Annotated in this window: 107 protein-coding genes and 2 tRNA genes (1 of these 109 cut by a window edge); 34 read left to right on the top strand and 75 right to left on the bottom strand. The window is 66.6% G+C overall.

The window, feature by feature from the left end:
• A protein-coding gene (locus tag ACIPRI_RS14775) for a nuclear transport factor 2 family protein (RefSeq protein ID WP_446622211.1) crosses the window boundary here: on the top strand, window positions 1–42 show its 3' portion. The gene continues 330 nt to the left of window position 1, outside the view; only the last 42 of its 372 coding nucleotides appear in the window; the start codon falls outside the window, past its left edge; it ends in the stop codon at window positions 40–42.
• Between the two features lie 4 nt (window positions 43–46).
• Here ACIPRI_RS14775 and ACIPRI_RS14770 read toward each other — a convergent pair whose 3' ends face one another.
• Window positions 47–1,588 (bottom strand): phospholipase D-like domain-containing protein, encoded by a 1,542-nt coding sequence (locus ACIPRI_RS14770; protein WP_446622210.1) that lies wholly within the window; start codon window positions 1,586–1,588, stop codon window positions 47–49.
• 133 nt (window positions 1,589–1,721) lie between these two features.
• On the opposite strand from ACIPRI_RS14770, the gene ACIPRI_RS14765 reads away from it, so the two are divergent.
• Window positions 1,722–2,240 (top strand): peroxiredoxin, encoded by a 519-nt coding sequence (locus ACIPRI_RS14765; protein WP_446622209.1) that lies wholly within the window; start codon window positions 1,722–1,724, stop codon window positions 2,238–2,240.
• Window positions 2,241–2,253: 13 nt separating this feature from the next.
• Here ACIPRI_RS14765 and sbcB read toward each other — a convergent pair whose 3' ends face one another.
• The 4 genes from sbcB to clpS form a co-directional block, all read right to left on the bottom strand.
• The gene (gene sbcB / locus ACIPRI_RS14760; protein ID WP_446622208.1) at window positions 2,254–3,699 is read right to left on the bottom strand and encodes an exodeoxyribonuclease I; all 1,446 of its coding nucleotides are present in this window, start codon (window positions 3,697–3,699) and stop codon (window positions 2,254–2,256) included.
• A gap of 201 nt (window positions 3,700–3,900) precedes the next feature.
• Entirely contained in the window at window positions 3,901–5,346 is a 1,446-nt protein-coding gene (cls, locus tag ACIPRI_RS14755; RefSeq protein ID WP_446622207.1) for a cardiolipin synthase, read from the bottom strand.
• A 97-nt stretch (window positions 5,347–5,443) separates the two neighbouring features.
• Window positions 5,444–7,762: an ATP-dependent Clp protease ATP-binding subunit ClpA gene (gene clpA, locus ACIPRI_RS14750; protein WP_446622206.1), complete on the bottom strand. Its 2,319-nt coding sequence runs from the start codon at window positions 7,760–7,762 to the stop codon at window positions 5,444–5,446.
• A 54-nt stretch (window positions 7,763–7,816) separates the two neighbouring features.
• Window positions 7,817–8,176 carry an ATP-dependent Clp protease adapter ClpS gene (gene clpS, locus ACIPRI_RS14745; RefSeq protein WP_446622205.1) on the bottom strand — a complete coding sequence of 120 codons (360 nt, stop codon included), beginning with the start codon at window positions 8,174–8,176 and terminating at the stop codon, window positions 7,817–7,819.
• A gap of 388 nt (window positions 8,177–8,564) precedes the next feature.
• Between clpS and ACIPRI_RS14740 the strand changes: the two genes are divergently transcribed.
• The gene (locus ACIPRI_RS14740) at window positions 8,565–8,747 is read left to right on the top strand and encodes a hypothetical protein (protein ID WP_446622204.1); all 183 of its coding nucleotides are present in this window, start codon (window positions 8,565–8,567) and stop codon (window positions 8,745–8,747) included.
• On the opposite strand, the gene ACIPRI_RS14735 is transcribed toward ACIPRI_RS14740, so the two are convergent.
• The 16 genes from ACIPRI_RS14735 to icd all read right to left on the bottom strand — a co-directional run bounded on the left by ACIPRI_RS14735 (window position 8,744) and on the right by icd (window position 26,286).
• Window positions 8,744–14,365 carry a hypothetical protein gene (locus tag ACIPRI_RS14735; protein ID WP_446622203.1) on the bottom strand — a complete coding sequence of 1,874 codons (5,622 nt, stop codon included), beginning with the start codon at window positions 14,363–14,365 and terminating at the stop codon, window positions 8,744–8,746. The two genes, ACIPRI_RS14740 and ACIPRI_RS14735, sit on opposite strands and share 4 nt — an antisense overlap.
• Window positions 14,365–16,587: a transglycosylase SLT domain-containing protein gene (locus tag ACIPRI_RS14730; protein WP_446622202.1), complete on the bottom strand. Its 2,223-nt coding sequence runs from the start codon at window positions 16,585–16,587 to the stop codon at window positions 14,365–14,367. The genes ACIPRI_RS14735 and ACIPRI_RS14730 overlap by 1 nt, the downstream gene beginning before the upstream one ends.
• Window positions 16,580–16,855, bottom strand: coding sequence for a hypothetical protein (locus ACIPRI_RS14725; protein WP_446622201.1), 276 nt, complete (start codon window positions 16,853–16,855; stop codon window positions 16,580–16,582). The genes ACIPRI_RS14730 and ACIPRI_RS14725 overlap by 8 nt, the downstream gene beginning before the upstream one ends.
• On the bottom strand, window positions 16,852–17,049 hold the full coding sequence (locus ACIPRI_RS14720) for a hypothetical protein (protein ID WP_446622200.1): 198 nt from the start codon (window positions 17,047–17,049) through the stop codon (window positions 16,852–16,854). The genes ACIPRI_RS14725 and ACIPRI_RS14720 overlap by 4 nt, the downstream gene beginning before the upstream one ends.
• The gene (locus ACIPRI_RS14715; RefSeq protein ID WP_446622199.1) at window positions 17,046–17,462 is read right to left on the bottom strand and encodes a DUF5681 domain-containing protein; all 417 of its coding nucleotides are present in this window, start codon (window positions 17,460–17,462) and stop codon (window positions 17,046–17,048) included. Before ACIPRI_RS14715 ends, ACIPRI_RS14720 begins: the two co-directional genes overlap by 4 nt.
• Entirely contained in the window at window positions 17,459–17,620 is a 162-nt protein-coding gene (locus tag ACIPRI_RS14710; RefSeq protein ID WP_446622198.1) for a hypothetical protein, read from the bottom strand. Before ACIPRI_RS14710 ends, ACIPRI_RS14715 begins: the two co-directional genes overlap by 4 nt.
• A complete protein-coding gene (locus ACIPRI_RS14705; protein WP_446622197.1) occupies window positions 17,617–18,129 on the bottom strand; it encodes a hypothetical protein in 513 nt (170 codons plus the stop codon). The genes ACIPRI_RS14710 and ACIPRI_RS14705 overlap by 4 nt, the downstream gene beginning before the upstream one ends.
• Entirely contained in the window at window positions 18,126–18,761 is a 636-nt protein-coding gene (locus tag ACIPRI_RS14700; RefSeq protein WP_446622196.1) for a hypothetical protein, read from the bottom strand. The genes ACIPRI_RS14705 and ACIPRI_RS14700 overlap by 4 nt, the downstream gene beginning before the upstream one ends.
• Before the next feature lie 22 nt (window positions 18,762–18,783).
• Window positions 18,784–19,200 (bottom strand): hypothetical protein, encoded by a 417-nt coding sequence (locus ACIPRI_RS14695; protein WP_446622195.1) that lies wholly within the window; start codon window positions 19,198–19,200, stop codon window positions 18,784–18,786.
• Window positions 19,197–19,571, bottom strand: a complete 375-nt coding sequence (locus ACIPRI_RS14690; RefSeq protein WP_446622194.1) for a hypothetical protein — start codon at window positions 19,569–19,571, stop codon at window positions 19,197–19,199. Before ACIPRI_RS14690 ends, ACIPRI_RS14695 begins: the two co-directional genes overlap by 4 nt.
• Entirely contained in the window at window positions 19,572–21,677 is a 2,106-nt protein-coding gene (locus tag ACIPRI_RS14685) for an AAA family ATPase (RefSeq protein ID WP_446622193.1), read from the bottom strand. It lies immediately after the preceding gene.
• Window positions 21,674–22,003 (bottom strand): hypothetical protein, encoded by a 330-nt coding sequence (locus ACIPRI_RS14680; RefSeq protein ID WP_446622192.1) that lies wholly within the window; start codon window positions 22,001–22,003, stop codon window positions 21,674–21,676. Before ACIPRI_RS14680 ends, ACIPRI_RS14685 begins: the two co-directional genes overlap by 4 nt.
• 3 nt (window positions 22,004–22,006) lie before the next feature.
• A complete protein-coding gene (locus ACIPRI_RS14675; RefSeq protein WP_446622191.1) occupies window positions 22,007–22,231 on the bottom strand; it encodes a helix-turn-helix transcriptional regulator in 225 nt (74 codons plus the stop codon).
• 617 nt (window positions 22,232–22,848) lie between these two features.
• Window positions 22,849–23,514 carry a hypothetical protein gene (locus tag ACIPRI_RS14670; protein ID WP_446622190.1) on the bottom strand — a complete coding sequence of 222 codons (666 nt, stop codon included), beginning with the start codon at window positions 23,512–23,514 and terminating at the stop codon, window positions 22,849–22,851.
• Window positions 23,515–23,627: 113 nt separating this feature from the next.
• Complete coding sequence (locus ACIPRI_RS14665; protein WP_446622189.1) at window positions 23,628–24,860, bottom strand: tyrosine-type recombinase/integrase; 1,233 nt, start codon at window positions 24,858–24,860, stop codon at window positions 23,628–23,630.
• 166 nt (window positions 24,861–25,026) lie between these two features.
• A complete protein-coding gene (gene icd / locus ACIPRI_RS14660) occupies window positions 25,027–26,286 on the bottom strand; it encodes an NADP-dependent isocitrate dehydrogenase (RefSeq protein WP_446622188.1) in 1,260 nt (419 codons plus the stop codon).
• A 194-nt stretch (window positions 26,287–26,480) separates the two neighbouring features.
• On the opposite strand from icd, the gene ACIPRI_RS14655 reads away from it, so the two are divergent.
• Window positions 26,481–26,801: a cell envelope biogenesis protein TolA gene (locus ACIPRI_RS14655; protein WP_446622187.1), complete on the top strand. Its 321-nt coding sequence runs from the start codon at window positions 26,481–26,483 to the stop codon at window positions 26,799–26,801.
• A 203-nt stretch (window positions 26,802–27,004) separates the two neighbouring features.
• Window positions 27,005–27,475, top strand: coding sequence for a DUF192 domain-containing protein (locus tag ACIPRI_RS14650; RefSeq protein WP_446622186.1), 471 nt, complete (start codon window positions 27,005–27,007; stop codon window positions 27,473–27,475).
• 72 nt (window positions 27,476–27,547) lie between these two features.
• On the opposite strand, the gene ACIPRI_RS14645 is transcribed toward ACIPRI_RS14650, so the two are convergent.
• Together ACIPRI_RS14645 and xseA are read right to left on the bottom strand one after the other, a co-directional pair.
• Entirely contained in the window at window positions 27,548–28,129 is a 582-nt protein-coding gene (locus ACIPRI_RS14645) for a superoxide dismutase (protein ID WP_446622185.1), read from the bottom strand.
• Window positions 28,130–28,187: 58 nt separating this feature from the next.
• Entirely contained in the window at window positions 28,188–29,504 is a 1,317-nt protein-coding gene (gene xseA, locus ACIPRI_RS14640) for an exodeoxyribonuclease VII large subunit (RefSeq protein WP_446622184.1), read from the bottom strand.
• 320 nt (window positions 29,505–29,824) lie between these two features.
• Between xseA and ACIPRI_RS14635 the strand changes: the two genes are divergently transcribed.
• From ACIPRI_RS14635 to adk, 6 genes are all read left to right on the top strand, one after another.
• Window positions 29,825–30,457 (top strand): MotA/TolQ/ExbB proton channel family protein, encoded by a 633-nt coding sequence (locus tag ACIPRI_RS14635; protein WP_446622183.1) that lies wholly within the window; start codon window positions 29,825–29,827, stop codon window positions 30,455–30,457.
• A 25-nt stretch (window positions 30,458–30,482) separates the two neighbouring features.
• Entirely contained in the window at window positions 30,483–30,908 is a 426-nt protein-coding gene (locus ACIPRI_RS14630; RefSeq protein WP_446622450.1) for an ExbD/TolR family protein, read from the top strand.
• Window positions 30,884–31,879 carry a tetraacyldisaccharide 4'-kinase gene (gene lpxK, locus ACIPRI_RS14625; RefSeq protein ID WP_446622449.1) on the top strand — a complete coding sequence of 332 codons (996 nt, stop codon included), beginning with the start codon at window positions 30,884–30,886 and terminating at the stop codon, window positions 31,877–31,879. The genes ACIPRI_RS14630 and lpxK overlap by 25 nt, the downstream gene beginning before the upstream one ends.
• Entirely contained in the window at window positions 31,872–32,054 is a 183-nt protein-coding gene (locus ACIPRI_RS14620; protein WP_446622182.1) for a Trm112 family protein, read from the top strand. The genes lpxK and ACIPRI_RS14620 overlap by 8 nt, the downstream gene beginning before the upstream one ends.
• Before the next feature lie 2 nt (window positions 32,055–32,056).
• Window positions 32,057–32,839, top strand: a complete 783-nt coding sequence (gene kdsB, locus ACIPRI_RS14615; protein ID WP_446622181.1) for a 3-deoxy-manno-octulosonate cytidylyltransferase — start codon at window positions 32,057–32,059, stop codon at window positions 32,837–32,839.
• Window positions 32,840–32,971: 132 nt separating this feature from the next.
• Complete coding sequence (gene adk / locus ACIPRI_RS14610) at window positions 32,972–33,628, top strand: adenylate kinase (protein ID WP_446622180.1); 657 nt, start codon at window positions 32,972–32,974, stop codon at window positions 33,626–33,628.
• Between the two features lie 7 nt (window positions 33,629–33,635).
• Here the strand turns inward: adk and ACIPRI_RS14605 are convergent, their stop codons facing one another.
• The 3 genes from ACIPRI_RS14605 to ACIPRI_RS14595 all read right to left on the bottom strand — a co-directional run bounded on the left by ACIPRI_RS14605 (window position 33,636) and on the right by ACIPRI_RS14595 (window position 35,612).
• Window positions 33,636–34,109 (bottom strand): DUF6152 family protein, encoded by a 474-nt coding sequence (locus ACIPRI_RS14605; RefSeq protein ID WP_446622179.1) that lies wholly within the window; start codon window positions 34,107–34,109, stop codon window positions 33,636–33,638.
• Between the two features lie 96 nt (window positions 34,110–34,205).
• Window positions 34,206–34,622, bottom strand: coding sequence for a hypothetical protein (locus ACIPRI_RS14600; protein ID WP_446622178.1), 417 nt, complete (start codon window positions 34,620–34,622; stop codon window positions 34,206–34,208).
• A 6-nt stretch (window positions 34,623–34,628) separates the two neighbouring features.
• Entirely contained in the window at window positions 34,629–35,612 is a 984-nt protein-coding gene (locus tag ACIPRI_RS14595) for an asparaginase (protein WP_446622177.1), read from the bottom strand.
• Between the two features lie 85 nt (window positions 35,613–35,697).
• Between ACIPRI_RS14595 and lexA the strand changes: the two genes are divergently transcribed.
• From lexA to ACIPRI_RS14580, 3 genes are all read left to right on the top strand, one after another.
• Window positions 35,698–36,381, top strand: a complete 684-nt coding sequence (lexA, locus tag ACIPRI_RS14590; RefSeq protein ID WP_446622448.1) for a transcriptional repressor LexA — start codon at window positions 35,698–35,700, stop codon at window positions 36,379–36,381.
• A 121-nt stretch (window positions 36,382–36,502) separates the two neighbouring features.
• The gene (locus ACIPRI_RS14585; protein ID WP_446622176.1) at window positions 36,503–36,844 is read left to right on the top strand and encodes a hypothetical protein; all 342 of its coding nucleotides are present in this window, start codon (window positions 36,503–36,505) and stop codon (window positions 36,842–36,844) included.
• Window positions 36,845–36,912: 68 nt separating this feature from the next.
• On the top strand, window positions 36,913–37,920 hold the full coding sequence (locus ACIPRI_RS14580; protein WP_446622175.1) for a D-2-hydroxyacid dehydrogenase family protein: 1,008 nt from the start codon (window positions 36,913–36,915) through the stop codon (window positions 37,918–37,920).
• A 35-nt stretch (window positions 37,921–37,955) separates the two neighbouring features.
• Here the strand turns inward: ACIPRI_RS14580 and ACIPRI_RS14575 are convergent, their stop codons facing one another.
• Window positions 37,956–39,905: a hypothetical protein gene (locus ACIPRI_RS14575; protein ID WP_446622174.1), complete on the bottom strand. Its 1,950-nt coding sequence runs from the start codon at window positions 39,903–39,905 to the stop codon at window positions 37,956–37,958.
• Window positions 39,906–40,045: 140 nt separating this feature from the next.
• Here ACIPRI_RS14575 and ACIPRI_RS14570 point away from each other — a divergent pair, with 140 nt between their 5' ends.
• From ACIPRI_RS14570 to ACIPRI_RS14550, 5 genes are all read left to right on the top strand, one after another.
• Window positions 40,046–41,566, top strand: a complete 1,521-nt coding sequence (locus ACIPRI_RS14570; protein ID WP_446622173.1) for a 3-hydroxyacyl-CoA dehydrogenase — start codon at window positions 40,046–40,048, stop codon at window positions 41,564–41,566.
• A gap of 20 nt (window positions 41,567–41,586) precedes the next feature.
• On the top strand, window positions 41,587–42,366 hold the full coding sequence (locus ACIPRI_RS14565; RefSeq protein ID WP_446622172.1) for an oxepin-CoA hydrolase, alternative type: 780 nt from the start codon (window positions 41,587–41,589) through the stop codon (window positions 42,364–42,366).
• Between the two features lie 63 nt (window positions 42,367–42,429).
• A complete protein-coding gene (locus ACIPRI_RS14560; RefSeq protein WP_446622171.1) occupies window positions 42,430–43,152 on the top strand; it encodes a Crp/Fnr family transcriptional regulator in 723 nt (240 codons plus the stop codon).
• A 20-nt stretch (window positions 43,153–43,172) separates the two neighbouring features.
• On the top strand, window positions 43,173–44,261 hold the full coding sequence (locus tag ACIPRI_RS14555; RefSeq protein WP_446622170.1) for a phosphotransferase: 1,089 nt from the start codon (window positions 43,173–43,175) through the stop codon (window positions 44,259–44,261).
• Between the two features lie 50 nt (window positions 44,262–44,311).
• Window positions 44,312–45,583, top strand: a complete 1,272-nt coding sequence (locus ACIPRI_RS14550) for an acyl-CoA dehydrogenase family protein (RefSeq protein WP_446622169.1) — start codon at window positions 44,312–44,314, stop codon at window positions 45,581–45,583.
• A 113-nt stretch (window positions 45,584–45,696) separates the two neighbouring features.
• Here the strand turns inward: ACIPRI_RS14550 and ACIPRI_RS14545 are convergent, their stop codons facing one another.
• From ACIPRI_RS14545 to ACIPRI_RS14515, 7 genes are all read right to left on the bottom strand, one after another.
• Window positions 45,697–46,860, bottom strand: a complete 1,164-nt coding sequence (locus ACIPRI_RS14545; RefSeq protein WP_446622168.1) for a polysaccharide deacetylase family protein — start codon at window positions 46,858–46,860, stop codon at window positions 45,697–45,699.
• Window positions 46,861–46,880: 20 nt separating this feature from the next.
• The gene (locus ACIPRI_RS14540; RefSeq protein WP_446622167.1) at window positions 46,881–47,978 is read right to left on the bottom strand and encodes a glycosyltransferase family 4 protein; all 1,098 of its coding nucleotides are present in this window, start codon (window positions 47,976–47,978) and stop codon (window positions 46,881–46,883) included.
• Window positions 47,979–48,000: 22 nt separating this feature from the next.
• Window positions 48,001–48,486 carry a GNAT family N-acetyltransferase gene (locus ACIPRI_RS14535; protein WP_446622447.1) on the bottom strand — a complete coding sequence of 162 codons (486 nt, stop codon included), beginning with the start codon at window positions 48,484–48,486 and terminating at the stop codon, window positions 48,001–48,003.
• A 2-nt stretch (window positions 48,487–48,488) separates the two neighbouring features.
• Window positions 48,489–49,823 (bottom strand): phosphoglucosamine mutase, encoded by a 1,335-nt coding sequence (gene glmM / locus ACIPRI_RS14530; protein WP_446622166.1) that lies wholly within the window; start codon window positions 49,821–49,823, stop codon window positions 48,489–48,491.
• Window positions 49,820–50,680 (bottom strand): dihydropteroate synthase, encoded by an 861-nt coding sequence (gene folP / locus ACIPRI_RS14525; RefSeq protein WP_446622165.1) that lies wholly within the window; start codon window positions 50,678–50,680, stop codon window positions 49,820–49,822. The genes glmM and folP overlap by 4 nt, the downstream gene beginning before the upstream one ends.
• Before the next feature lie 91 nt (window positions 50,681–50,771).
• Window positions 50,772–52,688: an ATP-dependent zinc metalloprotease FtsH gene (gene ftsH / locus ACIPRI_RS14520; RefSeq protein ID WP_446622164.1), complete on the bottom strand. Its 1,917-nt coding sequence runs from the start codon at window positions 52,686–52,688 to the stop codon at window positions 50,772–50,774.
• Window positions 52,689–52,857: 169 nt separating this feature from the next.
• Window positions 52,858–53,526 carry an RlmE family RNA methyltransferase gene (locus tag ACIPRI_RS14515; protein ID WP_446622163.1) on the bottom strand — a complete coding sequence of 223 codons (669 nt, stop codon included), beginning with the start codon at window positions 53,524–53,526 and terminating at the stop codon, window positions 52,858–52,860.
• Between the two features lie 32 nt (window positions 53,527–53,558).
• Between ACIPRI_RS14515 and ACIPRI_RS14510 the strand changes: the two genes are divergently transcribed.
• Both ACIPRI_RS14510 and ACIPRI_RS14505 read left to right on the top strand, forming a co-directional pair.
• Window positions 53,559–54,035 carry a YhbY family RNA-binding protein gene (locus tag ACIPRI_RS14510; RefSeq protein WP_446622162.1) on the top strand — a complete coding sequence of 159 codons (477 nt, stop codon included), beginning with the start codon at window positions 53,559–53,561 and terminating at the stop codon, window positions 54,033–54,035.
• A gap of 3 nt (window positions 54,036–54,038) precedes the next feature.
• Window positions 54,039–54,809 carry a glycosyltransferase gene (locus tag ACIPRI_RS14505; protein ID WP_446622161.1) on the top strand — a complete coding sequence of 257 codons (771 nt, stop codon included), beginning with the start codon at window positions 54,039–54,041 and terminating at the stop codon, window positions 54,807–54,809.
• A gap of 6 nt (window positions 54,810–54,815) precedes the next feature.
• Here ACIPRI_RS14505 and ACIPRI_RS14500 read toward each other — a convergent pair whose 3' ends face one another.
• From ACIPRI_RS14500 to rpsB, 21 genes are all read right to left on the bottom strand, one after another.
• Window positions 54,816–55,244: a DUF4149 domain-containing protein gene (locus ACIPRI_RS14500; protein ID WP_446622160.1), complete on the bottom strand. Its 429-nt coding sequence runs from the start codon at window positions 55,242–55,244 to the stop codon at window positions 54,816–54,818.
• A gap of 6 nt (window positions 55,245–55,250) precedes the next feature.
• Complete coding sequence (gene greA / locus ACIPRI_RS14495) at window positions 55,251–55,727, bottom strand: transcription elongation factor GreA (protein WP_446622159.1); 477 nt, start codon at window positions 55,725–55,727, stop codon at window positions 55,251–55,253.
• 81 nt (window positions 55,728–55,808) lie between these two features.
• On the bottom strand, window positions 55,809–56,678 hold the full coding sequence (locus ACIPRI_RS14490; RefSeq protein ID WP_446622158.1) for a Kdo hydroxylase family protein: 870 nt from the start codon (window positions 56,676–56,678) through the stop codon (window positions 55,809–55,811).
• Between the two features lie 14 nt (window positions 56,679–56,692).
• Window positions 56,693–59,920 carry a carbamoyl-phosphate synthase large subunit gene (gene carB, locus ACIPRI_RS14485; protein ID WP_446622157.1) on the bottom strand — a complete coding sequence of 1,076 codons (3,228 nt, stop codon included), beginning with the start codon at window positions 59,918–59,920 and terminating at the stop codon, window positions 56,693–56,695.
• Entirely contained in the window at window positions 59,913–61,112 is a 1,200-nt protein-coding gene (gene carA, locus ACIPRI_RS14480) for a glutamine-hydrolyzing carbamoyl-phosphate synthase small subunit (RefSeq protein ID WP_446622156.1), read from the bottom strand. The genes carB and carA overlap by 8 nt, the downstream gene beginning before the upstream one ends.
• Before the next feature lie 151 nt (window positions 61,113–61,263).
• Complete coding sequence (locus ACIPRI_RS14475) at window positions 61,264–62,061, bottom strand: TrmH family RNA methyltransferase (protein WP_446622155.1); 798 nt, start codon at window positions 62,059–62,061, stop codon at window positions 61,264–61,266.
• Complete coding sequence (rnhB, locus tag ACIPRI_RS14470; RefSeq protein ID WP_446622154.1) at window positions 62,058–62,741, bottom strand: ribonuclease HII; 684 nt, start codon at window positions 62,739–62,741, stop codon at window positions 62,058–62,060. Before rnhB ends, ACIPRI_RS14475 begins: the two co-directional genes overlap by 4 nt.
• Entirely contained in the window at window positions 62,713–63,858 is a 1,146-nt protein-coding gene (lpxB, locus tag ACIPRI_RS14465; protein WP_446622153.1) for a lipid-A-disaccharide synthase, read from the bottom strand. The genes rnhB and lpxB overlap by 29 nt, the downstream gene beginning before the upstream one ends.
• 8 nt (window positions 63,859–63,866) lie before the next feature.
• The gene (gene lpxA, locus ACIPRI_RS14460) at window positions 63,867–64,655 is read right to left on the bottom strand and encodes an acyl-ACP--UDP-N-acetylglucosamine O-acyltransferase (protein WP_446622152.1); all 789 of its coding nucleotides are present in this window, start codon (window positions 64,653–64,655) and stop codon (window positions 63,867–63,869) included.
• Window positions 64,656–64,682: 27 nt separating this feature from the next.
• A complete protein-coding gene (gene fabZ, locus ACIPRI_RS14455) occupies window positions 64,683–65,135 on the bottom strand; it encodes a 3-hydroxyacyl-ACP dehydratase FabZ (protein WP_446622151.1) in 453 nt (150 codons plus the stop codon).
• Window positions 65,132–66,124: a UDP-3-O-(3-hydroxymyristoyl)glucosamine N-acyltransferase gene (lpxD, locus tag ACIPRI_RS14450; protein ID WP_446622150.1), complete on the bottom strand. Its 993-nt coding sequence runs from the start codon at window positions 66,122–66,124 to the stop codon at window positions 65,132–65,134. The genes fabZ and lpxD overlap by 4 nt, the downstream gene beginning before the upstream one ends.
• Window positions 66,125–66,149: 25 nt before the next feature.
• Window positions 66,150–66,707 carry an OmpH family outer membrane protein gene (locus ACIPRI_RS14445; RefSeq protein ID WP_446622149.1) on the bottom strand — a complete coding sequence of 186 codons (558 nt, stop codon included), beginning with the start codon at window positions 66,705–66,707 and terminating at the stop codon, window positions 66,150–66,152.
• The gene (bamA, locus tag ACIPRI_RS14440; RefSeq protein ID WP_446622148.1) at window positions 66,707–69,094 is read right to left on the bottom strand and encodes an outer membrane protein assembly factor BamA; all 2,388 of its coding nucleotides are present in this window, start codon (window positions 69,092–69,094) and stop codon (window positions 66,707–66,709) included. Before bamA ends, ACIPRI_RS14445 begins: the two co-directional genes overlap by 1 nt.
• A gap of 36 nt (window positions 69,095–69,130) precedes the next feature.
• On the bottom strand, window positions 69,131–70,501 hold the full coding sequence (rseP, locus tag ACIPRI_RS14435) for an RIP metalloprotease RseP (protein WP_446622147.1): 1,371 nt from the start codon (window positions 70,499–70,501) through the stop codon (window positions 69,131–69,133).
• 27 nt (window positions 70,502–70,528) lie between these two features.
• On the bottom strand, window positions 70,529–71,722 hold the full coding sequence (gene ispC / locus ACIPRI_RS14430) for a 1-deoxy-D-xylulose-5-phosphate reductoisomerase (protein ID WP_446622146.1): 1,194 nt from the start codon (window positions 71,720–71,722) through the stop codon (window positions 70,529–70,531).
• Window positions 71,719–72,564 (bottom strand): phosphatidate cytidylyltransferase, encoded by an 846-nt coding sequence (locus ACIPRI_RS14425; RefSeq protein ID WP_446622145.1) that lies wholly within the window; start codon window positions 72,562–72,564, stop codon window positions 71,719–71,721. The genes ispC and ACIPRI_RS14425 overlap by 4 nt, the downstream gene beginning before the upstream one ends.
• A gap of 18 nt (window positions 72,565–72,582) precedes the next feature.
• Window positions 72,583–73,317: a polyprenyl diphosphate synthase gene (uppS, locus tag ACIPRI_RS14420; RefSeq protein WP_446622144.1), complete on the bottom strand. Its 735-nt coding sequence runs from the start codon at window positions 73,315–73,317 to the stop codon at window positions 72,583–72,585.
• A 7-nt stretch (window positions 73,318–73,324) separates the two neighbouring features.
• A complete protein-coding gene (frr, locus tag ACIPRI_RS14415; protein ID WP_446622143.1) occupies window positions 73,325–73,888 on the bottom strand; it encodes a ribosome recycling factor in 564 nt (187 codons plus the stop codon).
• Window positions 73,889–73,953: 65 nt separating this feature from the next.
• Window positions 73,954–74,676 carry a UMP kinase gene (gene pyrH / locus ACIPRI_RS14410; RefSeq protein WP_446622142.1) on the bottom strand — a complete coding sequence of 241 codons (723 nt, stop codon included), beginning with the start codon at window positions 74,674–74,676 and terminating at the stop codon, window positions 73,954–73,956.
• 75 nt (window positions 74,677–74,751) lie between these two features.
• Window positions 74,752–75,678, bottom strand: coding sequence for a translation elongation factor Ts (tsf, locus tag ACIPRI_RS14405; RefSeq protein ID WP_446622141.1), 927 nt, complete (start codon window positions 75,676–75,678; stop codon window positions 74,752–74,754).
• A gap of 83 nt (window positions 75,679–75,761) precedes the next feature.
• Complete coding sequence (rpsB, locus tag ACIPRI_RS14400; RefSeq protein WP_446622140.1) at window positions 75,762–76,517, bottom strand: 30S ribosomal protein S2; 756 nt, start codon at window positions 76,515–76,517, stop codon at window positions 75,762–75,764.
• A 240-nt stretch (window positions 76,518–76,757) separates the two neighbouring features.
• Between rpsB and ACIPRI_RS14395 the strand changes: the two genes are divergently transcribed.
• The 3 genes from ACIPRI_RS14395 (at window position 76,758) to ACIPRI_RS14385 (ending at window position 81,152) form a co-directional block, all read left to right on the top strand.
• Window positions 76,758–78,086 carry an amidase gene (locus ACIPRI_RS14395; RefSeq protein WP_446622139.1) on the top strand — a complete coding sequence of 443 codons (1,329 nt, stop codon included), beginning with the start codon at window positions 76,758–76,760 and terminating at the stop codon, window positions 78,084–78,086.
• 351 nt (window positions 78,087–78,437) lie between these two features.
• Window positions 78,438–79,694 (top strand): D-amino acid dehydrogenase, encoded by a 1,257-nt coding sequence (locus ACIPRI_RS14390; RefSeq protein WP_446622138.1) that lies wholly within the window; start codon window positions 78,438–78,440, stop codon window positions 79,692–79,694.
• 15 nt (window positions 79,695–79,709) lie between these two features.
• The gene (locus ACIPRI_RS14385; RefSeq protein WP_446622137.1) at window positions 79,710–81,152 is read left to right on the top strand and encodes an NAD(P)H-hydrate dehydratase; all 1,443 of its coding nucleotides are present in this window, start codon (window positions 79,710–79,712) and stop codon (window positions 81,150–81,152) included.
• A gap of 275 nt (window positions 81,153–81,427) precedes the next feature.
• Here ACIPRI_RS14385 and ACIPRI_RS14380 read toward each other — a convergent pair whose 3' ends face one another.
• Window positions 81,428–82,192, bottom strand: coding sequence for an SDR family oxidoreductase (locus tag ACIPRI_RS14380; protein ID WP_446622136.1), 765 nt, complete (start codon window positions 82,190–82,192; stop codon window positions 81,428–81,430).
• A gap of 20 nt (window positions 82,193–82,212) precedes the next feature.
• On the bottom strand, window positions 82,213–84,474 hold the full coding sequence (gene rnr, locus ACIPRI_RS14375; RefSeq protein ID WP_446622446.1) for a ribonuclease R: 2,262 nt from the start codon (window positions 84,472–84,474) through the stop codon (window positions 82,213–82,215).
• A 72-nt stretch (window positions 84,475–84,546) separates the two neighbouring features.
• On the opposite strand from rnr, the gene ACIPRI_RS14370 reads away from it, so the two are divergent.
• Window positions 84,547–84,631, top strand: a tRNA-Leu gene (locus ACIPRI_RS14370).
• Window positions 84,632–84,828: 197 nt separating this feature from the next.
• On the opposite strand, the gene rimO is transcribed toward ACIPRI_RS14370, so the two are convergent.
• The 3 genes from rimO to ACIPRI_RS14355 all read right to left on the bottom strand — a co-directional run bounded on the left by rimO (window position 84,829) and on the right by ACIPRI_RS14355 (window position 87,268).
• On the bottom strand, window positions 84,829–86,226 hold the full coding sequence (rimO, locus tag ACIPRI_RS14365) for a 30S ribosomal protein S12 methylthiotransferase RimO (protein WP_446622135.1): 1,398 nt from the start codon (window positions 86,224–86,226) through the stop codon (window positions 84,829–84,831).
• A gap of 37 nt (window positions 86,227–86,263) precedes the next feature.
• Window positions 86,264–86,797, bottom strand: coding sequence for a polyhydroxyalkanoate synthesis repressor PhaR (gene phaR / locus ACIPRI_RS14360; protein ID WP_446622134.1), 534 nt, complete (start codon window positions 86,795–86,797; stop codon window positions 86,264–86,266).
• A gap of 96 nt (window positions 86,798–86,893) precedes the next feature.
• Window positions 86,894–87,268 carry a hypothetical protein gene (locus ACIPRI_RS14355; protein ID WP_446622133.1) on the bottom strand — a complete coding sequence of 125 codons (375 nt, stop codon included), beginning with the start codon at window positions 87,266–87,268 and terminating at the stop codon, window positions 86,894–86,896.
• Window positions 87,269–87,398: 130 nt separating this feature from the next.
• Between ACIPRI_RS14355 and ACIPRI_RS14350 the strand changes: the two genes are divergently transcribed.
• Complete coding sequence (locus tag ACIPRI_RS14350; protein WP_446622132.1) at window positions 87,399–89,696, top strand: ATP-dependent DNA helicase; 2,298 nt, start codon at window positions 87,399–87,401, stop codon at window positions 89,694–89,696.
• A gap of 21 nt (window positions 89,697–89,717) precedes the next feature.
• Here ACIPRI_RS14350 and ACIPRI_RS14345 read toward each other — a convergent pair whose 3' ends face one another.
• On the bottom strand, window positions 89,718–89,981 hold the full coding sequence (locus ACIPRI_RS14345) for a hypothetical protein (RefSeq protein ID WP_446622131.1): 264 nt from the start codon (window positions 89,979–89,981) through the stop codon (window positions 89,718–89,720).
• Between the two features lie 125 nt (window positions 89,982–90,106).
• Window positions 90,107–90,637: a DUF421 domain-containing protein gene (locus ACIPRI_RS14340; RefSeq protein ID WP_446622130.1), complete on the bottom strand. Its 531-nt coding sequence runs from the start codon at window positions 90,635–90,637 to the stop codon at window positions 90,107–90,109.
• 6 nt (window positions 90,638–90,643) lie between these two features.
• On the opposite strand from ACIPRI_RS14340, the gene ACIPRI_RS14335 reads away from it, so the two are divergent.
• Window positions 90,644–90,865 carry a hypothetical protein gene (locus ACIPRI_RS14335; RefSeq protein ID WP_446622129.1) on the top strand — a complete coding sequence of 74 codons (222 nt, stop codon included), beginning with the start codon at window positions 90,644–90,646 and terminating at the stop codon, window positions 90,863–90,865.
• Here the strand turns inward: ACIPRI_RS14335 and ACIPRI_RS14330 are convergent.
• The 3 genes from ACIPRI_RS14330 to ACIPRI_RS14320 all read right to left on the bottom strand — a co-directional run bounded on the left by ACIPRI_RS14330 (window position 90,860) and on the right by ACIPRI_RS14320 (window position 94,212).
• A tRNA-Val gene (locus ACIPRI_RS14330) sits at window positions 90,860–90,936 on the bottom strand. The two genes, ACIPRI_RS14335 and ACIPRI_RS14330, sit on opposite strands and share 6 nt — an antisense overlap.
• A 58-nt stretch (window positions 90,937–90,994) precedes the next feature.
• A complete protein-coding gene (locus tag ACIPRI_RS14325) occupies window positions 90,995–93,133 on the bottom strand; it encodes a RelA/SpoT family protein (RefSeq protein ID WP_446622445.1) in 2,139 nt (712 codons plus the stop codon).
• A 131-nt stretch (window positions 93,134–93,264) separates the two neighbouring features.
• Window positions 93,265–94,212 (bottom strand): alpha/beta fold hydrolase, encoded by a 948-nt coding sequence (locus tag ACIPRI_RS14320; protein ID WP_446622128.1) that lies wholly within the window; start codon window positions 94,210–94,212, stop codon window positions 93,265–93,267.
• A gap of 69 nt (window positions 94,213–94,281) precedes the next feature.
• On the opposite strand from ACIPRI_RS14320, the gene ACIPRI_RS14315 reads away from it, so the two are divergent.
• Window positions 94,282–95,052, top strand: coding sequence for a 3-hydroxybutyrate dehydrogenase (locus tag ACIPRI_RS14315; RefSeq protein ID WP_446622127.1), 771 nt, complete (start codon window positions 94,282–94,284; stop codon window positions 95,050–95,052).
• A gap of 27 nt (window positions 95,053–95,079) precedes the next feature.
• Here the strand turns inward: ACIPRI_RS14315 and ACIPRI_RS14310 are convergent, their stop codons facing one another.
• Together ACIPRI_RS14310 and ACIPRI_RS14305 are read right to left on the bottom strand one after the other, a co-directional pair.
• Complete coding sequence (locus tag ACIPRI_RS14310; RefSeq protein WP_446622126.1) at window positions 95,080–95,802, bottom strand: SIMPL domain-containing protein; 723 nt, start codon at window positions 95,800–95,802, stop codon at window positions 95,080–95,082.
• Between the two features lie 67 nt (window positions 95,803–95,869).
• Window positions 95,870–96,220 carry a hypothetical protein gene (locus tag ACIPRI_RS14305; protein ID WP_446622125.1) on the bottom strand — a complete coding sequence of 117 codons (351 nt, stop codon included), beginning with the start codon at window positions 96,218–96,220 and terminating at the stop codon, window positions 95,870–95,872.
• A gap of 173 nt (window positions 96,221–96,393) precedes the next feature.
• On the opposite strand from ACIPRI_RS14305, the gene ompR reads away from it, so the two are divergent.
• On the top strand, window positions 96,394–97,125 hold the full coding sequence (gene ompR, locus ACIPRI_RS14300; protein WP_446622124.1) for an osmolarity response regulator transcription factor OmpR: 732 nt from the start codon (window positions 96,394–96,396) through the stop codon (window positions 97,123–97,125).
• A gap of 68 nt (window positions 97,126–97,193) precedes the next feature.
• Window positions 97,194–98,603: an ATP-binding protein gene (locus ACIPRI_RS14295; RefSeq protein ID WP_446622444.1), complete on the top strand. Its 1,410-nt coding sequence runs from the start codon at window positions 97,194–97,196 to the stop codon at window positions 98,601–98,603.
• A 14-nt stretch (window positions 98,604–98,617) separates the two neighbouring features.
• On the opposite strand, the gene ispF is transcribed toward ACIPRI_RS14295, so the two are convergent.
• The gene (gene ispF, locus ACIPRI_RS14290; RefSeq protein ID WP_446622123.1) at window positions 98,618–99,109 is read right to left on the bottom strand and encodes a 2-C-methyl-D-erythritol 2,4-cyclodiphosphate synthase; all 492 of its coding nucleotides are present in this window, start codon (window positions 99,107–99,109) and stop codon (window positions 98,618–98,620) included.
• The gene (gene ispD / locus ACIPRI_RS14285; protein ID WP_446622122.1) at window positions 99,109–99,831 is read right to left on the bottom strand and encodes a 2-C-methyl-D-erythritol 4-phosphate cytidylyltransferase; all 723 of its coding nucleotides are present in this window, start codon (window positions 99,829–99,831) and stop codon (window positions 99,109–99,111) included. The genes ispF and ispD overlap by 1 nt, the downstream gene beginning before the upstream one ends.
• 100 nt (window positions 99,832–99,931) lie before the next feature.
• On the opposite strand from ispD, the gene mfd reads away from it, so the two are divergent.
• From mfd to ACIPRI_RS14270, 3 genes are read left to right on the top strand one after another with little or no spacing between them, the layout of a single operon-like run.
• Window positions 99,932–103,429, top strand: coding sequence for a transcription-repair coupling factor (gene mfd, locus ACIPRI_RS14280; RefSeq protein ID WP_446622121.1), 3,498 nt, complete (start codon window positions 99,932–99,934; stop codon window positions 103,427–103,429).
• Window positions 103,426–104,142 (top strand): phosphoserine phosphatase SerB, encoded by a 717-nt coding sequence (serB, locus tag ACIPRI_RS14275; protein ID WP_446622120.1) that lies wholly within the window; start codon window positions 103,426–103,428, stop codon window positions 104,140–104,142. The genes mfd and serB overlap by 4 nt, the downstream gene beginning before the upstream one ends.
• Window positions 104,139–105,209: an Ldh family oxidoreductase gene (locus ACIPRI_RS14270; protein WP_446622119.1), complete on the top strand. Its 1,071-nt coding sequence runs from the start codon at window positions 104,139–104,141 to the stop codon at window positions 105,207–105,209. The genes serB and ACIPRI_RS14270 overlap by 4 nt, the downstream gene beginning before the upstream one ends.
• Here the strand turns inward: ACIPRI_RS14270 and ACIPRI_RS14265 are convergent.
• Entirely contained in the window at window positions 105,170–105,496 is a 327-nt protein-coding gene (locus ACIPRI_RS14265) for a DUF6172 family protein (RefSeq protein WP_446622118.1), read from the bottom strand. The two genes, ACIPRI_RS14270 and ACIPRI_RS14265, sit on opposite strands and share 40 nt — an antisense overlap.
• 41 nt (window positions 105,497–105,537) lie before the next feature.
• Here ACIPRI_RS14265 and ACIPRI_RS14260 point away from each other — a divergent pair, with 41 nt between their 5' ends.
• Window positions 105,538–105,765 carry a hypothetical protein gene (locus ACIPRI_RS14260; RefSeq protein WP_446622117.1) on the top strand — a complete coding sequence of 76 codons (228 nt, stop codon included), beginning with the start codon at window positions 105,538–105,540 and terminating at the stop codon, window positions 105,763–105,765.
• Window positions 105,766–105,777: 12 nt separating this feature from the next.
• On the opposite strand, the gene ACIPRI_RS14255 is transcribed toward ACIPRI_RS14260, so the two are convergent.
• The 5 genes from ACIPRI_RS14255 to ACIPRI_RS14235 all read right to left on the bottom strand — a co-directional run bounded on the left by ACIPRI_RS14255 (window position 105,778) and on the right by ACIPRI_RS14235 (window position 111,582).
• Entirely contained in the window at window positions 105,778–106,965 is a 1,188-nt protein-coding gene (locus ACIPRI_RS14255) for an aminotransferase-like domain-containing protein (RefSeq protein ID WP_446622116.1), read from the bottom strand.
• Between the two features lie 106 nt (window positions 106,966–107,071).
• Entirely contained in the window at window positions 107,072–108,283 is a 1,212-nt protein-coding gene (locus ACIPRI_RS14250) for a CaiB/BaiF CoA transferase family protein (protein ID WP_446622115.1), read from the bottom strand.
• Complete coding sequence (locus tag ACIPRI_RS14245; protein ID WP_446622114.1) at window positions 108,283–109,257, bottom strand: Bug family tripartite tricarboxylate transporter substrate binding protein; 975 nt, start codon at window positions 109,255–109,257, stop codon at window positions 108,283–108,285. The genes ACIPRI_RS14250 and ACIPRI_RS14245 overlap by 1 nt, the downstream gene beginning before the upstream one ends.
• A gap of 22 nt (window positions 109,258–109,279) precedes the next feature.
• A complete protein-coding gene (locus tag ACIPRI_RS14240; RefSeq protein WP_446622113.1) occupies window positions 109,280–110,428 on the bottom strand; it encodes an acyl-CoA dehydrogenase family protein in 1,149 nt (382 codons plus the stop codon).
• Window positions 110,425–111,582, bottom strand: coding sequence for an acyl-CoA dehydrogenase family protein (locus tag ACIPRI_RS14235; protein ID WP_446622112.1), 1,158 nt, complete (start codon window positions 111,580–111,582; stop codon window positions 110,425–110,427). The genes ACIPRI_RS14240 and ACIPRI_RS14235 overlap by 4 nt, the downstream gene beginning before the upstream one ends.
• Window positions 111,583–111,934 lie beyond the last annotated feature (352 nt).

Below are 111,934 nucleotides of genomic sequence, written 5' to 3'. Positions count from 1 at the left end.
GAATTCTTCTACGACCCGGCGCAGTTTGCGCCGCGTCCCTAGCCAGCTAGAGCAGGTCTTCCGGCACCAGCGGGCTGAACAGGGTGTTGTAGAGCCGCTGCGTCCAGGTGGACTCGGGCTCGTAGTGCAGGACCACCTCCCGGTCTTCGTCCATGGTGAGCCACTCGATCGCGCCACCATCAGACGCCAGCCGCAGCCGGTACGCACTTTCCAGCTTGCTGATGTTGATGACCCGCAGCAGCTCCCGCGCCAGTTGCGGGCTTTCGACGAGGATGCCCAGTTCGGTGTTCGAGGTGGCGGAGCGCGGATCCAGGTTGACCGAGCCGAGCAGGAGCGTCTTCTTGTCGATGACCGCGGTCTTGGCATGCAGTCGGCCCAGCGAATTACCGAACATGCCCAGGCGCTTGTTGCTGGTGGTGCGCGCCGGGCTCAGCTCGTAAAGGTCAACGCCGGCTTTCAGCAGCTTTTCGCGGTAGCGCGCGTAGCCGCCGTGCACCAGCGGCTCGTCGTTGGCGGCCAGCGAGTTGGTGAGCAGCGTCACCTTGACATCGCGCCCGCGCAGTTCCTCGAAGGCCTCCATGCCGCGTTCGCCCGGCACCAGATAGGGCGAGGTCATGTAGACCTCGCTCTGGGCCTGCATCAGCTGCACCCAGACGCGTGCCGTCACGCTGGTGGCGAAGGCCTCGTCGGCGCTCATCGAGCGCAGCTTGGTGGGCGGATCGGCCACGGCGATGGCCTTGCCCCAGATCATGCCGATGCGCCCGGCATCGAGTTCTTCGCCGATCGGTCCGTAGCCCAGCACATCCGTGGGCGGCAGCACCACCTTGGGTGCCGGCGCCGACATCTCGACCTGGGCGTCGAACTCTTCGGCCATTGCGGCGCGGCCGGAGCGCGGCGACACGATGGTGGCGATCGGGTAGACCTCTTCGCTGTTCCAGTAGTCGTCGAAGATGCCTTCCAGCTGAGGCACCACCATGCCCATGAACATCGCGTCCATGTCGACGAAGTTCTGCGCGCTGTTGAGCGTGAAGTATTCGTCGGCGATGTTGCGTCCGCCCGCCACGCCGATCACGCCGTCGGCAATGAACAGCTTGTTGTGCATGCGGTGGTTCAGGCGCGCGATCTCGAAGGGTGAAGCGGCGAAGCGGCTCACCAGGCCGCCACGCGCGCAGCAGAAGGGATTGAACAGCCGCACCTCCACGTTGGGCGTGGCGTTGAGCGACATCAGCAGCTCCTGGCTCTTGGCGGTGTAGAGGTCGTCGATCAGGAGGCGCACCCGCACCCCGCGCAGCGCCGCCTCCTTCAGGTGCCGCAGCAGCAGCCGGCCGGTGCCGTCGTTCTCGATCACGTAGTACTGCACGTCGAGCGAGCGCTGCGCCCGCTGGGCCAACTCGATCCGCGCGTCCAGCGAATACACGCCCAGTGGCATCAGGCGAAAGCCGGTGTGCTCGTCCGGCGGCGTTGAGGCGTGGGCAATCTTTGCGAGGGCCGTGGTCTCGTCGACAGCCAGCGCCCAGGTGGGGCCGGTCACCATCACGTTCTTCGCCGGCAGGCTGCCGCAGCCCGCGAGAACGGCGCCTGCCAGCAAGATCGCTGTCCAAAAGGCCAATCCAGGGGCCTTCATGCATCGAGCCCGCGAGCGGAATAAGATGCCGGCGACCCATGGGGAGATTCTGAACATGACGCTTTCATTCGCTAAGGTTCTTGCGACGCTCGCGATCATGCCCGCACTTGCGTTCGTCGCGCCAGCCCGGGCTGCCCTTGACATCGGCGAAGCGGCGCCCAAGTTCAACGCGCAGGCCGCGCTGGACGGCAAGCCCTTCACCTACTCGCTGGCAGCCGAACTGGCCAAAGGCCCGGTGGTGGTCTATTTCTTTCCGGCTGCCTTTTCGACCGGCTGTTCGATCGAGGCGCACGCCTTCGCGGAAGCCATCGAGCAGTTCAAGGCACTGGGCACCAGCGTGATCGGCGTCTCGACGGATGACCTCGAAACGCTGGCGAAATTCTCGAGCCAGTCCTGCCAGGGCAAGTTTCCGGTGGCCTCCGATGCCAACAAGGACATCAGCAAGGGCTTCGATGCCTTGATGCAAACCCGCCCCGACTTCGCCAACCGGATCTCCTACGTGGTGGCGCCCAACGGCACCGTGGCCTACTTCTACCAGAGCCTCAACCCCTTCAAGCACGTCGAGAAGATGCTGGCCGCCGTCAAGGAGCTGCCGCAGAACAGCGGCAAGAGATAGGTCAGCGCGCCATTCACGCCGAAGGCGCGATGGCCTCGGCGTAGTCGTACAGCTGCGAAAGAATGGCTTCGGTGCGTTCGTCATCTGCCCCTTGGGCAAGCTGGTCGATCTCGGCGAAGTAGGCGTCGACGTTGCGCGCACCGCCCTCACCTTCGAGCAGTCGCGCCACGCGGTGCTGCTCCCAGCGCTCCACCTCTTCTTCGGACAAGGTCTCGGGAAAGTTACGCGCCCGGTAGCGGAACAGCAGTTCTTCCAGCCGCGCATCGTCGAAACCGCTGCGCGCGCGCGCCAGTTCGGCCGGCGACAGGCTGCGCAGATGATCGAGCCGGCGCCGGTCGCCGTTGCCGACAAAGCCGCCGTACAAGTCCTCGTCGACGTCCGGCGTGCTTTCCTTGGGCCGGGCGAAGACCTCGGGCCAGATCGCGCTCATGTCGGGCAGGCCCAATGCAAGCTCGGCGTGCCGCAGCGCCTGCGCCACGTCGATGCCCCAGCGTTGCGCCATCGCCGTGCTGAGCGTCTTGAGGTTGCCCACCACCATCGGCGACTTGTTCAGATGCACGCTCTTGATGGGCAGGCGTGTGACGCCTTCGGCCAGATCCGCCGTGCGGGTGAAGAGCCGCTCGCGAATGGTGGCCGCGTCCAGGGCGGCCAGTTCCGAGGGGTCGACGCTCAGGTCCCAGGCGAGCAATTCGTTGCGATTGGTCGGGTGACTGGCCAGCGGCCACATCACGGCCAGGCAGCCCCGCTCGACCGGGAACATGCCCGACACGTGCAGGAAGGGCCGCGTGTTCCCCGGCGCGGCAGGCAGGCCCAGCTCGACGGCCACCCGCTCCTTCTTGCGCAGCCCGAGGGCAAAGTCGAACAGCTTGGGCTGGCGATCGCGAATGAGCCGTGCCAGGGCGATGGTGGCGCGCACGTCGGACAGGGCATCGTGCGCTGCCTCGTGCAGCAAACCGTTGGCGCGCGCCAGGTCCTCTAGCTTGAAGCTGGGCGAGCCGTCTTCCTTCGTGGGCCACTCGATGCCCTCGGGCCGCAGGGCGTAGGTCAGGCGCACGACGTCGAGCAGGTCCCAGCGTCCGCAGTCGTTCTGCCACTCGCGTGCGTAGGGGTCGATCAAGTTGCGCCAGAACAGGAAGCGCGTGACTTCGTCGTCGAAGCGGATGGTGTTGTAGCCCACGCCGATGGTGCTTGGCTGGGCGAAGGCGCGCTCGATCTGGGCCGCGAACTCATGTTCGGGCACGCCGCGCTCCAGGCAGATCTGCGGCGTGATGCCGGTGATCAGGCAGGAACCGGGGTTTGGCAGGAAGTCGGGCGCCGGCTGGCAGTAGAGCATGAGCGGCTCGCCCACTTCATTGAGCTCGCTGTCGGTGCGGATGGCCGCGAACTGGGCCGGACGATCACGGCGCGGCACCGTGCCGAAGGTTTCGTAGTCGTGCCAGAGGAAGGTGTGTGAACTCATGTGGAAGAATGGCGCCGCGTTGGAATTGCGCCGGCTCGGGCACGCGGCCGGCAGGTGCCAAGAATAGCGGCAATCGCATGGGCAACTGTGCCGATGCGCAGCCGCGCCACGAAGCGTGGAGGCAAAGTGGACAAGAATCGGCGAGAAGAAGGCCGCGCGACAGATACTGCAGCGCCTCGACGCGGCCGACGCGGCAACAAGCTAGAGCAAGGGCGAAAAGAGGCGTGCGGTCGCATCGCCCAATCGGCGCACGAAAGGCTGCTTGCGCAGGCCGCGCACGCCGGCCGAGCTGTGGAGGTCGGTCTCGAACTGGGCGGCCAACGGCTTGGCGAGCTCGGGCCCGTAGACCACCGCCATCACCTCGTAGTTGAGCCGGAAGCTGCGGTTGTCGAAGTTGGCGGTGCCGATCATGGCGCAGTCGTCGTCCACCACCAGCGTCTTGGAATGCAGCATGCGCGCCTTGTATTCCCACACCTTGACGCCAGCGGCCATCAGTTCCTCGAAGTAGGAACGCGCCGCGGCGCTGACGATGAGCGAATCGCTGCGTCGGGGCACCAGCAGGCGCACGTCGACGCCGCGCAGCGCCGCGCTGGTCAGCGCCATCATTGCGGGTTCGCCTGGCACGAAATACGGCGTGGTCAGCCAGGCGCGCCGGGTAGAGGTATTGATGGCCGCCACGTGCATGCGATGGATGGCCTCCAACGGGCTGTCGGGGCCGCTGGTGACGATCTGCACCGGGATGTCGCCTGCCTCCACCTGCGGCAGCAGCTGCGACAGGTCGCCATCGATGTCACGTGGCACGTCGCCGGTGGCGTAGGTCCAGTCTTCCAGAAAGGTGGTCTGCAGCCAGCGCACCACGCTTCCTTCCAGGCGTACATGCACGTCGTGGTAGGCGTCCTCGCGCGTGCGCTTGTCTTCCTCGTCGGTGATGTTCACGCCGCCGGTGAAGCCAACCCGGCCGTCGCACACCACGATCTTGCGGTGGGTGCGGTAGTTGGTGACCGGGCGCAAGCGCCGGCCGATGCGCGTGTCGTGAAAGAGGGCCAGCTCGATGCCGGCCTCGCGCATCGGTGCCATGAACTTGCGGCCGATCCGCTTGGAGCCCAGGGCGTCGATCAGCAGGCGTACCGCCACGCCGGCGCGCGCCCGTTCGATCAACAGATCACGCAGCTGCGTGCCGATGTTGTCGGGCTCGTAGATGTAGTACTCGAGGTGGACGTGATGCCGCGCCTGGCGGATCGCTTCGAAGATGGCGTCGTAGGTGCAGGCGCCGCCCGACAGCAGCTCCACCCGCGTCGCGCTCGACACCGGCAGGCCGCCGGCCGCCGCGCCCAGCGCCGCCAGCTGGCGTAACGCGGGCGGCGCCTTCTCCTGGGCTTCGCGCAGCAATGCGACGTCGGCCGCCGCGTGGGCGCTGGCACGGCTGCGCAAGCGCTTGAGCCGCTGCTTCGCCAGCCGCTGCGGCCCCAGGAAGTAGTAGATGAAGAAGCCCAGCAAGGGCAGCAGCGCCAGCGACAGGATCCAGCTGAGCGTGGAAACCGGCGCACGCTTTTGCATGACGATCCAGACCGACAGCACCGCGATGTAGGCGCTCCAGGCCAGTGACAAGCCGGTGCTCCATTGGGTGCTGATCTCGGGCAGGGTCAAGTGATGGCTCGCTCGTTCGTGTTGCGGCCGCAAAAGAAAAAGGCCGGTGGCGAATGCTACCGGCCTTTTCATGCCCGAATTGAGGCAGTGCGCGTCGTCAACCTGCCGCGGCTTCCTCCGCCTCGGGCTTGGACTTGCCTTCCTTTCTGGACAGCGGCTGGATGTCCAGCAGCACCTCGCCCTGATCGTCCAGGTCGACCGTGAGGCGCCCGCCTTCGGTCAAGCGGCCGAACAGCAACTCGTCGGCCAGGGCACGGCGGATCGTGTCCTGAATGAGGCGCTGCATCGGGCGCGCGCCCATCAGCGGATCGAAGCCCTTCTTCGCCAGATGCTTGCGCAGGTTGTCCGTGAAGGTGACCTCCACCTTCTTCTCGGCCAACTGCGTTTCCAACTGAAGCAGGAACTTGTCGACCACGCGCAGGATGATCTGCTCGTCCAGCGCCTTGAAGCTCACGATGGCGTCCAGGCGGTTGCGGAACTCCGGCGTGAACAGGCGCTTGATGTCGCCCATCTCGTCGCCGGCCTGGCGCGGGTTGGTGAAGCCGATGGTCGCCTTGTTCATGGTCTCGGCGCCCGCGTTCGTCGTCATGATGATGATGACGTTGCGAAAGTCCGCCTTGCGCCCGTTGTTGTCCGTCAAGGTGCCATGGTCCATGACCTGCAGCAGCACGTTGAAGATGTCCGGATGCGCCTTCTCGATTTCGTCGAGCAGCAGCACCGCGTGGGGCTTCTTCGTGACCGCCTCGGTCAACAGGCCACCCTGGTCGAAACCGACGTAGCCCGGAGGCGCGCCGATCAGGCGGCTGACCGCATGGCGCTCCATGTATTCGGACATGTCGAAGCGGATCAGCTCGATGCCCATGATAAAGGCCAGCTGCTTGGCCGCTTCGGTCTTGCCCACGCCGGTGGGGCCGGAGAACAGGAAGGAGCCGATCGGCTTGTCGCCCTTGCCCAGGCCCGAACGCGCCATCTTGACGGACGCGGCCAGCACTTCGAGCGCCTTGTCCTGGCCGAACACCACGCTCTTGAGATCGCGCTCCAGCGTCTGCAGCTTGCCGCGGTCGTCGTTGCTGACGTTGGCCGGGGGAATGCGCGCGATCTTGGCGACGATTTCCTCGACCTCGGTCTTGCCGATGGTCTTCTTGCGCTTGGACGCGATCAGGATGCGCTGCGCCGCGCCAGCCTCGTCGATGACGTCGATCGCCTTGTCGGGCAGATGGCGGTCATTGATGTACTTGGCGGAGAGCTCGGCCGCCGCCTGCAGTGCGGCGGCGGCGTACTTGACGCTGTGGTGCTCCTCGAAGCGCGACTTGAGGCCCTTCAGGATTTCGATCGTCTCGGCCACCGTCGGCTCGACCACGTCGACCTTCTGGAAGCGTCGCGACAGGGCCGCGTCTTTCTCGAAGATGCCGCGGTATTCGGTGAACGTGGTCGCGCCGATGCACTTGAGCTGGCCGCTGGAAAGGGCAGGCTTCAAGAGGTTGGACGCATCCAGCGTACCGCCCGACGCCGCGCCGGCGCCGATCAGGGTGTGGATCTCGTCGATGAACAGGATGGCGTTGGGCTTGTCCTTGAGCGACTTGAGCACGCCCTTCAGGCGCTGCTCGAAATCGCCGCGGTACTTGGTGCCGGCCAAGAGCGCGCCCATGTCCAGCGAATAGACACTGGACTCGGCCAGGATCTCGGGCACCTCTCCCTGGGTGATGCGCCAGGCCAGGCCCTCGGCAATGGCGGTCTTGCCCACGCCGGCCTCGCCCACCAGCAGCGGGTTGTTCTTGCGCCGGCGGCACAGGATCTGGATGACGCGCTCGACCTCGTACTCGCGGCCGATCAGCGGATCGATCTTGCCGTCCTTGGCCAGTTGGTTGAGGTTTTGGGTGAACTGCTCCAGCGGCGAAGACTTCTCGTTCTTCTCGCCGTTGCCTTCCTCGCCCTCGCCCGCGCCGCTGTCGCTGCCCTTGGCAGGCTCCGGCGGATCGCTCTTCTTGATGCCGTGGGCAATGAAGTTCACCACGTCCAGGCGCGTCACGCCCTGCTGGTGCAGGTAGTAGACGGCGTGCGAATCCTTCTCGCCGAAGATGGCCACCAGCACGTTGGCGCCGGTGACTTCCTTCTTGCCGTTGCCGGTGGACTGCACATGCATGATGGCGCGCTGGATCACGCGCTGGAATCCCAGCGTGGGCTGGGTGTCGACATCATCGGTACCCGCCACTTGGGGCGTGTTGTCCTTGATGAAGTTGGTGAGCGACGCGCGCAGGTCGTCGATGTTGGCCGAGCAGGCGCGCAGAACCTCTGCGGCGCTCGGGTTGTCCAGCAAAGCAAGCAGCAGGTGCTCCACGGTGATGAACTCGTGGCGCTGCTGCCTGGCCTCGACGAAGGCCATGTGCAAGCTGACTTCCAGTTCCTGGGCAATCATGTGATTTCCTTTTTGCCTTGCTGTAAATATTCGCTAGATGGGTTGGAGTGCAGCTTATTCAACCGGTTCACTCACGCATTGCAAGGGATGGCCGGCTTGATGCGCGGCTTCCATCACTTGATTGACCTTGGTGGCCGCCATGTCCCGGGAATACACCCCGCAGACGCCACGGCCGTCCAGATGGATCTTGAGCATGATCTGGGTTGCCGTCTCCCGGTCCTTGTTGAAGTACTCCTGGATGACCACGACCACGAATTCCATGGGCGTGTAGTCGTCATTGAGCATCACCACCTGGTACATCTGGGGGGGTGCGGTCTTTTGCGGGCGGCGCTCCAGAACCACGGAGTCGCCGTCGTCCCGCGCGGGCTTGGTCGCCGGCGGCGTCTTGGGAACGGGGGGGATTCGGGTAGCCATGAAAATCATTCTATCGAGCGCGCAGGGGCCGTGGAGGCACAAGACGAATTGGTGGCGCCTTGCCGACAAATCAAGGGCTGGGTTTGTGAACTCGCACCGGAATCGCCCGGGGGAATCTTGCCGTGGGGGGCCACACAAAAAAAGAAGCGCCCCCGGCTCCTGAGGAAACCGGGGGCGCTTGCATGTCACGCGCGGCGCCGCCCTTGGCGGGCGACGGCTGCTGATTACATGTTCTCGATCATCACGTCGAAATCAGGCTGCAGCCCAATACTGGCGCGGGTTTCATGAAATCAGTCGGCACGCATGGCCCCACCTATGGCCCCATTGCAGCTGGCAGTTGGGATGATGCTGCCGCCCTACACTTTCGGTCTGTTGGAAGGACCCCCACATGGACGACAGCATCGAGAGCATCATGGAGTACGCCACCAACCCGCCCCGAATTCCGACGAAGAGCTTCACGGAGATCCTGGCGACCGGCATCAAGCACGCCGGTGGCCTGGCCCAACTGGCGCAGGCCGAGAAAGTCGCCGAAAAGTGTAGTCCGACTACACCCGAGGCGCCGACCGCCTAGCGCGGCTTCTGGTATCCGAACAGCAGCGCCGCGGGGTTGCTGGTCTCACCCTCGGCCAGCGCCTTCGCACCGGTGATCGTCCGATTGATCTGCGCGGACGGCAGCGCCAGCAGATCGCCGGTGAGGTTGATGGCGGCCTTGCGGAAAGCATCATCGAACTCGCCCTGCGCGACCTGCTTGGCCAGGGCCTGCGCGTCGCTGAACATGCGCACGCCGGCCGGCCCTGAGTAGTCCCGCGCGTGGTCGGTGAGCCCTGCCGCCGTCTTGGCTGCCTCGCCCACCTCGCGCACGCCGACGAACAGGCCGAAGAGGAACCCCAGCTGCTCGGCCAGCAGCTTCTTGGCAAGCTTCTCCTCGTCGTCGCCCGAGTCGCCGGGGGTCAGCGCGTCCTTCAGGAGCGCACCCAGCACCGCCGGCACCACGTACAGCAGGGCCATGTCGGCCGCCGTCTTGGCTGCGCTCTTATTGGTCATGCCCTGCGCCACGCCGACATTGAGGGCCGTGTTCATGAACGAGTAGAAGACGGTGAACAGCTTTTGCGCCGACCCGCCGCGCTCGATGGCGCTCAGATCCTTCATCTGACCGCCGCCCTGGGCATCGATCACCGCCTGATCGGCCAGGGCCACGGCGCTCGCCTCGTCCTTGCCGGCGGCCGTGGCTTTCTCGTAGGCGCCCAGCCAGGTGGGCACGTCCACCGCCTGCTGGAAACGCATCATGAGCACGTAGGCCGAGGCGTTGAGCTTCTCGCGCACGGCCGTCTGCCCTTCCACCCGGTTGCGCAGCTCGTTGAGCTCCCGAAAGCGGGTGCGCGAGCGGTTGGCCATGAAGTCGCTCTTCTCGTTCACCTCGCGCGTCTTGGCGATCGGCGCGCCGATGTACTGCGTCATGCCCTTGCCGATCCACTTGGCGCCCACGCGCACGATGGATTGCGTCAGGCCCAGCGGCTGCATGGCCGCGCTCATGACGTTGAACCCCAGGCCCGCGATGCTCACGCCCTGGCGCACCCGGCTGAGCATGCTGTCGATGGCCTCCTGGGAGGCCGAATCACCCAGCGCGACGGCATCACGCCAGGTCTTGAGCTGGCGCACCACGGCGGGCCCGTAGGTGCCGCGCATGGCCTCGTCAATCGGCTTGGACCGTAACAGGCGGTTGGTGTCGATCAGCCACTCGTGCCAAGCCAGGTCGTGGATCACGTCGTTCACGCCGCCATACATGCCTGAGAGCGTGTACAGGAGCGGGCGACCATGCACCTCCTCGGCCCGGGCCTTGGTGAAGCTGCGCCGCGTGGTGGCCGCGCTGTAGGCACCCTTGAGCTGCTGCTTCGCGGCCTCGGCGTCGGCATGCTCCTCGGCGCGGACGCTCGCCGCCGGGTCGTATTTCACCGGGTAGTAACCCCCGCGCAGGGTGCCGGCGGTCTTGGTCTGCACCGGCTTGGGCTGGATCCACTCGGGCTCCCGGCCGAAGACGCGCAGCTCCTTGGCGGCGATCTGCGGGCGATAGCTCTCGAAGAAGTCCCACACCTGCTGCACGGCCGTCCATTCCTGGGCTGTGAGGGTGTCCAGCACCGGCTGCAGCTGGGCCTGCGTCCACCCCTCGCCGTCGAGCAGGCGCTGCAGGTTGGACTCGTTGCCGGTGTTCAGGGCGATTGCAAAGATGGACTCGCGGTTGAGGCTGCGCCCGATCGACGGGAAGAACTTGCCCTTGCCGCCCATCTTCCCGCCCTTGAGCACCGGCGCCATGATCTCGCTCAGCCGCTTGGTGGCCTCGGCGCGCATCGTGGTTTCGCGGTCGCCTGCCTCGTTGGCGCCGCGAATGAAGCGCTCCCACATCGGCCCGCCGTCCTTGCCGCCGTCCATGATCCGGGCCCAGGTGGCCGCCTTGATGTGCGCGGCGCCGAAGTTCTTGACGGTCTGCAGCCAGCGCCCGGCAGCCGTCGTCGGCGTGCGGGTGTCGGCCGTGCGGCCCTTGCCGTGCTCCAGGATGCTGGTGACCAGGTCGGCGCGCACCGCGTCGAAGTCGCGCTGATCCTTGGCCGTCAGGAGCTTGTTCTTCAGGCGCCCGAGGTGCTCGATCTGCTTGACGGTGTCCACCAGGCCGCGGAACTCCTCGACGGTCAGGTCTTTGACGCTGACGCGCGCCGCCTCGTTCAGCAGGTAGTCCGGCACGTCCGGCTCGATCCCTTGCTCGCGCTGGCTCTCCACCCACTGCATGAGGCTCTTGCGCCGGCTGATCTCCTTGAGGGTCGTGCTGCGCTTGATGTCGTAGCGGTCCAGGATCTGCTCGATCTGGTCGGCGAACTCGGGCGGAAGGTCTGCCTTCTGCACCCGCTCGATGTACCTCTGGGCGGCCTCGATCTCGCGCTGCGCGTTGGACGCCGCGCGCGTCGCCTGCAGGTTCACCAGTTCGTTGCGCTTGTGCATGGCCACCTCGGCCGTGTTGCCAAGGCTTTGCGCCGCGAGCTTGGCGCTGCGGGCGGCCGCTGCGCTGTACATGCGCGGGCGAACGTCCTTGATCTTCTGGCGGGCGATCACCTGGGCGGCATACACCTTGGCGGCGCGGGTCATGACGTCCACCGAGCCCTCGCGGGTGTTGGTCGCTTTCATGACGGCCTTGAGCTCGGTGGCGATCACCCGGGCGCGCACGTCGTTGGCGATGGCCGCCTCGGCCGCGCGCTTCAGATCCTCGGGGCTGCTGATGTCGCCATAGCGCTCCAGCATGCGCTGATCGGTCAGGGCCTCGATCACCTCCTGCGGCGGATCGGCCAGCGCCAGCGCGCGCATCAATTGGTCGCCCGAGGTGAACCCGGGGAACAGCTCGGACACCAGGTCCGGGTGCATGCCGCCGTCCTCGCTGGTCATGTGTCGCTTGTGCAGCACCTCGTAGGCCTCGGGGCTCATTTCCTTGGCCAGGCTGGAGCGCAGGCGCCCCGACGACTGCACCGTGTCGATGTCCTCCAGGGCGACGGTGCCCGGTGCGATCTTGTCCTGCTTTCCGGTGAGGAACTGCCAGGCCTGGTAGATCGGCTCGGACATCACCTCCCGGGTCACCTCCGCCTTGGTCTGGGCGCGCAGGGTGTCGGCTTCGCGCTGGGCGGCCGCCAGTGCCCGCTCTTTCGCCTTGGACAGCCAGCGCATGTCGCGCAGCAGCCGGCCCGAAAGCTCAGCCTCAGCCGTCTCGGTGGCTTGGCGCCCCAGCGCCTGGTAGGCCGCGTACTCGCCGGGGGTCATGCCGGCTTGCTCCGCGCTGGCGAACAGCGGCCCGAGGTTGCGCGCAGCTTCTGCAGCTTCGATCGTCTCGTCGGCCGCCAGCATGCGCGACATCACTGCCCGCACGTCGTCGCTGAGGTTCGAATCGAGCGCGGCGATCTTCTTGTAGATGTTCACCAGCCAGGCGCGGAAGCGATCGAAGATGCTCTGCAGCTCCTGGCTCGGTGCTTGCCCTTCCATCAGGTAGCGCTCGAAGGAGCGGGCAAACTGCTCGTGGTGGCTGCGCTTCTCGTCCAGGCTCATGGCCAGCCAGTCGTGCAGCGAAGTGGTGGTTGGCGCGCCCTTGACACCGAACCAGGTCAGGAGCGTGCCCATGTCGCGGGCGATCTGCTTTTCGCTGGTGCTCACCTCTTCGCCGGCGTTCGAGCGCGCCTGGATACGGGCAGCCAGGTCAGCCTGCACCTCCAGGAAGAAGTGCCCCGCCTCATGCGGCAGGCTACTGAGATCCGCGCCCTTGAGCAGCGAGATCACGCTCGGCGCCGCGGTGATGTCCTGGCCGAACGAGAGCTGCGCCCGCGGGCCCTTGCTCTTTTTCTCGCCCTGGCTGAGCTGCTGCGCGCCGCCGGCGGTGTTGCTGGTGATCTCCAGGCCGTAACGCTGCAGGAACTCCTCGGGTGCCATGCCGGCACGTGCGGCCTGCGTCTCATAGAACGAGCCCAGGAGCGTGGCATAGGCCTTGTTCACCGACTCGGTGTAGCGCGCCGCGGTGGTGAGCTGCTGCTCGAAGTGCTGGCGCACGGCGTCGCTTCGAACCTGCGTGCCGGCCTCCTGCACCGCGCGAACCATCTCGCTTTCCACCTCGCCCTGCAGCGCCCCGCCCTTGTTGGACAGGAACTGCTGCGCCTCGGCCCGGCTCATGGCCTCGGGCGACTCGCGCAGGTGCTCGATCAGGGGCGCCGTGATCTTGGGATCGGCGGCCAGCAGTTCGGCCATCGGGATTCGGATGTCGGCCCCGTCGACCAGGTTTCCAACGCGAATCTGCTCGGCGACGCCGGGCGCCAGCACTTCGAGTTGGTCCTGCGTGATGCCGGCCTGGTTGAGCGTGTTGGCCAGCGTCTGCGCGTCCACGTACATCTCGGTGGGCGCCGTGCCGTTGGCCTCGCTCACCTGGTCGATGAACTGGCGGAAGGTGACTGGATCGCGTGCGCGCAGCTTGCTGTCGGCTGCCAGCTTGGCGAGCTTCTCGACCTCCGTCGCTTTCACCTCGGCAGCCTGCGCCTGGCGGTCGATGCCGGCGGCGTTGTCGGCGGCGGCCTGAATGGTCTTCATCACACCGACCTGGCCACCCACACCGATCACGGTGGCGATCAGCGTCGAGGCCGCGGCGCTCGGGCGCTCGGCCAGGTAGGCGCTGAAGGGCTTGTTCACGTTCTCGGGCAGCGCCGCCCATTCATTCAGATCCTGCAGCACGGTGGCGACTTGCTCGCCGGGCACCTCGCTGGCCACCTGCCGCAGGATCGTCTTGCCGATCGCGGCGCCGGCGTTCAGATCCTTAAGCAGCAGGTGCATCGGGAGCTTCTCGGTCGCGTACTCGATGGCCGCCTGGGATGCTGCGAACGGGAGCGCCTGCACGGACGTGAGGCCCTGCTCGCGCGCCTGCTGGTAGCTCTGGCCACCCTGCTGCGCGGCCATGCCGTACAGGACCGGCGCCTGACCGCCAGGCAGGAGCGCCAGCGGCAGGGTGAGCAGGTTGCCGGTGAGGGATTGCACGCCCGAGCTCACCGCGTTGCCGAACATGCCAGCACCCGCCGGGCTCAGCGCCTTGGCGCGCGCCTCGGAGGTTGCACCGGCCTGCGCAAAGTACCTGGCGGCCGGGCGAAATGGATTGTCAGGCAGTACCGAGCCCACCAGCGGCTCAGGCAGTTCGGCCAGGGCCTGGAACACGCCGGCAGCGCCGCGGTTGGCACGCCAGACGCCGGCGCCGATGTCTCGAAGCAGGCCGCCGGTGTCATCGGCGGTGGTGAGGTAGCGCGCGGCCTTCGCAACCGACGTCATGGCCGACTCGATGCCGGTCAGGTTGGCCGTGTCATCGTGCGCCACTGCGGCCTGCTGCGGCACCGTGAGGAAGTCGCGCGTCACCGGGCGGGTGGCAATCATGGCGCTGTAGGCGTCCAGCTGTGCCTGCTGCTCCACCTGGGGCAGATTGCGCTGGATCGCCTCGGCCGGCTGCCCGGTGGTGCGAGCCAGCTTGTTCGCCTTGGCCGCGTCGTCAGGGTTCTGGGGAATCGCCGTCGCAAGCGTGCCGCGGACGGCCGTTTGCCGATCGCCCTCGATCGCGGTCAGGGCGTAGGGGTTGTCCGCCGCAGGGGTTTCCTGCGGGGCGATCTGGTCGAGCGCGTAGGGGTTGGCCATCAGCGGATTCCGTACTTGAGGTTGAAACGCTGCAGGATTTGCGCGTCGGTGGGTGCCTTGATCCCTTCGGCCTGCAATGCCGAGACGATCAGCTTTCTGTCGTCACTCGTGGGCACCGGCTTGGCGGTCATGCCGGCGGGCGTGCCAGACACCTCGTAGACGCGCTTGCTGGAGAACCATCCCGAGTCAGTGGCCAGCATGTTGCGGTCGATCACGGCCTGGCGTTCGGCATAGGTCAGGGGCCGGCCCTTTTGCACCTGCTCGGCGGCAAGCTGCGTCGTCACGACGCTGTCGAACTTGCCCTTGCGCTCGTGGTCGCTGTTGATCTTGAGCGTGTCGTGCGCGTTGTTGAGCTGCGCGTCCAAGCTCACGACCTCGTTCACCTTGGTCTTGTCCTTGGTCGCGGTTTGCAGATCAAGGAGTTGCTCGCGCTGCTGCGGCGCCAGTTTGCTGAACTGCGCGCGCAGGTCGACCTGGCCGAACTTCTGGGGGTCGGTGGCGGCCAGCGCGCGCAGGTTGGTGTAGGTGTTCCAGTCGGTCTCCACCGGCTGCCCGGCGGCGATCTTCGAACCGTAGGCCATCACCTCATCGATCTTGTCAGGCGCGTGCTGGACGAGAGATGAGCGCAGCTTGGGCGACAGCGCACCGTAGTTGCCGCCGTTTTGCGCCAGCTCCTGAAACGCCGTGGAAATCAGTTCGGTCTTGCGCTGCTCGATGGCCTTGGTCTGCACTTCGAACCGCCGCGCCGCTTCGTCGGTGGCGGCCTTCATCGCGAAGGGTGAGGGGTTGGGGCCAAGTTTGGCGACCGCAGCGCCCTGCGCCTGCTCCAGGGTCAGGCGCGGCGGCCTGCTTTCGGCGGGATTGTTGAACATGCCCGCACCCTTGGCGACGTAGTTGCGCGTTTCGACCGGGGCGTAGGCAAGCCATGCATCCGCCGGCACGCTCTCACCGGCGCCGGCCGCATCGCGCGCCTTCTTCTGTGCGTCCTTGACGTTCTTCTCGCCCCAGTTGTACGCCCCCAGGACGGCGCCCACATCGCCGTTGAACATCTTGACCAGCACGTCCAGCTTGGCGTCTCCTACGCGTCGAATTTCGGCGGCTTTCTGCTGCGGGGTGCCGTTCTTCATGATCTCGGGGTCCGCCGGCTTGATGCCATAGCCCGGGTCGCGCAGCGTGGAGGGCATCACCTGCGCGCCGCCGATTGCGCGTTCGCCGGACTTGGTCACCGGTCCGAGAACCAGAGAGCCGTCTGTGTTGAAGTCGCCGCTGGCAGATTCCAGGCGATTGCGAACGGTGCGCAACCGGTCGATGTCGCCGGGGTTGATGGAAGACTGCACTTCACTGGAGCCCATCACCTGCGTGGCCGCGGTCACGCCGCGCATGGTTTCATAGTTCTTTTCCAGCACCCCATTGATCTTCAGCATGTCGGTGGCCGTCATCTGCTGGCCGTACTTCTGCCGGTAGGTCATGGCGGCGTTCACGTTGCCCGCCTCCATGGCCGACTGGATCGCTGCGGTGTGTGCGCCGCTCACCGCCTCGTCAGCCTTTTCCTTGGCCCACACCGCCGATTTGCCCGCCATCTGCGCAGAGCCCGGGATGAACTCGCCCGTGTCGGGGTCCACCGCGCCCTCGATGTTGGCGCGGATTCGGTTGGTCTGGTACGCCACATTGGTGGGGTCGCTGAAGTTCAGCACCAGCGCATTGGCCGCGTTCGCCGTGCTGGCCTCGCGCACGCTCAGGCCGTACACCTGGGCCTGCTGGCCGGTGTAGACCATGGCGTTGCCCATGAAGTTGGTGCGCAAGCCGTTGGCCTGCTTGGCGAACATCTGGCGCTGTGCCGGCGTGAGCGTGTCGCTGATCTCGGCAATGCGCTTGTCCAGCAGGCCGGTGAACTCTTCGGGCAGCGGCATCCCGCTGTCGCGCTTCAGAGCCTCCTGGCCTTTGAGGCGCGTGTAGCCCTCCTGCGGTCCGTGCTGCAGGCGCAGCGCCGCCTCTTGCGCCTGGTTGTAGGCGTCATCGACACGCAGCGCGTTGGCGCGCACCACCAGCTGCTGCTGCACGTCGGTGGCCGTGAGGCCGGCTTGCTCAGTGGCTTGGCCCAGCCCGCCCACCTGGCGCTCTCGGATGTTCAGCGCGTCGGCGCTGACGGTGCTTTGCTCGCGAAACTGCGGCGCGGCCTGGAGTTGGACGCTGGGGCCTTGAAGCTCTGGAACTCTAGCCAAGATGCACCCCCTTCTGGTTGGTGGATGCGGCCACGCGCTTGGCGACCTCGGTGAGGTGATCGATCTTGCGGCGGGTCATCCTCCAGGCCAAGCCGTTCACCGGCATGCGAGCGAGGCGCTCCTCAAGTTCGGCGAGCGTCGGCTCCGGCAGTGGGCCGGCAGCCCGCAGGCGCATGGCGGCAGCCCGCATGCGCTCGGCGAAGCCTCCAAATCCCTTCTGCGGCCCGTGGGCTGCTTCCAACTTGGTCAGGCGGGTAAGAAGGCTCATGAATTTCTCCCGAATGTGTATGGGTTAAAGGCTCTGCGCTGCGCGGCAGGGTCGTCGCGCTGCTGGCGGCGCCGATCGAGCTCTTCCTGGATGCCATCGCGCTGGACGAAGGGCTCCGGCTCGGGTGGCGTTCGCCAGTCCGCTGGATCGGGTGGCAGTTCGTCGGCGTGGATGATTGCTTTGCGGCGCGTCATGCAAGGCCTCGCGATTCAAGGGCCGCAATGCGCGCGGCCAGTTCGTCGATCTCTGCGACCCTTGCCGCAGCGCCCAGGGCAGTGATGAGCTGGGCACCGACGTCCGGGGGCAATTTGCCGGAAGCAATCGCTGCGAACACTGCACGCGCCGCGTCGGTGTTGCTCATCGCTGGATCAAACTCCGGCAGGCCGACCTCCAACGCCGCCGGCTTGAGCTGCGGAAGGCCCCGCTCCAAAAGCAATCTGGCGGCATTGGTGTCGCCGCCCTCAGCCATGGTCTGGAGCTTCACCACGACAGCCGGCAGGCCCTTGCTGATGGCCTCGCGCAACGCCGCCCGGGCCACCTCGGCCTTGGGCCTTCCCACGCGCCGCTTTCCGCTGGGGTTGCCGGACACGCCTGGTCGAAACGTCATTCGTCGTCCTCGTCGAGGGGCTCTCGCCTCCGCCCGCGGTCGTCATACATGCGCTCAACGATCGCATTCCATTCGCTTTGCGCGAGGTCCGGCGGCGGCGGCAGGCCCCGCCGCAGGCGGCCGAACAGCTTGTTGGCGATTTCCTCGGGCGAGTTCATCGGCCAGCGGCCTTCTTGGCCAGGATGCGCATCACATGCGGGTTTGAGCCAACCCCGCCAGCGAGCCGCGCGGCTAGGGCCGGGTCGTTGCGCACAAGCGCTTGGGTCTTTGCCAAAACTTCCCCAGCCTCGGCCCCGTATTGGCTGCGAAGGTAGGTCAAGGAGGCTGAGCGCCAGGCCTCGACTTGCGCAGACGAGGGGGTGTTCTTCATGCCCCCGGCGATGGCGTCGGCCAGGTCCTTCCCGTCCACCCCGTTCGTGGCGTGGCGCGAGAGGATGCCGCTCATGGCTCGGACTTCCGCTTCCTGCTGCGCGCGACTCAGCAGCTGGTCCGCTGCCGCTTCCCGGATCACACCGACGTTCTCGCGGTGCAGCGTAGCGCCGTACAGCTGATTCGCGGTGCGTTGATCGGTGACTACCTCCAGCGCGGTGCGCGTTGGCGCGGCCGATGCCGGGGCACTGGCCGCAGGCTGCGTATCGCCGTACAGGGCGTTTGCGATGTCGGTCATTGCGGGGCTTCCTCATCGGTGGTGGTCTGTCGTTCCATTTCAGCGTCCAGCGTGTCAGCCACCCGGTCGGAGTGCTGGCGAGCGGATTCAAGCGGGGTCTGTGCGTCGTGTGCGTGCGCCTCAAGGGCCTTCGATATGGCGTCGAACAGCGGCAGGGGCAGCGCGCCGATTTGCAGTGCCGGGCTGCGGGTGAATCGCTCGACGCCCACCATTGGCATGACCGCCGCGGCGTAGGCCGCGCTGGCTTCCACATCGATGGCATGCAGTTCGGAGAGGTCAGCCGCAAGGGCCTCCAGCTTCTCCATGGCCGCAGCAGCCTTGACGCTGCGCCGCTGGGCACCTTGCTTGGCTCGCAGCGCTAGCTCACTCAAGCGCTGGATCTGCGCTGCTTGGCCGGCCGTGCGGTCACGAACAGCACGCAGGGCGCGGCTCTCCAGGGCGGCCAGCGTCTTCTTGAACTCCGCGATGCGCGCGAGGGTTTGTTCTTGCTCGTTGAGCAGGTCCGCATTCTTGGGCGCTTGCTTGAGGTCTTCCTCGCAGCCTGCGAGGCCAGCTTGCTCGCTGGCAATGGCGCGGCGCAGCTGCTCAAGTTCGGTCGGCGGTGCGTGCGGGGCGTTGTGGTCGATGAGCATGGGTTTGTCCTTTGAATCGAGGTTAGATGGCGGGTGCGGAATCGCAAAGGTGCGTCGCGCTTGCGTCGTGTTTTTCAACGATCAGAAAGGCGTTGGTGGAGTCAGGCAGCCAGCACTTCACCCGGTCCCCCTCGGTCTCGCACCGGAAACGGGCCAAGGCAGTGCCCAACTGGGGGCTCACCGCTGCGATGTCGTTCGCGACGCGCTTCAACTTCTCGTAGACGCGGTGACGGGGGCTCTGCACGCCGGGTGGCGCCAGGCCGCTGAGGTCGCGCGAGCGCCGGCCGCGCTGGGTGGCGAGCGAGTGCAGGGCACCGGCTGCGGCCGCTGTGGTGCGCGAAGGCTCGAACACCGCAGTAGCGCCGGGGAGGCCGACGATGTAGCGGCTGGCGCCGGTCTCCGCATCGTCCACGCGCCGGAAGATGACCGGGTGCCTCATGCCGGTGGCGGAATTTCCGCTTGCTGAAAACAAGGATCAGGCGGCCGGGGGCGGAAGTGATCCAACAAGTCGGCGCGAAGGTGCAAAGGTGTTGCCTGGATGTCGGCCAGCATCTCGGCACGGCCTTCTGGCCCATCGCCATGGGCGTCGCAGCAGCGCATTGCTGCCCGCATCAGGTCGTCCGCCTGAGCAGCAGCCTTGCGCTGAACGTCCGCCAAGATGGAGACGATCTCTGGCTTGTGAGCTCGAAGCAGCTCTCGCAGACTGTCGTGCAGGGTGCTGGACGGACTCACCAGCAGTTTGCCGCCAGGTCCAAGCTCGACCGTGAAGCCGTGACCCCATAAAACCGAGAGGACGGTGGAGGCATCCATCTAGATCTCCTCCACGTCGGCACTTACTGCAACTTGCCCAGGTTCTTCACCCTTGAGCAGGTGGGCAAGTTGAGCATCTTGAGCAACATGGCGGGGCGGCGGGAAGATTGCGCCGTTTCCAACTTGCTCAACTTGTTCAACTTGCCCATGTTGCTCATGGTTTTGGAGTGAGCAAGTTGCCTGCGCAACATCACTTTGCGACAGTTGCCAGTACCAACCGGACTCGCCCTTGCGCTTCTTCACCCCCAGGGCTTCGGAGGCCCGGCGCACGGTGGCCCACGCATGGCCAGCGGCTTTGGCCTCGGTCTGGACTGTCTTGGTTGGGGTGGAGCAGATCAGCAGTTCCCGCAGGAACTCCTCCGCGTCGGCCTTCGCGCCCGACTGGGCTTCGGTCTCCTCCTCGGGCTCGGCCAGGATGTCCCTGGCAGATCCCTCCACCGATTGCCCCCAGCTCACCGCGCTGGTGTGGATGCCGGGGAGGGGTTCGGTCTGCTCGATGTGATACTCGAAGCCGCCGTCATCGGGTGCGATGTTGGCCTTGGAACGAACCAGAACACGCCGGTCGGTGCCGTCCTCGGTCTTCACCTTGGCGGCCAGCAGGACGATGCGAGCCACGGCGCTGAAGGCGATGCTGCCCGTCACCCGCTCGGTGGGGTCACGGCCCACGGTGCCCTTGCTGAGGTGCGTGATGCCGAGCACCGCGGCGCCGAGCTGCGAGCCGAGATCGACCAGGGGCTGCAGGCCCTTGCGGACTTCGGCGTTCTTGTGCGAGTCACCATTCACGGCGCTCACGACCGGATCTACGATCAGCAACTTGACGTCACCGATTCGTGCGGCCTGCGCCAGCAATTGGGGCATGTGCCGTGATGGATCAAATGGCTGGACCTCACCATCGAATCTCGAGCCGGTGATGAAGAACACCCGCTTGATGTCCGCGCCCATGGCGATCAGGCGAGGGATCAGGGTATCGGCGGGATCGTCCTCGCCGCTCCAGATCATCACGTTGCCGATCGGGCACCGGGAGCCGTCCGGCCACTTGCCGCCGATGGTGATCGTCGCCGCCATGGCCAGCGCGACGGTCGTCTTACCGGCACCGGGTGGGCCGGCGAGGATGTGCATCTTTCCGAAGGCCAGCCAGAAGTGCCAGAGCCAGGCAATGGGCTTGGCCTCGATGTCGGCGCCGTTGACCAGAATGGCGCCGTCACCCTCCGGAGGAGCCTGCACCGCAGCCAGGAGTGCCCTCAACGCATCCGCCCCGTCCTTCTGGAGCAGATCATTCACGTCGCTGTTCGATGGCCAGGCAGGCGGCATCACGACATAGTCGACGGACAGGTCCCGGGCGATCTTGCGCGCGTCCTCTTCCTTGCCGGCGTCAGGCACGAGCACCATCCGGATGCCGACGTGATGCCGCATCGCAGCCTGAGCAACCGTCCGAACCCGGCCCCAGCCGAAGGCGACGATGGAAGCGCATCCGGTGGCGGCATGGCAGGCCCAAGCCTGGCCGATGCCCTCCACCAGGTAGACAGGCTTTGCGAGATCGATCTTGCCGACGACGAACGCGCCGTCGCCCATGGGCGCGGTGTAGTTCAGCTTCTTCCCGGCACCAGGAGGAGGGATGAACTGCGCGCTGAGCGTGCCCCCGGTCCAGTCCCTGACCGGCACCATCAGCCAGCCGGCGACGCTGGTGCGCGAGATGGTCAGCCTGTCACCATGGGGCACAACCTTCAGTCCGTCCGGACTGCCTTGTTTGGCGACGATGTAGGGCTCGTTCTCAGTCGCCTTGAAGCTACGGTTCCAGACCTCGGTGACGTGCGGCACGATGCGCTCGATGCGCTTCTGCGGCTTCTCGGCCTTGGGTGGCAACCAGCCGCTATCGGCCGCCATCTTGAACAGCGTCTTCTCGGTGATGCCGTCCAGACGCTTGATGGAGTTCCACATGGAGCGCACATCGCGCTCGTTGCTGTAGTTCGATGCGCCCTGGCTCCAGTCATGGAACTCGTCGAAGTCGACGCCTGAGGCCTTTGCGGCCATGGCCAACTTCACCCAGTCTTCCCGAGCGCATCCGGGATCACAGGCGCGCAGTGCGTCGATGGCGTTCTCGATCATGCGATGCCGCCCTTCACGCGAGCGAGCCACGCCTCGACGGAATCGAGATCGGGCAGTTCCTTGCAGAGTGCCCAGCGAGTGACGACGTAGACGCGCGCGCCGCGGTCGTTCGTGCTTGGGATCAGCGCGACGCCAACCAAGGCACATTCGGCAGTCAGCGTGCTTTCGCGCTTGCGAGTGAGCTCGTCGGCGCCGATAATTCCAGCCTGCTTCTCTCTGTTTTCCTTTGCGAACTCCCAGCCTGCCAGCTGGGTTTCGCGCTTCTGGGGCGCGTCAGGCGCGTCTTCGCCGGCGGCAGAGGCCACCGCTGGTTGAGCGTGGAGCATGGGTCATTGCTCCTTCGCTGCGAAAGCGAGGACATCCTCGATCTTCCACGCACGGGTGCGCGGGCTCAGCAGGATGCCGGCCGGGGCCCTGCCCTGTTCCACCCACTTCAGCCAGGTGCGTGATACGACCGGCAGGAGGCCAGGGCGCCCCGTTTTCGAATCGGTGCAGATTTGCCGAACGCGGACATACGCGCCGGCGGGGTATTTCGTCAGCTCGGAGGAATTCATGGTTCGCTCATGTGGTTCAACATGGGCGAACTTTCCCGCGGGCCAGAGATTAGAAATAGGCCAATTAAATCGTACCCCCTGACCTCGGGCGACGACCAGGCTTCCTTTTCTCGTGCCTCGGCCACTCGTAAGTCAGAATGGTTTTACCCTTCGACTGCATGTCGTCCATGGCATCGTCGAGTTGCACCGCGCGCCTGAGCTTCGCCAACTCACCGCTGCTCACTCCGAACAAAGACGCGCCTTCTAGGCGCCGTCGGCGATCTTGCGGGGTTCCTCTCGGCCGCCCCCTGCCTCGGACCTTTTCTAAGCACTCCCTAGCAAAGTCTGCCACGACAACCTGGCCCGTTATCGCCGCACCGTCCCTCAGCGCCGCAAAACGAGTGGCCTGCGGTCGCGTGAGCGCGATGTAGAGCCGGCCGTCGACTTTGGCTCGTCGCCATCGAGCAAGGATTCTCGCGAGATCCCTGTACTCGGCGCCCCACCGAGCATGTTCCGACGGGGAGCACAACAGCGACGGCTGGCTCTGGCTCTGCCACAGCAGATACTGAATGACCCTCCTCGCTGCCCACATGGTCAGCGGCACGCGGAGCACGCCGGCCTTTCTGGTCATGCGACTTTTATCTGACAAGCTGCAGGTGCTTCACCCTGCCGTCAGCGTCGAGCAGGTGATGGGCAGGATAAAAGAACGGACTCTCGCCCAGTTCGCGGGCGGTGTAGCCATAGATGTAGCTGAATGCCTGGCCCGATTCCTCGTGCAAATACCTGCCGTCTTCGCACCAAACGTGGCGGAGTTCGTACCCTTTGACGATCTCCATATATCGACCGTCGACGTGCATGCACAGGTCGCCCACCTTGAAGCGCGCCGGGCTGTCTTGAAGCTCCTTCCGAGCGGCCTCAATGCCGGGATCGCGCATCGTCTCCAGCTTCCTGGCCAACTCCTGGCGCTCGGCCTGCGCCTTCGCCCGAGCCTCAGTGGCAGCTATGCGCCTTGCTGCGGCGACTTCATGCGACACGCCCACCAGGACAACCGTGTTGTTCTCGGGATCGTAGACAGATACCCGCAGGTAGGTTTCATCTCGCTTGCATTTGCGCGAGATGACCTGTCCTTGAAAGTAGCCAATCGAGACTTTGCCCGGCGGCGGGAGTTGATCAACCCGAACTATGCCGGCGTCGAGCAGGGACTTGAGCGGGCCTCGGTACTCGTCGTGATCGACCTCCTCGGTGAGCTGGATGTCATCGGGGAGACTGGCGCGCGCGCCGGAGCGGATAATTGAGAGAGCCATGATGTGCGGTCCTTTCAGGTGTTGCACGTTGTGGTCAGCCGGCCCTGGTGTCGCAACCACCTCGGCCGGCGCCTTTGCCCTCCTCGATCCGCCGGAGGGCCTGGCGGGATTCGTCACGCGGCCTTGAACTCCAGGACCTGCGCGCCGGCCGCCAGACGCTCAGTGTGGTCGGCCAGGAACTGCAGCGCCTTCTTGCGCTCGCCCACATGCTGCGCATGCGTGTAGGCAGCAACGGTTTGGCTCTTCTCCGTGTGCGCCAGCAGCAACTCCACCACCTCGCGCGTGACACCGTGCTCGCGCAGAAGCGTCGCCGCGGTGCCGCGCGTGCCATGCGGGCTGAAATCGGACACACCGAAGTCCAGGCGCTTGAAGAAATGGTTCAGCGTGGCATCGCCCATCGGCACATTGCCACGGAAGATCGATGGAAAGACGTAGTCACCGTGGCCGCTGAGTTTGTGCTGCGCGCGCAGCAGCTTCACCGCCTGCGTGGACAGGAAAACCCGGTGGGGCTTGCGCATCTTCATGCGCTCGGCCGGGATGTCCCACACCGCCTTGTCCAGGTCGAACTCTGGCCACTTGGCGCGCAGCAGCTCAGACTTGCGCGCCATCGTCAGCATCAGCAGCTTCGTTGCCGTGATGGTTCCGGCGTGCGCCCCCTGGTTGTCCAGGCCCCGCCAGAAGGCCGCCAGCTGCTTCTCGGTCAGGTGCTGGTGATGCTCCACCGGCGCGCGCTCGATGACGCCGCGCAGCGCCGTGGCCGGGTTGCTGTTGACCAGCAGCTTGCGGATCGCGTGGTTATAAATCTGCTGCGTGATGACCCGGATGCGCTCGGCTGTCACCGGCGTATCGCGGCGCTGTTCGATCACGGCCAGCACGTCGGCCGGCTGTACCTGGTCGAGCTGGCGCTCGCCGAAGGCCGGATAAACGTAGGTCTCCAGCCAGCGCACCGTCTGCGCCCGGTAGCCGGCCGACCGATAGAACATGGTCTCTTCGATCCACTGCTGGGCGAACGTCTTGAACGTGAACGCCCTCGCCTCCTTGGCCCTGCGCTCGGCCTCGTCCGCTTGCTTCTGGCGTGCCGGGCTGATGCCGGTGTCCACCATGGCGCGAATCTTGGCGTGGCGGTCGCGCGCCTCGGCGATCTTGATCGACGGGTAAACGCCGATCGTGACCTTCTCGCGCTTGCCGTGCAGGTGGTACTTCGCGCGCCAGACCTTGGATCCCGACGGCAGCACCTCCACGTGCAGGCCCCCGCCATCGGTCAGCGCGTAGGACTTCTCCCGGGGCTTCGCGTTGTCGATTTGGCTCGGCTTGAGCACGTAGTTGATGTGTCGGTTCTGGGCCACGTCATGGGCATGGCCTGGGGCCATGGGATTTGTACATGGCCCCGATCATGGCCCCGTTTTTCGTGCATGTCAATTCAACATCGAACAGCACCAGAAACGAAAAACCCCAGTGTTTTCAAGGCACTGGGGTTGATGATGGGTGCTGGGTTCAGCACCATTCAAGTCACTACATGTTCTCGATCATCACCTGGCCAAAGCCCGAGCAGCTCACCTGCGTCGCACCTTCCATCAGGCGGGCGAAGTCATAGGTGACCTTCTTGCTGGCGATGGACTTTTCCATCGAGCTGATGATCAGGTCGGCCGCTTCCTTCCAGCCCATGTGGCGCAGCATCATCTCGGCCGAGAGGATTTCGGAACCCGGGTTGACGTAGTCCTTGCCGGCGTACTTGGGCGCCGTGCCGTGGGTGGCTTCGAACATGGCGACCGTGTCGCTCATGTTGGCGCCGGGGGCGATGCCGATGCCGCCGACCTGGGCTGCCAACGCGTCGGAGACATAGTCGCCGTTCAGGTTCAGCGTGGCGATCACGCTGTACTCGGCCGGACGCAGCAGGATCTGCTGCAGGAAGGCGTCGGCGATCGAATCCTTGACCGTGATTTCCTTGCCGTTCTTCGGGCTCTTGATCTTCATCCACGGGCCGCCGTCGATCAGTTCGCCGCCAAATTCCTTGGCGGCCAGGCCATAGGCCCAGTCACGGAAGCCACCTTCGGTGAACTTCATGATGTTGCCCTTGTGGACGATGGTCACGCTGGGCTTGTCGTTGTCGATCGCGTACTGGATGGCCTTGCGCACCAGGCGCTCGGTGCCTTCCCTCGACACCGGCTTGATGCCGATGCCCGAGGTGTTGGGGAAGCGGATCTTCTTGACGCCGAATTCGTCCTGAAGGATCTTGATGAGCTTCTTGGCCTTCTCGCTTTCGGCTTCGAACTCGATGCCGGCATAGATGTCTTCCGAGTTCTCGCGGAAGATCACCATGTTGGTCTTGTGCGGCTCCTTCACCGGGCTGGGCACGCCGTCGAAGTACTGGATCGGGCGCAGGCAGACGTAAAGATCGAGCTCCTGGCGCAGCGCCACGTTGAGCGAACGGATGCCGCCGCCCACCGGCGTGGTCAGGGGGCCCTTGATCGAGACCACGTAGTCGCGCACGGCATGCAGGGTTTCTTCGGGCAGCCAGACGTCGGGACCGTAGACCTTGGTCGACTTCTCGCCAGCAAAGACCTCCATCCAATGGATCTTGCGCTTGCCGCCGTAAGCCTTGGCCACTGCGGCATCGACCACTTTCAGCATCACCGGGGTGATGTCGAAACCGGTTCCGTCTCCCTCGATGTACGGAATGATGGGCTGGTCGGGCACATTGAGCGAATTGTCGGCATTGACCGTGATCTTCTGGCCTTCGGCCGGGACTTTGATGTGCTGGTAGGCAGACATGAGGGGATTGGCTCCGGATAAATGTGATGGCTGGGGACAACACATCGCCCCAGCCAGCTAAAGAATAGCTTTAGAATTTTAGACGCAACCGGAGAATGAGGTGCTGTCAACCAAGGCCAACTCGCCTTCGTTGTTGGCTTACCTTCTGCCCCCCGGGAGGCGTCTCGAAACCATTTCCAATGAGGAATTCGACAATGAGCAAAGTACTCGCAGTGATGATTGCCGGCCTGTTCGCCGTTGGCGCCTACGCGCAAAACCCGGCTGGTCAGTCCGCCGAGCAGGGCAACGTGAACACCAAGTCGCAGCAACGCGCCGACGCCAAGCGCGCCACCAAGCCGAAGGGCGAAGTCAAGCCGGCTGGCGGCGACACCCTGAAGACGCCCGAAGGCGGTGCGATCGGCACCGACAAGGCTGCAACCGCCGGCGAAGCCCGCAAGGACACCCGCGACACCCGCAAGCCGGGCCGCGCCAAGACCACCCAAGGCGGCACGCCCGACATGCCGGGCGCGAAGTAATTCGCTGCCAACTGGCTCCAACGAAAAAGCGCCCTGCGGGGCGCTTTTTTTGTGTCCAGACAGGCCTTCGGCCGCCTGCGACAACGGATGCGCGGGCCCCAAAAGGAGCTCGAAATTTCGATGTAAGCTTTGCCGCACACGCCATGCCCCGCTTTCATCGACGCGCAGGCATTTCTCGCCGCAATTCCCAGAAGACTGCCCTGATGTTTCCCCGATTCATTCTTTTGCCGCTATTGGCGGCTGCCAATTTCCTGTTCCTGCCTGCCGCTCAAGCGCAGGGCAATGGCGAACCGCAGACGGACCTCAAGCGCGTGCGCATCAATGCCGGCATGTACCAGATCGATGCCCAGGTGGCCGCCAGTGCGCTGGAGCGCCAGATCGGCCTCATGTACCGCAAGGAGATGCCGCAGCAGGAAGGCATGCTGTTCGTCTTCGAGCAGGCGGCGCCTCAATGCTTCTGGATGAAAAACACCCTGCTGCCGCTGACGGCAGCCTTCGTGGCGGACGATGGCCGCATCGTGAACCTGGCGGACATGAAGCCCCTGAGCACCGACAACTGGTGCTCCGAGGAACCGGTGCGCTACGTGCTGGAGATGAACCAGGGCTGGTTTGCCAAGAAGAACATCAAGAAGGGCTTCAAGCTGAGCGGAACCCCTTTCCAGCCGGCGCGCTGAATGGCCGTAGCAGCCGCAGCAGGCATGAAAAAAGCCGGCCTGAGGGCCGGCTTTTTTACTGGGGGCTAGCGATCAGCCGAAGTTCTTGGCGGCGAAATCCCAGTTGACCAGCTTGGCCAGGAAGGTCTCGACGTACTTCGGGCGCAGGTTGCGGTAGTCGATGTAATAGGCGTGCTCCCAGACGTCCACCGTGAGCAGGGCCTTGTCGGCCGTGGTCAGGGGAGTGCCGGCGGCGCCGGTGTTCACGATGTCGACCGAGCCGTCGGCCTTCTTCACCAGCCAGGTCCAGCCCGAGCCGAAGTTGCCCACGGCCGACTTGACGAATGCTTCCTTGAAGGCGTCGAAGCTGCCCCACTTGGCGTCGATCGCCTTGGCCAGCGCGCCAGTCGGCGCGCCGCCGCCTTGCGGCTTCATGCAGCTCCAGAAGAAGGTGTGGTTCCAGATCTGGGCGGCGTTGTTGTAGATGCCGCCGCTGGACTTCTTGACGATCTCTTCGAGCGTCATGGCCTCGAACTCGGTGCCCTTTTGCAGGTTGTTCAGGTTCACGACGTAAGCGTTGTGGTGCTTGCCGTAGTGGTACTCCATCGTCTCCTTGGAGTATTCCGGTGCCAACGCATCGAGGGCGTAGGGAAGAGGAGGAAGGACGTGTTCCATGTTTATTGCTCGTGGTGGGTTGATGATGATGTCGACGTAAGACGGCGCATTCTAGGAACTATTCATTGGCCTTGCGTGTAGTACCGCGCCGCGTGTGCTCGACGCCAAGCACACTCAGTTCTGCACGGCCGTCGGCCAGGCGGGCACTCACGGTGGCGCCGGGCGCCAGTTGCTCGACGCTGGTCAAGGCGTGGCCCTCGCGGTCGGACAGCCAGGCATAGCCGCGCTGCAACACCAGCGACGGATCCAAAAGCTGCAGCCGCGTGCCGGCATGCGTCAGCCGCCGCTCCTGGCCCAGGATGGCCTGCGTCAGCGCGGCCGGCAATGCGTCCTGAAGCCTGCGCTGGACTTGCGCCAATCGCTCCAGCTTCGACAACGCACCGTAGTGCATGCGCTGCGCCAGATGCGCGCAGCCCAGCTGCTGGCGCGCGATCAGGCCCGAGGGCCGGCCCAGCCGCGCGGCGGCCTGGTCGAGGCGCTGGCCCAGGCTGTCCAGGCGCGCACCCAGCGCGTTGCCCAGCCGGTCTTCCATCAACGCCAGGGCGCCCAGCCAGGTGTCGCGCGGCGCGGACACCAGTTCGGCCGCCGCGGTGGGCGTCGGGGCGCGCAGGTCGGCACAGAAATCGGCGATGGTGAAGTCGGTCTCGTGGCCGACGCCGCTCACCAGCGGCACCGGGCTCTCGACGATCGTGCGCGCCAGCAGTTCGTCGTTGAAGGCCCACAGGTCTTCCATCGAGCCGCCGCCGCGCACCAGCAGGATCACGTCGACTTGCGGCTCAAGCGCGTACAGCGCGCGCAGCGCACGCACCAGTTCGGCAGGGGCAGCCGCGCCCTGAACCGCCGCCGGCGCCAGCACCACCGGGATGTGCGGCACACGCCGGCGTAGCGCGCTCACCACATCGTGCAGGGCAGCGGCGCCTAGCGAGGTGACGATGCCGATGGCGCGCGGCAGGGTCGGCAGCGCACGTTTGCGCGCGGGATCGAACAAGCCCTGCGCCTCCAGCCGCGCCTTGCGCTGCATGAATTGCTCGAACAGTGCGCCCTGTCCGGCCCGCCGCAGGCTTTCCACCACCAGTTGCAGATCGCCGCGCGGTTCGTACACGGCCAGCCGGCCACGCACTTCCACCTGATCGCCATCGCTTGGGTTGAAGTCCAGCAGGCTCGCCGCACGCCGGAACATGGCGCAGCGCAGCTGGCCGCCGTCGTCCTTCAGCGCGAAGTAGCAATGGCCGCTGGCCGCGCGCGAAAATCCGGAGATCTCGCCGCGGACCGCCACCGGGTTGAAGCGCGCATCCAGCGCGTCCGCCACCGCGTGGCACAAGGCGCCGACCTCCCATACGCGCGGCCCGGGCGCCAAAGAGAAGTTATTGGCCATCACCAAGCGCACTTTCGGGCCAGGCCACTCTTCCACAAGGGTTCATCCCAGTAGATGTCGCGCCGCTTTGACTGCGCCCATGGCCAATGTTGTGGTGCAAGCCGTTGATTCCATTGGAGAAATGACTGCTCAAAATTCGCTCGATCCAATCGGAGGCCCGCTGCATGCGGGCCGGCCGGCGTTGTCCGGCCAGTTAGTCACAAAGTTATCAACAGATTCTGTGTGTGGAATCGCACACACACAAAGCGTGTCCGATGGGCAATGGCGCGGTGGATAATCGCCGCGCATTTGCATTCCTTTACAGCGCCGGAGGGCCTTCTTTGTTTTCGATCATAGTTGCTGCGGGTTGGCCGATCTGGCCCCTGCTCTTGTGTTCCGTGCTGGCCCTGGCGCTCGTCATCGAACGATTCACCTCCCTCAAAACCGCCCGAGTGATGCCGCCCAAGCTGCTCGACGAGGCCATCAACGTATCGCGCGGTGCGGTACCGGCGCCTGAAGTGGTGGCCAAGCTGGAACGCAATTCCTTCCTGGGCGAAGTGCTGGCCGCGGGCTTCCGGGCACTGAACGCCAACCCGCGCTCCACCGACGACGACATCCGCGCCGCCATGGAAGCCACCGGCCGCACCGTGGCGCACAAGCTGGAGCGCTATCTGGCCGCGCTGGCCACCATCGCCTCGGCCGCGCCACTGCTGGGCCTGCTGGGCACGGTGATCGGCATGATCGAGATCTTCGGCTCCCAGTCGCCCACCGGCGGCGCCGTCGGCTCGGGCAACCCCGCCCAGCTGGCGCACGGCATCTCGATCGCGCTCTACAACACCGCCTTCGGCCTGATCGTGGCGATCCCCACGCTGATCTTCTGGCGCTACTTCCGCAGCCGGGTCGACGAGTACCTGCTCAATCTGGAGCTGGCGAGCGAGCGTTTCGCCCGCCACCTGGAAATGCTGCGAGGCTGAAGCCGCCGTGAAGCGCAAGACCTCCATGGACTTTCGCCATGGCTCGCGCGATGAGCCGGAGATCAACCTGATCCCCTTCATCGACGTGCTGCTGGTGATCCTGATCTTTCTGATGCTGTCGACCACCTACAGCAAATTCACCGAGATGCAGCTGCGCCTGCCGGTGGCCGACGCCGAAGCCCAGCGCGACTACCCCAAGGAAATCATCGTCTCGGTATCTTCGGACGGCCGCTACATGGTCAACAAGACGGCCCTGCCTGAGCGGGGTGTCGATGCGATCGCCGCAGCCCTGGGCGCGGCAGCCGGTGGCGGCAAGGACAACGTGGTGATCATCAGCGCCGACGCCAGCGCGGCGCACCAGTCGGTGATCACGGTGATGGAAGGGGCGCGCCGCGCCGGCCTCATGCAGATCACCTTCGCCACGCAATCGGCGGCCCAGGCCGGCCAATAGCCTTGGATCTGCAGCGCGCCTGGCTGGAACGCGGCGCGCTCGCGCGGACGCTGTGGCCACTGTCGCTGTTGTTCGGCGTCCTGGCCTGGCTGCGCCGCTGCCTCTACCGCTCCGGCCTGCTGCGCAGCGAACGGGTGGCAGTGCCTGTGCTGGTGGTGGGCAACGTGGTGGCCGGCGGGGCCGGCAAGACGCCTTCGGTGATCGCCATCGTGCGACATCTGCAGGCGCGCGGAACGCCCGTCGGGGTGATTTCGCGAGGTTACGGCCGCACCACCGAGGACTGCCGCGAGGTGCTGGCGTCCAGCTCGCCGGATGAGACGGGCGACGAGCCTCTGTTGATCCACCGCGCCACCGCCGCCCCCACCTTCGTGGCGCGCCGGCGCATCGAGGCAGTCCGTGCCTTGCTGACCAAGCACCCGCAAACCCGCCTGATCGTCAGCGACGACGGCCTGCAGCACCTCGCCATGGAACGGGACGTGGAGATCTGCGTGTTCGACGACCGCGGTATCGGCAATGGCTGGCTGCTGCCTGCTGGCCCCTTGCGCGAACCCTGGCCCCGTCCCTGCGACCTGGTGCTGCACACCGGCGACCGCCCGGCCTTTGCCGGCTACCGCGCGCAACGCTCGCTGGCCGACGCGGCGATTGGCCGCGACGGCCGTTCGATGCCACTGGCCGCGCTGGCCGGCCAGCGCGTCGTGGCGGTTGCCGCCATCGCCAAACCCCAGGGCTTCTTCGACTTGCTGCGCGCGCGCGGCATCGAGCCAGAGCGTTGCATTGCCCTGCCCGATCACCACGACTTCAAGGACTGGGCGCCGATCGGCGACACCGCCGTCTCCGTGCTGTGCACGGAAAAGGACGCCGCCAAGCTGTGGCGGGTGGCGCCAAACGCGTTTGCCGTGCCGCTCGTCTTCCAGCCCGCGCCGGACTTCTTCGCGGCACTGGATGCAAAGCTATCATCGCTCGATGGATAGCAAGCTTCTCGAACTGCTGGTGTGCCCCGTGACCAAGGGCCCGCTGACCTGGCATCCCGCCCAGCAGGAACTTTGGTCGCACAGTGCCCGCCTGGCCTACCCGGTGCGCGACGGCATCCCCGTGCTGCTGGAAAACGAAGCGCGCGTCCTCAGCGACGAAGAGCTCGGAATCTGAGCATGCCCGCGACGAGCAACACAGGCGCCGGCTTCGTGGTGCTGATTCCGGCGCGCCTGGCCTCGACCCGCCTGCCCGACAAGCCGTTGGCCGACCTCGCCGGATTGCCGATGGTGGTGCGGGTGGCGCAGCGCGCGAGCCGGTCCGGCGCCGCCCGCGTGGTGGTGGCGGCCGACCACGAGCGCATCGTCTCGGCCTGCGTCGCCCACGGTGTCGAGGCGCTGCTGACCCGGCAGGACCACGCGAGCGGCAGCGACCGCCTGGCCGAGGCCTGCGACAAGCTGGGCCTGGCGGATGACGCGATCGTGGTCAACGTGCAGGGCGACGAGCCCCTGATCGAACCCGGCCTGATCGACGCCGTGGCGCAAACCCTGGCGCAGCGGCCCGATGCCGCCATGAGCACCGCCGTGCACGCCATCGACAGCCTGGCCGACTACCTCAACCCCAACGTCGTGAAGGCGGTGCTCGATGCAAGCGGCATGGCCCTTTACTTCAGCCGGGCGCCCATTCCCTGGTGGCGCGATGGCTACGTCAATGGCGCTTTCAGCGCGCTGCCTTCGCCGGCGCCATGGCGCCATATCGGCATCTACGGCTATCGCGCCGGCTTCGTGAAGCGCTTTCCAAGCTTGCCGCCGGCGCCCATCGAAACCGGCGAGGCGCTGGAGCAGTTGCGCGCCATGTGGCACGGCCACCGTATCGCGGTACACATCAGCGACCACGCACCGGGCCCGGGGATCGACACACCGGAAGACCTGGCCCGCGTTCGACGCCTGCTGGCGGCCTGAAGAAGGCGCGTTCTCCGAGGGAACGCCGCAGGGCGCATGCTATCCTCGATGCAATTCCGTCACGCGGATTGCGGCCTGCCGCGGCCACCGTGACGCGACAAAGAAATTACTAGAAATCCCTCCGAGGACACCATGAGACTGATTTTGTTGGGCGCCCCCGGTGCAGGCAAGGGCACGCAAGCGACTTTCATCTGCCAGAAGTACGGCATTCCCCAGATTTCCACGGGCGACATGCTGCGCGCAGCGGTCAAGGCAGGCACGCCGCTTGGTCTGCAGGCCAAGGCCGTGATGGATGCAGGCGCACTGGTGAGCGACGACCTCATCATCAATCTCGTGAAGGAGCGCATTGCGCAGCCCGACTGCGCATCGGGCTTTCTGTTCGACGGCTTTCCGCGCACCATCCCGCAGGCCGATGCGATGAAGGCGGCCGGCGTCAAGATCGACTATGTGCTCGAGATCGACGTGCCCTTCTCGGACATCATCGAGCGCATGAGCGGACGCCGCTCGCACCCGGCGTCGGGGCGCACCTACCACGTCAAGTTCAATCCGCCCAAGGTGGAAGGCAAGGACGACGTGACGGGCGAAGACCTGATTCAGCGCGAAGACGACAAGGAAGAAACGGTGCGCAAGCGCCTGGATGTCTACAGCCAGCAGACCCGCCCGCTGGTGGACTACTACTCGGCCTGGGCCAAGGCCGACCCGGCAACGGCGCCCAAGTACCGCGCCATCAGCGGTACCGGCCCGGTCGAAGAGATCACCCAGCGCGCCTTCGCCGCGCTCAGCAGCTGAAGACGCTTCAAGCCGGGCTGGAACGCAGCCCGTAGACCTTGCCGTCGAGGAACAGGTACTCGACGCGCACGATCGCTTCGCCGGCCTCGTCCTTGAAGGTGAAACCCACCGCCGACACCTGCGCGCCCTGCTTGATCTCCGGGATCTTCCAGGCCTGCATGCGCGTCAGGGGCGCCAACTCCAGCTCCCATTTGCGGTCGGCGCGGCGCGGTACCGACGCCTTGGCCAGCAAGCCCGGGCCATCGACCGGCGCGCTTTGCGGCGGCAAGCTGCGCCGGGCCAGATCGGCCGGCACCTTCATGCCAGCGGGCGTCTCGATGTCGAGCTCCACATGCGGGTTCTGCCAGCGCGACACCATGACCACGCCTTCCAGGTAGATCGGGCGGTCCTGGTCGAAACTGCTCCAGCCATGGTGGGACCACGCAGGGCCCGCCATCAGCGGCATGCTTGCAGCGGCAAGAACGAGTTGACGACGTTTCATCGGCTTACTCCTCAAGCTCTCAAGCAAATGTGGCTCTGCCACTTTGCTTGATCCCCCGCGGGGGGGCGGGCCGGGCTGGCCCGGCCCCCTGGGGGCTCAGTAGGCGATCCAGCGGCCGCAGAACACGACCGCCACCCAGATGCCAGTGGACAGCAACATCTGGGCTCTTGCAAGGGAATCGAGGCGCCGCAGCGAGCCGCGCAGGTGGAAGAAAAGTGCGTTGCCGCCAGCCGCGGCCAGCAGCGTCATCTTGGTGATGAAGTACCGGTTGGCCAGCAGCTCGCCGGGCCGGGTCGAGAACATCAGCAGTCCCGTGCAGGCCGCCAGGGCAAAGCCGATCAGCGCGATGGTGAGCGACAGGCGAGCGAAAGCCTGTACCGGAATGGCAGTGGCGCGCCCGAAAACGCGCATCTCCAACGCCACCAGGTTGCCCAGCAGTAGCGCGATGCCCAGCACATGCAGCGCCTCGAGTGCCGGATAGGCCCATTCGTGCGTCTGCAGCGCGGCAAACATGGCGCGTCAGCTTCCGTGGATGCGCAGCAGTTCGAGCATCAGCGCGATGCGCGCCTTGACCGGATTGAGTGCGCCCGCATCAGGGATCGCATCGCCGGCCTTGGGCAGGATGCGTCCCTCCAGGCAGCGCGTGGCACGCCACACCACGACCCCGGCCGCCTGGGCGCGCGCCGCCGCGCCTTCAATCTCGTGATGCAGGGTGCCGTTGCCGGTCGCGGCCAGCACCAAGCCTTGAATCGCACCGGGCACAGCGCGGGCGCGCTCCGCCAGCAAGGTGTCGATCAGGTGGCCGCGGGCGCCGGCGTGGCTGAGCACGATCTCCACCCGCGGCGCTTCCCGGCCCGCCGCCAATTCCCGCAGGACGTCCATCGCCGGACCGGCCGCTGGCCAGCCCTTGGCCATGCGCAACTGCCCTTCTTCGACGAAGGCCACCGGCCCCGCGTCGCCGGAGCTGAAGGGGTCGAGCCGGTAGGTGTGCACCTTCTGCACATCGGCCGCGCCATGGACGGTGCCGGCGCACACGACGCTGACGCCGCGCGCGCCCGGCGATGCCGCCACCACGATGGCGTCGCGCACGTTCTGCGGACCGTCGGGCGACAGCGCGGTGGCGGGACGCATCGCACAGGTCAATGCCACCGGCTTGTCCGAAGGCAGCACGCAGTGCAGGAAGTACGCCGTCTCCTCGATGGTGTCGGTGCCGTGCGTGATGACGATGCCCGCCACCGCGGGATCCGCCAGCACCTGAGCGCAACGCAGCGCCAGGTCGCACCAGATCGAGAACTCCATATCCTTGCTGTCGACCTGCGCCACCTGCTCGGTGGCCAGCGCGATGCCCGCCGGCGCCTCGATGCCCGCCAGCAGCTCGGACACGCCGACCTGCCCGGCCACGTAGCCGATGTTGTCGCCGGCGCTGGCGGCCCGGCCGGCGACGGTGCCGCCGGTTCCCAGCACCAGCACACGCCTGTCGCCGGAGCGCAATTTTTCGCCCATGCTTGCCAATCCCGAAAAACTGGTTAAAAATACAGTTACTGGATATGCAGCCAGTAACCAAGGTGAATCCTTAGGAGTTCAGCGCATGCTCAACCTGCCCTTTCCCGTCAAGCTTACCGCCCGCCAACAGCAAATCCTCGATTTGATTCAGGCGGCCATCGCCCGCACCGGTGCGCCCCCGACGCGCGCCGAAATCGCGGCCGAGCTCGGTTTCAAATCCGCCAATGCGGCCGAAGAGCATTTGCAGGCCCTGGCGCGCAAGGGCGTCATCGAGCTGGTGAGCGGCACCTCGCGCGGCATCCGCCTCAAGGGCGATGCGCTGCGTTCCATCAACGAATCGCGCAACAACCAGTATTCGTTACCGCTGCCCGGCTTGGCGCAACTGGCCTTGCCATTGGTAGGCCGCGTCGCCGCGGGCTCGCCCATCCTGGCGCAAGAGCACGTGGACCAGACCTTCTACGTCGAGAGCACCCTGTTCCAGCGCCAGCCCGACTATCTTCTCAAGGTGCGCGGCATGTCGATGCGCGACGCCGGCATCATGGACGGCGACCTCCTGGCCGTGCAAGCCACCAAAGAGGCGCGCAACGGCCAGATCGTGGTGGCGCGCCTGGGTGATGAGGTGACCGTTAAACGCCTCAAGCGCAACAAGCAAGTGATCGAACTGCACGCCGAAAACCCCGACTACCCGACCATCATCGTGCAGCCGGGCGAGCCCTTCGAGATCGAAGGCCTGGCTGTCGGCCTGATCCGCAACACCATGCTCATGTAGCCATCCGGGGCCGCGCCAGGTGGCGGGCGTATGGCGCAAGGCCATCACCCTGTCGCGGGCCCTTCAATCCGAGAAAGCAATCCTGCCTGTGTCCAACCCTCAAGCCACTTTTGGAGTTCACATGGGAATCGCTGTTCTGAGTCTTGCCGACCTGATCTCGCCGCTGCAGGCGCTTGCCAGCCGCTGGATCGCGCCGCGCCGCCGCCGCGCCGGTGTCTCTTCCGATCTACGCTATGTGGCCATCCGGCCGGCCTGCGCCGCCCGTGGCAGCGCCGAGAAAGCCGAAAGTGCCGGCCACACCGCACGGCCGCTGCGCGTCATTCGCGTGGTCGACCCCCGCGCCGCGCACAACGCAAGCCGCATGGTGATCTCCGGCCGCATGGCTGACGTCTGCGCCGAACTCGACCGCCTGGTCGCCCTTGAAGCGCATGGCCTGCGCCCCGCTGTAGGCGGCATTCACTAAGAATTCGGGGCGCTCCGCCGCCTCCGCACAACATGTAGTTACCGGGTCGCAAGGCACAATCACGTGCCATGAATATTGTGATTCTCGACGACTACCAGGATGCGGTGCGCAAGCTGCGCTGCGCGTCGAAGCTCGATGCCTACGCGGCCAAGGTCTATACCAACACGGTCAAGGGCATCGGGCAACTTTCAGTGCGGCTGAAGGACGCGGATGTGATCGTCCTGATCCGCGAACGCACCCAGATCTCGCGCCAACTGATCGAGAAACTGCCCAAGCTCAAGCTCATTTCGCAGACCGGCCGCGCCGGCTCGCACATCGACATCAATGCCTGCAGCGAGCACGGGGTAGCCGTGGCCGAGGGCAGCGGCTCGCCCCAGGCGCCGGCCGAACTCACCTGGGCCCTGATCATGGCCGCCATGCGCCGGCTGCCGCAATACATCAGCAACCTCAAGCACGGCGCCTGGCAGCAATCGGGGCTCAAGTCGGCCTCCATGCCGCCCAACTTCGGCCTGGGTTCGGTGCTCAAGGGCAAGACCCTGGGCATCTGGGGCTATGGCCGCATCGGCCAGCTGGTGGCACGCTATGGCCAGGCCTTCGGCATGCAAGTGGTGATCTGGGGCAGCGACGCCAGCTGTGCCAAGGCGCGCTCCGACGGCTTCCAGGTGGCCAGCAGCCGCGAGGCACTGTTCACTTCCGCCGACGTGCTGTCGATCCATCTTCGGCTCACCGACGAAACCCGCAGCATTGTGCGGCTGGAAGATCTGGCGCGCATGAAGCCCACGGCCCTGTTCGTCAATACCTCGCGCGCCGAACTGGTCGAGCAGGATGCACTGCTTGCCGCGCTGAACCGCGGCCGGCCGGGCATGGCCGCCATCGACGTCTTCGAGAGCGAGCCGCCTTTGCAGGGCCACGCCTTGCTGCGCCTGGAGAACTGCGTCTGCACGCCGCACATCGGCTATGTGGAGCAGGAGAGCTACGAACTCTACTTCGGTCAGGCTTTCGACAACGTGGTCAGCTTCATCAAGGGCAACCCCACCAACATCGTGAATCCGGGCGCGTTGCAGGTACGCCGCTGACCGGCCGGCCGGCCAGCCGGCCAGCCGCCACTGGACTAGACCTTGACGCCCAGATGCCGGGGACGCAGGTCGCCCCGGTCGGTGGCCGGATCGGAAGGATCGAAATCGATCACATGGGGGTCGACCGAAGGGCCAGGCTTTTGCGCCTGAGGCGACTCGATCGGCGCTGGCAAGGTCTCGAAGGCGGTCCGATCCAGCTCGGACAGGTCCAACTCCAGTGGGGGCATCTCCCGCGGCGGCACGGGCTGCGCTGCGCTGGCCGCATCCGGCGCCTCGCTCAGGTAAGGCATGGGCCCGGTCTCTTGCTGGGTGGCGCGCTCGGACGCGCCGCTATCCCGCTGCCGAACGGCTGACGGCGGCGCCGGGGCCGGCGCCTCCCAGGGGCCTGCGTATTCGCTCAGGTCGCGCGCCACCGCATAGAGCAGCAGCAGTTCCTGGTAGGCCGGCAGGTCGAAGCTCTCGTCATGCGAACCGGGCTTGCGAAAAACGAACGCCTCGATCAGCTCCGCCGTGCCCGGGGACGGCCATTGCTCCATGATGCGCGCCAGTGCGTCCCGGTAGTGCTCAAGGCTGCGGCCCTCGGCGCTGTAGTTTTCGAAGTCGGGCACCTGCGCATTGAACTTGTAGCCAAACTCTCGCGCCAGGGTCGTGTAGTCATCGCGGCGCCCCAGCAGATGCAGTACGCCCAACAGATCCAGGTAAGCCAGGGCGCTGGTGCCGGGATTCGCAGCGATGTGTTCGCGCAGAACGCCAATCGCCTGCTCGTGCTGCCCCAGCGAAACGAAGAACTCCGACTGTTGCTGCACGTCGAACAGTTCCTCGGCATTGACCTGCCGTACCTGGCCGCGATCGAAGGCCGAAGCGCCCAAGCCGGCCGGCAGTGCGGTGACGCGCAGCCCCTGGGCGGAGCGCAGGCCGGAGACATCGGCGGGCGCCGCACTGCCGGCGTCGTCGTCTTCGTCCTCCTCTTCGATCAGTTCGCCTCGGCGCGGCAGTACCGGCCGGGCCGCGCTGCCGCCCGGCCGCTGCTCTTCGGCGCCACCCCACCACGCCGACACACGGGCGCGGCGCGCGGTGCGCCAGAGCAATGCCAGGGCAATCAGGGCCAATGCGATCAGGGCCAGCAGTCCGTAGACCAGCGGGTTGCGATAGCGGCTGGCCTGCGCCTGGGCCAGGTCTGCACGCATTTCCAGAAGCAGGCGCTGTGTCTGCGCCGACTGCTCGCGCACGCTGGCCAAGGCGCTCTCCAGCTCCTTCATGCGCTCGGCGTCCCGCCGGCTCTGCTCGGCGGTGGCAGCGCTCGTCGGTTGCGACAGTGCCTGGGCCTGGGCGCGCCCGGCCGGGTCGTCAGGCCGCGGGCTGGCCAGCGCCGGCTTCGCCGCCACCTGTGCCACCGGCTCCGGCGACAGCGGCTCCACCTGCAGGCGAGGCTTGCCTTCCTTGGCCGCACCGGCCGGCGCGGGCGCCGCAGCTGCTTCCGGTCTGGGGGCGGGCGACGGGGGCTTGGGCACCGCTTCGGCGGCAGGGCGCGACTTGGGCATCACCGGCACCTGCGCCACGCGCGCCGGGCGCGGCGACGGAGACGGAAGTGCAGCCGATGCGTCCGGTGCTGCGCCGCTCGCATTTGCCGCCGGCCGAAAGGCGGGTCGCGCGGGTGACGCCGCGACGGGCAGCGACTCCGGCAAATCGGCCAGCAGCACGTACTGGCGCGTAGACTTCATGTCGCAACCGGCAGTGAGCGTCACGGTGACGACCGGCTCCTCGATGGCGCGCGTGGTCCGCAAGCGCACGCGCGGCGTGTCGGGGCTGGGACCGGGCTCGAGCGACAAGGTCACTCGCTTGTCGTCGACCCGGATGTCCCCTTGCCGCACGTCGGCTTCTAGGCACAGGCCGTCTCCCGTGTCGCTGCGATCCAGCGCCAGGGGGACGACCAGCTCGAGCGGCTTGCCAATCCAGGCGTTGCCGCTCGGCCGGCCAATGGTCAAGGCGACGGATTGGAATGCAGCACCGAGCAGAAGGAGACCCACGAAAGGACGCAGTGCTTGCAAGGGAGCAGACCGTAATAAAAAGTAAACAGATTTTGACACGGCAGCCACAACTTACCACCTACAGCTAGACATTCGAAATGACAGTGACCTTTTCCAAAATCGGCGTCATCGGCGCCGGCGCCATGGGACGCGGCATCGCGCAGATCGCGGCGCAGGCCGGCAGCGAGGTGCTGCTGGTCGACAACCAGCCGGGCGCCGCCCAGCGCGGCCTGGAGGCCGTCACTGCCCAATGGGCCAAGCTCGAGGAAAAAGGGAAGCTGGATGCCGTCACCCAGGCCGCCCTGGTGACGCGCCTGCATGCCGTCGACTCGATGCAGGCGCTGGCGTCCTGCGACCTGGTGATCGAGGCGGTGGTCGAGAACCTGGAGATCAAGCGCGCCCTGTTCCACGAACTCGAGTCGGTGGTTTCGCCGTCGGCAGTGCTCGCGACCAATACCTCGTCGCTGTCGGTGACGGCCATCGCGGCCGGCCTGGCGCGGCCCGAGCGCTTTGCCGGCTACCACTTCTTCAACCCGGTGCCGCTGATGAAGGTGGTCGAGGTCGTGGCCGGCTTCAAGACCGAGCGCGCACTGTGCGAGCGCCTGGCCGCCTACGCGGTGCAGATGGGCCACAGCGCGGTGCACACGCAGGACACGCCGGGCTTCATCGTCAACCATGCAGGCCGCGGCTACGGCACCGAGGCGCTGCGCATCGTTTCCGAAGGCGTGGCCGACTTCGCCACCATCGATCGCATCCTGAAGGACCAGGCCGGCTTTCGCCTCGGCCCCTTCGAACTGATGGACCTGACGGCACTGGACGTCTCGCATCCGGTGATGGAGTCGATCTACCACCAGTACTACGAGGAGCCGCGCTTTCGCCCCAGCGTGATCACCGCCCAACGCCTGGCGGCAGGTGCCCTGGGCCGCAAGACGGGTGAAGGCTTCTACCGCTATGTGGATGGCGCAGCCCAGGTCGCGGCCGAGGCGCCGGCGCCGGTGCTCGAGACGCTGCCGCCGGTCTGGGTTTCGCCGCGCGCGGCCCGCCGGCCGGAACTGCTGCGCCTGGTGCATCAGCTGGGCGCCCACATCGAGACCGGCCCCACGCCCTCGCCTGCCGCGCTGATCCTGGTGGCGCCGCTGGGCTTCGACGTCACCACGGTGGCCGCGGTCGACCGCATGGACGCCACCCGCACGGTGGGCATCGACATGCTGGTCGACGACGCCGCCACCAAGCGCCGCGTGCTGGCCGGCACGCCGGCCACGCGGCGCGACATGCGCGAGGCGGCGCATGCGCTGTTCGCGCGCGATGGCAAGGCGGTGAGCGTGATCCGCGACTCCGGCGGCTTCGTCACCCAGCGGGTGCTGGCGACCATCGTCAATATCGCCTCGGACATGTGCCAGCAGCAGGTCTGCTCGCCGTCCGATCTGGAAACCGCCGTGCGCCTGGGCCTGGGCTATCCGCAAGGCCCACTCGCCATGGGCGACCTCTATGGCCCGACCAACATGCTGGAGGTGCTGTTCAACCTGCAGACGGTGTATGGCGACCCGCGCTATCGCCCCAGCCCCTGGCTGCGCCGCCGCGGCGCGCTGGGCCTGAGCCTCACCCACGTCGAAGACTGAAACCCGAAGGCAAACACGACATGACTGCACAACTCAAGAGCAGCACGCAAGACGGCACCATGCTGCTGCTGCTGTCCAACCCCTCGCAACGCAACGCGCTGGGCCCGGACATCTACGCGGCCGGCATCGAGACGCTGAACCGCGCCGGCAACAGCGCGGAGGTCCGCAGCGTGGTGCTGGCCGGCGAAGGCCCCTGGTTCAGCGCCGGCGGTTCGCTGCAGCGCCTGCAGGCCAATCGCGAACGCGAGCCCGAGTACCAGGCGCAAAGCATCGAGGGCCTGCACAACTGGATCGATGCGATGCGCGCCTTTCCCAAGCCGATCATCGCGGCAGTGGAAGGCGCCGCCGCCGGCGCCGGTTTCTCGCTGGCGCTGGCCTGCGACTTCATCGTGGCGGCGCGCGATGCCGTGTTTGCCGCCTCCTACACCAACATCGCGCTCTCGCCCGATGGCGGCCTGAGCTGGCACCTGGCGCAATCGCTGCCACGCCAGCTGGCGAGCGAATGGATGATGCTGGGCGAGCGCATTGCGGCCGAACGCCTGCACGCCCTGGGCGTGGTGAATCGCCTGGCGGAAAGCGGCCAGGCCCTGAACGACGCACTGGCCCTGGCCGCCCAGCTCAACGGGCGCGCCCCGAATGCGCTGGCCAGCTGCAAGGATCTGCTGAACGAGGCCCGCGGCGCCACCCTGCCCGCGCAACTCGACGCCGAACGCGACCACTTCGTGCGCAACCTGCACCATGCCAACGCCGGCATCGGCATCGCCGCCTTCCTGGCCAAGGAGAAACCACGCTACTCGTGAAGAACGCCACGAGGTCGCCCTCGTGACAAGCCCGCTCAATTCAGTCGCCGACAGGACAGATCAATGGACGACCCCATTCTTACCATCGAAGAACGTGAAGCGATCAATAGCGGTCGCTGGTTCAGCTCTCTTTCACCTTCGCTTCGGCACGACATTCTTCGATGCGCTTTCGTCAGACGCTACAAGGACGGCGACTTGATCGCCGCACGCGGCGATCCGCCCGAGTCGTGGATCGCCTGCGCCAAGGGCGCGGTGCGGGTGAGCTCGACGGCGGTGTCGGGCAAGCAGGTCACGCTGACCTACGTCGAGCCGGGCATCTGGTTCGGCGACGTGTCGATGTTCGACGGGGACCGGCGCACGCACGATGCCTACGCGCATGGCGAGACCACCATCCTGTGCGTGGCGCGCGCCGACTTCCAGAAGATCCTGGCCTCGCACATCGAGCTGTACGAAGCCCTGATGCGATTGCAGGCACGCCGCATCCGGACCCTGTTCGGCCTGGTGGAAGACCTGAACACCCTGCCCTTGCGTGCGCGCCTGGCCAAGCAGCTGATTCACCTGGTGCGCAGCTACGGCATTCCCAACCTGGCGGACGGCAGCCAGATGCGCATCGGCCTGCATCTGGCGCAGGAGGAACTGGCGCAGTTGCTCGGCGCCTCGCGCCAGCGCGTGAATCAGGAACTCAAGCAGATGGAGCGCGAAGAAGCCATCCGCATCGAGCCGGCCGGCCTGGTGGTGCTGGACCGCGCCGCGCTGATGCGCATTTCCGAGGCAGCCGAGCAATAAGCCAAGCAACAAGCAGAGACATGACCCAGGACTTCAGCAATTTCGTCGGCACGCGTGCCGTTTCCAGCCAGCATGCCTTCGACATCGCGGCGCTTGCGGCCTGGCTCGACAAGAACCTCGCCGGCTTCCAGGGCCCGCTGACGGTGGAGATGTTCAAGGGCGGCCAGTCCAATCCCACCTACAAGCTGGTGACGCCCACGCAAAGCTACGTGATGCGCGCCAAGCCCGGCCCGGTGGCCAAGCTGCTGCCCTCGGCCCACGCCATCGAGCGCGAGTACAAGGTGATGGGCGGCCTGGCCGGCACCGGCGTGCCGGTGCCGCGCATGCTCGTCCTGTGCGAGGACGAATCGGTGATCGGCCGCGCCTTCTACGTGATGGAATTCATGCAGGGCCGCGTGCTGTGGGACCAGTCCCTGCCCGGCATGGGCACGGCCGAGCGCAGCGCCATCTACGACGAGATGAACCGCGTGATCGCCGCGCTGCACTCGGTGAAGTTCGCCGAGCGCGGCCTGGCCGACTACGGCAAGCCTGGAAACTACTTCGAGCGCCAGATCGGCCGCTGGAGCAAGCAGTACGTGGCCTCCATCACCCAGCCCATTCCCGAGATGGACAAGCTGATGGAATGGCTGCCGGCGCACATGCCGGCGAGCGCGCGCGACGAGTCGATGGTGTCGATCGTGCATGGCGATTACCGGCTCGACAACCTGATGTTCCACGCCAGCGAACCCAAGGTCATCGCCGTGCTCGACTGGGAGCTGTCGACGCTGGGCCACCCGCTGGCGGACTTCAGCTACCACTGCATGTCGTGGCACATCTCAGGGGCCACCTTCCGCGGCATCGGCGGCCTGGACCACAAGAGCCTGGGCATCCCGACCGAGAGCGAGTACATCCGCAGCTACTGCGAACGCACCGGCCTCACGACGCCCGAGGCGCTGGCGCCCGACTGGAACTTCTATCAGGCCTACAACCTGTTTCGCATGGCCGCCATCCTGCAAGGCATTGCCAAGCGGGTCGAGGCCGGAACCGCATCGAGCGAACAAGCCGTGGCATCGGGCCGCGGCGCCAAGCCCATGGCCGAAATGGCCTGGCGCTTTGCACAGCAGGCCTGAGGCACCACAAGCACTTCGGGCCGCCACCCCCCTTTTTCTGAGGAGACATCATGGATTTCGATTACTCGGCCAAAACCAAGGAACTGCAGAAGCGCGTCAGCGCCTTCATGGAGGACAACATCTACCCGGCCGAGGCCGAGTACAGCGCCGAGATGGCCGCCAACACCGCCGCCGGCAAGCGCTGGACTGCGCTGCAGACGGTGGAAAAGCTCAAGAAGAAGGCCAAGGCCCAGGGCCTGTGGAACCTGTTCCTGCCGGTCGACAGCGCGCATGCCTCGGGCTATGAAGGCGCCGGCCTCACCAACATGGAATACGCACCGCTGGCCGAGATCATGGGCCGCGTGCCATGGGCCAGCGAGGCCTTCAACTGCTCGGCGCCTGACACCGGCAACATGGAAACCATCGCGCGCTACGGCTCGGACGAGATCAAGGCACGCTGGCTCAAGCCGCTGCTGGAAGGCGAGATCCGCTCGGCCTTCGCCATGACCGAGCCTGAGGTGGCTTCGAGCGACGCCACCAACATCTGCACCCGCATCGAGCGCCAGGGTGACGAGTACGTGATCAACGGCCACAAGTGGTGGATCTCGGGCGCGGCCGACCCGCGCTGTGCCGTCTTCATCACCATGGGCAAGACCGATCCGGACGCGCCCAAGCATTCGCAGCAGAGCATGATCATCGTGCCGGCTGCAGCCAAGGGCATCCGCATCGTGCGTCCGCTCAACGTGATGGGCTATGACGACGCGCCGCACGGCCACGTCGAGATGTACTTCGAGAACGTGCGCGTGCCAGCCGACAACATGCTGCTGGGCGAAGGCCGCGGCTTCGAGATCGCCCAAGGGCGCCTTGGCCCCGGACGCATTCACCACTGCATGCGCCTGATCGGCCTGGCCGAGCGCGCGCTGGAACTGATGTGCAAGCGCGCTTCGTCGCGCGTGGCCTTCGGCAAGACGGTGGCCTCGCAGACGGTGACGCAGGAGCGCATCGCCGAAGCCCGCTGCAAGATCGACATGGCACGGCTGCTTACGCTCAAGGCCGCCTGGTTGATGGACGTGGCCGGCAACAAGGTCGCCAAGAACGATATCGCCATGATCAAGGTGGTGGCCCCCAGCATGGCCTGCCAGGTGATCGACTGGGCCATGCAGGCGCACGGCGGTGGCGGCATGTGCGACGACTTCCCGCTGGCTTCGGCCTACGCCCAGGCGCGCACCTTGCGCTTTGCCGACGGCCCGGACGAAGTGCACCGCAATGCGATCGCCAAGTGGGAGCTGGGCAAGTACGCGGCGGACAAGATGGATGAGCCGTCGCCCGTCACGCGCTTCTGATCTGGCGGCCAGCGCGGCGAGCCCTGCGAAAGGCTTAGGAGCCTGGGCGGCAGAGAGCGGGGCTCGCGCCGGGGCGATTCGCAGCGCCAGCCTAGGCTCTGCCGCCCAGGCTCCTAGCCGCGCAGCAACTTGGACTTGACGAACTGCAGCCGCTTGCGCGCCAGCGCCAGGCGCCTCGCCAGGCCGAGCGGCTTGAGGTAGGCGCCTTTGGGCGGCACACAGTCAAAGCATCCGGCCTGCCGCATGTAGGGCGCGCTGGCCCGCAGCGGGCCGCCCTGCGCGCTCGCAGCAGCCAGGTAGTTGCCATTGCTCGAGCGGAGCATGAACTGGCCCGAGCTCACCGGAATCATGTCGAACAGCGCGTGCATGTCGGCTTCGCCGGCCAGTTGCATGGTGTCGTCGTGCGCGGCGTCAACACGCAGGTAGCGGCCGTCCGGCGTGCGCAGCATCGACTTGCCCGCTTCGCGGCGCTCGATGTGAAACTGCGCCAGCGCCTCGCTGGCTGACCGCCCGGACCAGTCGACCCGTGCGTCCGGCGCCTGGCCATAGCGCAGGAAGGCGCCGCTGGCCGAGCGCAGGGCGATGGTGTCGCCCAGCGCATCGCGCAGCTGCGGATCGTCGATTTCGTCCAGCGCGACAAAGCGGTAGCCCGCATCCTGCAGCTTGGGCAGGAGGCGCCGGGTGAGCTCGAGGGTCTTGCTGCGAACGGCGACCGTGTCCATGTCCGCGATGCCATCGTGCATGACGACGATGCCGCTGCCCCTGCGCGCGATGGCGTCCAGATACGCGGCCTCCGCCTCCTCGACCGACTTTCCCTGCTGCCAGAAATAGCAGTCCACCCCGTCGATGTCCCAGTAGATCGGCCCCACGTGCATGTAGCTGCTGCGTGGATCGCGATTGACCTCCCTGGCGACCTCGGGCGACCACTTGCCGTAGGTGGCGCGAAAGTACACCGGCTTGTTGCGGTTGTACTTCTCGATCAACACGTTGGTCCGGATCAGTTGGTCGCGCACGTCCCCATCGACCGAGACGTAGTAGGGCAGATCCGGGTGCTCGAAGGTGTGATTGCCGATGATGTGCCCCTGCGCGTGCAGCTCGTCCAGGATCTCGGGCCGGCTCAGCGCAAACTTGCCCACCACGAAGAAGGTGGCACGGACCCCCCGGTCCGCCAGGAAGCGGCCCAGTTCGGCGCTTGCCGGGCCGGGGCCGTCGTCATAGGTCAGGCACAGCGTCTTTTCCGGCAGCTGGATGTCGTCGATGTTGCGTGGGGCAAGCATGGCTGCAGGGCCTCCGTCGATCAGGCAAGCGCCTGGATGTATTGGCGCGCGACGCTGTCGCGCCGGCGCGCGCCAAGGTAGCGCACCAGCGCCGGAGGCAACTGCTGCGGCGCCGGCCTGCCGAAGGACTCATCGAGGAGAGTTTGCAGCCGCTGGGCGTCGTCCACGGGAAACAGCTGGCCATGTTCATCGACGGCTTCGGCCAGTCCGCCCGCGTCTGCCGCGATCACATGGCAACCGCTGGCCAGGCCCTCCAGGACCACCACGCCAAAGCCCTCGGCGCCTCGAGATGGCACCACCATCACGCGGTGGCGATTCATGAAGCGGGCAAGCTCTTCGCCGTGGAGGGCGCCGTGGAACTTCACGCGGTCAGCAAGGCCGTGCTGTTGCACCTTGGCCTGCAGACACTCCCGCTGGTCGCCCTCGCCGACGATGTTGAGCGTGAACGGCCGCCGCAAGCGGCTGCAGGCCTCGATCAGAAGATCGCAGCCCTTCTGCGACACCAGTCGGCCAACGAACAGGAAGTCGAATGCCCTGGCCTCTTCCGGGTAGAGCTTGAAGATCTGATCGTCGTAACAGCAATGGATCACCTGGGCGTCGTGGCCCACGAACTTCGCCACGCTGCGGCTGACGGCGATATGCCGGGTGGCGCAGCCCATCACCAAGCGCTTGATGGCCGCGATCGCCGGGCGGGCGTACATCAGGTGAAAGTCATTGTGGGAGATGACCCATTTCTTGCGCGGCCCCAGCATCAGCAGCCATACGCCCTTGAGCGTGATGTTGGGCATGTAGAGCACGTCGGCCCATCGAAAAAACGCAATCTGCTGGCTCTTCTGCGATGAATGAACCACCTCGATGCCAAGGAACGGGTGAGCCGGATCCTGCACTTGTTCGGTCACGACCTTCACTTCGTGCCCCGCCTTCACGAACTCCTCGATCAGCAGGCGCGTGCTGTTTTCGATGCCGCCCACGCCCGGGTAGAAGACCGAGCTGTAGACAAGAATGCGAAGAGACCGATGTGCATGAGACGGTGTAGGCAATTCATACTCCTCCCGGCGGATTCTGGCATCGATCGCCTCCAGGCTGCGGACTTCTTCACATTTGAGAAGGGTTCGCAATGCCTGGTGACTTGACAAGCACTCAAAGCTTCTTGTGCATGAAGGTGGCCGTCCCAAAATTGGGATCGAGCTGATAGCCTGCAAAGCCTTCGCGCTCGTAGGCCTGCAGGGCGCGCGCGTTGCCGCTCAGCACTTCCAGGGTCAGCTTGCAGGCGCCACGCTGGCGCGCCAGCTCTTCCACCTTGGCCAGCATGCGCTGGGTGATGCGTTGGCCGCGGTGGCTTTCCAGCACCACCACGTCGTGCACGTTCACGAGCGGCTTGCAGGCAAAGGTCGAGAAGCCCTCGAAGCAATTGATCAGCCCCACGGCCTTCACGCCATCGAAGGCGAGCACGCTGAAAGCGGTAGGCCGCCTGGCCAGTTCGTTCACCAGGTTCTGCCGCACGAACTCGGGCAGCGGCGCGCCACCGCCGGCGGGGTCCCTGGCGTAGGCATCGAGCAGTGTCAGCAACGCTTCGCGGTGCGCCGGATCGGCATAGTCGGCCAGGCAGACCTCGATCTGTCCCATGTTCACGCCGCTGCCACCGTGGCGGCCAGGCGGCGCGCGCAGGCCTCGGCCTGCTGCGCATCGCGCGCCTCCACCATCACCCGCAGCAGCGGCTCGGTGCCGCTCGCGCGGATCAGCACGCGCCCGCCGTCACCCAGTTCGGCTTCGACCCTGCGCGTTTCCTCGGCCAGCGCGCCGTTGCGCTTCCAGTCATGGCCCTCGGCCAGACGGATGTTGATGAGGGTCTGGGGAAAGAGCTGGACGTCGCTCAGCAGTTGCGCCACGGTCTTGCCGCTGCGCACGCAGGCCTGCAGCACCTGCAGCGCGCTGACGATGCCGTCGCCGGTGGTCTGCTTGTCCAGCGCCAGCAGATGACCCGACCCTTCGCCGCCGAGAAGCCAGCCGCGCTTGTCGAGCTCTTCCAGCACGTAGCGGTCGCCGACCTTGGCGCGCACGAACTCGATGCCTTTCTGGCGCAGCGCCACTTCCACGGCCTTGTTGGTCATCAGGGTGCCCACCACACCGGCCACGTGCTCGCCGCGGCCGAGGCGCTCGGACACCATCAGGTAGAGCAGCTCGTCGCCATTGAAAAGCCGCCCATCGGCATCGACCAGTTGCAGCCGGTCGGCGTCACCGTCCAGTGCGACGCCGTAATCGGCGCCGCGCGCCTTCACCGCATCGATCAGCGCCTGCGGATGGGTGGCGCCCACACCCTTGTTGATGTTCAAGCCGTCCGGCGCGACGCCGATACTGGTGACGTCGGCGCCGAGTTCGTGGAAGACCTGCGGCGCTACCTGGTAGGCGGCGCCATGGGCCGCGTCGACCACCAGCTTCATGCCGCGCAGGGTCAGGTCGTTGGCGAAGGTGCTCTTGCAGAACTCGGTGTAGCGGCCGGTCGCGTCATCCAGCCGGCGGGCCTTGCCCAGGTTGGCCGAATCGGCCCATACCGGCGGCTCTTCCAGGATGCTTTCCACCGCCAGTTCCCAGGCGTCGTCCAGCTTGGTGCCCTGGGCGCTGAAGAACTTGATGCCGTTGTCCGGATAGGCGTTGTGGCTGGCGCTGATCACCACGCCCAGGCTGGCGCGCTGGGCGCGCGTGAGATAGGCCACGCCAGGAGTGGGCAGCGGGCCCAGCAGCACCACGTCGACCCCGGCAGAGTTGAAGCCCGATTCCAGCGCGCTTTCCAGCATGTAGCCCGAGATGCGGGTGTCCTTGCCGATCAGCACCTTGGGCCGCGCTTCCGTCTTCTTCAGCACGCGGCCGACCGCATGCGCCAGCCGAAGCACGAAGTCGGGGGTGATGGGCGCGGCGCCAACCGTGCCGCGAATGCCGTCGGTGCCGAAGTACTGGCGTTTCATCTGGATGGGTCCTGTTGTTGTGTTGTGGTCGTTGCGTGGACCGCGCGCCAGACCGCCAGCGCCGCCACCGTTTCTTTGACGTCGTGCACGCGCACGATGCGGGCGCCCCGCTCCGCCGCCAGCAACGCCGCGGCCACGCTGGGCACCATGCGCTCTGCCGCACTTTCGATGCCGGTCACCGCGCCCAGCGAGCCCTTGCGCGACCAGCCGGCCAGCAGCGGATAGCCCAGCGCCAGCAGCTCTTCCTGGCGCGCCAGCAGCTCGAAATTCTGCGCCACCGTCTTGCCGAAGCCGATGCCCGGATCCAGCACGATGCGTGGCGCCGCGACGCCGGCGTTTTGAAGCGCGCCGGCCCGCTCCGCCAGGAAGTCGCGCACGGGCGGCAGCGCGTCGCCGCTCATGGGCGCCACTTGCATGGTCTGCGGATCGCGGTGCATGTGCATCAGGCAGACGCCGCACGCGGGATGGGCGGCGACGATCTGCTCGGCACCCGGTTGGCGCAGTGCCCATACGTCGTTGATGATGTCGACGCCGGCATCGAGCGCCGCCTGCATCACTTGCGGCTTGTAGGTGTCGACGGAAACCGGCACGCCCAGCTTCACCGCCTCGCGCAGCACGGGCATCACGCGGGCCAGTTCTTCATCCAGGGGAACGGCCGGACTGCCGGGCCGGGTCGACTCGCCGCCGATGTCCAGGATGTCGCAGCCCTCGCGCAGCAACAGCTCGCAATGGGCCAGCGCATCGGCAGGCGAATCGTGTGTGCCGCCGTCAGAGAACGAATCGGGCGTGACGTTGACGATGCCCATCACGCGCGGCTGCGCGAGCTCGATGCGAAAGCGGGAGGTCTGCCAGTTCATGTCATCAGGTCGAATCGGTCGTGCGATGCCATTGTTCGGGCGCCCACGAAAAACGGGGCGCTAGGCCCCGTCGTATTTTCTCGCCTTGTCTTCAGGCCACCGTCGGCGCCGGGTCGGGCTTGACGGCCGGCGATCCGCCGCTGCCGCCACCGGCCGAAGGCGGCACGCGCGGCGTCCAGTCCTTGGGCGGACGCGGCTCGCGGCCGGCAATGATGTCGTCAAGCTGCTCGGCGTCGATGGTTTCCCATTCGAGCAGGGCCTTGGCCATGGCGTGCATCTTGTCCTGGTTCTCTTCGATCAAGCCGCGCGCCAGCGAGTACTGCTCGTCGATGATGCGGCGCACCTCGGCGTCGACCTTCTGCATGGTCGATTCGCTCATGTTGGTGGTCTTGGTGACCGAGCGGCCCAGGAACACCTCGCCCTCGTTCTCGGCGTAGACCATCGGGCCCAGGGCCTCGCTCATCCCATACTTCATGACCATGTCGCGCGCCAGGTTGGTCGCGCGCTCGAAGTCGTTGCTGGCGCCGGTGGTCATCTGGTGCATGAACACTTCTTCGGCGATGCGGCCGCCGAACAGCATGCTGATCTGGTTCAGCATGTATTCGCGGTCGTAGCTGTAGCGGTCTTGCGCGGGCAGGCTCATGGTCACGCCCAGCGCGCGGCCGCGCGGAATGATCGTGACCTTGTGCACCGGGTCGCACTTGGGCAGCAGCTTGCCGATGAGGGCGTGGCCCGACTCGTGATAGGCCGTGTTGCGGCGCTCTTCCTCAGGCATGACCATGCTCTTGCGCTCGGGGCCCATGAAGATCTTGTCCTTGGCCTTCTCGAAGTCCTGCATCTCGACCACGCGCGCATTTCGGCGCGCGGCCATCAGAGCGGCCTCGTTGCACAGGTTGGCCAGGTCGGCGCCCGACATGCCGGGCGTGCCGCGGGCGATGATGCTGGCGTTGACATCCTGGCCCAACGGAACCTTGCGCATGTGCACGCCCAGAATCTGCTCGCGGCCGCGGATGTCGGGCAGCGTCACGTAGACCTGGCGGTCGAAACGGCCCGGGCGCAGCAGCGCAGCGTCCAGGATGTCGGGGCGGTTGGTGGCGGCCACCACGATCACGCCCAGGTTGGTTTCGAAGCCGTCCATCTCGACCAGCATCTGGTTCAAGGTCTGCTCGCGCTCGTCGTTGCCGCCGCCCAGGCCCGCGCCACGCTGGCGGCCCACGGCGTCGATTTCGTCGATGAAGATGATGCAGGGGGCGTTCTTCTTGGCGTTCTCGAACATGTCGCGCACACGCGCGGCGCCGACGCCGACGAACATCTCGACGAAATCCGAGCCGGAGATGGAGAAGAACGGCACCTTGGCCTCGCCGGCGATCGACTTGGCCAAGAGGGTCTTGCCGGTGCCCGGCGGGCCGACCAGCAGCAGGCCGCGCGGAATGCGGCCGCCCAGCTTCTGGAACTTGGCCGGGTCCTTCAGGAAGTCGACCACTTCCTTCACTTCTTCCTTGGCCTCGTCGCAGCCGGCGACATCAGCAAAGGTGACCTGGTTGGCGTTCTCGTCGAGCATGCGCGCCTTGCTCTTGCCGAAGCTGAAGGCGCCGCCCTTGCCACCGCCCTGCATCTGGCGCATGAAATAGACCCACACGCCGATCAAGAGCAGCATCGGGCCCCAGCTGACCAGCAAGGTCATGAGGAGCGAGCCCTCTTCGCGCGGCTTGACGTCAAACTTGACGTTGTTGTTGATCAGGTCGCCGACCAGGCCGCGGTCCAGGTAGGTGGCGGTGGTGCGGATCTTCCGGTCATCCGTGGTGACCGCGACGATCTCGCTGCCGCCCTGGCCTTCCTGGATGGTTGCGCTCTTGATGCGGTTGGCCCGCACATCTTCCAGGAAATCGGAATACCCGACATAGCCGGCTCCGGCGGCGCCGCGGGTGTCGAACTGCTTGAACACAGTGAACAACACCATCGCGATGACGAGCCAGACGGCAACTTTGGAAAACCACTGATTGTTCAAACGAAGCTCCAGTCGGGGGAAGCAGAGGCCAGCCATGGAAACCGGCTGTGCCCATAGACAGCATGTACGGCAAGTGACGCCCATTTTAGGCTTTTCAAGCTGCGAAACCCGGAGAAATCCCCCCAGCAGCCGTAGGGCGCATGCGGATTTGGCCCGCAGCCTGCACGTATCAAACGGTATCGGCCTTCTTGAGACCCACGCCCACCAGGAAAGTTTCGGACGACTTGTCGCGCGAGGCCTTGGGCTTGAAGGGCTTCACCACCCGGAAATGCGCCTTGAACAAGGCCACCAGCTCGTTGTAGCCGCTGCCATGGAAGACCTTGGCCACCAAGGCGCCTTCGGGCTTGAGATGGTGCTGGGAGAAATCGACCGCCAGCTCGATCAGATGGGCGATGCGAGCGGTGTCGGCCGACTCGATGCCCGACAGGTTGGGCGCCATGTCCGACACCACCACGTCGGCCCGGCGGCCGGCCATGGCCTCTTCCAGCTGGGCCAGCATCTGCTCCTCGCGGAAGTCTCCCTTGAGGAAGAGAACGCCCTCGATCGGCTCCATGGGCAGAAGGTCCAGCGCGATGATGGTCCCGTCCAGCGCCCCGGCAGCAGCGCCCGAGGGCGACAGCCGCCGCCGCACGTACTGGCTCCAGGCGCCTGGCGTCGAGCCCAGGTCGACCACCAGGTGGCCGGGCTTGATCAGGCCCAGGGCCTCGTCGATTTCCTTGAGCTTGTAGGCGGCGCGCGCGCGATAGCCCTCCCGCGCGGCCAGCTTGACCCAGGGGTCGTTGACGTGGTCGTTGAGCCACGCCTTGTTGATCTTCTTGCTTTTGGATTGAACCTTCATCGTCGCTCTTCGTTGCCCTGGATAATACGGGGATGCCCGCCATTCAACTTACCCCCGCCCAACGCAAGGTGCATCGCGCCGAAGCGCACCATCTGGATCCGATCGTGATGGTCGGCGGCGACGGGCTCACGCCAGCCGTCAAAAAAGAAACCGATGCAGCCCTCAAGGCGCATGGCCTGATCAAGATCCGCGTCTTCTCGGACGACCGCCTGGCGCGCGAAGCCATGCTGCAGACCCTGGCCGATGAACTGGACGCCGCGCCCATCCAGCATATCGGCAAGCTCCTGGTGCTGTGGCGCCCGAAGGTGGAAAAAGAGCGCACGGTCGACGAAGACCGCATGCCCGGCCCGCGCGACGTCAAGATCCTCAAGTACAGCAAGAAGGGCGGCCAGCGCCCCGAAGTGAAGATGCTGCGCGTGCTGGGCAACCAGCGCCTGACGCCCGGCGGCACCATCAAGCGCGCCAAGCCCAAGAAGGTGTCGCTGAAGAAGCGCCGCCAGGCCGACTGACGCATGCCGACCGAGGCCGCCACTCCCGGACGCATGCGCCACATCATCTGCATGAAATGGGGCACCAAGTACGAGCCCTACTACGTCAACAAGCTCTACGCCATGGTTCGCCGCCACCTGAGCGGCGAGTTTCGCTTCATCTGCCTCACCGATGACGCCAAGGGCATCCGCAGCGAGGTCGAGTGCTTCCCGATCCCGCCGGTGGACATCCGCCCCGAGGCGGCCGGCGTGCGCGACCGCGCCTGGAAAAAGCTCACCACCTTCAGCCGCGACCTCGGCGAGGTCTATGGCCTGCAAGGCACCGCCCTCTTCATGGACCTGGACGTGGTGGTGGTCGGCAGCCTGGACGACTTCTTCACCCGGCCGGGCGAGTTCCTCATCATCAAGGACTACCGGCGGCCCTGGCGCGTCACCGGCAATTCGTCGGTGTACCGCTTCGAGATCGGCGCGCACCCGGACGTGCTGGACTATTTCCGCGCCAACGAGGTCGCGGTGCGTGAGCGCTTTCGCAACGAGCAGACCTACCTGTCGGACTACCTGCACGAACAAGGCAAACTCCAGTACTGGCCCAGCGAGTGGTGCCCCAGCTTCAAGTACCACGGCATTCCCCTGTGGCCCAGCAATTTCTGGCGCCGCCCCTTCGTTCCGGACGGCGCGCGCATCGTGATCTTTCATGGGGAATGCAATCCGCCAGATGCGCTGGCGGGACGCCGAAACCGGCGCTTTCGCTTCATCCGCCCGGCCAGTTGGGTGGCCGAGCATTGGCACGAGTAAGCCTGTTCAGGCCGCTGGCGTCGGCCTGAGCACGCGCCAGAGCACCGTGCCGGCGCAGGTCCACTGGGCCAGGTAAAGGCCGCTGCCCACGGCGTGCCAGAGCTTCAGGTTCTCGCGCGCCACGATGCGCGGCGCGACGCCGAATTCGCCCACCAAGGCCAGCAACAGGCCGAGGATGACAAAGAGGACGGCGCGGTCCAGTGCCTCTGCCGCCGAGCCAGCCTGCTCGGCGCGCGACAACCCCAACAGCAGCAAGGCGCAGCCGATCGACACCCAGGTCTGGGCCGTGAAGAGCTGGGCCGCCATCCGGCCCGCCACGGCGGGCGTTGGCAGATGCTTGAACAGCAGCGGCACGACGATGAAACCGAGGACCGTGAGGCTCACCCACCAAAAGGCGGCGGCCAATGCAGGCAGGCGCTGGGTCAGGCCGCGCATCCGGAGTCAGACGTAGCTGATGCCGACGATCTCGTAGCGCTTGATGCCGCCGGGCGCCTGGACTTCGGCGGTATCGCCCTCTTCCTTGCCGATCAGCGCACGGGCGATCGGGCTGGAGACGTTGATCAGGCCGTGCTTCAGATCGGCCTCGTCCTCGCCCACGATCTGGTAGCGCACCGCCTCGCCCGACTCCTCTTCCTCCAGCTCCACGGTGGCGCCGAACACGACCTTGCCGCCGGCATCCACCGAGGACGGGTCGACGACCTGTGCGGCCGACAGCTTGCCCTCGATGTCCTGGATGCGGCCCTCGATGAAGCCCTGGCGGTCCTTGGCAGCTTCGTACTCGGCGTTTTCGCTCAGGTCGCCCTGGGCGCGCGCATCGGCAATGGCCGTGATGACCCAGGGGCGGTCGACGGTCTTCAGGCGATGCAGCTCTTGCTTGAGCTTCTCGGCACCGCGCTTGGTGATGGGAATGGTTGCCATGATTGGGGTAGCGTCAAAAAGCGAAACCGCCGAACGTCGCCGTTCGGCGGTATCTGGTTGCAAACAACAATGGGGAAAATTCTAGACCAGCGGGCGGCCAGTGAGTCGGCTCAGGATCGCCAGCGGGCTTGCACCCGGATTGTATTGGCTGGCGGCCGGCAAGTGCAGGGTCTGCTCCATCATGAATTGCCCTGACATGACGGCGTGCGACGTCTGGTCGGAAAAGCAAACCCACACCGAGCCCGCGGGAAATGGCACCGTTTCCTGTGTGGCATCGCGTTGGTAGTCGAGGTCGGACTTCATGCCGTCGTGCAGCTGCAGCATCAGGTGGTCGTACTCGCTGCGCAGCGACTTGGTGACGTGCAGCGCCTTCAGCGCCTTGGCCTGCCAGCGCGAATAGGGCTTGGCGCGCGCCAGGAAGCGCTTGGCCACGTCCTCGAAGGGCTCGCCCACCCGCCACACGCGCGGCGCGCCATCCGGGTTCACGTTGGTGAAGACGCGCAGGATGCGCTCGCCATAGTTGGGCCGCGAGGGAAAGGAATCGACATGCAGGCGCCGATCGTCGGCACGCCAAGACTGCACCCGCGTCTCCACCTGCGCCGGACGGAAGCTGGTGGGCGCCATCCGCAAATGCGGCCCGTAGGCCGGCAGCAGGCCGTCGATCAGTTCGCGCGCCTGCTGGCGAAAGCGGCCGATCATCCCGGCCACGGCCTTTTGGGTTGCCTCGTCGCCGGCCACGCCCTTGAGCTTACCGTTGCCGTCCAGGCTGATGTTGCGCACGCCCTCGGCCAGCAGCTTCGGGTCGAGAAAGCCGCGTTCCTCAGGCTTGAACTGAAAGCCCAGCTTCGGAAAGTACAGCACCTTGCCCGCTTCCAGCGCCTCGATCCACGCCTGGTTGGGCGTGGGGACGCGCCAATCGGCGAGATCGAGTTCGACGAGCTGCGATTCCATTTTTTGCGAAAGCCTCAGGCCGCCGTCAGCTGCGCGTGCATTTCCTGCACCGAGATCACGCTCAGCTCGTCCAGGTAATGCATGCCTTCCACCGCGGCCTCGGCGCCGAAGATGGTGGTGATGGTCGTGACACGGGCCAACAGTGCCGACGTACGGATCTTGCTCGAGTCGGCAATGGCGTTGCGGCGCTCTTCCACCGTGTTGATGACCAGCGCAATCTCGTTGTTCTTGATCATGTCGACGATGTGCGGGCGGCCCTCGGTCACCTTGTTGACCACCTCGCACTCGACGCCGCCGGCCTGGATTGCCGCCGCCGTGCCCTTGGTGGCGATCAGCGAAAAGCCCAGCTTGGCCAGGCCGCGCGCGCATTCGACCGCACGCGCCTTGTCGTTGTTCTTCACCGAGATGAAGACCTTGCCCGATTTCGGCAGGTGCGTGCCGGCGCCGAGTTGCGACTTGACGAAAGCCTCGCCGAAGGTCTTGCCCACGCCCATCACCTCGCCGGTCGACTTCATCTCGGGGCCGAGGATGGTGTCGACGCCCGGGAACTTGACGAAGGGGAACACCGCTTCCTTCACGCTGAAGTACGGCGGCGTCACCTCCTTGGTCATGCCTTGCTTGGCCAGCGAGGTGCCCGCCATGCAGCGCGCCGCCACCTTGGCCAATTGGATACCAGTGGCCTTGCTCACGTAGGGCACGGTACGCGAGGCACGCGGGTTCACTTCCAGCACGTAGATCACGTCTTTGCCGTCCTTTTCCTGGATGGCGAACTGCACGTTCATCAGGCCGACCACGTTCAGCGCCTGGGCCATCGCGGCGCTCTGGCGCTTGAGTTCGGCCACGGTTTCGGCGCGCAGGCTGTAGGGCGGCAGCGAACAGGCGGAATCGCCCGAGTGCACGCCGGCCTGCTCGATGTGCTCCATCACGCCGCCGATGAGCGTCGCGCCTTCGGCATCGCGCAGGCAGTCGACGTCGCATTCGATCGCGTCGTTCAGGAAGCGGTCCAGCAGCACCGGTGAATCGTTGCTCACCTTCACCGCTTCGCGCATGTAGCGCTCCAGGTCGCGCTGCTCGTGCACGATCTCCATGGCGCGGCCACCCAGCACGTAGCTGGGACGCACCACCAGCGGGTAGCCCAGGGCCGCAGCCTTTTCGAGCGCTTCTGGCTCGGTACGCGCCGTGGCGTTGGGCGGTTGGCGCAGGCCGAGTTCGTGCAAGAGCTTCTGGAAGCGCTCGCGGTCTTCGGCCGCATCGATCATGTCGGGGCTGGTGCCGATGATCGGCACGCCGTTGGCCTCCAGGTCGAGCGCCAGCTTGAGCGGCGTCTGGCCGCCGTACTGCACGATCACGCCAGTCGGCTTTTCCTTGTCGACGATCTCCAGCACGTCTTCCAGCGTCAGCGGTTCGAAATACAGGCGGTCGCTGGTGTCGTAGTCGGTCGACACGGTCTCGGGATTGCAGTTGACCATGATGGTCTCGTAGCCGTCCTCGCGCATCGCCAGTGCCGCGTGCACGCAGCAGTAGTCGAACTCGATGCCCTGGCCGATGCGGTTGGGCCCGCCGCCCAGCACCATGATCTTCTTGTTGTTGGTCGGCTCGGCCTCGCACTCGTCCTCGTAGGTCGAATACATGTAGGCGGTGTTGGTCGCGAATTCGGCGGCGCAGGTGTCCACGCGCTTGTAGACCGGGCGCACGCCCAGGGCGCGGCGCTTCTCGCGCACGGCCGTGTCGGTGGTGCGCAGCTGCTTGGCCAGCCGGCGATCGGAGAAGCCCTTCTGCTTCAGGATGCGCAGGGTGGCGGCGTCGATGTCGTCGAGCGTCTTGGTCTCGAGCTCGAGTTCGATCTTCACGATCTCCTCGATCTGCACCAGGAACCAGCGGTCGATCTTGGTGAGCGCGAAGACCTCGTCCACGCTCATGCCCTGGGCGAAGGCGTCGCCCACGTACCAGATGCGCTCGGGGCCGGGCTCGCCGAGTTCCTTCTCGAGCACTTCACGGTCCTGCGTCTTCTCGTTCATGCCGTCGACGCCGACTTCCAGGCCGCGCAGCGCCTTCTGGAACGATTCCTGGAAGGTGCGGCCCATGGCCATCACCTCGCCCACCGACTTCATCTGGGTGGTCAGGCGGGAATCGGCCTGCGGGAATTTTTCGAAGGCAAAGCGCGGGATCTTGGTCACCACGTAGTCGATGCTGGGCTCGAAGCTGGCCGGCGTGGCACCGCCGGTGATCTCGTTGCGCAGCTCATCGAGCGTGTAGCCGATGGCCAGCTTGGCCGCCACCTTGGCGATCGGGAAGCCCGTGGCCTTGGAGGCCAGCGCCGAGGAGCGCGACACGCGCGGGTTCATCTCGATGACGATCATGCGGCCGTCCTTCGGGTTGACCGAGAACTGCACGTTGGAGCCGCCCGTGTCCACGCCGATCTCGCGCAGCACCGCCAGGCTGGCGTTGCGCATGATCTGGTATTCCTTGTCGGTCAGCGTCTGCGCCGGGGCCACGGTGATCGAGTCGCCGGTGTGCACGCCCATCGGGTCGAGGTTCTCGATCGAGCAGACGATGATGCAGTTGTCCGCCTTGTCGCGGACCACTTCCATCTCGTACTCCTTCCAGCCGAGCAGCGACTCCTCGATCAGGAGCTCGTTGGTGGGCGAGGCTTCCAGGCCGCGCTTGCAGATGACTTCGAACTCTTCCGGGTTGTAGGCGATGCCGCCGCCGGTGCCGCCGAGCGTGAAGCTGGGGCGGATGACCGTCGGGAAGCCGACGTTCTTCTGCACGCCCCAAGCTTCGTCCATGGTATGCGCGATGCCCGAGCGCGCCGAGCCCAGGCCGATCTTGGTCATCGCGTCCTTGAACTTCAGGCGGTCCTCGGCCTTGTCGATGGCCTCGGGCGAAGCGCCGATCAGCTCGACCTTGTACTTGTCGAGCACGCCGTTGTGCCACAGGTCGAGCGCGCAGTTGAGCGCGGTCTGGCCACCCATGGTCGGCAGGATCGCGTCGGGGCGCTCCTTGGCGATGATCTTCTCGACCGTCTGCCAGGTGATCGGCTCGATGTAGGTGACGTCAGCCGTGGCCGGGTCGGTCATGATCGTCGCGGGATTGCTGTTGATCAGGATGACCTTGTAGCCCTCCTCGCGCAGGGCCTTGCAGGCCTGCACGCCGGAGTAGTCGAACTCGCAGGCCTGGCCGATGATGATCGGGCCGGCGCCGATGATGAGGATGCTCTTGAGGTCTGTGCGCTTAGGCATTTTTGTTCTCCGCCTTGTTCTTTTCCATCAATGCCGTGAAGCGGTCGAACAGGTAGGCAATGTCGTGCGGTCCCGGCGAGGCTTCCGGGTGTCCCTGGAAGCAGAAGGCCGGCTTGTCGGTGCGCGCCAGGCCCTGCAGCGTGTTGTCGAACAGGCTGATGTGGGTGGGACGCAGGTTGGCCGGCAGCGACTTTTCGTCGACCGCGAAGCCGTGGTTCTGGCTGGTGATGCTGACGCGGCCGTTGTCCAGGTCCTTCACCGGATGGTTGGCGCCGTGGTGGCCGAATTTCATCTTGAAGGTCTTGGCGCCGGAGGCCAGCGCCATGATCTGGTGGCCCAGGCAGATGCCGAAGGTCGGGATGCCGGTCTCGATCAATTCCTTGACCGCCGCGATGGCGTAGTCGCAAGGCTCCGGGTCACCGGGGCCGTTGGCCAGGAAGATGCCGTCCGGCTTGAGCTTGAGCACGTCGGCCGCCGGCGTCTGCGCCGGCACCACCGTGATGCGCGCGCCGCGCTGGGCGATCATGCGCAGGATGTTCTTCTTCACGCCGAAGTCATAGGCGACCACATGGAACTGGGGCGTGATCTGCACGCCGTAGCCGGGCTTGCCGTTCAGGTTCACGAGCTTCCACTCGGTCTGGGTCCACTCGTAGGTCTGCTTGACCGACACCACCTTGGCCAGGTCCAGGCCGGCCATGCTGGGTGCGCCCTTGGCGGCGCTGATGGCCTTGTCGATCAGCGCCTGGCTCACTTCTTCGCCTTGCTTCAGCCCCAGGATGCAGCCGTTTTGCGCGCCATGCGTGCGCAGGTGACGGGTGAGCTTGCGGGTGTCGATGTTGGCGATGGCCACCGTGTTGCCGGCCACCAGGTACTCGGACAGGGTGGCGGCCTTGCGGAAGTTCGATGCGACCAGCGGCAGGTCGCGAATGATCAGGCCAGCAGCATGGATCTTGTCGGCTTCGATGTCTTCCTCGTTGACGCCATAGTTCCCGATGTGCGGGTAGGTCAGCGTGACGATCTGCTGGCAGTAGCTGGGATCGGTGAGGATTTCCTGGTAGCCGGTGATGGCGGTGTTGAACACCACTTCGCCGACCGTGGCGCCGGCGGCGCCAATCGAGTGACCGAGAAAGACCGTGCCGTCTGCAAGCGCCAAGATGGCGGGCGGGAAAGCTCCCTTGAGAGACAAAAGCACTGGGTTCTCCGGATGGATGACGCCCAAAGCGAACCCAAGAGGCCAAGACGGCGGCTAGGGGGTTGCAACTTTCGTCGAAGAGTGGCTTGTGCGCGCGGTGGGCGGGGTATGAGCGGGATAGCCTCTCATTATAGCCGGGGGATTCGCGTTTCTACTGAGAGCCCGCCGAGATGGCCGCACTTGCGTGCAGGCAAATGGCAGCGGCCGCCGCCACGTTCAACGACTCTTCCCCGCCTGGCTGGACGATGCGGATCAATTGCGTTGCGCGTTGCTGCAATTGCGCCGAGACGCCCTGCCCTTCGTGCCCCATCAGCCAGGCACAAGGATGCGGCAGAGTGCGGTCGGCCTGGGCCTGGTGCAGCCAGAGGCCGTCATGCGAACTGGTGGCCAGCAGGGGCAGTCGCAGGGCGTCCAGCGCCCCGAGGTCGGCGCCTTCGATCAGGCGCAGGCCGAAATGCGCCCCCATCCCGGCGCGCAGCACCTTGGGCGCCCACAGGGCCGCCGTGCCCTTGAGGGCGATGACCTGCCGAAAGCCAAAGGCCGCGGCGCTGCGCAGGATGGAACCCACGTTGCCCGCGTCCTGCAGCCGGTCCAGCACCACGGTGGCCACCGTGGCTTCGACCGCTGGCGGCTTCGGCGTGTCGAACACGAAACCCATGGGCGCCGGGGACTCGAGCCCGCTGACGCCATGCAGCAGCGCGTCGGGCAGCAGCACCATGCGATCGGCGCAGCCCGTCCACTCGGTCTGGGCGCCTGGCCAATACGACTCGGCGAACACGGCGATGGCCGGCCGCACGCCGCGCTCGCGTGCCGCCCGGCACAGATGGTCGCCTTCCAGCCAGACGCGCCCGAGCTTGCGGTAGGCGCCGGGATCGGTCGCCAGCCTGCGCAGATCCTTGAGCAAGGGGTTGTCGCGCGAAGTGATCGGCGTGATCTCGGGACCGGTCATGACGATGCCGCGCTGCCCGGGATGACGCTGACCTGGGCCATGAGCTCCGTGGTTTCGAAGGCCTGCGTCAACGCCGCTGCCACTGGGCCGAAGGAGCGCCGGTGGTGGATGCAGGCGCCATGCAGGCGCAGCGCCTCCAGGTGCTCGGGCGTGCTGTAGCCCTTGTGCGCGGCAAAGCCGTAGTGCGGATATTCGGCATGCAGTTGTTCGCACAGGCGGTCCCGGTGCACCTTGGCCAGGATGGAGGCCGCCGAAATGGATTTCACCAGCGCGTCGCCGCCCACCACCGCCTCGGCAAGCATGTCCAGGGTGGGCAGGCGGTTGCCGTCCACCAGCACCTTGACCGGCTTCAGACGCAGCCCCTCGACCGCACGGCGCATCGCCAGCATGGTGGCCTGCAGGATGTTGTGGGTGTCGATCTCTTCCACGCTGGCCTGCGCCACCGAACAGCACAGCGCCTTGGCCAAAATCTGATCATTCAGCCGCTCGCGCTGCTTGGGTGTCAAGGTCTTGGAGTCGGCCAGGCCGCGGATCGGCCGCAGGTCGTCCAGGATGACGGCCGCGGCCACCACGGGCCCAGCCAGCGGGCCGCGGCCGGCCTCGTCCACGCCGGCCACCAGGCCGGGCACATCCCAGGCCAGAGCGGCCTGCTTAGCCTTCAAGAACTTGCTCGATCGCATCGGCACAGAGTGTGGGCGTGTCGCGCAGCAATTGCGCATGCAACGCGGTGAATCTTTGTTGCAGTGCTTGCACCTTGTCGGGCGCCCGCAGCCACGCCAGGGTGGCCTGCGCCAGGGCTTCGGGCGTGGCCTCGTGCTGGATCAGCTCGGGCACCACGAACTCGCGGCACAGGATGTTGGGCAGGCCGACCCACGGCTGCAGCTGCTTGCGAATCATGAGCCGCCAGGTCAGCGAATTCATGTTGTAGGCAATGACCATGGGCCGCTTGAACAAGGCGGCCTCCAGGGTGGCGGTGCCGCTGGCGATCAGGGTGGCGTCGCAGGCGGCGAGCACGGCATGCGATTGCCCATTCAGGATCTTGACCTGGCCGCCAAGCCCGCCGGCCTGCAGCATCTGCTCGGCCTCGGCGCGCAGCGCCGGCAGGGTGGGCAGCACGAACTGGATGGCGGGGTCTTCGCGGCGCATCAACGCCGCCGCCTGCAGAAAGCGCAAGGCGATGTAGCGCAGCTCGGAGCGCCGGCTGCCAGGCAGCAGCGCCACGACCGGGGTGTCGAGCGCGAGCCCCAGCGCTGCGCGGGCAGCGGCGCGGTCCGGCTCCATCGGAATGACCTGGGCCAGCGGATGGCCCACGTAGCTGCCGGCCACGCCGTGCTCCGCCAGCAATTCAGGCTCGAAGGGGAAGATGCACAGCACCCGGTCGGCGGCGGCGCGGATCTTCTCGATGCGCTCGGGCCGCCAGGCCCAGATCGAGGGGCAGACGAAGTGCACGGTCTTCACGCCCTGGCTGCGCAGGCCCGCTTCCAGGTCGAGATTGAAATCGGGCGCGTCCACGCCGATGAACATGTCGGGCCGCTCGCGCAGCAAGCGCGCCTTGAGCTGGCGCCGGATGCCGGCGATTTCAGGGTAGTGGCGCAGCACCTCCACATAGCCGCGCACCGCCAGCTTTTCCTGCGGCCACCAGCTCTGGAAGCCGCGCGCCAGCATCTGCGGGCCGCCGATGCCAGCCGCCTGCATGTCCGGCCAACGGGCCTTCATGCCGTCCATCATGAGGCCGGCGAGCAGGTCGCCGGACGCCTCGCCCGCGACCAGCGCAAACCGCCGCTGCTGTGCACCCATGGCGGCGCTCAGCGGGCGATGCCGCGCGTGGCGTCGGCCAGGAAGCCGTTCATCAAGGCCACGTCCTGCGCGGCCTCGGGCGTTTCGGCGGTCAGCGCCTCGATGGCGGCGCGTGCCTCGTCCAGTGTCTTGCCCTGGCGGTAGAGCAAGCGATGCATCTGCTTCACGGCGGCCAGGCGCTCGGCCGAGAAGCCACGGCGCTTCAGCCCGACCGTGTTGAAGCCGCGTACGGCCAGCGGGTTGCCGTCCACCAGCATGAAGGGCGGCACGTCCTGCGAGACGGCGCTGGCAAAGCCCACCATGGCATGCGCGCCGATCTTCACGAACTGGTGGATGCCGGTGAGGCCACCCACCGTGACCCAGTCGCCGATCAGCACGTGGCCGGCCAGGGTCGTGTTGTTGGCCATCGTCACGTTGCTCGCAATATGGCAGTCGTGCGCGATGTGCGTGTAGGCCATGATCCAGTTGTCATCGCCGATCGTCGTCTTGCCGCCGGCCCCGGGCACGCCACGGTTGAAGGTGCAGAACTCGCGCACCGTGTTGCGGTCGCCGATCACCAGCTCGGTGTCTTCGCCCTTGTACTTCTTGTCCTGCGGTTCAGCGCCGATGGAGTTGAACTGGAAGAAGCGGTTGCCCTCGCCGATGGTGGTGCGGCCCTCGATCACGCAATGCGCGCCGATCGAGGTGCCGGCGCCGATCCGCACCTGCGGGCCAATCACGGCATACGGGCCCACCGTCACCGAGGAATCGAGCTGCGCGGCGGTATCGACGATGGCCGTCGGGTGAATCTGCGTCATGCGTGGAAAAAAGAAACGCTCAGCTTCTCAGTTGATCTGGCGCATCGCGCACATCAGGCTGGCTTCGCACGCCAGTTCTTCGCCGACCAGGGCGCGGCCCTTGAACTTGGAAATGCCGGCCTTCATACGCTCGATCTCGACTTCCAGCCTGAGCTGGTCGCCCGGCTCCACCGGCCGCTTGAAGCGGGCGCCGTCGATGGCGGCGAAGTAATAGACCATGTTCTCGTCGGGCACGATGTCCAGCGACTTGAAGGACAGCAGCGCCGCGGCCTGTGCCATGGCCTCGAGCATCAGCACGCCCGGCATCACCGGGCGATGCGGGAAGTGGCCGTTGAAGAAGGGCTCGTTCATCGTCACGTTCTTCAGCGCCGTGATGCGCTTGCCCTTCTCCATGTCGATCACCCGGTCGACGAGCAGGAAGGGATAGCGATGCGGCAGCAGCTTGAGGATTTGATGGATGTCGAGCGTGTTGGTGGTCATGATGTCTTCTTGTCGTCTTGCGAGAGGCCTTTTTCGAGTGCCTTGATGCGCTCCCGCAATGAATGGAGGTGCCGCAGCGTCGCGGCATTCTTCTCCCAGGCGGCATTCTCGTCGATGGGAAAGACGCCGGTGTACTGGCCCGGCTTGTGGATCGAGCGCGTGACCAGCGAAGCCGCCGACACGTGCACGCCGTCCGCCAGCGTGAGGTGGCCCAGCACCATGCCGGCCCCGGCGATGGTGCAGTTCGCGCCGATCACCGCGCTGCCGGCCACCGCCGAGCAACCGGCCATGGCGGTGTTGCGGCCGATGCGCACGTTGTGGCCGATCTGGATCAGATTGTCCAGCTTGACGCCGTCTTCGATGATGGTGTCGTCCAACGCACCGCGGTCGATGCAGGTGTTGGCGCCGATCTCGACGTCGTCGCCGATGCGCACCGCACCGAGCTGCTCGATCTTGATCCAGGCACCTTGATGCGGCGCCAGCCCGAAGCCGTCGGCACCGATCACCACGCCGGGGTGCAGCAGGCAGCGCGCGCCGATGCTGCAGCCTTCGCTCACCGTCACGTTCGACTTGAGCACGGTGCCGGCACCGATGCGGGCGCCCCGCTCGACCACGCACAGCGGGCCGATCTCGGCCGTGGCATCGATCTGCGCATCGGGATGGATCACCGCGCTGGGATGAATGCGTTCGCCCTTGGGCGGCGCATGCCGCGCCTTCCACAGCTGGGTTAGGCGCGCAAAGTAAAGATAGGGGTCGGGCGTGAGGATGAAATCGCCGCGCGCCGCGGCAGCCTCGCGCGCGGCCGGTGACACGATCACGCAGCCGGCCTGGGAAGCCGACAGGTCCTTCTGGAACTTGGGATTGGAAAGGAAGCTGAGCTCGTTGCCGCCTGCGCTTTGCAAGGACGCCAGCCGCTCGATGGAGCGCGCCGGATCACCGTGCAACTCGCCCCCCAGGGCATCAACGATGGCTGCGAGTTGCAGTGCCACGCCGGTTCGCCAGCCTGAGCCGGGCCTATTTGCCGCCAGCGGGGCCCGAAGACGCCGAAGAGCCGGCCGGGCCGGAGGCGTTGAGCGCCTTGATCACCTTGTCGGTGATGTCGTGCTTGGGGTTGATGTAGATCGCCTCCTGCAGGATGGCGTCGTACTTCTCGGCTTCGGCGACCTGCTTGACCACGCGGTTGGCCCGCTCGTACACGGCCTGCAGCTCTTCGTTCTTGCGGGCGTTGAGGTCTTCCTGGAATTCGCGGCGCTTGCGCTGGAATTCGCGGTCTTGTTCGATCAGGGCGCGCTGGCGCTGGGTACGCTGGCTATCCGACAGGGTCGGCGCTTCGCGCTCGAAACGCTCCGAGGCGGCCTTCAGCGATTCGCCCTGGTCCTTGAGATCCTTGTCGCGCTTGGTGAACTCGGCCTCCAGCTTGGCCTGGGCAGCCTTGGCCGGTTGCGCCTCGCGCAACACGCGATCGGGGTTCACGAAGCCCACGCGAAAAGATTCCTGTGCCTGCACCGGGCCCGCGCAAAACGCGAAGGCCGATACCAGCAGTGCCGCGGCGGCACGGAGCATTTGATTCATTAAAACGAGGTTCCGATCTGGAATTGGACCCGCTGCATTCTATCCTCGGGGATGCCATTTGCCGGGTCCGCCTTCTGGGACTGGACCGGGACGGCGTAGGCGAGGCGCAGCGGGCCCAGCGGCGAGACCCAGCTGATGCCGATACCCACCGAAGAACGCAGCTTCCTCTGAGCCTCCCATTGGGCATCGGTCTGCCCTTCCAGTCGGTCGGTGAACACGTTGCCGATGTCGAAGAAGCCGTACAGCCGCAGGGTACGGTCGTTGCCCGCGCCCGGAAACGGCGTGTTGATCTCGGCGTTGAAGATGGCCTTCTTGGTGCCGCCCAGCGAAGCCTGGGTCACGGCATCGCGCGGACCCAGCGAGTTCTGCTCGAAGCCGCGGATCGAACCCAGGCCACCGGCGTAGAAGTTCTTGAAGATCGGGTAGACCTGGTCGCCATAGGCCCTGCCATAGCCCAGCTCGGCGTTCACGGCAAAGGTGTAGGCCTTGGAGAGCGGGAAGAACTGCTGGTACTGGTAGCTGCCCTTGTAGTACTTCATGTCGCCGCCGGTACCGATCTCCAGGTTGGCCCGCTGCAGGCGCCCACTGGTTGGCACCAGTGCGCTGTCGCGCGCGTCGCGTGCCCAGGCCACGGTCAACGGGATGCCCCAGACGCTGTCGTTGGTGCAGCCCGTGATGATTCCGTTGGCCGTCGTGCAGCCAAAGTAGTCGCGGTAGGCCTGCGGCGTCGTCGACGCGACGGTGCTGCCGGGATCGAACTGGTAGCGCTCCAGGCCCACCCCGAAGTACACCGTGTCGACCTCGCTGAAAGGCACGCCGAAACGGATCGAACCGCCCTCGTTGACCAACCGGTAGTCGCCATCTTCCGCGTAGTACGGCCGGGTGGTCCGGTAGTAGATGTCGAAAGTGCGCGAGATGCCTTCCTGGGTGAAGTACGGGTTGGTGCTTGTCAGCTGGATCGTGCGGTTGTACTTGCTGGTGTTGAGCTGCAAGCCCAGGTAGTTGCCCGAACCGAACACGTTCTCCTGCGAGATGCCGAAGTTGAACGAGATCTTCTCGGCCGTCGAATAGCCGGCGCCCAGCTGCAAGGTGCCGGTGGGCTTCTCGGTCACGGTCATGGCCAGGTCGACTTGGTCGGGCGAGCCCGGCACTTCCAGCGTGTCAACATTGACCTCGGTGAAGTAGCCCAGGCGGTCGACCCGTTGACGCGACAGCTTGATGCGGTCGCCGTCATACCAGGAGGCTTCGTACTGGCGGAATTCGCGGCGGATCACTTCGTCGCGCGTGCGGTTGTTGCCGCTGACGCTGACGCGGCGCACATAGACCCGGCGCGAAGGCTCGGCCTGCAGCGTCAGGGCGACGCGGTTGTTGACCCGATCCACCTCGGGACGGGCCTGCACCCGCGCGAAGGCATAGCCGAAGGAGCCGAAGTAGTCGGTGAAGGCCTTGGTGGTCTCGGTGACCTGCTCGCCGTTGTAGGGCTCGCCCGGCTGGATCGTGACCAGGGACTTGAACTCGTCTTCGCGGCCCAGGAAGTTGCCCTCCAGCTTGACGCCGGAGACAACGAACTTCTGGCCTTCGTTGATATTCACCGTCACCGACAGGTCCTGGCGGTCGGGCGAGATGGCCACCTGGGTGGAGTCGATGCGGAACTCGAGGTAGCCGCGCGTCAGGTAGTAGGAGCGCAGGGTCTCGAGGTCGGCGTTGAGCTTGGCTCGCGAGTATTGGTTGGACTTGGTGTACCAGGAGAGCCAGCCACCGCTGTCCTGATCGAACAGGCCCAGCAGGGTCGACTCGCTGTAGGCCTGGTTGCCCACGATGCGAATGTCCTTGATGCGGGCCGGTTCGCCTTCGGTCACGGTGAAGCTCAGGTTCACCCGGTTGCGCTCGATCGGCGTCACCGTGGTCACCACTTCGGCGTTGTAGAGGCTGCGGCTCACGTACTGGCGCTTGAGCTCCTGCTCCGCACGGTCGGCCAGCGCCTTGTCGTAGGGTCGGCCATCGGCCAGGCCGACGTCGCGCAGCGCCTTCTTCAGGACATCCTTGTCGAATTCCTTGGTGCCGATGAACTCGACGTCGGCAATGGTCGGGCGCTCTTCCACGATGACCACGACCACATTGCCGTTCACGTCGATGCGCACGTCCTTGAACAGGCCCAGGTCGAACAGCGCGCGGATCGCGGCGGAGCCACGTTCGTCGGTGTAGGTGTCGCCGACGCGGATCGGCATGGACGCGAAGATGGTGCCCGGCTCGACGCGCTGCAGACCTTCAACGCGAATGTCGCGAACGGTGAAGGGTTCGACGGCCCATGCAGCCAGCGAAGAAACCGCTCCGGCCACAAGTACGGCAACGCTGCGCAGGCGGAAGCGGCTGAATTTTTTTTTCATCAGAGATTGGGCCGGCGCGACGTGGCCGGAAGAAAGTTAACCAAAGAGCCGAGTCACGTCGTTGAAGAGCGCGATCGACATCATGACCAGCAGCAGCGCAACACCTCCGCGCTGAAGTCGTTCCATCCATGCGTCGGACACGCTCTTTCCCGTGAGGCCCTCCCAAAGATAATACATCAGGTGTCCTCCATCGAGGACCGGGAGAGGCATCAGGTTGAGCACGCCCAGGCTCACGCTGATGAGTGCCAGAAAGGTCAGGTACTGCGTGAGGCCCAGGCTGGCCGACTTGCCGGCATAGTCCGCAATGGTCAGCGGGCCGCTGAGATTCTTGAGCGAGGCCTCGCCGATCAGCATCTTGCCCATCATGCGCACCGTCAGCGCCGACACCTCCCAGGTGCGCACCACGCCCAGCCACAGCCCGTCCAGCGGACCCTGACGCACCGTCACCATTTCGGGCGGCGCGCCGACATAGGCGCCGATGCGCCCCACCTTGGCCGCGCCTTCGCTGCGCAGCTCCGGGGCCACTTCGAGCTCGACCACCTGCCCGGCGCGCTCGATGCGCCATGTCTGTGCGCGCGGCTGGTCGCCGTCGATGGAGCCGCGGATGATCTCGCGCAATTGCTGGCCATCGATGATGGCCGTGGCGCCGACCGACAGCACCAGGTCGCCCCGCTGCAGCCCCGCACGCTGGGCGGCACCGCCGGCCATCACTTCGCCGATTTCGGGTCGCGTCAGCGGCATCAGGATGCCGATGCGGCGAAACATCTGGGCGTCGGCGTCCTTGGCTTCCACGGCGCCGAGCGGCAGGACCAGCGTCTGCACGCGGCCGCGCCCGTCCTTGTCGACTTCCAGCGTCAGGTCGCGCTGCTCCAGCGCGCCGCGCGTGATGCGCCAACGCAGGTCTTCGAAAGACTGCACCGCTTCCAGCTCGCCATCGAAGCCGGCACGCAGAACCTGTTCGCCACCTTGCAGTCCGGCCTGCTCGGCCAGCGAGGCGGCCACCGGCCGCGCCAGACGGGCCACCGGCTCGTCCACGCCGATCCAATTGACGGTGGCATAGAGCACCACCGCCAGCAGCAGGTTCGCCAGCGGACCGGCCGCCACGATGGCGACGCGCGAGCGCAGCGGCTGGGTGTTGAAGGCGCGATGGCGCTCTTGCGGATCCACCGGCGCCTCGCGCTCATCGAGCATCTTCACGTAGCCACCCAGCGGGAAGGCGCCGATCACGAACTCGGTCTCCTGCCCCGGGCGCTGCCGCTTGGGCTGCCAGCGGTAGAGCGTCTTGCCAAAGCCGATGGAAAAGCGCAGCACCTTGACGCCGCAGGCCACCGCGACGCGGTAGTGCCCCCACTCATGCACCGCGATCAGCACACCCAAGGCAACGATGAAGGCGATGACGGTCAGCATGGATGCCAGGTGGAATGGAGTTGCGCCTCAGGCCGCAAGACGCAGCGCGGCTGCCTCGGCCGCCCGGCGCGCTTCGGCATCGACGTGCAGCAGGTCAGCCAGGGATGCGGGCTTGGATGGCTGCACCGCCTGCAAAGTTTCCAGATTCACTGCATGAATGCGGTCGAAGCGCAGCCGGCCGTCGAGAAAGCGCTGGACTGCCACCTCGTTGGCGGCGTTCAGCACGGCGGTGGTGCCTGGCGCGGCGCGCAATGCCTGCCAGGCCAGATCGAGGCCAGGGAAAAGGCGGGCATCGGGCGTCTCGAAGGTGAGCGCGGCCAGGCTGCGGAAGTCCAGGCGCGTGGCGCCGCTTTCCAGTCGTTCGGGCCACGCCAGCCCGCAGGCAATGGGCACCCGCATGTCGGGCGTGCCGAGCTGCGCAATGACCGAAGCGTCGGTGAACTGCACCATCGAATGGATGACGCTTTGCGGATGGATCACCACCTCGATCTGCTCCGGCGTCACGCCAAACAAGTAACGGGCCTCGATCACCTCCAGCGCCTTGTTCATCATGGTGGCCGAGTCGACCGAAATCTTGCGCCCCATCACCCAGTTGGGATGGGCGCAGGCTTCCTCCGGTGTGACGCTGCCCAGGCTGCCCGGCTCGCGCGTGCGGAAGGGGCCGCCGGAGGCCGTGAGGATGATCTTGTCGATGCGACGCGGCCAGGTGGCCGGATCTTCGGGCAGCGACTGGAAGATGGCCGAATGCTCGCTGTCGATGGGCAGCAACGAAGCGCCGCCCTGGTGCACCGCATCCATGAAGAGGTCGCCGCCAACCACCAGCGCTTCCTTGTTGGCCAGCAGCAGGCGCTTGCCGGCCCGGGCGGCGGCCATGCAGGGCGACAGGCCGGCGGCGCCGACGATCGCGGCCATCACCGCATCCACCTCTTCGTGCGAGGCGATGCGTTCCAGCGCATCGGGCGAGCTCAGCACCTGGGTCGAGATGTCGTTGGCACGCAGCTTGTCGGCCAGCTGTGCCGCATGCGGGGCGCTGGCCATCACGGCGAAACGCGGCTTGAAGCGGGCGCACTGCGCCAGCAGCTCGTCGACGCGCGTCGCCGCCGACAGTGCGAAGACCTCGAAATGCTCCGGATGGCGCGCGATCACGTCGAGCGTGCTGACGCCCACCGAGCCGGTCGAGCCTAGGACCGTGATGCGCTTTTTGGAAGGAGTCGGGTTCACAGGAAGGCCAGCATCATGGCAAGAGGAAGGGTTGGCAACAGTGCATCCACCCGGTCGAGCACGCCGCCATGGCCGGGCAGCAGATTGCTGCTGTCCTTGGCGCCGGCGCTGCGCTTGATGAGCGACTCGACCAGGTCACCGACCACGCTCATCATCGTCAGAAACAGCACGCCCAGCGGCAATTGCCACCAGCCACGCGCCATCAGGCGCGAGTAGAGACTGGCAACGTCGGCCTGGGCCGCGCGGTCGGCCCAGCCCCAGGCCAGGGCCAGCACCAGCACCCCGGCCACGCCGCCCCACACCCCTTCCCAGCTCTTGCCGGGACTGATGGCAGGCGCCAGCTTGCCGCGCGTGAAGCGCAGGCCGAAGGCACGGCCGGAGAAATAGGCGAACACGTCCGCCACCCAGACCAGCACCAGCACCGACAGCAGGAAATTGATGCCCACCACCCTCGCCTGCACCGCCGCCAGCCAGGCCACCCAAAGGGCCAGCAGGCCGCCAACCAGGCGCACCGCTCGCGGCACCGTGGGCCAGCCTGCCACGCCGGCGCGCAGCATCAGCGCGCCGCCCAGCACCCAGGCGCCACCGGCCAGGATCCAGACCACGGGCAGCGACTGCTGCAGCAAACCCAACCACCAGGACAAAGCGCACAGCGCCACCGCCTCGAGGCCCAGAAGAACCGACAGACGCGGGCCACAGCCGTTCAGCCGGCCCCATTCCCAGGCCGCCGCGCCGATCAGCACCAGCATCACGACCGCAAAGGGGATGTAGGAGGGATAGAAGAGCGCGGGCAGCAGGATGGCCAGCAAGACCGCGGCCGTGATGATGCGTTGCTTGAGCATTAGGGCCTAGGCTCTGGCTCAGGCCGTCCGCAGCTTGCGCGTGTCGGGGGAAGCCACCTGCGCCGACGTCTTGCCGAAGCGCCGTTCGCGCGCCTGGAAGGCGGCAATGGCCTCGTCCAGCGCGGCTTCGTCGAACTCCGGCCACATCTTGTCGCTGAAGAAGAGCTCCGAATAGGCGCTCTGCCACAACAGGAAGTTCGACAGGCGCTGCTCGCCGCCGGTACGGATGAAAAGATCGGGGTCGGGCACGTGGGCCAGGGCCATGGCGCGGTCGAGGCTGAGCTCGTTGATCGGCTGCCCCTGCTGCGCCAGCCGGGCTGCTGCTTGCGCGATGTCCCAGCGGCCGCCGTAGTTGAAGCAGACGTTGAAGACGAGGCGCGTATTGTGGGCCGTGGCGGCCTCGGCCTGCGCGATGCCGGCCGCGATCTTGTCGGACAGCCCGCCGCGCTCGCCGATGAAGTGCAGACGCACGCCGTCCTCGCACAGGCGAGGCACTTCGCGCCCCAGGGCCAGCACCATCAGCTCCATCAGGCCTGAAACCTCATCGGCCGGACGATTCCAGTTCTCCGACGAAAAGGCAAACACGGTCAGCACGCCCACGCCGCGGGCGACGCAGGCCTTGACGCAACGGCGCAGCGACTCCACCCCCTGCTTGTGCCCCGCCACGCGCGGCAGAAAGCGCTTGGTCGCCCAGCGACCGTTGCCATCCATGACGATGGCGATGTGATGGGGCATCGCTGCGTGGGCGCTCATAGCAGGCCTAGACGGCCATGATCTCCGCTTCCTTGGCCGCGACCAGCTTGTCGATCTCGGCGATGTGGCGGTCGGTCGTCTTCTGGATCTCGGCTTCGGCGCGCTTCTGGTCGTCTTCGGACGCGAGCTTGTCCTTGACCAGCTTCTTCACCGCGTCGTTGGCGTCGCGGCGCAGGTTGCGGGTAGCGATCTTGGCGCTCTCGCCCTCGTTGCGCACCAGCTTGGTCATCTCCTTGCGGCGCTCTTCGCTCATCGGCGGCATCGGCACGCGGATCAGATCACCCATGGAGGCGGGGTTGAGGCCCAGGTCGCTCTCGCGGATGGCCTTCTCGATCTTGGCGCCCATGCCCTTTTCCCAGGGCTGCACGCTGATCGTGCGCGAATCGAGCAGGGAGACATTGGCAACCTGGCTCAGCGGCACCGCGGAGCCGTAGTACTCGACGTGGATCGTGTCCAGCAGTGCCGGGTTGGCGCGGCCGGTGCGGATCTTGGTCAGGTTGTTCTGAAAGGCAGCCAGCGACTGGTTCATCTTGACGTCGGTCGCGCTGCGGATCTCGGCAATAGTGGTCATCTCTAGGGTTCCTGAAAGACAGCCGCCGCGCCGCCTGCATGGCGGCGGGGGCCCATCATTTTGTCTCAGGCATGCACCAGCGTGCCTTCGTCCTCGCCCATGACGACGCGCCGCAGGGCGCCGTTCTTGAGAATCGAGAACACCTTGATCGGGAGCTTCTGGTCGCGGCAGAGCGCGAAGGCGGTTGCATCCATGATGCCCAGGTTCTTGGCGATCGCCTCGTCGAAGCTGAGCGTCGAATAGCGCGTTGCTTCCGGATCCATCTTGGGATCGGCGCTGTAGACGCCGTCGACCTTGGTCGCCTTCAGGACCAGCTCGGCCCCGATCTCGGCGCCGCGCAGGGCGGCTGCCGTGTCGGTCGTGAAGAAGGGGTTGCCGGTGCCGGCGGCAAACACCACCACCTTGCCTTCTTCGAGGTATTGCAGCGCCTTGGGGCGCACATAGGGCTCGACCACCTGCTCGATGGCGATGGCCGACATGACGCGGGCCGTCAGGCCCTGCTTGTTCATGGCATCGGCCAGGGCCAGCGCGTTCATCACCGTGGCCAGCATGCCCATGTAGTCGGCGGTGGCGCGATCCATGCCGACCGAACCGCCGGCCACGCCGCGGAAGATGTTGCCGCCGCCGATCACGACGGCGACTTCCACACCCATGTTCACCACCTCGGCCACTTCCTCGACCATGCGCACGATGGTGGCGCGGTTGATGCCGAAGGCGTCGTCACCCATCAGCGCCTCGCCCGACAGCTTCAACAAGATGCGCTTGTGGGCTGGGCGGGCTTGGGGCATGGGCATTTCCTTCAATGTGGCGGGCGGATTTTAGGGGGATGGAATCAAGAGACGCCGCAAGCGCGGCGTCTTTTTTTAGGCAGCGGCGCCCTTGGCGGCGGCGACCTGCGCAGCCACTTCGGCGGCGAAGTCGTCGACCTTCTTCTCGATGCCTTCGCCCACGATGAACATCGTGAAGCTCTTGATCTGGGTATTGACACCCTTGAGCATGGCTTCCACGGTCTGCTTGTCGTTCTTCACGAAAGCCTGGTTGTACAGCGAGACTTCCTTCAGGAACTTCTGCACCGCACCCTCGACGCGCTTGGCGACGATTTCGGCGGACTGGGCCGGCTTGCCAGCGGCTTCGGCAGCCTTGCGATCTTCTTCGGCCTTGCCTGCGGCCACGGCGCGCTCTTTCTCGATCAGCTCGGGCGAGACGTCGGCGGTGGACAGCGCCACGGGCTTCATGGCGGCGATGTGCATGGCCACGTCCTTGGCGGCCGAGTCGTCGCCCTCGTACTCGACCAGCACGCCGATGCGGGTGCCGTGCAGGTACGAAGCCAGCTTGGCGCCCGAAGCGAAACGCTTGAAGCGGCGGAAGCTCATGTTCTCGCCGATCTTGCCGATCAGGCCCTTGCGCACGTCTTCCAGCGTCGGGCCGAAGCCGTCCTGCTCGTAGGGCAGCGCGCCCAGGGCCGCGATGTCGGCCGGGTTGTTCTTGGCCACCAGTTCGGCAGCCGCCTTGGCCAGGGCCATGAAGCTGTCGTTCTTGGTAACGAAGTCGGTTTCGCAGTTGATCTCGATCATGCCGCCGACGTTGCCGTCGACGTACGCCGCCACCACGCCTTCAGCGGTGATGCGCGAGGATGCCTTGCCTGCCTTGTTGCCCAGCTTGATGCGCAGCAGCTCTTCGGCCTTCTCCATGTTGCCGTCGGCTTCGGTCAGCGCCTTCTTGCACTCCATCATGGGCGCGTCGGTCTTCGCGCGCAGTTCGCCAACCATGCTTGCGGTGATTGCTGCCATTTTCTAGATCTCCGTAACTTCAAGTATTCAGATTAAAAAAAAGGGGCAACGAAGCCCCTTCTTCACGCTCCAGGGGGAGCAATTCAGGCCGAGGCGCCCTCTTCGACTTCGACGAATTCGTCGCCGGAGCCTTCGGACACGGCCTTGGCAACATCGGTCACGGCGTTGGCGCGGCCTTCAATGATGGCGTCGGCGATGCCGCGGGCATACAGCGTGACGGCCTTGGACGAGTCGTCGTTGCCGGGGATCACGTAGTCGATGCCTTCGGGCGAGTGGTTGGAGTCCACCACGCCGATCAGCGGGATGCCCAGCTTCTTGGCTTCGGCCACGGCGATCTTGTGGAAGCCCACGTCGATCACGAAGATGGCGTCGGGCAGCGCGGTCATGTCCTGGATTCCGCCGATGTCCTTCTCGAGCTTCTCGATTTCGCGGGTGAAGGTGAGCTGCTCTTTCTTGCTCAGGCTGTCCAGGCCACCTTCCTGCTGGGCCTTCATGTCCTTCAAGCGCTTGATCGAGGTCTTGACCGTCTTGAAGTTGGTCAGCATGCCGCCGAGCCAACGGGTGTCGACGAAAGGCACGCCGGCGCGGCGCGCTTCGGCGGCAACGATCTCGCGAGCCTGGCGCTTGGTACCGACCATCAGGATCGTGCCGCGGTTGGCGGTGAGCTGCTTGGCGTACTTCATCGCGTCCTGGAACATCGGAAGCGACTTTTCCAGGTTGATGATGTGAATCTTGTTGCGGCTGCCGAAGATGAACGGAGCCATCTTGGGGTTCCAGAAGCGGGTTTGGTGACCGAAGTGGACACCGGCTTCCAGCATTTCGCGCATGGTGGTCGACATTGAAATTACTCCAAAGGTTATGTCTAAAATCCGGCCCGTTTTGCGCCTCGCTCGACTTTGCTCGAGGAGGAACGCAACACCTTGAGTGGGCTGGTTTGCGGATGTGTTTCTTGCCTTTTTGCGCCCCTATCGGATGCCTGTCAATTTCTTGCCAGATTTTGATGGATCACGCAATCAGCGAAACCCAAAGAGTATAGCACGCGCCCCTTGCGCTTCGGCCTTCTTGTACTCTGTCGACCTATGCAAGAAGACCTCATCCAGATCCGCGACGCCATTCGGGCCGGCCAGCGCAGCGCAGGCGGCGAAATGGCGCGCTGCGTGGACATTGCGCAGTCGCCTGCCTGCAAGCATGTTTTCACCCGGGCAATGTTCGACGAAGCCCTCGCGGCCGCCGCAGGCGCCCGCCCCGATCTGCCGCTGGCCGGCCTCGCGATCTCGGTCAAGGACCTGTTCGACATGGCCGGCCAACCCACGCCGGCCGGCTCGACGGTGCTGGCGCACGCGCCGGCCGCCAGCGCCGATGCCACGGCCGTGGCGCGGCTGCGCGCCGCGGGCGGCGTGGTGATCGGGCGGACCAACATGACCGAGTTCGCCTTCTCGGGCGTCGGGGTCAATCCGCACCTCGGAACACCGGCCAACGCAGCCGTGACCGACACGCCGCGCGTGCCCGGCGGCTCTTCCTCCGGCGCGGCGGTATCGGTGGCAGCCGGCGCGGCCTTTGTCGGCCTGGGCTCGGACACTGGCGGCTCGATCCGCATTCCGGCCGCGCTCAATGGCATCGTCGGCTTCAAGAACACGGCGCGGCTAGTGCCCACGCAGGGCGCGCTGCCGCTGTCGACCACGCTCGACACGGTCTGCGCCATGACGCGCTCGGTGCGCGATGCCATCGCCGTGCACGAAATCCTGGCGGCGCGCCAGGTGGCGCCTGCTGCCCGGCCCTTGCCGGAATGCCGCTTCGCCGTTGCCAAGGAGCTCTTCCAGGATGCTCTGGAGCCGGCCGTCGCCAGCGCCTTCGACGGGGCGCTGCGCAGCTTGCGCGATGCCGGCGCCCAGATCGAGGAGATTTCCCTGCCGCTGCTTGGCGAGCTGCCCGCCATCAACGCCTCCGGCGGCTTCTCCGCCGCGGAAAGTTATGCCTGGCACCGCCGGCTACTGGATCGCAGCGTGGCCGGCTACGACCCGCGCGTCGCGCAGCGCATCCGCAAGGGCGCGGATATGAAGGCCTTCGAGTACATCGACCTGCTGCGCGCCCGTGCGGATTGGATCGCACGCATGGAAGCCGCCCTGGCGGACTTTGACGGGGTGCTCTCGCCCACCGTGCCGGTCACGGCGCCGCCCATCGCCGGCGTGGCGCCGGGCGCCGAGCGTGACGCGGCCTTCTTCGCACTCAACGGCCTGCTGCTGCGCAACCCCTCGGTCGTCAACATGCTGGACGGTTGCGCCATCTCCCTGCCCTGCCAGGCGCCGGGCGAGCGGCCCGTCGGCCTCATGCTCTGGCATGCGGCCTTGCGTGACGACAGCGTGCTGCGCATCGCCTTGCAGATCGAGCAGCGCCTGCAAAGCAGCTAGGGCCTGTTCACACTATTTACGGGGTCGCGAAGGCATGCCAAAGCGGACAACGCGGAGTTGGCCGCTTTGGCATGCCTTCCCTTCGGGTGGCTCGCATTGGGGCCGTCTGCGGCGTTGCCCGCGCTTGCAATGCTTCAGCATTGCTGCGCGCGGGCGCCTTGCATCCGGCCCCAATGCGGGCCAACGCGATCCCCGTAAATGGTGTGAACAGGCCCTAATCCCCTCGCTGCGGTCTGCAGCCCGGCCGGCCTCCACGCCGAAACGCGCCGGCACGGAGCCTGCGCTCGTCTATGCTCGGAAGCCTTCATCCGCGAGCAGGAAACGCTCGCCTTCAGTCAAGAAATCCGTCCAATGAAAATCGCGATCGTGGGCGCCGGCATCATCGGCGTCACCACCGCCTGGGAACTTGCAGTCGACGGCCACGAGGTGGCCGTGTTCGACCGCCACAACGCGGCTGCCGAGGAGTCCAGCTTCGCCAACGCGGGGGTGGTCGCACCTGGCTACGTCACGCCCTGGGCCGCGCCGGGGATGCGCGCCAAGGCGCTGCGCTCCCTGTTTTCCACCCACGGCGCCGTCAAGCTGCGCTGGCCCCTGTCTGCGCGCGACCTGCGCTGGATGGCCCGATTCCAGCGCGCCTGCTCGCTGGAGGCCTATTTGCAGAACCGCGCCCGCCTGCAGCGCCTGGCCTTCTACAGCCGGCTGCGCCTGCACGACATCGTGGCTGCGCGCGAGCTCGAGTACGACCGCAGCGAAGGCTACATGGTGCTGCTGCGCGGCAAGCGCGAGCGCAAGCTGGTGCAGGCCGGGCTGGAGGTGCTGCGCACCGCCGGCACCAAGTTCCGCGAGATCGACGCCGACGAGGCGCGCCAGATCGAGCCGGCCCTGAACACCGACACCGAGCTGGCCGGCGCCATCTATCTGCCGGACGACGAGGTCGGCAACTGCCGCCAGTTCGCCATGCTGCTCAAGCGCGAGGCGGAATCGCTGGGCGTGCAGTTCCACTTCGGTTGCGATATCGCGCCCCTCAGCCGAGCGGCGCCACGCTCGCTCACGCTGGCGGGCGGCTCGCCGGCGCTGGAATTCGATGCGGTGGTGGTCTGCGCAGGCCTGGCCTCGGCCGATCTGCTGCGGCCGCTGGGCCTGCGCATTCCGCTGGCGCCGGTCTATGGCCATTCGATCAGCGCTCACATCCGCGAAGCGCTCAATGCACCACGCAGCGCCGTCATGGACGAGCGCTACAAGGTCGCGATCTCGCGCCTGGGCATGCGGGTGCGCGTGGCCGGTGGCGCCGAACTGGGCGGCACGCGAGAGCGAATCAACCCAGCCGCCCTGCACACGCTCTACAAGGTGCTGCAGGACTGGTTTCCGGGCGCGGTCACGCTCAAGCAGGGCGTGCAGCAATGGAAAGGCGCGCGCCCCATGCTGCCCGACGGCCCACCGGTGCTCGGCGCCAGCGGCGTGCCGGGCATCTGGCTCAACCTGGGCCACGGCTCCAGCGGCTGGGCCCTGTCATGCGGCAGCGCACGGGTGCTGGCCGACCTGATCGCCGGGCAGGATCCCGGTATCGACCTCGAGGGCCTGGGCGTCGAGCGCCTGCTGCAGGACTAAAGTCAACCCACAACCATGCAGCGCATCACCGCCCACAGCAGTCCCGACCTGTTCGACATGGCCGCCAGCCGCCGCATCGAACAGGCCTGCGCCGCGCAGTTGCCGGCGCACACGCTGATGCGACGCGCCGGCGCCGCGGTGGCGCGACTGGCCATGGCTCTGGTGCCGCATGCCCGCACCATCTGGATCGCCTGCGGTCCCGGCAACAACGGCGGCGACGGCTTCGAGGCCGCGGCGCAGCTCCAGGTGCGCGGCTTCGAGGCGCGCGTCAGCTTTGCCGGCGACGAGGCTCGACTGCCGGCCGATGCGCTCGATGCCCTGCAGCGCGCCCGCGCCGCCGGGGTTCATGTCGGTGCCGAGGCACCCGCGCATTTCGAGCTGGCCATCGATGCCCTGCTCGGCTTGGGCGCCACGCGAGCGCCGACCGGCACCATGGCGCAATGGCTGGCGCAAATCTACGGCTCGGGCGTGCCGGTGCTGAGCGTCGACCTGCCCTCGGGTCTGCAGGCCGACACCGGCACGCAGGCGATGGACCTGGGCCACGGCAGCGCCCGCCACTGCATTAGCCTGCTCACGCTCAAGCCTGGCCTGTTCACCGCCCGGGGCCGCGATGCCGCCGGCGAAATCTGGTTCGACGACCTGGGCTGCACGCCCGGCAGCAACGAAGCGCCAAGCGCACGCCTGAACGTGCCGCCCATCACGCAGGCACGCGCCCATGCCACGCACAAGGGCAGCTTTGGCGACGTGGCCGTGATCGGCGGCGCGCCGGGCATGGCCGGCGCCGCCTTGCTCGCGGCCAGCGCGGCGCTGCATGGCGGCGCGGGCCGCGTCTTCGTGGCCCTGCTGGACAAGGCGCAGCCAGCCCTCTCGCCGGTGCAGCCCGAACTGATGTTCCGCGACACCGATGCGCTCGACCTCGGCCAGCTCTGCGTGGTCTGCGGTTGTGGCGGCGGCAGCGCCGTGCGCAAGTTGCTGGCGCGCGTGTTGTCGTCGGCGCCGGGCGCCGTGTTCGATGCCGACGCGTTGAACGCCATCGCGGCCGACAGTTCGCTGCAGGTCCAGCTTGCCGCACGCGCACGGCGCGGCTGGCAGACGGTGCTGACGCCGCATCCACTGGAAGCGGCGCGCCTGTTGGGCAGCAACACTGCCGCCGTTCAATCGGACCGGCTGGCCGCCGCCCGCGCGCTGGCGGCGCGCTTCGATTCGGTGGCCGTGCTCAAGGGTTCGGGCTCGGTGATCGCCGCGCCCGGCACGGCGCCTTTCATCAACCTGAGCGGCAACGCGCGCCTGGCCAGCGCCGGCACCGGCGATGTACTGGCCGGAATGATCGGCGCGGCGCTCGCGCAAGGCCAGGATGCATTGGCCGCGGCGCGCGGCGCGGTCTGGCGCCACGGCGCGCTGGCCGATGGTTGGCCAGCGCAACGGCCGCTTACCGCCAGCGCCCTGGCGGCACGCTGAAGCGGCCTTAGGGCCCGTTCACACTACTTACGGAGTCGCGAAGGCATGCCAAAGCGGACAAATCAAGGCGCACGACGCCGCGTGTGCGTCGGCACACACAAGGCGTGCAACGCGGAGTTGGCCGCTTTGGCATGCCTTCCCTTCGGGTTGGCCCGCATTGGGGCCGTCTGCGGCGTTGCCCGCGCTTGCAATGCTTCAGCATTGCTGTGCGCAGGCGCCTTGCATCCAGCCCCAATGCAGGCCAACGCGATCTCCGTAAGTAGTGTGAACAGGCCCTAGCCGCGGCCCACGAAAGGCATCTTGGTGGCCATCACCGTGTGGAACAGCACGTTGGCTTCTAGCGGCAGATTGGCCATGTAGAGCACCGACTGGCCGACGATGGCGACGTCGATCAGCGGCTCGATCGCCAGTTCGCCATTGGCCTGCGGCACGCCCTTGGCCATGCGCGCAGCCAGCTCGGTCATGGCATTGCCCACATCGATCTGGCCGACGGCGATGTCGTACTTGCGGCCATCCAGCGAGGCCGTCTTGGTCAGGCCCTGCACCGCGTGCTTGGTCGACGTGTAGGCCGGCGAATTGGGGCGCGGCGCGCTGGCCGAGATCGAGCCGTTGTTGATGATCCTGCCGCCGCGCGGGCTCTGCGCCTTCATCGTGCGGAAGGCCTGCTGGATGCAATAGAACATGCCGTTCAGGTTGATGTCGACCACGCCCTTCCACTGCTCGGGCGTCCAGTCCTCGAAGGGCCCTGGCGGGTTGCCGACGCCGGCGTTGTTGAACAGCAGGTCGACGCGGCCGAACTTCTCCACCGTGGCGGCAAACAGCGCCTGCACAGACGCCGGATCGGCCACGTTGGTCGGCACCGCCAGCGCGCGCGCGCCGGCACCCGATTCCTTCGCCACCGCCTCCAGCGGCTCGCCGCGGCGCCCGGCCAGCGCCACGCTCCAGCCGTCGGCCAGCAGGGCCAGCGCCGCTGCCCGGCCGATGCCGCTGCCGGCGCCGGTCACGATGGCAATGCGGCCCTTCGGATTTGCTTCACTCATCTAGCTCAATCTCCATTGCTTTAGCGGCGCGCCGTGCGCCCCTTGCCCTTCATCTTGCTGGTGGCCTTCTTCACGGCCGAGCGCAAGGCCTGGATCGGCGATTGTGCCGAGCGTGAGGCTTCGCTCTTCTTGCGGCCCGAGCGCTTGTCGGCGGCCTTGACGGGCACGCCGGAGGGGCCGGGCAGACCCTTGTCCTTGAGCGCGCGGCTGGTCAGCTCCTCGCCTTCGCGCACCAGGCGGAAGTCGATCTTGCGCCCGTCCAGGTCGACCCGGCTCACCTGCACGCGCACGCGCGAGCCGATGGCATAGCGGATGCCGGTGCGCTCGCCGCGCAGCTCCTGGCGCGCCTCGTCGAACTTGAAGTATTCGCCGCCCAGCTCGGTGATGTGCACCAGGCCTTCCACATACATCGCGTCCAGCGTGACGAAGATGCCGAAGGTGGTGGCCGCAGTGACCACGCCGCCGTATTCCTCGCCCAGGTGCTCGCGCATGTACTTGCACTTGAGCCAGGCCTCGACGTCGCGGCTGGCCTCGTCGGCACGCCGCTCGTTGGCGCTGCAGTGCAGGCCGGCGGCTTCCCAAGCCAGCACTTCCTTGCTCGGCGCGGCGGTGGCCTTCTGCGGCTTGGACGTGGGCGCCTTCACGCGGGATGCGAGCCGCTTGGCCAGCTTGGCGTGTGCCTCGCCCGGCGTCGGCAGCATGGGGAGCTGGTACTTGGTCTTGCCCAGGATGGCCTTGATCACACGGTGCACCAGCAAATCCGGATAGCGCCGGATCGGGCTGGTGAAGTGCGTGTAGGCCTCGTAGGCCAGGCCGAAGTGGCCGCTGTTGATCGGCGTATAGATGGCCTGCTGCATCGAGCGCAGCAGCATGGTGTGGATCTGCTGCGCGTCCGGGCGGTCCTTGGTGGCTTCGGCGATCGCCTGGAACTCGCCCGGCCTGGGGTCGTCGGTGATGCTCAAGCCGACGCCCATGGCCTTCAGGTAGCCGCGCAGGATCTCCTTCTTCTCCGGCGTCGGCCCTTCATGCACGCGGAACAAGCCCGGGTGCTTGCCTTCGGCGATGAAGTCGGCGCTGCACACGTTGGCTGCCAGCATGGCTTCTTCGATCAGGCGGTGTGCCTCGTTGCGCACGCGCGGCACGATCTTCTCGATGCGGCCGGCGTCGTCGCAGATGATCTGCGTCTCGGTGGTCTCGAAGTCCACTGCGCCACGCACCGAGCGTGCCTTCAGCAAGGCCCGGTACACGTCGTGCAGGTTGATCAGGTCCTTGACGCGATCCTTGCGCTTGGCCGCTTCGGGACCACGCGTGTTGGCCAGGATCGCCGCCACCTCGGTGTAGGTGAAGCGGGCGTGGCTGAACATGACGGCCGGATAGAACTGGTAGGCGTAGATCTCGCCGGTCGCGGTGACGAGCATGTCGCACACCATGCACAGGCGCTCCACCTCGGGGTTGAGCGAGCACAGGCCGTTGGAGAGTTTCTCCGGCAGCATCGGAATGACGCGGCGCGGAAAGTAGACGCTGGTGGCGCGGTCGTACGCATCGATGTCGATGGCGCTGCCGGTCTGCACGTAGTGGCTGACGTCGGCGATGGCCACCAGCAGGCGCCAGCCCTTGCTGCGCCCGACCTTGGCCGGCTCGCAATACACCGCGTCATCGAAGTCGCGCGCATCTTCGCCGTCGATGGTGACCAGCGGCACGTCGGTCAGGTCGATGCGGCCGCGCTTGTCGGTGGCGCGCACCTTGTCGGGCAGTGCCTTGGCCTCGCCCAGGCAGGCTTCGGAGAATTCGTGCGGGACGCCGTACTTGCGCACCGCGATCTCGATCTCCATGCCGGGGTCGTCGATCTCGCCCAGCACTTCCTTCACGCGGCCCGCGGGCTGGCCGAACAGGGCTGGCGGCTCGGTGAGTTGCACCACCACCACCTGGCCGACCTTGGCGGGACCGGTGGCGCCCTTGGGGATCAACACGTCCTGGCCGTAGCGCTTGTCTTCGGGCGCGACCAGCCAGATACCGCCTTCATGCAGCAGCCGGCCGATGATGGGCTGCTCGGGACGCTCGACGATCTCGACCACGCGACCCTCGGGACGGCCGCGCCGATCCTGCCGCACCACGCGTGCCTTGACGCGGTCCTTGTGCAGCACTGCGCGCATCTCGTTGGGCGGCAGATAGATGTCCGCTTCACCGTCGTCGCGCAACACGAAACCGTGTCCGTCGCGGTGTCCTTGGACGATTCCTTCAACTTCTTCCGGCAGAACGCCGGAGTGGCTCAAATTTTTGATATGATTCCTCTCGTTCCTGAAATTCAAAACGCGTTGCAGGGCTGACCGAAAGGTTAACTCAGCAACACGCGGGCCCAGATGGCGGAATTGGTAGACGCACTAGTTTCAGGTACTAGCGAGTAACATCGTGGAGGTTCGAGTCCTCTTCTGGGCACCACCAAACAAGATCCCCTGCAAATGAGAGTTTGCAGGGGATTTTTGTTTTCCGGGGCCACCAGCATGTGATTGGGTACGTCTTCGCTTCTGAGTCTGCGAGGGCTCAGAAATGCCCTCGTGCAGCGGCCATCATGACACACGATGCTGACGCTTCGAAGCCCGCTCTTGCAAGCGGGCTCCATGTCGGCGCGCAACCGTTCAAATCGGCAGCGCAATGAGGTCGTGACCCTGGGTATCGACCACGCGTGCCCGGGTGAACTCGCCCACCTTGAGCTGCTTGCTGATCTTCTCGGGCGGCAGCAGGCGCACGATGCCGTCGATCTCGGGCGCATCCGCGTAGCTGCGCCCCACCCCACCCTTGCGCCCCAAAGCCGGCGCCGAATCCACCAGCACCTGCATGGTGGCGCCGATGCGGCGGCGCAAGCGCGCGATCGACACTTCTTCGGCCACTTCCATGAAGCGCGAACGCCGCGCCTCGCGCTCGGCCTCGGGCAGCATGCCGGGGATCTCGTTGGCGGTGGCGCCTTTGACAGGGCTGTAGGCAAAGCAGCCGGCGCGGTCGATCTCGGCGGTGCGGATGAAATCGAGCAGATGCTCGAACTCTTCTTCCGTCTCGCCGGGGAAGCCAGCGATGAAGGTGCTGCGGATCACCAACTCGGGGCAGAGCTCGCGCCACTTGGCGATGCGCTCCAGGTTCTTCTCGCCGCTGGCCGGACGCTTCATGCGCTTGAGCACGGCCGGATGGCTGTGCTGCAGCGGCACGTCCAGGTAGGGCAGCACGCGGCCCTCGGCCATCAGCGGGATCACCTCGTCCACGCTGGGATAGGGATAGACGTAGTGCAGACGCACCCAGGCGCCATAAGGCTCGGCGATCTCGCCCAGCGTGCGCACCAGGTCCAGCATGCGCGTCTTCACAGGCTTGCCGTCCCAGAAGCCGGTGCGGTACTTGATGTCCACCCCATAGGCCGAGGTGTCCTGGCTGATCACCAGCAGTTCCTTCACGCCGCCCTCGAACAGCGCCTTGGCCTCCTTGAGCACGTCGCCGACGGGCCGCGACACCAGGTCGCCGCGCATCGAGGGGATGATGCAGAAGGTGCAGCGATGGTTGCAGCCTTCACTGATCTTCAAATACGCATAGTGCTTGGGCGTGAGCTTGATGCCCATCGGCGGCACCAGGTCGACGAAAGGATCGTGCGGCTTGGGCAGGTTGGCATGGACCGCGTCCATCACTTCCTGCGTGGCATGCGGGCCGGTGACGGCCAGCACGCTGGGATGCATCTGGCGCACCAGATTCCCGCCGCCGTCCCCACTCTTGGCGCCCAGGCAGCCGGTGACGATCACGCGGCCGTTCTCGGCCAGCGCTTCGCCGATGGTGTCCAGGCTTTCCTTGACGGCATCGTCGATGAAGCCGCAGGTGTTGACGATGACGAGGTCGGCACCCTCGAAGGTCTTGGAGGTCTGGTAGCCCTCGGCGCTCAGCTGCGTGAGGATCAGCTCGGAATCCGTCAAGGCCTTCGGACAGCCAAGGCTGACAAAGCCCACCTTGGGTGCGCTGGCGGGGGTTTCAAGACGTTCGGGGGTGGCAACTTCGCTCATGCCCATATTGTCCCAGGGATCGGGACGGCCGCCCCGCTCAGGGCTTCTTGATGCCGAAGGCGGCCAGCGCCTGCTCGGTGTTCTTCTGCATCTGCTCCTGCAGCTGCTTGAAGGCGCTCTTGGACTGCTCGGCATAGTTGCCCATGAGGCCTTGCAGCATGGGCGACTGCACCGAGAGGAAGCGCGACCACATCTCGGGTGACAGGGTCTCGGCGCTCTCGGCCATCTGGGCCTGCAGCTCGGTCATGGCCTGGATGTTCTTTTCCAGATACGGGCCCATGTAGCCCTGCATGGCCTGGCCATAGAAGCGGATGATGCTGGCCAGCGCCTGCTCGCTGAACATCGGCGCGCCGCCGGCCTCTTCCTCCAGGATGATCTGCAGGAGGATGCTGCGCGTGAGGTCGTCGCCGGTCTTGGCGTCGCGCACCACGAAAGATGCCTTGGACATCACCAGCTGCTTGACCTCGGCCAGCGTGATGTAGGTGGAGGTTTCCGTGTCGTAGAGCCTTCGGTTCGGGTACTTCTTGATCACACGCTGCGCCGGCTTGCTGCCAGACTTCTTGCTCTGCACTAGGAACTCCTTCAGGGTTGAACGCCGAGGCGCGCGGCCGATTCTAGGGAGCGGTTTTGCTGCACCGCGCCAAGGTTTACCCTCTTCGGGATTCCCTCAGTCAACGGTGCAGGCGTACTCGGCCCCGCAGACTTTGCAGCTGGCGGTTTCCGGCCGCTCTTCGTTCGCTTCGCGGAACACCAGCAGGTGCTTGACGCCATTGAACACCCAGCAGCGCGGGCAATGCTCGTGGCCAGCCACCGGCAGGTAGGCGCGGGCGCGTTGTTCGGCCCGTTCGCGCGTCACCGGAACGCCCTGGCGCTCGGTCCGCGCCACGTCCTCGGCCGCCATGGTGTCGGCCCGGCCGCTGGCGCGGTCATTGAGCCCGTAGACCACCCGCGCGAACTCGAGCGGCGCCTGGCGCATCAGCGCGGCCAGCCGCAGCTCTTGCGGTGCGGATTCAGGGGCCGGATCGGTGGCGGATTGGATCATCTGCAAAAGGCAAATCTCTATTGAGGAGCTTCGGCAACCAAGGTAACACAAGCTGCCTGACCTCGGATTCATTCATCTTTGGGGCATCGCCCAGCGGATGCGATTCACTGGATATGTGTACAGTTTCCGGATGCACACCCGCGAGTCCGCCGCAGCACCCGCCGCCACCGCCACCGAACTGACGGTGTCGGTGCGCGCGCTGTGCGCCTTCGCCGCGCAAGCGGGCGACCTGGATCTTCGCTTCACGCCGGCGCTCAGCGCCCTGGAGGGCATGGCGGGCCATCGCCTGGTCCAGCATCGGCGCGGCGCCGACTACCAGGCGGAACTGGCCCTCCACTGGCGCTTCGAGGAATTGCGCGTGCGCGGACGCGCCGACGGCTTCGACGCCTCGACTGCGCGCCTGGAAGAAATCAAGACCTGCCGCGGGCCGGTCGAGGCGATCAAGCCGAACCAGCGCGCGCTGCACCAGGCGCAGGCGCAAGCCTATGGCGCCATGCTCTGTGAAGAGCGGCAACTGCCGGCCCTCACGGTTGCCGTGATCTACCTGGACCTCGACACCGAAGCGGAAACAGCACACGAAGAAGTGCTCAGCCGCCAGGTGCTGCGCGAACGGCTGGAAAGCATGGCCAGCCGCTACCTGGCCTGGGCCCGCCAGCAAGCCGCCCGCGCCGCTGCCCTGGCTTTGGCCCTGGAAGCGCTGCGCTTTCCACGGCCGTCGTTTCGGCCCGGCCAGCACGAGTTGTCGCGACGCATCTACCAGGCCAGCGCGGCGCGCCGCCACTTGTTGGCGCAGGCACCCACCGGCATCGGCAAGACCCTGGCCACGCTCTTTCCGCTGCTCAAGTCCAAGGCCAACCAGCGCGTCGACCGGATCTTCTTCCTCACCGCCAAAACGCCGGGGCGCGAGATTGCGCTCGACGCCCTGAGGGACATCGTGGCAGCAGGCGGTACCGGTGCACTGCGCGTGCTGGAGATCGAAGCTCGCGAAGCCGCCTGCCTGCACCCGGACGCGGCGTGCCATGGAGAGGCTTGCCCGCTGGCGCGGGGCTTCTACGACCGGCTGCCGGGCGCGCGGCAAGCCGCGGCGGATGTGCCGCTGCTGACGCGCTCGCGCCTGCGCCAGATCGGCATCGAGCACCAGGTCTGTCCCTACTTCCTGGCTCAGGAGATGGCGCGCTGGACCGATGTCGTCGTGGCCGACTTCAACTACTACTTCCACCCCAGCGCCTTCCTGCATGCGCTGGCGCGCGAGGAAGAGTGGCAGGTGGCCTTGCTGGTGGACGAGGCGCACAACCTGCTCGAGCGCGCGCGGGCCATGTATTCGGCCACGCTGAGCGAATCGTCCTTCGGCCCGGCGCTGGCCATGCGGCCACCGCTGCCCGTGCGCCGCGCGCTCGGGCAGTTGCAAGCGCAGTGGCAACGCACCGAAGCCGCGTCCCGGCATGCCCCCATCTCGGACGACTTGCCCGAAGCGCTGACCCGCACGGTGCGCGATGCGGCGGCCAGCCTGGCGGAGCATTTCGCCGCCCAACCCCGACTGGCCAAGGGCCCCCTGCACGAGCTCTTCTTCGACATCCTGCATTTCGCCCGCCTGGCCGAAGCCTTCGATTCGCATTCGGTGCTGGACCTGACGCCCGCGGCCGACGGCGCCCGGCAACTCGCCTTGCGCAACCTGATCCCGGCGCCCTTCCTGCGACCGCGCTTTGCCGCGGCGCGCAACGCCGTGTGCTTCTCGGGAACGCTGGCGCCCTTCGAGTTCTATCGCGACACCCTGGGGCTGCCCAAGGACACCGCCATGGTGGACATCGAATCGCCCTTCGGCGAGAAGCAACTGCAGGTGCTCTTGGCGAGCAAGCTGTCGACACGCTACGAGCATCGGCGCCGCTCCCTCACGCGGCTGGTCGACCTCATGGCGGCGCAGTTCGCGCGCCGCCCGGGCAACTACCTGGCGTTTTTCAGCAGCTTCGACTATCTGGCGCTGACCGCCAACGCGCTGGCGGCCAGGCACCCGGCCATCGTGCAGTGGCAGCAGCGGCGCGGCATGGGCCAGGGCGAGCGCGAAGCCTTCCTGGCGCGCTTTCGAGCCGGCGGCCAGGGCATCGGCTTTGCGGTGCTGGGCGGCATCTTCGGCGAGGGCGTGGACCTGCCGGGCGATCGGCTGGTGGGCGCCTTCATCGCCACGCTGGGCCTGCCGCAGCACGACGCGCTGCATGAGCTGATGCGCGAACGCATGCAGGAGCGCTTCGGCGATGGCTATGCCTACACCTACCTGTACCCCGGCATCCGCAAGGTGGTGCAGGCCGCGGGCCGCGTCATCCGCAGCGAAAGCGACGAGGGCGTGCTGTGGCTGCTGGACGAGCGCTTCGCCCGCCCGGAAGTGGCGCGGCTGCTGCCCGCCTGGTGGCGACCGCAGGCAACGCGCGCATGAGAGCGAGCGCGGGAAAGGGTCCTACGCCAAGACGGGGCTGCGCAGCACGAGCGTCTCGGGCCAGCACCGTGAAACTGAGCGCATCCCCGCCCTCCTCCGCCGCAGCACATGATTGCTCCACCCACACCGCAGCAACTGGCCCTGCTGCACGACGAGGAACTGGATCAACTTGCCGGCCTGTGGCGCGCTCAGGCCTCGCGCGGCGTACGCGCTGCCTTCGGCGTGGCGCACGCCCTGGAAGTCGAATGCCGACGGCGCGCACGTCAACGCCGAATCGAGCAGCAACCGGGACCGCCGGCACCAGTCGCGCCGGCCCCGCCTGTCCCATGGTGGATCACATGGTGGACGCGCCTCCAGGAGAGCTTGTCAGCGCCTGCACCCCCTGACCCGCGCTGAGCACACCGCGGGCGTCAGCGCGCGGCTGGTGGACGCGCCGGCGGAGGTCGGCCGCGTGAATGCGCGTCGCGTTTGAACACCGAGAGATTGCCGTCGCTTTCCAGCCGTGCGACGCGCACTTCGTCAAGGCTCTCGACGCCTTGCTCACGCAACTTGCCGAGCAGATCGTCTTCGCTGATCAGTTCGCGCCGCATGGCACGCCGGTTCAGACGGCCGTGCCGGACCAGCACCTCTGGCGGCGCATCGAGCAGTCGCGACATGAGCTCGCTGCGAAAGGCCAGCCAGTCGAGCCCGTAGTTCCAGGCAATCATGGTGCCGACGAGGACCAGTCCATCGCCAATGCCGTGGTAGCCGCCCTGCATGGCATTGCTCGAAGCGTCCGCCACCAGCACCACGAAGAGCAGGTCTGCCACGCTCATCGACCCGACATCGCGGCGCAGCAAGAAGCGAAACACCAGCAACAGGGCGATGTAGACCACGGTCCCGCGCAGCATCATTTGCCAGATCGGGTAGTCCAGCCTGAAGAGGTCGAGAAGCTCCGCCATCGTCCCGTGAGCGTAGGAGAAGCGGGCGGCGGCGGCACTTCGGACGGACGCCCGTTCGGCTGTCGGCCCGCGCCGCGTCGACAGGGCATTGCGGCGAAAGGCGACAAGAAAGGCGACAAGAAAGGCGGCAAGAAACGCGGCAAGAAACGCGGCAAGAATGACGGCAACAAAAAAGGACTCGGCATGGCTGCGGAGTCCTTGGATGTGCTTTCAAAAAAGGCTTGGTAGGCGCGAGTGGATTCGAACCACCGACCCCCACCATGTCAAGGTGGTGCTCTAACCAACTGAGCTACGCGCCTAAGCGTTTTTCCGAAAGATGAGATTGTAGCAAACTTTTTTGCGCGCTCAGCTTCTCAGTCAGCGTCGACGGGCCGACCGCACGCCGGGCACCGCCTTCACCACGCCCAGCACCTGCGACAGCCGCGTGGCGTCGGCAATCTCGATGGTGAAGGTCATCCACGCAGTGCCCTTCACCGACTGCGTCTGCACGCCGATCACGTTCATCTTCTCGCGCGCGAACACGTCGGAGATATCGCGTAGCAGCCCCTGGCGGTCGCTGGCTTCCACCGAAACGTCCACCGCATAGACCGCGCCCTGCTCGCCCTTGGGCGCGCCCCACTCCACCTCGATGGCGCGCTCGGGGTGGTTGGCACTCATCGTGCGGTAGTTGCTGCAGTCGGCCCGATGGATGCTCACCCCGTGGCCGCGCGTGACGAAGCCGCCGATCGAATCGGGCGGCGCCGGCCGGCAGCACTTGGCCAGCTGCGTCATGAGCGAAGACACGCCCACCACCAGCACGCCGCTCCTGGATGACTTCTCGCTGCCGCGCGACTTCTTGATGAGCACGCCGTCGTCCGCCGGCGGCGCCTCGGCGGGGCGCAGCAGGTTCTCGATGTTGCGCAGGGAAAACTCGTCCTTGCCCACCACCTCGAACAGGTTGTCGGCCGACTTGAAGCCCAGCCGCGATGCGAGGTCATCCAGCTTCAGCGCCGTCTTGCCTTCGCGCTGCAACAGCTTCTCGACTGCCTCGCGGCCGCGCGCGATGGTCTCGTGCGTGATCTGCGCGTTGAACCAGGCGCGCACCTTGGCGCGCGCGCGGTGGCTGGCCAGGTAGCCCAGCTCGGCATTGAGCCAGTCGCGCGAGGGCCCCCCGTCCTTCGCGGCGATGACCTCCACCGTCTGGCCGTTTTGCAGCGGCGTGTTGAGCGGCACCATGGCGCCGTCCACCCGCGCGCCGCGGCAGCGGTGCCCCAGGCTGGTGTGCACGCTGTAGGCGAAGTCGACCGGCGTTGCGCCTTGCGGCAATTCGACGATGGCGGCGTCGGGCGTGAGCACGTAGATGCGGTCGTCGAACAGGCCCTTGCCCTGCTCGCCGCCGGACAGGTCGCGCTCCCAGGCCAGCAGCTGGCGCAGCACTGCGATCTTGGCGTCGTACTCGCCGCCGGCCCACACGCCGGCGTAGCCCTTGGTGCCGGCCTCCTTGTAGGCCCAGTGCGCGGCCACGCCGTGCTCGGCATGGTCGTGCATTTCCTCGGTGCGGATCTGGATCTCGATCGGCTTGCCGGCGGTGCCATTCAAGCGCTCGCGTACCACCGTGTGCAGCGACTGGTAGCCGTTGGGCTTGGGCCGCGCGATGTAGTCGTCGAACTCTTCGTCGATCGGCTGGAAGTGCGAGTGCACCCAGGCCAGCGCCGCGTAGCAATCCTTCACGTCGGGCACGATCACGCGCAGCGCCATGATGTCGAAGACCTGGGCGAAGTCGAGCGACTTGCCGCGCATCTTCTTGACGATGCTGTAGATGTTCTTGGGCCGCCCCTGCACGTTGGCCTGGATGCCTTCCTCGCGCAGCTGCGACTCGAGGCCCTGGCGCAACTGCTCGACGTAGCCTTCGCGCTCGGCGCGCTTTTCCTCGAGCAGCTGGGCGATCAGCTTGTAGGTCTCGGGCTCCAGGAAGCGGAAGGAGAGATCTTCGATCTCCCACTTCACCTGCCAGATGCCCAGGCGGTTGGCCAGCGGCGCGAACACCAGCAGCGACTCGCGTGCCACGCTCTCGGCGACCGGCTGCTTAACCGAGGCCGCGTAGCGCAGGGTCTGCAGACGCGAGGCCAGGCGCAGCATCACCACCCGCAGGTCGCGCGAGAAGGCCAGCAGCATCTTGCGCACGTTCTCGGTCTGCGTGCCCACGCCTTCCAGCAGGTGGCCGGCGCCGGTGGCCGAACGCGCCTGCTCCTGCACCTGCACCAGCTTGGTGGTCTCCACCGCCAGCAAGGCGAAGTTCTGGCCGAACACCTTGGCGATCACTTCCTGCGGCCGGTTCAGGTGCTGGCAGGAATACACCAGATAGCTGGCGGCCCGCATGGCCTCGGAGCCTCCCATGCGCTCGACGATGGCAGCCACCGCATCGGCATGGGCCAGCGTGTTCTCGCCGGTCTTGAGCGTCTCGCCGGCGATCAGCGGCTCGGCAAATGCACGCGCGCGCGCCAGCATGTTCTCCATGACCGGAGAACGCTCGGCGGTGGCCGCCGACAGTGCGGTTTCATTGATGTCGGCGCCGGCGGGAGAGCCCTGCTGCTGCGAACGTACTGCTACCAAATCCTTGCGTCCAATTCAATCAAATCAATCAATATTCATTCCAGGAGGAAGTCCACCACCACACGGTGCTGGTCCGGCGGGACCAAGGTCGGCGCATGGCCGACTTCCTCGAATTCGACAACGCGAGCACGCGGACCGCGCTCGCCCATGGCTTGCGCGGTCTCGTGCGTCAACAGGTCCGACAAGGCCCCGCGCAGCAGCAAGGTGCGGGCGCTGATGGCTTCATACAAGCCCCACATCGCGGCTTCGCCCTGTGCCGCCGTCTCGGGTGTCAGCGCCCGGATCGGCAGCGCAATGGCCGGGTCGTAGTGCAGCATGTACGGGCCGCCAGTCTCGGTCGACGCCACCTTGGCGCTGCCGTCTTCGCTGCGTTGTGCGGCCGGCACCAGCATGTGGCGCGACAGCGCGAGCCATTGCTCGCGCGTGTGCGCACCGAAACTGGTGGACAACGCCCACATCGCATCGGCCGCTCCTTCCACGCTGGCATGGCGCCCGCCCTTGCCGACATACGCGCCGATGCGCTCCACCGCGGCCTGGCTGATGGCGGGCCCGACATCGTTGAGCACGAGCCGCCGGATCGGCGCCGGCAGCGGCAGTTTGGGAACGCCCGCAAGTGCCATGCCAATCAGGCCCCCCATGCTGGTGCCCACGCAGTCCAGGGTGCCGATGGCCATTTCAGCATGCAGCTGCGCGAGCAGCGCCAGCATGTCCGCCGCATAGGTCGGCAACTGATAGCCCTGCGGGTTGCGCAGCCAGTCGCTGTGGCCGCGGCCCACGACGTCGGGGCACACCACGCGGATGTTCCCCTTCGCGCGCTCGAGCAGGGCACGCGCCAGCACGTCGAAGTCGCGGCCCTGGCGCGTCAGGCCGTGAACGCACAGCACCACGTGCGGCGCCTGCGCCTCGCCCCACTGCCAATAGGCCATGCGATGACCGCCGTCGGCGTCGGCGCATTCCACGAAGCGAAGGGTTGGTTCTGTCATTCAATTGCCTTGCGTCGTGTGCCGATAATGTTCGCGTTGCATCCTAATTCATCCGGAGAATTGCTAATCATGCTCAAAGGCAAAACCGCTCTTGTCACGGGGTCCACCAGTGGCATTGGTCTGGGTATCGCGACCGCGCTGGCGCAACAAGGCGCCAACATCGTGCTCAACGGCTTCGGCGACGCCGAAGGGCCCAAGGCACAGATCGCCGCGCTGGGCGTGCAGGTCGACTACCACGGGGCCGACATGAGCAAGCCCGACCAGATCGAAGACATGATGAAGTACGCCGCCGCCAAGTTCGGGCGCGTCGACATCCTGGTCAACAACGCCGGCATCCAGCACGTGGCGAAGGTGGAAGACTTTCCGCCCGAGAAGTGGGACGCCATCATCGCCATCAACCTCACCAGCGCCTTCCACACCACGCGCCTGGCGATCCCGGCCATGCGTGCCGCCAACTGGGGCCGCGTCATCAACATCGCGTCCGCCCATGGCCTGGTGGCCTCGGCCGGCAAGTCGGCCTATGTGGCCGCCAAGCACGGCATCGTCGGCTTGACCAAGAGCGTGGCCTTGGAAACTGCCACCACCGGCGTGACCTGCAACGCAATCTGCCCCGGCTGGGTGCTGACGCCCCTGGTGCAAAAACAGATCGACGACCGCTCGGCACGCGAAGGCATTCCGGTTTCGCAGGCGCAGAACGAGCTGCTGGGCGAAAAGCAGCCTTCGCTGCAGTTCACCACGGTGGAGCAACTGGGCGGCCTTGCGGTGTTCCTGAGTTCGCCCGCCGCCGACCAGGTGCGCGGCGTGGCTTGGCAAGTCGACGGCGGCTGGACGGCCCAGTAAGCGGTCCGCCATGGGCGCGCCGTTGCCCTATCTGAGCTGAACCGAGCCCGAGACGTTGACGACGACGTTCGCCTTGCCCGGTTCGACCGGCACCGGCGCATCGGCCGAGGCGGCGCCGGCCGGCGCGGCCTTCATCGCCATCACGCGCGGCATCGGGCCGTCGTGGCTGGCATTGACCGACACTTCGCGCAGGGTGTAGCCGGCAAAGCCGAAGCCCTTGGCCAGCTCGATCGCCTTTTGCTTGAAGGCCTCGATGGCCTTCATCTGCGCCTCGGCCTCCGACTTGGCGCGCGTCTCGCGCGACAGGCCGTAGGAGATGTGATTCACGTTCAGGCCATTGAGTCGCCCCGCCACCTGGGACACGCGGGCGAAGTCGCGCCCTTCCAGCACCAGTTCGGCGCTGCCTTCCCAGCCGCTGGTCTTGCCGTCGCGCGTGTAGCGCGGATGCAGGTTGAAGTTGCCGGTGCGCACATCCAGCTGGCCCGGCTGCGCACTCTTGCGTGCCTCGGTCAGCGCGGCATCCAGGGCCTGCTTGAGCTGGCTCTGAACCGCGGCCGCATCGCCGCCCTCGCGCCGCGCCATCAGGGTGATGCTGAGCATGTCCTGCGGCACCTCGACATTGCCGTTGGCCGACAGCTGCAGCACGTTCTGCGGCGGCGCCCAGCTGCCACTGCCCTGCTGCTGGGCCATGGCCATGCCGGCAAATGCCAGTGCTGCGCAAGGAACGATGAGCTTGAGTGCGTTTTTCAAAACGAAAGACTCCCTTCAATATTTGGGGGTTGAAACCTCGGCCGAAGCGGCCGTGGAACATTGTTCTTCAGCGCTGCAGCGAGCGAGGGGCCAGGCCGGAGCCATTGGAGCCCACGCCCGGCTGACGGTCCGGCGAAGGGGCAGCCGGCGGCTTCGGCGTCGATGCCGCCGAACTGGGCAGAAGCCATTGGTAGCGAACCTGCTCGCGAAGTTCCGCGCGCTCGGCGGCAGTGAGCCGGCGGCCGACTTCGGCCTCCTGGCGGCGGATGTCGTCGCGCTGCTGCGCCCGATGCGCCTCCACGGCACGCCGCACCTCGATGCGGACCTGCTCCGCCGTGGGTGTCCTCTGCGGGCCTGCCGCCCAAGCGGCGGGAGCCGCCAGGGCCAGTGAAAAAAGCAGGGGGAAGACGCGAGGCATGAGGGGGTGAAAACTCGAAAGGGTCAGACTTTGCCATTTGTGAATGGCCGCTTCGCAGACAGACGCGTGCGGTCGCAAGTTTTGTAACTTTGTGTCAACCTCGGGCCAAAACGGGCTCAATGGCCCGACAACCGATCCAGAATTGGCGTTGTTACAAATTCAGTGTTGTTGAAATGACTCAAACACCTGCCCGCACAGACAAGATCGTCATCGTCGATGACGACGCGCGCATTCGCGACCTGCTGCGCCGCTACCTGACCCAGGAAGGCTTCGAGGTGATCGTCGCGGAAGACGGCAAGGCCCTGAACCGCATCCTGCTGCGCGACACGGTCGACCTGATCGTGCTCGATTTGATGATGCCCGGCGAGGACGGCCTCTCGGTCTGCCGGCGCCTGCGCGCCGCCAACGACCGCACCCCGATCATCATGTTGACCGCCAAGGGCGAGGACGTGGACCGCATCGTCGGCCTGGAAGTCGGCGCCGACGATTACCTGGGCAAGCCCTTCAACCCGCGCGAACTGCTGGCCCGGGTGCACGCGGTGCTGCGCCGCCGTCCACCCATGGAAGCGCCGGGCGCGCCCTCCACCGACAACGAGACGGTCACCTTCGGCCCCTTCAGCTTCGACCTGGGCTCGCGCACCCTGCGCAAGGACGGCGAGGAGCTGTCGCTGACCACCGGCGAATTCGCCATGCTCAAGGCCCTGGTGCGCCATCCGCGCCAACCGCTGTCGCGCGAGAAGCTGGCCCAGCTGGCGCGCGGCCGCGAGTTCGAGCCCTTCGACCGCAGCCTGGACGTGCAGATCTCGCGCCTGCGCAAGCTGGTCGAGTCCGACGCCGCTGCACCGCGCTACATCCAGACGGTCTGGGGCGTGGGCTACGTGTTCGTGCCGGACGGCACGACTTGATTCCTGTGGCCGCCAGCGGCCCCAACACGACGCAGCCCGGTCCTCTGGAGGACAGCGCGTCGGTCACCGTGTCGAGCCCGCTGGAAAGCGGAGCCGCGCATCGCAAGCGCAAGGTCCGCCTCGGCCTGAGCCTGTTCTGGCGCACCTTCTTCCTGCTGGCAATTTTGCTGGCGGGCAGCACCATTGCCTGGCTGCAAACCTTCAGGCAACTGGAATACGAGCCGCGTGCCATCCAGACGGCGCACCAGATCGCCTCGCTGGTCAATCTGACGCGCGCCGCACTGGTCTATTCGGACGCCATCACCCGAATCTCGCTGATCAAGACCCTGGCCGAGCAGGAAGGCGTGCGCATCGTCCCGCGCGAGCCGAACGACCGCTACACCCCCTACACCAGTGGCGCGCTGGATGCGCGTGTGACCGAGGAGCTGATCACCCGCCTGGGCGTGGGCACCACGGTGGCCAGCCTGGTCAACGACGAACCGGGGCTGTGGATCGGCTTTGCCATCGAGAGCGACAACTACTGGCTGCTGCTCGACCCCACCCGCTTCACCCGGGTGGGTGGGCGCACCTGGCTGGTCTGGCTGGTGACCGCCATGGCCCTGTCGCTGGCCGGGGCGGCGCTGATCACCAGCTTCATCAACCGGCCGCTCTCCCAGCTCTCGCGCGCCGCCCGCCAGGTGCGCGACGGCGAGTACGCGGCGCACCGGCTGGACGAAGGCGCACGCACCAACGAGATCCGGGCGGTGAACATCGGCTTCAACCGCATGGCCGACCAGCTGGCCAAGATCGAGCAGGACCGCGCCGTGATGCTGGCCGGCATCTCGCATGACCTGCGCACGCCGCTGGCGCGCCTGCGCCTGGAAACCGAGATGAGCGTGACCGACGAGGACGCGCGCGCCCACATGGCGGCCGACATCACCCAGCTGGACGCCATCATCGACAAGTTCCTGGACTACGCCCGGCCCGACCACGTGGAATTCAAGCCGGTGCTGCTGCGCGACGTGGTCGACGCCTGCACCTACGCGGTGGAGGACCACGAGGACGTGCACGTCACCGTGGAGGTGGCATCCGACCTGCGCGTGATGGCCGATGAGGTGGAGCTGATCCGCGTGATCTCCAACCTGCTGGAGAACGCCCGCCGCTACGGCAAGACGCCGGGCACCGAGGTGGCGCGCATCACCATCCAGGCGCAGTCGCACAACGACGCGGTGCTGATCAAGGTGCGCGACCACGGCGCCGGGGTGCCGCCAGCCATGCTGTCGCAGCTGACCAAGCCCTTCTTTCGCGGCGACCAGGCGCGCACCTCGGCGGCCGGCGCCGGCCTTGGCCTGTCGATCGTGGCCAAGAACATCGAGCGCATGGGCGGCACCTTCGCCCTGACCAGCACGCCGGGGCGCGGGCTGGCGGCGCACATTCGGCTGCCGCGGGCGGCGTCGATCCGGCCGGCGGCGGCGCCTTCGGCTGCGCGCGCGAGCTGATGGCCAGCCGCGAACTATTTCCGAAGTAGTACCACGGCCCGCGCCTCCATGGCGCGGCCCTCTCCCACCGGGCCCAGCTTTTCGGCCGTCTTGGCCTTCACGTTGACCCGTTCGGGCGACAGCCCGAGGCCCTGCGCGATGCGCTCGCGCATGACCGGGATGTACGGCGCCAGCTTGGGCGCCTGGGCGATGACGGTGCTGTCGATGTTGACGATCTGCCAGCCGGCGGCGCGCACCCGCCGTGCCGCCTCCGCCAGCAGCACCATCGAATCGGCGCCGCGGAACTGCTCGTCGGTGTCGGGAAAGTGCCAGCCGATGTCGCCCAGCCCGGCGGCGCCGAACAGGGCGTCGGTGATGGCGTGCAGCAGTGCGTCGGCATCGGAATGGCCCAGCAGGCCCGCGGCATGCGGGATCTCCACGCCGCCGAGGATCAGCTTGCGCCCGGCCACCAGCTGGTGCACATCCCAGCCCTCGCCCACGCGCATGTCGAAATCGCTCGTCGCCATCAGTTGCTCCTTGCCCGGCTGCGCAGCACGGCCTCGGCCAGCGCGAAATCTTCCGGATAGGTGACCTTGAAGTTCTGCACGCTGCCCGGCACCAGGAGCGGCGCGAGGCCCAGCGCCTCGATGGCACTGGCCTCGTCGGTGACGGCGTCGCCGGCCTTTTCCAGCGCATCCAGCAGGATGCCGAGGCGGAACATCTGCGGCGTCTGCGCCAGCCACTTGTCGGCGCGCGCCAGGGTGGCCTGCACCCGGCCATCGGGCGAGGCCGACTTCAGCGTGTCGGCCAGGCGCTGGGCCAGGAGGCCGCCGACGGCGTCGTGCTCGCAGGCGGCAATCAGGGCCTCGATCTGGGTGGGCGTCACCAGGCAGCGGGCGGCGTCGTGCACCAGCACCCAGTCGTGCGCCTTGGCGCCCTGTTGGCGCAGGGCGATGAGCCCATTGCGCACCGAGGCGGCGCGGGTGGCACCGCCCACTTGCAGCAGGCGTTCGCCGGCACTCTTGGGAAAGGTGGGCAATGCGGAGGACACCTCGCGGTCGTCCGGCGCCACCACCAGCGCGATCGTCGAAAAACGGTCGGCCAGGGCACGGAAAGCGTCCACGGTGTGGGCCACCAGGGCCCGGCCAGCCAGCCGCTGGTACTGCTTGGGGCCGCCGGCGCCGGCGCGGCTGCCGCTACCGGCGCAGGGAATGAGGGCGTGGAAGTGGGAGGGATGGCTGTTGTGCATCGGAAAGCGAATGGGTTGAGCCCATTCTAGAATCGCCCGGTTGCACACCCCGCTCCACTTCGGCGCGGGGTGTTCTGCTTTGCTTTTGCACCCCGTCGCCATGGATCTTCCCAATCTCACAGTCGGCAAGCGCTTCACCTTGCCGCGCCCTCCCCTGTCGGCCGACGCGCTGCTGCTGGCGCGCCTGGCGGAACGCGAGAAGGCGGCCGGCCGCGCCACCGCCATCTTCACCGCCGACGCCAACGACGCGCAGCGCCTGATCGACGAGATGGCCTTCTTCGCGCCGGAGCTGCGCTGCGCCTTGTTCCCGGACTGGGAGACCCTGCCCTACGACAGCTTCTCGCCGCACCAGGACCTGATCAGCGAGCGCCTGGCCACCCTGTGGCGCATCAGCCAGCGCGAGGCCGACGTGGTGCTGGTGCCGGCCACCACCGCCCTGTATCGCCTCGCGCCGCCCGCCTTCCTGGCCGGCTACACATTCCACTTCAAAACCAAGCAGAAGCTGGAAGAGTCCAAGCTCAAGGCGCAACTCACGCTGGCCGGCTACAGCCACGTGACGCAGGTGGTGAGCCCGGGCGAATATGCGGTGCGCGGCGGGCTGATCGACCTGTATCCCATGGGCTCGTCCATGCCCTACCGGGTGGACCTGTTCGACGACGAGATCGACTCCATCCGCACCTTCGACCCGGACACGCAGCGCAGCCTGTACCCGGTGCCCGAGGTGCGCCTCTTGCCCGGTCGCGAGTTCCCCATGGACGACGACGCCCGCGCCCGCTTTCGCAGCCGCTGGCGCGAGCTGCTGGAGGGCGACCCGACCAAGAGCCGCATCTACAAGGACATGGGCAACGGCGTCGCCACCGCCGGCATCGAGTACTACCTGCCGCTGTTCTTCGACGAGACCGCCACCGTGTTCGACTACCTGGGCGAGGCGGCCACGGTGGTGCTGCATGGCGAGCTGGAGCCGGCTTTCCAGCATTTCTGGCAGGACACGAACGAGCGCTACCGGCTGGTGCGCGGCGATCCGGAGCGGCCGGCCCTGCCACCCGAGGCCCTGTTTCTCTCGGCCGACCAGTTCTACCTGCAGGCCAAGGCGCATGCCCAGCTGGCCATTCGTGGTGGTGGCGGCACGCCCGAGGGCGGCGCACCCGCCTATGCCGAGTTCGACACCCTGCCCGAACTGGCGGTGGTGCGCGGCGCCGAGGAGCCGCTGACCCGGCTGAAGGCGCACATCGCGTCCGGCAAACAGCGCGTGCTGGTCATCGCCGAAAGTGACGGCCGGCGCGAGAGCCTGCTTGACTTCCTGCGCGCCAGCGGCATCAACCCGCCGGCCTTCGACAACCTGGCCGAGTTCGAGGCCGACACGACCGAGAAGATCGGCATCGCCACCGCTGCCCTGGCGGCCGGCTTCGCCTGGCGCGAGCAGGCCATCGACTTCGTCACCGAGACCGAGCTGTTCGCCACCGCGCCCAGCACGCGCCGGCGCCACCGCAAGCAGGAGCAGGTGAGCGACGTCGAGGCGCTGATCAAGGACCTGTCGGAGCTCAACGTCGGCGACCCGGTGGTGCACTCGGCGCACGGCATCGGCCGCTACAAGGGCCTGGTCAACATGGATCTGGGCCAGGGCAAGAACCTGGACGACTCGCCGGTGCTGCAGGAGATGCTGCACCTCGAGTACGCGGACAAGGCCACGCTGTACGTGCCGGTGTCGCAACTGCACCTGGTGAGCCGCTACACCGGCGTCTCGGCCGACGAGGCGCCGCTGCACAAGCTGGGCTCCGGGCAATGGGAAAAGGCCAAGCGCAAGGCCGCCGAGCAGGTACGCGATTCGGCCGCCGAGCTGCTCAACATCTATGCCCGCCGCGCCGCGCGCGAAGGCCATGCCTTCCGTTTCGCGGCCCAGGACTACGAGACCTTCGCCAACGACTTCGGTTTTCAGGAAACGGCCGACCAGCAGGCCGCCATCCACGCGGTGATCCAGGACATGGTCTCGCCGCGCCCGATGGACCGGCTGGTGTGCGGCGACGTCGGCTTCGGCAAGACCGAGGTGGCCCTGCGCGCCGCCTTCGTCGCCGTCACCGGCGGCAAGCAGGTGGCCTTCCTGGCGCCCACCACCCTGCTGGCCGAGCAGCACTACCAGACGCTGGTGGACCGCTTCAGCAAGTGGCCGGTGAAGGTGGCGGAGATGAGCCGCTTCCGCTCCACCAAGGAGATCACCGCCGCCGCCAAGGGCCTGGCCGACGGCACGGTGGACATCGTGATCGGCACCCACAAGCTGCTCAGCGAAAGCGTCAAGTTCAAGAACCTGGGCCTGCTCATCATCGACGAGGAGCACCGCTTCGGCGTGCGCCACAAGGAGGCGATGAAGGCCATGCGCGCCGAAGTGGACGTGCTCACGCTCACCGCCACGCCGATCCCGCGCACGCTGGGCATGGCGCTGGAGGGCCTGCGCGACCTCTCCGTGATCGCCACCGCGCCGCAGCGCCGCCTGGCCATCAAGACCTTCGTGCGCAGCGAGAACAACGGCGTGATCCGCGAGGCGGTACTGCGCGAGCTCAAGCGCGGCGGCCAGGTCTACTTCCTGCACAACGAGGTGGAGACCATCGAGAACCGCCGCGCCAAGCTGGAAGAGATCCTCCCCGAGGCCCGCATCGCCGTCGCCCACGGCCAGATGCCCGAACGCGAGCTGGAACGGGTGATGCGCGACTTCGTGGCGCAGCGCTACAACATCCTCTTGTGCTCGACCATCATCGAGACCGGCATCGACGTGCCCACGGCCAACACCATCGTCATGAGCCGCGCCGACAAGTTCGGCCTGGCGCAGCTGCACCAGCTGCGCGGCCGCGTCGGCCGCAGCCACCACCAGGCCTATGCCTACCTGATGGTGCCGGACCTGGACGGCCTGACCAAGCAGGCATCGCAACGGCTGGAGGCCATCCAGCAGATGGAAGAGCTGGGCTCGGGCTTCTACCTGGCCATGCACGACCTGGAGATCCGCGGCACCGGCGAGGTGCTGGGCGAGAACCAGAGCGGCAACATGATGGAGATCGGCTTCCAGCTCTACAACGAAATGCTGTCCGAGGCGGTGCGCTCGCTCAAGGCCGGCAAGGAGCCCGACCTCTTGTCGCCGCTGTCGGTGACCACCGAAATCAACCTGCACGCCCCCGCCCTGTTGCCCGATGACTACTGCGGCGACGTGCACCTTCGCCTGTCCTTCTACAAGAAGCTGGCGACCGCCAAGACGCCGGCGCAGATCGATTCGCTGCTGGAAGAAATCGTCGACCGCTTCGGCAAACTGCCGCCGCAGGCCCAGACCCTGATCGACGTGCACCGCCTGCGCGTGCTGGCGCGGCCCTACGGCGTGACCAAGGTGGACGCGGCCCCGGGCGTGATCAACATCACCTTCAAGAAGGACCCGCCGGTGGACAGCATGGCGATCATCCAGCTGATCCAGAAGAACCGGCACATCAAGCTGGCCGGCAACGAGAAGCTGCGCATCGAGCGCGAGCTGAAGGAGCCGAAGGACCGCGCGCAGATGGTGCGCGACGTGCTGCGCAGCTTGGGCCAACCCAGGAATCAGGAAGAAAGCGTTCCCGCATGAGCATCCCGCATCAAGAATTCGCCCCGGGCCTGGTGATCCAGCGCATCACGCCGCCGCTTGCGCTGACGGACTACAAGCTGATCGCCTTCGACATGGATTCGACGCTGATCAACATCGAGTGCATCGACGAGATCGCCGACGCGGTGGGCAAGAAGGCCGAGGTGGCAGCCATCACCGAGGCCACCATGCGCGGCGAGATCAAGGACTTCAAGGAGAGCCTGCGCCGGCGCGTGGCGCTGCTCAAGGGCGTGCCGGTGTCTTCGCTGCAGCAGGTGTACGACCAGCGCCTGAAGCTCAACCCGGGCGCCGCAGAACTCGTGGCCGCCTGCAAGAAGGTCGGCCTGAAGGTGCTGCTGGTCTCCGGCGGCTTCACCTTCTTTGCCAATCGGGTGAAGGAGCGCTTGGGGCTGGATTACGCCCGATCCAATCTGCTGGATGAGAAAGACGGCCAACTCACCGGCCAGGTCGTGCAGCAAAGCTGGGGCGACATCTGCGACGGCGCCGAGAAGCGCCGCACCTTGCTGGAAGTGGCCTCCCTCATGGGCATCTCGCCAGCCGAGTGCATCGCCGTGGGCGACGGCGCCAACGACCTGCCGATGATGGGCGAGGCCGGCCTGTCGGTGGCCTTCCACGCCAAGCCCAAGGTACGCGAGCAGGCCATGGTGGCCATCAACGAAGGCGGCCTCGACCGTCTTCTGGAGATCGTGAGATGACCGAAGAAGCCACGCTGTACCGCGCCGAAGAACTCATCGCCTTTGCCGATGCATTGCTTCAGAAGGCCGGCCTCGCCGCGCCGATGGCCGACAGCGTGGCCCGCACCCTGGTCGAAGGCGACCTGCTGGGCCACGACACCCACGGCCTGGCCCTCTTGGCCGGCTATGTGAAGGACATCGAAGCCGGCGGCATGCGGCACGAGGGTGCGCCCCTCGTCGTTTCCGACAAGCCGGCCGCCGTGCTGTGGGACGGCCAACGCCTGCCCGGCCCGTGGCTGGTGCACCAGGGCATCGACCTGCTGCTGCCCAGGGCGCGTGAGTTGGGAACCGCGTCGCTGGTGATCCGGCGCAGCCACCACATCGCCTGCCTGGCGGTCTACATGCTGCGCGCGCTGGAAGAAGGCATGCTGATGCTGCTGGCCTGCTCCGACCCCAACAACGCCAGCGTGGCGCCCTTCGGCGGCACGCAGGCGGTGTTCACGCCCAACCCCTTGGCAACAGGCTTTCCGCTGAGTTCGGGCGGCGTGATGGTGGACATCTCGGCCTCGATCACCACCAATGGCATGAGCAACCGCAAGCGCGCCGCCGGCGAAACCTTTGCGCAGGACGTGCTGATCGATGCCCTGGGGCGGCCCGGCAAGGACCCGGCGATGCTGTTCGCCGACCCGCCCGGCACCCTGCTGCCGTTGGGCGGCCTGCACCACGGCCACAAGGGCTATGGCATGGCCTTGCTGGTGGAAGCGCTGACGGGCGGGCTGGCCGGCCACGGCCGCGCCGACCCGAAGGAAGGCTGGGGTGCCACCGTGCACATCACGCTGCACGACCTCGCAGCCTTCGGCGGCAAGGACGCCTTCCTGCGCCAGATGGACCACGTCGCCCAGGCCTGTCGCAGCAACCGGCCGATCGACCCGGCCCGGCCCGTGCGGCTGCCGGGCGAAGGTGGGCTGCAGCGGCGCAAGCAGCAGGCGCGGGAAGGCGTGGCACTGCATCCCTCGATCGCGCCGGCGCTGGCGCCGCTGGCCGAGCGCTACGGGCTGTCGTTCCCCGCGACCTCGCTCGCGCCGTGATCCGGCCGGGGCTGACGCTTGCCGTGCTTGGCCAGGATCTCCACATAGGCTTGCGGGCTCGCGGCCTTGGCCAGTTCATCGACCGCGCCGATCAAGGCCGCCACGTGGACGACGGCAGCCTGCGCCGCATCGGGCCCGACCTTGCAGTCGAAGTCCCAGTAGTCCGCTCCCTCGGGCAGCGCACGGCGGCGCTCGCGCTTGAGGTACTTGCGGATCTCGTGCTTGACCGCTTCCAGGACGCGGTCGGGGTGCTTGCCCTCGGGGCTCAATTCAAAGGTTTTTCTCATGGGACTACAGTACGCCTCTTTTGGCAAAACAAGGCGAGGAAATGGCAAGGCCCAGTGACTGGACAAGCAAGGTGATGGCGCTGATCCACGCCGGCAACATCCCGGCCGCCATCGCGCAGATCAAGGTCGCGCCGACGGTGAAGGACCTGACTGCGCTGCAGACGGTGATGAAAGGCTCGCGCCTCACGGGCAAGCACCGCGCGCTGGATGCCGCGATCGAGGACAGCCTGGCGCTCCTGTCGGCGCCGCGGCTGCATCGTTCGCCCTAGGCGGGCACCCGCTCAGAGCGCCTGCCCGAGCCGGGCGATGCCCTCTTCGATCTTTTCGACGTTGGCCGTGGCGAAGGACAGGCGCAGCGTCGCCACATCCGGCTTCTCGGCATAGAAAGGCGCGCCTGGAACAAAGGCCACCAGCTTCTCGATGGCGCGCTTCGCAAACACATTGGCGTCGGCGACCTTGCCGTTGGCGCCCGTGAGGCGTGCCCAGAAGAACAGGCCGCCGCCCGGCTGGCTGAAGGAAATCGCATCGCCCAGCTCGCGCTTGAGGGCTGTGCCCATGGCCTGGGCACGCTGCGCATAGACCTCGCGCACGTGGGCCAGGGTGGCCGGCATGCGGCCGCTCTTCAAATACTGGGCCGCGGTGGCCTGGGCGAAGGTGCTGGTGTGGGCATCGCTGAACTGCTTGCACATGGTGGCCTTGGCCAACAGTTCGGCCGGGCCGATCATCCAGCCGATGCGCAGGCCCGGGCTCAGCACCTTCGACAGGCTGCCGCAATGCGCCACCAGCTCGCGGCTGCCCGGCACCTGCTCGGCGAGCGACAGGATCGAGGGCGGCGGCGCGGCGCCGAAGTACAGGTCGCCGTAAGGATCGTCCTCGACGATCAGGGTGTTGTGCTTCACCGCCATCTCCAGCACCTTCTTGCGGCGTTCCAGGCTCAGCATGGCGCCGCTGGGGTTGCCGAAGGTAGGAATCAGGTAGACGAACTTGGGCTTGTGCTGGGCAATGAGCTTCTCCAGCTCGTCGGTCTTCACGCCGTTCTCGTCGATCGGCGCGCTGATCAGCTGCGCGCCGTAGAGGCGAAAGCACTGGATGGTGGCCAGGAAGGTCGGGCCTTCCACGATCACCTTGTCGCCGGGCGAGATCAGGGTCTTGCCCAAGAGGTCCAGCGCCTGCTGGCTGCCGGTGGTGACGATCAGGCCGCTCGGCTCCACCGCCACGCCCTTGGATTTCATGAAGGCCGAGAGCTGCGTGCGCAGCGGCTCGTAGCCTTCGGTGGCGCCGTACTGCAGCGCGCCGCCGGCTTCCTCGTCCAGGGCGCGGTTGCTGGCTTCCTTCAGGCCTTCGACGTCGAACATGGCGCTGTCGGGAAAGCCTCCGGCAAAGCTGATGATGCCGGGCTTGCCCAGGAGCTTGAAGAGTTCGCGGATGGCGGAGGTTTCGACGTTGTCGAGGCGGGAGGCGAATTGCATGCGGGTCTTTCTCTGTGCAGGCGCGGCCTGTGGCCGGAAACCCGCATTTTCAACCATGCCGCGGCGTGGGCGTCCGCAGGCCGGGTGCGGCGCAAGGCGATTCCAGCTAGATCACCCTCGCCTCGCGCAGCGCCGTCAGCGCCGCCTCGTCCAGCCCCAGCGCGCCATACACCTCGCCGTTGTGCTGCCCGGTCTCGGGCCCGGTGGCGGGCGGCGTGGCGCGGCGACCGACGAAGCGCGGCACCGGCGCCGGCGCCGGCACGCTGCCGAACTGCGCGTCGGGCAGCTCGATGAAAGCGCCTCGTTCCTGCATGTGCGGATCGGCGCGCAGGTCGGCGATCGAATAGACCTTGCTGTAGGGCACCTCTTCGCGGTCGAGGTGCTCGGCCAGTTCGGCGAAGGGTTGGCTGGCGCACCATGCGGCGATCAGCGCGTCGAGCTGTTCCAGGTGGCGGATGCGCGCGGCGTTGTCGGCGAATCGCGGATCCTGCAGCAGCTCTTCTCGGCCGATGGCGCGGCAGATGCGCGCGAAGATCGGCCCGCCGGTGCCCACCAGCGTGAACCACACGCCGTCGGCGGCGCGGAACACATTGGACGGCGCGGTGTAGGTGGCGCGCGAGCCGGTGCGCTCGCGCACCACGCCGCCGATGTGGTGCTCGGCCGCAAGCGGGTCCAGCAGCCGCATCATGGCCTCGGTGGCCGACAGGTCGATCTCGGCGCCCTTCTGCTCTTCGCGCGGCAAGGCGTTGCGCTCGGCCAGCGCGGTGCTGATGGCGAAGGCGCCGAACAGGCCGGCGACAACGTCGCCCAGCGGGTAGTTCATGTGCTGCGGCGGGCCGCCGGGCTCGCCGGTCAGGTGGGCGAAGCCGCTCATCGCCTCGAAGATGCGGGCAAAGCCGGGCCGGCGCGCATAGGGCCCGGTCTGGCCGAAGCCGGTCAGGCGCAGCACGATCAGGCGCGGGTTGGCCGCGTGCAGCGTGGCGATGTCCAGGCCCCACTGGTCCAGCGTGCCGGTGCGGAAGTTCTCCACCAGCACGTCGAAGCCGCGGATCAATGTGAGGAACAGCGCGCGCCCTTCGCTCTTGCGCACGTCCAGCGAGATGCCCTTCTTGCCGCGGTTGGCCGTCTTCCAGAAGAGCGGATGGCCTTCGTGCACCGGCGTCAGCCCGCGCAGCGGATCGCCGCCCTGCGGCAGTTCCAGCTTGACGACCTCGGCGCCCATGTCGCCGCACAGCGTGGCCGAGAACGGTGCCGCCAGCACGGTCGCCATGTCGAGGATGCGGACGCCGCGAAGCGGCAGATGCGAAGCGCTGCTCATCACTGGGTCTTCAGGTCGACGCGTTTGAGCACCGGGTCCCAGGCACGGCGGTCGTCGGCGATTCGCTTCTGGAACACGGCCGGCGCCGGGTCCTGCGCCGTCGCGCCCAGCTTGGCCAGCTTGTCCTTCACCGCGGGCAACGCCATCGCCTTGGCCAGCGCGCCGCGCAGCGTGCCCAGCACCGCGTCCGGTGTGCCCTTGGGCGCGACGATGCCCATCCACAAGCCGCTCTCGAAGCCCTTCAGCCCCAGTTCGGCGAAGGTGGGCACATCGGGCACCGAGGCCGAGCGGGTACGGCCGGTCTGGGCCAGGATGCGGATCTGGCCGCTGCTCATGTAGGGCAGCGTGCCGCCCAGGTTGTTGCACATCACCGGGATGTGGCCGGCGATCACGTCATTCACCGCCGGTGCGTTGCCTTTGTAGGGCACGTGCTGCATCTTGATGCCGGCCTGGTGGTTCAGCATCTCGCACACCAGGTGCGAAGGCGTGGCCATGCCGGCCGAGCCGAAGGCCAGCTGGCCAGGCTTGGCCTTGTCGGCGGCGATCAGCTCGGACAGCTTCTGGTAGGGCGTCTTGGCGTTCACCGCAATCACGTTGGGCAAGTCCGCCACCAGGCCGATGGGCAGGAAGTCGTCCACCGGGTTCCAGTTCAGGCCCTTGTGCACGTAGGGCAGGAACACGTTGGTCAGGCCCGCCATCAGCAGCGTGTAGCCGTCGGGCGCGGCCTTGGCCACGTATTCGGAGCCGATCAGGCTGCCGGCGCCGGCCTTGTTCTCCACCACCACGGCCTGGCCCAGCGCGTTTCCAAGCTCGATGGCGACTTCGCGCGCCACCAGGTCGGTGCTGCCGCCGGCGGGGAACGGCACCACCAGCTTGACGGGGCGGTCGGGAAAGGCGGCCAGCGCCAGCGAGGCGGCGAAGCCGAGAGCCAGGCCAGCGGCCAGGCGCGAAAAAAGCAATCGGGGGATCTTCATGGTCGGTCTCCGGTGTCTTGGTTCAGTTCAATTGGAGAAAGCGGCGGCCCAGCGTGGCGCGGTGCAGTTCTGAAGCGCCGTCATAGATGCGAAAAGGCCGCAGCTCGCGCAGGATCAGCGCGATGGGCTCGTCCTCGGACATGCCATAGGCGCCGCACATCTGCGCGGCACGGTCGGCAATGCGGTTCAGCGCTTCTGAGACGAATACCTTGGTCATCGCCGACTCGGTTTTCACCGACAAGCCGGCATCCATGCGGCGTGCGCAATCCTGCGTCATCAATCGGCTGGCATGCAGGTCGATATGGCAGTCGGCCACCATGGCCTGGATCTGCTGCAGATCCGCCAGCCGCTCGCCGAAGGAGCTGCGTTCGCAGACGTAGCCCTGCGCGATCTCCAGGGCCCGCCGCGCACGGCCCATCAGGCGCATGCAATGCGCAAGCCGTGCCGGCTCCAGCCGCTGCTGCGCATAGGCGAAGCCCTGGCCCACCTCGCCCAGCACCGCGTCGCCGGTCACGTGGCAGGCCGTGAAGCGCAGCTCGCCATGCCCGCCGATGGCGAAGGGATCGATGGCCCTGATCGCGCGCACCAGCTGCAGCCCCGGGTTGTCCATGTCGACGATGAACTGCGTCGGGCCCTCCTCGGTCTGTGCCAGCACGATGCAAAAGGCCGCACCGACCGCGCCGGTGATGAACCACTTGTGGCCGTCGATCATCCAGCCGTCGCCCTGGCGCCTTGCGGTGCTGCGCAGCATCGACGGGTCGGAGCCGGCGCCGGGCGCGGGCTCGGTCATGGCGAAGCAGGAGCGGATGGCACCGTCGGCCAATGGCTTCAGGTAGCGCGCTTGCTGTGCCGCATTGCCCTGGCGCAGCAGGCTGATCATGTTGGGCTGGTCCGGCGCGGCGCAGTTGAGCGCGGCCGGGCCCAGGTAGCTGCGGCCGGCTTCCTCGAAAACCTCGGCACGCTCGGTCCATGAAAGGCCCAGGCCGCCCTGTGCCACGGGAAGCTGCGGCAGGTACAGGCCCTGCGATCTGGCGATGGGCCGCAACTGCGCCAGCGCCGCGTCGAGCGCCGCCGGGTCGTGCACATGCGAGGGCGACTCGAGCGCAACGCAATGCGCCTGCACGAAGGCCCGCACCCGTTCGCGCAGCTGCGCGATGTCGATGTGGCTCATCGCGCACCCGCCTCGCGCAGCGCCAGCTTGGCGATGTTGAGCTGGTGGATCTGGCTGGTGCCCTCGTACAGGCGGAACAACCGCACGTCGCGGTAGTAGCGCTCGATCGGACTGAAGTTGGCCACGTAGCCGGAGCCGCCGAACATCTGCACCGCGCGGTCGGCCACGCGGCCGCACATCTCGGAGGCGAAGTACTTGCACATCGAGGCGGTCATCGCCACGTCCTCGCCGCGGTCGCGGGCGCGCGCGGCTTCCAGAATCATGGAACGCGCCGCGAAGATCTCGGTGCGGCTGTCGGCGATCAAGGCCTGCACCAGCTGGAAGTCGGCCACCGCCTGCCCGAACTGACTGCGCTGCGCGGTGTGGGCGATGGCCAGGTCCAGCATGCGGATCGCCGGGCCGGTACACAGCGCCGCCAGATGCAGGCGCTGCTTGTTGAGCACCTTCATCACCGTCTGGAAGCCCACGCCCTCGCGCCCGCCGATCAGCTGGCTGGCGTGTACCCGGCACCCGTCGAAGTTCACGTCGCCCACGTGCGAGCCGGACTGGCCCATCATGCGGTAGGGCTCGCTGGTCGTGAGGCCGGGCGAGCGCTCGACCAGGAAGGCCGACAGGCCTTTGCTGCCCTGGCTGCCGTCCTCGGTGCGGGCGATCACGGTGAACAGGTCGGCCACCGGCGCGTTGGTGATGAAGCGCTTGCCGCCGTTCAGCACATAGTGGTCGCCCTCGCGCCGCGCGGTGGTCTGCACGTTGCTCGCCTCCGAGCCGGCCTCGGGCTCGGTCAGCGCCAGGCAGCCGGTGAGCTCGCCCGTGGCCATGCGGGGCAGCCAGCGCTGCTTCTGCTCCTCGGTGCCGTCGGCCACCAGCGCCTCGGAGCCGATGCCGGTGTTGGTGCCCACGCGGGCCCGCAGCGCCACCGACGATTGCGACAGCTCCATCGCGCACAGCACCAGTTCCTCGGTGCTGAGGCCCAGGCCGCCGTAGGCCTGCGGAATGCTCCAGCCGAAGTAGCCCTTGCGGCGCAGTTCCTGCACCAGGTCGGCGGGGATGTCGTTGTCGCGGCTGACCTGGTCTTCCAGCGGATGCCAGCGTTCGCGCACGAAGGCGCGGATGTCGGCGATGAGGGCTTCGATGCGGGCGTTGTCTCGGATCATGGTGGACGCGAATGTACGAAGCAGGTCCACAATTGCCGGCACGGTATTTCAATTATTGAAACTGCAATTCACTGCCATGCCCCGCCCCGCCCAGAATCGCCACCTGCCATCCCAGCCCATCCATCACGAGGGCCTGTTCACACTACAAACGGAGTCGCGAAGGCATGCCAAAGCGGACAAATCAAGGCGCACGACGCCGCGTGTGCGTCGGCACACGCAAGGCGTGCAACGCGGAGTTGGCCGCTTTGGCATGCCTTCCCTTCGGGTTGGCCCGCATTGGGGCCGTCTGCGGCGTTGCCCGCGCTTGCAATGCTTCAGCATTGCTGCGCGCGGGCGCCTTGCATCCAGCCCC

The sequence above is a fragment of the Variovorax sp. LARHSF232 genome (genome assembly GCF_052871435.1).
The sequence above is the reverse complement of the archived record's forward strand: the minus strand, read 5'-3'. Positions and strand labels throughout refer to the sequence as shown.

Coding starts and splice junctions, on each gene's coding strand:
- mfd (WP_446622121.1), top strand. CDS start 99,932: ATGGATCTTCCCAATCTCACAGTCGGCAAGCGCTTCACCTTGCCGCGC.
- ACIPRI_RS14385 (WP_446622137.1), top strand. CDS start 79,710: ATGCAGCGCATCACCGCCCACAGCAGTCCCGACCTGTTCGACATGGCC.
- ACIPRI_RS14550 (WP_446622169.1), top strand. CDS start 44,312: ATGGATTTCGATTACTCGGCCAAAACCAAGGAACTGCAGAAGCGCGTC.
- ACIPRI_RS14555 (WP_446622170.1), top strand. CDS start 43,173: ATGACCCAGGACTTCAGCAATTTCGTCGGCACGCGTGCCGTTTCCAGC.
- ACIPRI_RS14630 (WP_446622450.1), top strand. CDS start 30,483: ATGGACTTTCGCCATGGCTCGCGCGATGAGCCGGAGATCAACCTGATC.
- ACIPRI_RS14380 (WP_446622136.1), bottom strand. CDS start 82,192: ATGAGTGAAGCAAATCCGAAGGGCCGCATTGCCATCGTGACCGGCGCC.
- ACIPRI_RS14620 (WP_446622182.1), top strand. CDS start 31,872: ATGGATAGCAAGCTTCTCGAACTGCTGGTGTGCCCCGTGACCAAGGGC.
- bamA (WP_446622148.1), bottom strand. CDS start 69,094: ATGAAAAAAAAATTCAGCCGCTTCCGCCTGCGCAGCGTTGCCGTACTT.
- ACIPRI_RS14270 (WP_446622119.1), top strand. CDS start 104,139: ATGACCGAAGAAGCCACGCTGTACCGCGCCGAAGAACTCATCGCCTTT.
- ACIPRI_RS14340 (WP_446622130.1), bottom strand. CDS start 90,637: ATGGCGGAGCTTCTCGACCTCTTCAGGCTGGACTACCCGATCTGGCAA.
- ACIPRI_RS14510 (WP_446622162.1), top strand. CDS start 53,559: ATGCCCGCCATTCAACTTACCCCCGCCCAACGCAAGGTGCATCGCGCC.
- clpS (WP_446622205.1), bottom strand. CDS start 8,176: ATGGCTACCCGAATCCCCCCCGTTCCCAAGACGCCGCCGGCGACCAAG.
- ACIPRI_RS14600 (WP_446622178.1), bottom strand. CDS start 34,622: ATGTTTGCCGCGCTGCAGACGCACGAATGGGCCTATCCGGCACTCGAG.
- ACIPRI_RS14765 (WP_446622209.1), top strand. CDS start 1,722: ATGCCCGCACTTGCGTTCGTCGCGCCAGCCCGGGCTGCCCTTGACATC.
- ACIPRI_RS14260 (WP_446622117.1), top strand. CDS start 105,538: ATGGCAAGGCCCAGTGACTGGACAAGCAAGGTGATGGCGCTGATCCAC.
- rpsB (WP_446622140.1), bottom strand. CDS start 76,517: ATGTCGACCACCATGCGCGAAATGCTGGAAGCCGGTGTCCACTTCGGT.
- ACIPRI_RS14315 (WP_446622127.1), top strand. CDS start 94,282: ATGCTCAAAGGCAAAACCGCTCTTGTCACGGGGTCCACCAGTGGCATT.
- rimO (WP_446622135.1), bottom strand. CDS start 86,226: ATGAGCGAAGTTGCCACCCCCGAACGTCTTGAAACCCCCGCCAGCGCA.
- ACIPRI_RS14305 (WP_446622125.1), bottom strand. CDS start 96,220: ATGCCTCGCGTCTTCCCCCTGCTTTTTTCACTGGCCCTGGCGGCTCCC.
- ACIPRI_RS14425 (WP_446622145.1), bottom strand. CDS start 72,564: ATGCTCAAGCAACGCATCATCACGGCCGCGGTCTTGCTGGCCATCCTG.
- frr (WP_446622143.1), bottom strand. CDS start 73,888: ATGACCACTATTGCCGAGATCCGCAGCGCGACCGACGTCAAGATGAAC.
- kdsB (WP_446622181.1), top strand. CDS start 32,057: ATGCCCGCGACGAGCAACACAGGCGCCGGCTTCGTGGTGCTGATTCCG.
- ACIPRI_RS14725 (WP_446622201.1), bottom strand. CDS start 16,855: ATGAGCCTTCTTACCCGCCTGACCAAGTTGGAAGCAGCCCACGGGCCG.
- ACIPRI_RS14675 (WP_446622191.1), bottom strand. CDS start 22,231: ATGAATTCCTCCGAGCTGACGAAATACCCCGCCGGCGCGTATGTCCGC.
- ACIPRI_RS14445 (WP_446622149.1), bottom strand. CDS start 66,707: ATGAATCAAATGCTCCGTGCCGCCGCGGCACTGCTGGTATCGGCCTTC.
- ACIPRI_RS14235 (WP_446622112.1), bottom strand. CDS start 111,582: ATGATCCGAGACAACGCCCGCATCGAAGCCCTCATCGCCGACATCCGC.
- greA (WP_446622159.1), bottom strand. CDS start 55,727: ATGGCAACCATTCCCATCACCAAGCGCGGTGCCGAGAAGCTCAAGCAA.
- ACIPRI_RS14475 (WP_446622155.1), bottom strand. CDS start 62,061: ATGACCGGTCCCGAGATCACGCCGATCACTTCGCGCGACAACCCCTTG.
- carB (WP_446622157.1), bottom strand. CDS start 59,920: ATGCCTAAGCGCACAGACCTCAAGAGCATCCTCATCATCGGCGCCGGC.
- icd (WP_446622188.1), bottom strand. CDS start 26,286: ATGTCTGCCTACCAGCACATCAAAGTCCCGGCCGAAGGCCAGAAGATC.
- uppS (WP_446622144.1), bottom strand. CDS start 73,317: ATGAGCGCCCACGCAGCGATGCCCCATCACATCGCCATCGTCATGGAT.
- ACIPRI_RS14670 (WP_446622190.1), bottom strand. CDS start 23,514: ATGGCTCTCTCAATTATCCGCTCCGGCGCGCGCGCCAGTCTCCCCGAT.
- ACIPRI_RS14580 (WP_446622175.1), top strand. CDS start 36,913: ATGAATATTGTGATTCTCGACGACTACCAGGATGCGGTGCGCAAGCTG.
- pyrH (WP_446622142.1), bottom strand. CDS start 74,676: ATGCCCCAAGCCCGCCCAGCCCACAAGCGCATCTTGTTGAAGCTGTCG.
- ACIPRI_RS14265 (WP_446622118.1), bottom strand. CDS start 105,496: ATGAGAAAAACCTTTGAATTGAGCCCCGAGGGCAAGCACCCCGACCGC.
- ACIPRI_RS14515 (WP_446622163.1), bottom strand. CDS start 53,526: ATGAAGGTTCAATCCAAAAGCAAGAAGATCAACAAGGCGTGGCTCAAC.
- ACIPRI_RS14560 (WP_446622171.1), top strand. CDS start 42,430: ATGGACGACCCCATTCTTACCATCGAAGAACGTGAAGCGATCAATAGC.
- ACIPRI_RS14250 (WP_446622115.1), bottom strand. CDS start 108,283: ATGAGCAGCGCTTCGCATCTGCCGCTTCGCGGCGTCCGCATCCTCGAC.
- ACIPRI_RS14535 (WP_446622447.1), bottom strand. CDS start 48,486: ATGGGACAGATCGAGGTCTGCCTGGCCGACTATGCCGATCCGGCGCAC.
- rseP (WP_446622147.1), bottom strand. CDS start 70,501: ATGCTGACCGTCATCGCCTTCATCGTTGCCTTGGGTGTGCTGATCGCG.
- ACIPRI_RS14585 (WP_446622176.1), top strand. CDS start 36,503: ATGGGAATCGCTGTTCTGAGTCTTGCCGACCTGATCTCGCCGCTGCAG.
- ACIPRI_RS14695 (WP_446622195.1), bottom strand. CDS start 19,200: ATGAGGCACCCGGTCATCTTCCGGCGCGTGGACGATGCGGAGACCGGC.
- sbcB (WP_446622208.1), bottom strand. CDS start 3,699: ATGAGTTCACACACCTTCCTCTGGCACGACTACGAAACCTTCGGCACG.
- ACIPRI_RS14700 (WP_446622196.1), bottom strand. CDS start 18,761: ATGCTCATCGACCACAACGCCCCGCACGCACCGCCGACCGAACTTGAG.
- ACIPRI_RS14505 (WP_446622161.1), top strand. CDS start 54,039: ATGCCGACCGAGGCCGCCACTCCCGGACGCATGCGCCACATCATCTGC.
- ACIPRI_RS14545 (WP_446622168.1), bottom strand. CDS start 46,860: ATGCTTGCCCCACGCAACATCGACGACATCCAGCTGCCGGAAAAGACG.
- ACIPRI_RS14735 (WP_446622203.1), bottom strand. CDS start 14,365: ATGGCCAACCCCTACGCGCTCGACCAGATCGCCCCGCAGGAAACCCCT.
- xseA (WP_446622184.1), bottom strand. CDS start 29,504: ATGGCCAATAACTTCTCTTTGGCGCCCGGGCCGCGCGTATGGGAGGTC.
- ACIPRI_RS14570 (WP_446622173.1), top strand. CDS start 40,046: ATGACAGTGACCTTTTCCAAAATCGGCGTCATCGGCGCCGGCGCCATG.
- ACIPRI_RS14320 (WP_446622128.1), bottom strand. CDS start 94,212: ATGACAGAACCAACCCTTCGCTTCGTGGAATGCGCCGACGCCGACGGC.
- clpA (WP_446622206.1), bottom strand. CDS start 7,762: ATGATTGCCCAGGAACTGGAAGTCAGCTTGCACATGGCCTTCGTCGAG.
- ispD (WP_446622122.1), bottom strand. CDS start 99,831: ATGCACAACAGCCATCCCTCCCACTTCCACGCCCTCATTCCCTGCGCC.
- ACIPRI_RS14710 (WP_446622198.1), bottom strand. CDS start 17,620: ATGAACTCGCCCGAGGAAATCGCCAACAAGCTGTTCGGCCGCCTGCGG.
- ACIPRI_RS14605 (WP_446622179.1), bottom strand. CDS start 34,109: ATGAAACGTCGTCAACTCGTTCTTGCCGCTGCAAGCATGCCGCTGATG.
- fabZ (WP_446622151.1), bottom strand. CDS start 65,135: ATGACCACCAACACGCTCGACATCCATCAAATCCTCAAGCTGCTGCCG.
- ACIPRI_RS14655 (WP_446622187.1), top strand. CDS start 26,481: ATGAGCAAAGTACTCGCAGTGATGATTGCCGGCCTGTTCGCCGTTGGC.
- ispF (WP_446622123.1), bottom strand. CDS start 99,109: ATGGCGACGAGCGATTTCGACATGCGCGTGGGCGAGGGCTGGGATGTG.
- ompR (WP_446622124.1), top strand. CDS start 96,394: ATGACTCAAACACCTGCCCGCACAGACAAGATCGTCATCGTCGATGAC.
- ACIPRI_RS14595 (WP_446622177.1), bottom strand. CDS start 35,612: ATGGGCGAAAAATTGCGCTCCGGCGACAGGCGTGTGCTGGTGCTGGGA.
- ACIPRI_RS14245 (WP_446622114.1), bottom strand. CDS start 109,257: ATGAAGATCCCCCGATTGCTTTTTTCGCGCCTGGCCGCTGGCCTGGCT.
- ACIPRI_RS14350 (WP_446622132.1), top strand. CDS start 87,399: ATGCACACCCGCGAGTCCGCCGCAGCACCCGCCGCCACCGCCACCGAA.
- tsf (WP_446622141.1), bottom strand. CDS start 75,678: ATGGCAGCAATCACCGCAAGCATGGTTGGCGAACTGCGCGCGAAGACC.
- ACIPRI_RS14255 (WP_446622116.1), bottom strand. CDS start 106,965: ATGCAATTCGCCTCCCGCCTCGACAACGTCGAAACCTCCGCCATCCGC.
- ACIPRI_RS14500 (WP_446622160.1), bottom strand. CDS start 55,244: ATGCGCGGCCTGACCCAGCGCCTGCCTGCATTGGCCGCCGCCTTTTGG.
- ACIPRI_RS14715 (WP_446622199.1), bottom strand. CDS start 17,462: ATGACGTTTCGACCAGGCGTGTCCGGCAACCCCAGCGGAAAGCGGCGC.
- lpxA (WP_446622152.1), bottom strand. CDS start 64,655: ATGACGCAGATTCACCCGACGGCCATCGTCGATACCGCCGCGCAGCTC.
- ACIPRI_RS14390 (WP_446622138.1), top strand. CDS start 78,438: ATGAAAATCGCGATCGTGGGCGCCGGCATCATCGGCGTCACCACCGCC.
- ACIPRI_RS14355 (WP_446622133.1), bottom strand. CDS start 87,268: ATGATCCAATCCGCCACCGATCCGGCCCCTGAATCCGCACCGCAAGAG.
- ACIPRI_RS14395 (WP_446622139.1), top strand. CDS start 76,758: ATGCAAGAAGACCTCATCCAGATCCGCGACGCCATTCGGGCCGGCCAG.
- ACIPRI_RS14740 (WP_446622204.1), top strand. CDS start 8,565: ATGGACGACAGCATCGAGAGCATCATGGAGTACGCCACCAACCCGCCC.
- folP (WP_446622165.1), bottom strand. CDS start 50,680: ATGAACTGGCAGACCTCCCGCTTTCGCATCGAGCTCGCGCAGCCGCGC.
- serB (WP_446622120.1), top strand. CDS start 103,426: ATGAGCATCCCGCATCAAGAATTCGCCCCGGGCCTGGTGATCCAGCGC.
- glmM (WP_446622166.1), bottom strand. CDS start 49,823: ATGAAACGCCAGTACTTCGGCACCGACGGCATTCGCGGCACGGTTGGC.
- lexA (WP_446622448.1), top strand. CDS start 35,698: ATGCTCAACCTGCCCTTTCCCGTCAAGCTTACCGCCCGCCAACAGCAA.
- ACIPRI_RS14705 (WP_446622197.1), bottom strand. CDS start 18,129: ATGACCGACATCGCAAACGCCCTGTACGGCGATACGCAGCCTGCGGCC.
- ACIPRI_RS14325 (WP_446622445.1), bottom strand. CDS start 93,133: ATGGAGAACATGCTGGCGCGCGCGCGTGCATTTGCCGAGCCGCTGATC.
- rnhB (WP_446622154.1), bottom strand. CDS start 62,741: ATGCGATCGAGCAAGTTCTTGAAGGCTAAGCAGGCCGCTCTGGCCTGG.
- ACIPRI_RS14720 (WP_446622200.1), bottom strand. CDS start 17,049: ATGACGCGCCGCAAAGCAATCATCCACGCCGACGAACTGCCACCCGAT.
- ACIPRI_RS14240 (WP_446622113.1), bottom strand. CDS start 110,428: ATGAGCCACATCGACATCGCGCAGCTGCGCGAACGGGTGCGGGCCTTC.
- ACIPRI_RS14680 (WP_446622192.1), bottom strand. CDS start 22,003: ATGCTCCACGCTCAACCAGCGGTGGCCTCTGCCGCCGGCGAAGACGCG.
- adk (WP_446622180.1), top strand. CDS start 32,972: ATGAGACTGATTTTGTTGGGCGCCCCCGGTGCAGGCAAGGGCACGCAA.
- ACIPRI_RS14490 (WP_446622158.1), bottom strand. CDS start 56,678: ATGGAATCGCAGCTCGTCGAACTCGATCTCGCCGATTGGCGCGTCCCC.
- ACIPRI_RS14650 (WP_446622186.1), top strand. CDS start 27,005: ATGTTTCCCCGATTCATTCTTTTGCCGCTATTGGCGGCTGCCAATTTC.
- lpxB (WP_446622153.1), bottom strand. CDS start 63,858: ATGGGTGCACAGCAGCGGCGGTTTGCGCTGGTCGCGGGCGAGGCGTCC.
- ACIPRI_RS14645 (WP_446622185.1), bottom strand. CDS start 28,129: ATGGAACACGTCCTTCCTCCTCTTCCCTACGCCCTCGATGCGTTGGCA.
- ACIPRI_RS14565 (WP_446622172.1), top strand. CDS start 41,587: ATGACTGCACAACTCAAGAGCAGCACGCAAGACGGCACCATGCTGCTG.
- ACIPRI_RS14685 (WP_446622193.1), bottom strand. CDS start 21,677: ATGATCGAGAACGCCATCGACGCACTGCGCGCCTGTGATCCCGGATGC.
- ACIPRI_RS14690 (WP_446622194.1), bottom strand. CDS start 19,571: ATGGATGCCTCCACCGTCCTCTCGGTTTTATGGGGTCACGGCTTCACG.